This is a genomic window from Microbacterium sp. 67-17 (assembly GCF_001898325.1).
Taxonomy (GTDB): domain Bacteria; phylum Actinomycetota; class Actinomycetes; order Actinomycetales; family Microbacteriaceae; genus Microbacterium; species Microbacterium schleiferi.
Window position 1 is genome coordinate 227,123 of sequence record NZ_MKTR01000002.1, and the last position, 114,197, is coordinate 341,319.

The window sequence follows — 114,197 nt, forward strand, 5'->3', positions numbered from 1 at the left end:
TCACGACGCTGCCGACCGACATCGACATCCTGCGCCACATGAACAACGGGCGATACCTCTCGCTCTTCGATCTTGGACGCTGGGATCTGCTGATCAGGTCTGGGCTGCTGGATGCGATGCGCGAGCGTGGCTGGTATGCCGTGGTCTCGAGCGAGACGATCTCGTTTCGCAAGTCGCTCCAGCTCTGGCAGCGCTTCGACGTCGAGTCGCGCTTCATTGGTCACGACGACAAGGCGCTGTACCTCGAGCACCGCGCCGTCGTGAACGGCGAGATCTTCGCCCGTGCGATCATCCGCTCGCGCATGCTCAAGCGCGCTGGCGGAACGGTCACCCACGACGAGTTCTTCGCCGCCGTCGGTCGCCCCGACGACACCCCGGATGTCTCGTCCTGGATCCACGACTGGGCAGCGGCGTCCGCCCTCCCGCCCACGAAGGCCGAGGCGCCGAGCATCTGGGCTTGACCCTGGGCCAGATACCGGGCGCCGGAGCCGCGTCGCTAACTCCTCAAGATCGGGCCACACGGCAGGGTCAGCGCCGCCGTATGGGTCGACGCGGGCCGGATGTGAGGAGTTAGTGACATCCTGAGTCGTCGATCGCGGGTTAGCGCCCGACTCTCGCCGCGATCATGTGGTCGTGCTGCTGCACGGTTAACTCCTCATCCTCAACCCGATTCGGCCGGTTTCGCGGCTTAGGTATGCGCCAGTCGACGCGGATATGAGGAGTTAGCCACAGGCCAGACACCCGCCCCGGATGCCCGCCTGGCGCAACCTCTTCTGCGGGTCGCCCGGACGTAGGCTGATCGCATGCACGAGACCCCCGACACGGCGCCATCCGCGCCGTCGGGCGACCTGGCGCAGCGCGCGATCGACCTCGCCGCGCGTTGGATCGCCGAAGCCGCAGAGTTTCCCGCGGATGCCTCGGCCCAGCGCCTCGCCGGAGTCCTGAAGGATCCGAACGGTCTACCATTCACGATCGGGTTCGTCGACGGCGTCATGCGACCCGAGAGTCTGGCGGCCGCGGCATCCACGCTCTCGCGCATCGCGCCGCTCGCGCCGGAGTTTCTGCCGTGGTACCTGCGCGGTGCCGTGAAGGTCGGCGGGGCAGTCGCGCCCGTGCTTCCGACGCCTGTCGTGCCGATCGCCCGGCGCGCGCTGCGCGAGATGGTCTCGCACCTGGTCGTCGACGCCCGACCCGACAAGCTCGGCCCCGCTATCGCGGCGCTGCGTGAGGGCGGCGCGAAACTGAACCTGAACCTGCTGGGCGAAGCCGTTCTCGGTGAACGTGAGGCGCTGCGCCGGCTCGAGGGCATCCACGACCTCATCCGTCGCCCCGATGTCGACTACGTCTCGGTGAAGGTCTCGGCGATCGCGAGCCATATCTCGATGTGGGCTTTCGATGAGATCGTGGATGCCGTCGTCGAGCGCCTCACGCCGCTGTACCTCACCGCCGCGGCGGGGCTGCCGGAGAACGGCGGCCGTACCTTCATCAATCTCGACATGGAGGAGTACCGCGACCTCGACCTGACGATCGCGGTCTTCACCCGCATCCTCGAGGACGAGCGGCTGCGCGACCTCGAGGCGGGGATCGTCCTGCAGGCCTACCTGCCCGATGCGCTTCCCGCGCTGCGGGAGCTCACGGCGTGGGCGCGCCAGCGGGTCGTGGGCGGCGGTGCCCGCATCAAGGTCCGACTCGTCAAGGGCGCCAACCTTGCGATGGAGCGGGTTGACGCGATCATGCACGACTGGCCCCTGGCGACCTACGACCGCAAGCTGGACACTGACGCCAACTACCTGCGGTGCCTCGACGAGGCGCTGCAGCCCAAGAACACGGACGCGGTGCGGCTCGGCGTCGCCGGTCACAATCTCTTCGACATCGCGTACGCCTGGCTGCTGGCGGGTGAGCGGGGCGTGCGTGAAGACATCGAGATCGAGATGCTCCTCGGCATGGCCCAGGGCCAGGTCGCCGCGATCTCGCGCGAGGTCGGTCACGTTCTGCTGTACGTCCCGGTCGTGCACCCGCAGGAGTTCGATGTCGCGATCAGCTATCTGGTGCGCCGGCTGGAGGAGAACGCGTCGAGCGAGAACTTCCTGTCGGCAGCGTTCGATCTCGCCGACGATCCCGCGCTGTTCGAGCGGGAGCGGGATCGCTTCGTCGCGTCGCTCGAGCGCGCCGCCGATCCCGGGCTTCCGGCCGGACCCAACCGCCGACAGAGCCGCGCGGTTGAGGAGGCCGCCGACGGGGCTGCCGAACAACGTATTCTTCGTGACTCCCCGCCGCCCCAGGTCGGCGGTCTGACGCAGGCTGTACTCGGGATCGCGAGTTCCGCGGCATCCGACGATGGCATCGCCCGCTTCGGCGGCGTCGAGTACGTCGAGACGGCGATCTACTCCGCGACCGAGTCCGACGGCGTCGCGGCCGGCGCGCCGGGGTTCCGCAACGCCCGGGATACTGACCCGGCGCTGCCTGCGAACCGGGAGTGGGCCCGGCAGGTGCTCGAGCGGATGGCGGTGTCGACGGCGGGGGACGCCACAATCGAGGCATCCCGGGTGACGGATGCCGATCGGCTCGAAGAGGTCGTCGCGGGTGTCCGCGGCGCGGCGACCCGGTGGGGCGCGATGCCGGCAGTCGACCGGTCGGCGGTGCTGCAGGCTGCAGCCCGGGCGCTCGAGGCTCGGCGCGGCGAACTGATCGAGGTCGCCGGATCCGAAACGGGCAAGGTCTTCGCCGAGGCGGATATCGAGGTGAGCGAGGCCGTCGACTTCGCCAATTACTACGCCGCGACCGCGCGGGAGCTCGATCGGGTCAGCGGCGCGGTGTTCGTTCCCGCGCGCCTCACGGTCATCACGCCGCCGTGGAACTTCCCCATCGCGATTCCCGCGGGCGGTGTGCTGGCCGCGCTCGCCGCGGGGTCGGGTGTCATCTTCAAGCCCGCACCGCAGGCAAGGCGCTGCGCTGCGGTTGTCGCCGAGGCCCTCTGGGAGGCCGGAGTCCCGCGCGACGTGCTCGCCCTCGTCGACATCGACGAAGGCGGCCTCGGACAGCAGCTGATCTCGCATCCGGATGTCGATCGCGTCATTTTGACCGGGTCGTTCGAGACGGCAGCCCTGTTCCGCTCCTGGCGGCCGGATCTGCCGCTGCTGGCCGAGACGAGCGGCAAGAACGCGATGGTCATCATGCCGTCTGCAGACCTCGACCTCGCGGCATCCGATCTCATGAAGAGCGCCTTCGGGCACGCGGGACAGAAGTGCTCTGCGGCGTCGCTCGCGATCCTCGTCGGCCCGGTCGGGCGCTCGGAGCGTTTCGCGCGTCAGCTCGTGGATGCCGCGACCGCGCTGCGGGTGGGGCCGCCGACTGATCCTCGGTCCGAAATGGGCCCCGTGATTGAACCGCCCCGCGGCAAGCTGCAGTGGGCGCTGACCACCCTCGACGAGGGCGAGCAGTGGCTCGTCACCCCCGAGCCGCTGGATTTCGGACCCGAGTATTCCGGCAGGTTCTTCCGTCCAGGCATCCGTGTCGGGGTTGAGCCGGGTTCGCGCGTGCACCTCGAGGAGTTCTTCGGACCCGTGCTCGGGATCATGCACGCGAACTCCCTCTCCCACGCGATCGAGCTGCAGAACGCCGTCGCTTACGGTCTCACGGCGGGCCTGTACACCCAGAACCCCGACGACCTCGCGCTCTGGCTTGACACCGTCGAGGCCGGCAACCTCTACGTGAACCGCGGGATCACCGGGGCGATCGTGCAGCGGCAGCCGTTCGGTGGCTGGAAGCGTTCCTCGGTCGGACCGGGCACGAAGGCTGGCGGACCGAACTACCTCATCGGCCTCGGTGGCTGGCGGGGGACGGATGCCGGTGCCCCGTCGTCAACGCTGCACCTGCGTGGTCTGGATTCGCGCATCACGACAGTGATTGAAGCCGCCCAGGCCTCGCTCGATTACCCCGCGTTCGAGTGGCTCCGCCGCGCCGCACTCTCGGACGCTGTCGCATGGAACGACGAGTTCGGCCGCGTCACGGATGTCTCGCGGCTCGGCGTGGAGCGAAACCTCTTCCGCTACCGGCCGGTCGAGGTCGCCATCCGGGCGACCGGAGATGCGACATGGCAGGCGCTGCTGCGCGTCATCCTTGCCGGCATCCGTACCGGGTCGGCCACAACCGTCAGCGCCCCCGTCGGGCTGCCCGCAGCGGTGCGCCGGGCGCTGAGCGATCAGGACGTCAACGTCTTCGTCGAGACCGAGGACGAGTGGCTCGACCGCGTCGCCCGCCCCGGGCAGGATGTCGCGGATGCCGTTGCCGGCGAGCCCAGGCCGACCCGCCCACCCCGCGTGCGGCTTGTCGGCGGTGCCGACGCGGTAGCGGCGCTGCATTCCGCGCTCGCCGAGGCCGTCGGCGGTGACCCGGATGTCGCGATCTACGACAACGAGGTGACCACAGCGGGCCGCATCGAGCTGCTCCCGTTCCTGCACGAGCAGTCGATCACGATCACCGCCCACCGCTTCGGCAACCCCGACGACTGGTCCGAGGGCGTGATCTAGCTGGGCGCACGCTCGGTCGCAACGGCGTAGATCTTTTCCGACACGCCGGTGGCTGCATCCGGATGCCGGAGTGTCGGCCGAACCGTGCGCCGTTGCGACTGTGGCGTCACTCGAGCGGGTGGAACCGCCGCAGGATCCAGCGCTGGCCGAGTGTCCAGGTGACCGTCACAGCGAGATAGATCGCGGCCGCGAGCGGCACGAACGCCGCGAACACGACGCTCAGGTAGGGCAGGAACCCGAGCAGGCGCTGCACGCCGGCGGATGCCAGGGGCGATGCATCCGGGTCCGCGGGAAGCGGTGGGTGAAAGGCGCGCCGTGTAACCTCGGCGACGGCCGCCATCAGCGCGAGAAGGATGCCGAATACGAGCGCCGTCTCGGCCGAGAACTGACCCAGGGAGTGGACGAAGCTGGTACCCAGCGGTACGCCGAAGAGGTGCTCGCTCAGCAGGTCGTTCGGGTGACCGGCGACGGTCGTGCGCAGAAACACCGAATAGATCAGGCCGACGATCGGAGCCTGGATCAGTGCGGGCAGGATGCCGGCGAGCGGTGAGGTGTTCTCATCGCGGTAGAGCTGCATCATCTCGCGCTGCATCCGTTCGGGGTTCTTCCGGAACCGCTTCTGGATCTCCCGCAGTCGGGGGGCCAGGCGGGTGCGTACCTGCTCCGAGCGGGCCTGGGCGATGCCGGCGGGAATGAGCGCGGCGCGCACGAACAGGGTGATGATGACGATGGCGAGGGCGGCTGATGCGGCGCCCGCGAGAGGTGCGAGCAGGTCAGATAGGCCCATGAGCGTTTGGTAGGCGGTGTCGAGAAGGAAGGCGAGCGGAGGGAAGGCGAACAGGTCCATGGCGGACTCCCGGTGGGTCGATGACGGATGCGGGTGCGTCTGGCCGCAGGGTCATCGAACGTCCGGGCGCGCCCCATGACGGATGCGGGCGGGAGCTCCGGAGGAGCGGGACGAACGGGTGGCGGCCTAGGCCGCGAGTCCCGGTGCCCTCGGGCGGGCGTGGCCCTCGGCATCCGGGTCGCTCTGTTCCACGAGCGCGGAAGGGTCGATCTGTCCGCCGGCGCGGGCGAGGCGTTGCCGCGTTGATCCCGGCCGCGTGATCGCGTGGAGCGCGAGGACGGCGAGCGCGATTGTCGTGACGACGACCACCGCGAATGTCACGGTGTTCGCATCCGCGAGGGCCAGGAGGCCGAGCGTCGAGAGGATGAGGGCGAGCAGCGCACCGGTCGCGTTACGCATCCGTCGGCCTCCTCTCGCCAGTCACACGGTAACACCGGGCCCCGGCGCGGCGCCGTGGCGAGCCGCAACGGCGCAGATCATCCTCGACACGCCGGGTGCGGCATCCGTGTGTCGGCGTGTCGGCTAAACCGTGCGCCGTTGCGACAAGCCGGCCCCGCGTTGCGCGCCGGCCCGGACATGCTGGAATGGGGGGATGGGCGAGCAGAACTGGGCGGGAAACCTCACGTACCGCGCCGAGGCGGTGCAGGAGCCTGCGAACCTCGGCGAGCTCGCCGACATCGTCGCTCAGACCCCGCGGGTGCGGGCGCTCGGCAGCCGTCACTCGTTCAGCCCGATCGCCGATACCGAGGGCGCCCTCGTCTCGCTCGCGAGGATGCCGCGGCAGATCGAGATCGACACGGATGCCGCCGCAGCTCGCGTCTCGGCGGGCCTTCGCCACGGCGATCTGGTGCCCGCCCTTGATGCCGCCGGGTTCGCGCTCGCCAACCTCGCCTCGCTGCCGCACATCTCGGTCGCGGGTGCGGTGCAGACCGGGACGCACGGGTCGGGGGATCGGATCGGCTCGCTTGCCACACAGGTGCTCGGCGTCGAGCTGATGACCGCCGACGGCGAGGTGCTGACACTGCGACGCGGTGATCCGGAGTTCGCCGGGGCGGTCGTGGGACTGGGAGCGCTCGGCATCGTCACGCACATGACGCTCGAGCTCGAACCGGCATACGAGATTGCGCAGACGGTCTATGACAGCGCCCGGTGGGACGACGTGCTCGCCCGGTTCGACGCGGTCACGGGCGCGGGAGACAGTGTCAGCCTGTTCACCACGTGGCAGGATGCCGACACGATCGACCAGGTCTGGGTCAAGGCGCGTCCGGGACGAGCGAATGCCGCCGCCGTGCTGGCAGCCGGGGGGCGCGCGGCGGACGGCCCGCGGCATCCGGTGCCCGGGGTCGGACCCGAGCCGTGCACGGTGCAGGGCGGAGTTCCGGGTCCGTGGCACTCGCGGCTGCCGCACTTCCGGCTCGAGTTCACACCGTCGGCCGGCGCGGAACTGCAGAGCGAGTACCTCATCGACCGGCGCGATGTTCGGGTCGCGATCGAGGCGCTGCGCGCACTCGCGCCGGCGATCGCCCCGCTGCTTTACGTGTGCGAAGTGCGCACGATGGCAGCCGACGATCTCTGGCTGAGTCCCGCGTTCGGGCGGGAGACCGTCGGTCTTCATTTCACGTGGCGACCCGACTCGGCCGGTGTCGAAGCCCTCCTGCCCCGAATCGAGGATGCTCTGCCCGAGTCGGCGCGCCCACACTGGGGCAAGGTCTTCACGATGGATGCCGACCGCATCCGCAGCCGGTACCCGAGATGGGACGAGTTCGCTGCGCTGCGCGCACGGCTGGACCCTCGGGGCAGGTTCACCAACGACTATCTCGATCGCCTCGGACTGGTCTGACCCGCTGCGCCCTGCCCACGAGCGCGGAGCATCCGTCGGACTCCGCGGGTTCGGTCGGAGCTATCGGGCGGATCAGTCCGACAGGGGACTCGGCATCCGACGGAGTCCACACGCCAACCCGCGACATGTAAAGAAAACTTGACACGAATACCGCGCGACTCTACGCTCAGTGATGTCAAAGATTCTATACATTCAAGCAATGAGGAGTCGACATGGGGTACGTCGAGAGAAACACCTGGTCGCAACTGATCGCGAGCGCCGTCGGGACCATCGTGTACCTGGCGCTGGTGCTGCCACAGGTGTGGTCACTGCCCGTGGGTGAGATCGCCTGGCAGTGGCCGATGGTCTGGACGATCGTCGGGGCCATCGTGGTTTCGATTGTGATCAGCATCCTGTGGGGAATCGGCGCGGGCATGCGTGACCCCGACGAGGAACACCGTGCCGATCAGCGCGACCGGGAGATCGAGCATCTCGGCGACCGGGTCGGACAGGCGTTCATGGTTATCGGCGGGCTGGCAGCCCTCATCCTCGCGATGGTGCAGGCCGAGTGGTTCTGGATCGGCAACGCGGTCTTCGCCGGCTTCTTCCTTTCCGCCTTCATCGGCGGCATCGCCCGCATCGTCGTGTATCGCCGGGGGATGCCGTAATGGTCAAGCCGACGAGAATCACCAACACCATTCGCGCGACCCGTGAGGCTGCCGGGATGACGCAGGCCGAGGTGGCGCGGCGCATCGGGGTCACCCGCCAAACGCTTATCGCGATCGAGCAGGGCAAGTATTCGCCCTCCCTCGAACTCGCCTTTCAACTCTCGCGACTGTTCGGAGTCGCGATCGACGACCTCTTCCAGTACCCGACGGATGCCGCAGACGGAGCGACAGCATGACCGAGAACGTATCCGCCCCGGGTTCTTCGACGCCCGCGACCACGATGCCCGCGTGGCTCCAGCACAGCTATGGCGGACCCGAGGTTGTCGTGTCCGATCAGCTCCCCGTGCCCACACCGGGCGCCACTGACCTTCTCGTCCGCGTACGAGCGTGCGGCATCCACGCCGGAGACGTGCGCCTGATGCGCGGCGACCCGTACCTCGTGCGGCTCGCGTTCGGCATCCGTCGCCCCCGGGCTCGCACGCGAGGAATGGATGTCGCGGGCACGGTGGTCGCGGTCGGACCCGGGGTGACGGGCTTTCGGATCGATGACGAGGTGGTGGCCGAGATCGGCGTCGGCGGGGGTCTAGCCGAGTACGCGATCATGCCTGCCGCCCGAGCAGTAGCCCGGCCCGCCGACGTTTCGGCGCAGCTCGCCGCCGCGCTGCCCGTATCAGGCGGAACAGCAGTGCAGGCCCTGGATGCCGCGCACGTCGCTTCCGGCAGCCGCGTGCTCGTGATCGGTGCGGCGGGAGGGGTCGGCACCTTCACCGTGCAGCTTGCCGCCCAGCGCGGCGCCGAGGTGTGGGCACTGGCCGGCGAGCGGGCGCTCGATCTCGTGGCAGACCTCGGGGCCGGCCACGCGTTCGATTACACGCGGGTGCAGCCGGGATCTCCCGAGCTTCCCGCGGGATCCTTCGACGCGGTGATCGACATCGCCGGCACCGCCCCGCTCACCGAACTCCAGGGGCTGCTGCGAGAGGGCGGCACCGTCGTGCTCGTCTCGGGCGCTGGCGGAAAGATCCTCGGCCCGATGGGACGGATGCTGAAAGCCGCCTTCGTGTCACGCCGTGCTCGCCGCATCCGTTCGCTTGCCGCCGCCGCGAAGCCCGAGATCCTGGCGCAGCTGCTGGAGCTGGCAGGTCGGGGCAGCATCCGACCGGTGATCGAGCGGACCTACCCGTTCGCGGCGGCGCGCGATGCCCTTGCACACGTGGATGCCGGGCATGCCGTCGGCAAGGTCGTCGTCACGGTCGAGTGAGCCGCTTCGGTCGGTCAGATCAGCTTCCGTCGGAGAGTCATGGCGGATGCATCCGCTCGAGGCTTCAGCCTCCGACCGGGCCGGCGGGCTCTGGCGTGGGCTCGATCGCCGGCTGGTGCCAGTCCCGCGCATCGGGTTGCCCCTGTCGCATGTGGAGTGCTCGGTACCGGCGGGGCGAGAGACCGAACTGGCGTGTAAAGGCGCGGCTGAAGACGGCGGGGTCAGCCAGTCCCCACCGCTCGGCGACCGTGCGGATCGGGGTGTCTCGGTAGGCCGGGTCGACCAGGTCGTTGCGGATCTGCTCGAGTCGGCGCTGGCGGATCAGGGCCGAGACCGTCGTCCCGTTGGCTGCGAAGACGCGCCGCACGTACCGCGTCGAGACGAAATGTGCGTTGGCCACGTCTTCGGCGCTCAGTCCGTCCTCGGACAGGTGATCCTCAAGCCACAACACGAATGCGTGAAAGCGAGAGGTAACCGCTGCCGATCCCGGATCTCGGGAATCGGCGATCACGGCGTGGGCGGCGGCGATGAGCGCGTCGGACACGTGAGCGCCCGCCGCGAGACTCGGCGGCACCGCAAGCCGCGACAGCTCCTCGAGCAGTGCGCGAAGCAGGGGCGCCGAGGGAGCGGCTGAAAGGTCGGTGGCTATCGCGTCTGCGAAGTGGCTGTGGCGCAGGGCGATCGATGCGGTCGGGATCCGAACGACCAAGAACTCGTGCGGACCCTCGGCAGTGATCCGGTAGCGCTGGGCCCCGGTATAGAACACGAACTGTCCGGCCGACAGTGCCAGGGTGCGAGACTCCTGTGTGATCGAGAGGCATGCCCGCATGCAGATAGCCGAGGATCAGGCCGCGCCACTCGCGCGCCGTGGGCAGCGGCTCGACATCCACCGCCCCGCCCGTGATGTTCGCCACTTCGATACGGCCGATCTGGAATCGGATGCCGAACTGCGGCAGTGCCTGCCCTTCCGGGGTCGTCACCACGATGGCGTCGGTGGTGTCCTGTGCGCGATCGAATCTCTCACCGTCGGGCTCGAGCCAGCCGAACATGAGAGCCTCACGGCGGCCGCTCTCAGCATCCATCGCCGGGCCGCCTCTCATACGGTTCGCGCTGCAGCCTTCGAGCCACGCGCGAGTCTCGCGAAGGCTACCGCGATCAACAGCGCTGCACCATTGAAGACCTGTCCGACCCACGCCGGGGCGCCCGAGAGGGTCAGCCCGCTCACGAGCACCGCGATGAACAGCAGCCCGATGACGGTGCCCGGAACCGAGGGGCGCCCGACATGGATGACGATCGTGCCCAGGAGCACCGCCGTCAGAGCGGGGAAGAGCATCGTCATCCCGCTGTCGGAGGTTGCCGCGCCCTGCCGGGCAAGCAGCAGGATGCCGGCGACGGCCGCCGTCGTGCTGGAGGCGACGAACGAGAGCAGTTGCACGCGCCGCACGTCGACTCCCAGCAGGTGTGTCGCGCGCGGGTTCGCCCCGACGGCGTAGAGGTGGCGTCCGAAGACGGTCTTGGACATGAGCCACCATGCGATGACGGCGATCACTGTTGCCACGATGGCGATGATCGGGATACCGCCGATCGAGCCCGACCCGATGACCGGAAGCGCCTCGGGGATGCCGCTTGTGATCTGCAGGCCGCCCGTGTAAGCGAAGATGACACCGCCGAGGAGAGTGGCGACGCCGAGGGTAGAGATGAACGGGTTGACCTGCAGGTACGCGACCATCCAGCCCAGGCCCGCGCCGATGCCGAGCCCGAAAGCGAGGGCGGTGAGGATGCCGAGCCAGAGCGGCCAGCCATAGGTGGCCGTGGTCGCCGCGAGTACGAGGCAACTGGCCGACGCGACGGCGCCGACCGAGAAGTCGAAGAAGCCTGCCGCGAGAGGAAACAGTAGTGCGATGGCCACGATCAGACCCACGGACTGGTTGGCCACGAGGGTCTGCACATTCAACACACTGCGGAATGCCGGACCCGAGCTGGGCAGCACCGAGAAGATCACGATCATGACGACCACGAGGATCAGCAGTCCGTACTGCTCGATCGTTGCCCCGATGCTGCGCCGCTGCTTCTCGGGAGGGATCGGAAGCGTCGAGGTGGGGGCGAGTGTGGACGGGGGCAGGGTCTCGGTCATGGCGTTCACATTCCTGGGTCGGGTTCGGCCGGATGCGGCGCCTGCTGCATCGCGGCGATGATGGTGTCGCTGTGCACGTCGTGCCCGCGAAGTCGGGTGGCCACTCGTCCCTCCTGCAAGACGACGACACTGTGACAGAGCTGCTCGAGCTCTTCGATGTCGCTGGAGACGACCAGCGCCGTCGCTCCGGCGTCGACGCTGCGGCGCACCAGGCGGTGGATTTCGTCGCGGGCGACGGCGTCGACCCCTTGCGTGGGTTCGTCCAGGAGCAGCACGGACGGACTGTGCTGCATCCACCGCGCCAGAATGACCTTCTGCTGGTTTCCCCCCGACAGGCTCGACAGTGCCGCCACCGCAGAGTGCGCGCGGACGCGAAAATCGCGCATGATGGCGGGCGCCGCGTGACGGGCGGCCCGCGCCGACAAGCCGTACCACCGGCGGAAGCCCTTCGTGGAGGCTGCCGACAGGTTCTCCCAGATCGCGAACTCAGGGAAGGCAGCTTCGCGGAGCCGATCCTCGGGCACGAGTGCGATCCCCGCGGCGACGGCGTCCGCACTCGAGCGGATCTGCAGCTGTCGGCCGTGCAGGTGCACCTCGCCCTGGGAGGGGAGGTCGCCGAACAGTGCCCGAAGCATCGAGCTTCGTCCGGAACCGACGAGTCCTGCGACTCCGACGATCTCGCCGGCGTGGAGGTCGAGGTCGATCCCGCGCAGGGGGCCCGCCGACAGATCCCGCACCGCGAGGACGACCGGCTCGCCGGCGAAATCCCGGGTGTCGGCGACCAGCCGTTGGGGTGCGTGCCCAGCGATCTCGGTGAGAATGCGTTGCTCGTCGAAGTCGCTCACGGGTCCGGATGCTGCCACGGCGCCGTCACGGAGGATCGTGACGTCGTCGGCCACCGCGAGCACCTCGCCAAGGCGATGAGTCACGAAGACGATGCCGTGTCCGGCCTCTCGCAGGGCGCGCAGCGAGTTCAGGAGGGAGGTGACCTCGGCGAGGGGAAGGCTCGCGGTCGGCTCGTCCAGCACGAGGGTCAATCCGGTCTGGTCGGCTCCGCGCAGCGCGCGGGCGATCGCGACGCGGGTACGGTCGCTCGGCCGCAGCGCCCCCACCGGCATCCGTGCATCGAAGGGAAGGCCGTGGCGGGCCAGCTCACGCGTCGTATCGGCGACGAGCGCGCGGTCGTCGACCCAGAGGGGGCGCGGGTACCCCGAGGCCAGGGCGAAGTTCTCGGCGATGCTCAGAGGATCGACCAGGCCCAAGTCCTGGTGCACGAAGCGCAGCCCGCCTGCCGCTGCGCCCGCGGCACCGTATTCGCGGGAGTCGTAGCTGCGACCCTGCACGGTGAGAGTGCCGCCGGGGTCGGCAGGCACAACGCCCGCGATCATCTTGAGCAGCGTGGACTTGCCCGACCCGTTGCCGCCCAGCAGGGCATGGATCCGGCCCGGCCGTATGTCGAGCGTGACGTCGCGGACGACCGTGGTTGCGTACGTCTTGGACAGGCCGGTGACCCGAAGCACAGGCTCCGGGCCACCGGTACGCGTAAGCGTGGGCGAGCCTGAGCTCACTCGACGCCCCAGAGCGTTGAGTAGCCCGCGCGGTAGTCCAGCGGACCGTCGTAGTTCTCACCCGCGGGTGGGAGGTTCGGCGACTCGGCATCCAACAGGGTCCAGCCGATCCCGTCCTTGACGGCTTCCTGACCGTTGAAGAAGCGGTTGAGCTGGTCGGCCAGCGACCACGCGGCGCGCCCGTTAGAGATCGCGATGCAGGCCTGGATCCCGTCGCCGTCGTGCAGGTAGCCGATCTCATCCTGCGTGCACTCGCCCCCGAGGACGACGCGTCCATCTGCCGCGTTGTTGGAGACGATCGACTGCTGGATGCCGCCGGCAAGCATGAAGCCCAGGTCAACGACGATCGCGTTGGCGTCCTCTGCCTGCAAGAGCCCCGTCTCAAACTTCTGGCGCATCTGAGCGATATCGGCGGGAGTAATCGAGACGGTGTTCACGATCTCGCAGTCCGGGCACTTGGCGGCAAGCTCCTCTTCGAAGCCCTTGCTCAGGTAGTCGCCGATCGCGACGCCCTCAAACGCCACGTGGAGGACCTTGGCGTTGCCACCGGTCTGTTCGATGATGTAGTCGGCGCGCAGGCGCCCGCTCTTCTCGAAGAAATCGGCGACGCCGTCGATTCCGTCGCCGTACTGCACTTCGGTGTCGAACATCGCCTCGGACGCGCCCTGGCTCGGGTCGTCACAGTCGAACGACGAGATGCCCGCGATCGCGACGCCGGCGGCCTTGGCCTCGGCGAGTGCCTGCTTGACCGGAGCGCAGTCCACACTCAGCAGGACGATGCTGTCGGCGCCCGCAGCCACACCCTGGCGGACGCAGTTCGCCCAGCCACTGTTGGCGTTGTTCTGGCCGTCGCAGATCTCCGACTCCCAGCCGAGAGTGTCGGTGGCAGCGCTGAGCTGCTCAGCGAGGTAGGCCAGCCCGGGAACCATCTGGTAGGCCGAGACGATCCAGACGTCGTGGCCAGCCGAGACCTCCGGGGACTCGGTTGGCAACGGGCCGGAGGTGCCCTCGTAGGCGGCTGCGACGGCGGCGCTCACGTCGGTGGGGACCGCGCCGGCGGACTCCGTGGCCGAGGGGGTGTCGGTCGTCGTGGAACAGCCGCTCAGGATGAGGGCTGCGACGGCGGCGAAGGCGGCGGATGCTGCGATCAGACCGCGCTTCTTTGCGTGGTGATGCAAGGACATGACGTGCTCCTTTGTCTTTTTCTGGTGGGTGGTGGGGTGGCTGTGTGTCACGCCGGAGCGTGCGAGAGATCGGGGCGGAGCTGCGTCCAGCCGAAGGCTGGCTCGACGGATGCCGCGAGGCGGATCAGAGTCGCTTCGTCGAAGGGTCCGCCGATCAGCTGTGCGCCGACGGGCAGCCCGGACGGCGACATGCCGACGGGAAGGGAGATCGCCGGCTGACCGGTGATGTTGGCGAACGCCGTGAAGGCGATCATCCGGTTCTCTGTCTCACGCGGCCCGTCGAACTGTTCGTTGGCCTCGGCCAGGACCGTGCCCACCAGCGGCGGCAGGGTCGCCATGGTCGGTGTCAGCAGCACGTCGAAGTCGCGGCCCCACTGGGCGAGGATGTCGACGTTCTCGGCGTACAGGCGCGCCGCGGCTATCGCGTACTGGCCGGAGTGGTGTCCGAGGGCGCGCTCCTTGCGCGCGCGGATGTAGGGCTCGGCCAGTTCGGGGTTGTCGTACGGCGTCGCCCACAACCACGCGTTGATGATGACGTCGACGAACCCCATGACCGCCTCGAAGCTGTGCATGCGGGGCTGCACCGGCTCAACGCAGTGACCGAGGTGCTCCAGGGCTGCAGCGAGATCCCGCGTGGCGGCGACCGCGGCCGGGTCGACCGGCAGGCCACTGGGGGTGTCGAGCACCAGTCCGACGCGCAGTCGCGGCCCCTCGCTGTCGAGCTCCGAGACGAACGGCCGCGACGGCGCCGGGGCGACGTAGGGCAGGGTGTAGTCGGGAGCGCTGATCGCATCGAGGATCGCGGCAGTGTCGGCGATATGGCGGGTGATGACCCCCTCTACGATGGAGTGCTCCCACGTGGGCACCCGGGCAGGGACCCGCCCGCGTGAGGGCTTCAGTCCCACGAGGCCCGTCGCGGAGGAGGGCATCCGGATCGATCCGCCGCCATCGGTGGCATGGGCGACGGGGACGATCCCGGCCGCCACTGCGGCGGCGGCCCCACCCGAGGATCCGGCGGGTGAATAGTCGAGATTCCACGGGTTGCGCGTGACGCCGAAGCGCTGGTTCTCGGTGACCGACATCGGCCCGGCCTCCGGGGAGTTCGACCGCCCGAACAGCACGAAGCCCGCCTGCAGGAACCGATCGACGACGAGGTCGTTGATCGGCCGGGGTGCGTCGCTGACCCCGAGCGAGCCGAAGGTGCCGGGCTGGCCGGCCACCCAGGTGAGCTCCTTGATCGGCAGCGGCACCCCGTGGAACGGGCCGACGTCATCACCAGCGCGGATCGCCGCATCCGCCGCATCCGCCGCCGCGAGCGCATCGTCGTCGTTGCGCCAGATGAGCGCGTTGACCGCGCCGTCGACCTCATCGGCGCGCGCGATCGCCTGTTCCACGAGTTCGCGGGAGGTGAGCTCGCCCGAACGGATCGCCTGCGCGAGATCGCGGGCAGATGCGTACATCGTCGTCACGGAGACTCCTTCGTTTCCTTCCGGCGCGCATCGCCGCGCGGTCCGTGAGAACGATGGTGAATGAGCGGGAGCCTCCGAAATTGACCGTGAGGGACAGATAGTTGACTCAGCGATCCCACTTCGGGGATGCGCGGCATCCGACTTTGCTGCCACGGCGTACCGGAGACGGGGGGCTCACGGACTCGGCTGATCGCGGCGATCGTGCGACAATGGATGCCGGCGTGCCCGTGTCGTCGGCATCTTTCTGCTCCGTCGGGCCTCTGGACAGCGTCCGCCAGCCGCACTCTCCTGGAGAACGACGTGACGACCACGACGCCCGCACACAATGCCCCGACGACCCGCACGGCTCAGCGCCGCCGCTACCTGATGTGCCGACCCGAGCACTTCACGGTCAGCTACACGATCAATCCGTGGATGGAGCCCGCGAAGCCCACCGACACCGCCAAGGCTGTCGCGCAGTGGCAGGTGCTCTACGACACCTACCTGCAGCTCGGTCACCAGGTCGAACTGATTGACCCCGCCGAGGGGCTGCCCGACATGGTCTACACCGCCAACGGTGGTTTCATCATCGACGGCATCGCGTACGCGCCGAAGTTCCGCTTCGCCGAGCGCGCCGGCGAGGAGCGCCACTTCATCGACTGGTTCCGTGCCGCAGGGTTCGAGACCGTCATCCCCGAGGAAGTCAACGAGGGCGAGGGCGACTTCCTGCTTGCGGGCGACGTCATCCTCGCCGGCACCGGTTTCCGCTCCACCGGCGACAGCCACCGCGAGGTCGGCGATGTCTTTGGCAGGGAGGTCGTGTCACTGACCCTCACCGACCCGCGGTTCTACCACCTCGACACCGCGATCTCGGTGCTCGATCCCGTCGTCGGTGCCGCCCAGGGCGGGCCCGATGCCGCGAACATCGCCTACCTTCCGGGCGCCTTCGACGAGGCAAGCCGGCAGATTCTCGCCGAGCGCTTCCCCGACGCCATCCGCGTCTCGGATGCCGACGGCGCCGTGTTCGGCCTGAATTCCGCCAGCGACGGATACAACGTGTTCATCTCCCCACGCGCTACCGGGTTCGAGGCGCAGCTGCGCGAGCGCGGCTACAACCCGGTGCTCATCGACCTGTCCGAGCTCCTGCTCGGTGGCGGCGGCATCAAGTGCTGCACGCTGGAACTGCGCGCGAAGCGGGAATCGGTATGAGCGCCGACCAGATCTCCGTCGATACGACCACACTCGAGATCATCCGGGCAGAAGACGAGCACCTCGCTCACAACTATCACCCGCTGCCGGTCGTGATCTCCCGCGGCGAGGGAGTGTGGGTGACGGATGTCGAGGGCAAGCGCTACCTCGACCTGCTGTCGGCCTACTCGGCGCTGAACTTCGGCCACGGGCATCCGGCTCTGTTGGCGGTGGCGCGGGAGCAGCTGGAACGGCTGACACTCACGAGCCGGGCCTACCACAACGACAAGCTCGGAACGTTTGCTGCGGCGCTTGCGAAGCTCGCCGGCAAAGACATGGTGCTGCCCATGAACACCGGCGCCGAGGCCGTCGAGACCGGCATCAAGGTCGCGCGCGCGTGGGGGTATCGGGCCAAGGGCATCCCCACGGATGCCGCGCGCGTGATCGTCGCGGGAGGGAACTTCCACGGCCGCACCATCACGATCGTCGGCTTCTCCGACGATCCAGCCGCGCGCGACGCTTTCGGCCCCTACAGCGGCGGCTTCGCGCAGGTTCCGTTCGGGGATGCTGCGGCCATCGAGGCAGCCATCGACGAGAACACGGCGGCGGTTCTTCTCGAGCCGATCCAGGGTGAGGCCGGCGTCATCGTGCCGCCGGAGGGCTACCTGCGGGAGGTTCGCGAGATCTGCGATCGCCACAACGTGCTGCTCATCGCCGACGAGATCCAGTCAGGGCTCGGCCGCGTGGGCGAGACCTTCGCGTGCGACCGCGAACAGGTCGTCCCCGACATCTACCTGCTCGGAAAGGCGCTCGGTGGCGGCATCCTGCCCCTGTCGGCTGTCGTGGCAAACGCCGACGTACTGGGCGTCATCCGTTCCGGCGAACACGGGTCGACCTTCGGGGGGAACCCGCTGGCCGCGGCCATCGGTGAGCGGGTCGTCGAGATGCTTTCGACCGGTGAGTTCCAGGAGCGGGCGCGCGCGCTCGGGGAGCACCTCGCATCGCGCCTCGCGGACCTCGTCGGCCACGGGGTCACCGCCGTTCGGGTCGCCGGCCTCTGGGCTGGCATCGACATCGATCCGCGGGTCGGAACCGGCCGTGAGGTTGCCGAGCGACTCCTGGCCCGCGGCGTGCTCGTCAAGGACACGCACGGCCAGACCATCCGGATCGCGCCACCACTGGTCATCCGCGCCACCGAGATCGACTGGGCAGTCGAGCAGCTGCGATTCGTCCTCGCGGCCTGACCGCCCCCGCCCGCCGCTGCAACGCGAGACTGCAACGTGCCCGCGAAACCGTTCGCTCCGAGCGCGGTTTCGCGGGCAGAGTGCAGTCTCGCGCGATGAGGATGCCGATTAGGCGACGTTGGCGATGATGGTGTGCCAGCCGGTTGCGCCGTCGGGAGCGGGCGGGGCCTGGTCGGACGTCTGGGTTTGGCCGTCCACGTTGGTGGCGCGGCAGCGAATGGTGTGCTGACCGGCATCCGTCGCGTTCCACGGGATGCTCCACTGCACCCAGGTGTCATCCGAGACCGCGGTAGCAAGCTCGGCCTGCTGCCACGGGCCGTCATCGATCTTCACCTCGACGCCGGCGACCCCGACGTGCTGCTGCCACGCCACGCCGGCGATGACGGTCTGGCCTGCCGGCACGGTCACGCCCGACCGCGGGACATCGATGCGGGACTGCAGTTTGATGGGGCCGAGCTCCGACCAGCCGCGCGGCGTCCAGTACCCCTCGGCCCGATCGAATCGCGTGACCTCGAGATCGACGACCCACTTCGTGGCCGACACGTAGCCATACAGGCCTGGCACGACCATCCGCACCGGAAACCCATGCTCGGGAGGAAGAGGTTCTCCGTTCATGCCGATCGCGAGGATCGCGTTGCGGTCATCGGTCAGCGCTTCCAGCGGCGTCCCGGCGGTGAACCCATCGACCGAGGTCGACAGCACCATGTCGGCATCCGCCGTCGGGCGCGCCCTGGCGAGCAGTTCGCGGATCGGATAGCCGAGCCACACGGCATTGCCGATGAGGTCGCCGCCGATGTTGTTGGAGACGCACGTCAGGGTCGTCGTGCTCTCCTCCAGCGGGAGCGCGAGCAGCTCGTCCCAGGTGAGTTCGACCTCTTCCTCGACCATGCCGTGAATGCGCAGACTCCAGGTCGCGGGGTCAATCTGGGGAACGACGAGCGCCGTGTCGATGCGGTAGAAGTCGGCGTTCGGGGTGATGAGAGGCGAGATCCCGTCGATGTCGAGCTCTGCGCCCGCGGGGATCGCCGGCGCGGTCGTCGCGGGGGTCGGCAGCTTCAACGCCTCCCGCACCGTCGTCACGGCGCGGGCGCCACCGCGGGCGAGGTTTCCGGCGACTGCCGCGACGATGCCGACGGCGGTTGCACCGCCCATCCAGACGAGTGCCTGGCGGCGGCTCGGCCGGGTGTCGGCATCGGTGTCCGTGGAGGCGGCATCCCGAGGCATGCTCCGTCGCAGCACTCGGATGAGCGAGTGCAGCGCCACGACCGCGACGACGCCCGCGATGACAGAGGGAAGCCACGCGATGCCGCTCGTGTCGCTGCGCGTGAGGGCGACGACAGCGCCCACGACGCCGAACGCACCGAGGATGACCAGACCCCACGGGGGCTTGCGCAGCTGCAGGATGCCGGCGACACCGGCCAGCAGCACGAGCACGATCCCGATGCCCGTGAGCAGCGCGATCTTGTCATTCGTGCCGAACAGGGCGATCGCAAGATCCTTGCCCCACGGGGGCGCTGCATCGATGATCGCTCCGCCGACGACGGCGAAGGGGCTGGACGACGGAGCGAGGAGGGCCGCTGACAGTTCCCCGAGGCCCGCGCCCAGGATCGCCGCGGCGGCTCCTGCGAGAGCGGCGACGGCGGTGTCTTGCCTGTGTCGGGTGTCACCCACGTCCCCGAGGCTAACCGCGTTCGGAGGGGGTGCGGCCCGTTCGTAAGGAATCCGAAAGAAGGAAACATCCGTGCAACACGGCCCCGACTAGGCTCAACCCATGGGTGACCTGTTCGACGGATACGGCTCCACCGCATCGACGCGGAAGACCTCGTCGGGCGTCCCGCCGTTCGATGAGATGTTCGCGTCTGCGCCGGCCAAGGACGGTTCCGCCGAGTCGAGACGGGCGTATCGCGAGCTCTACCAGGCGCTCGCGCAGATGACCCAGGAGGAGCTGCGCGGCCGCACCGAGTCGCTGGCAAGTTCCTACCTCGCACAGGGCGTCACGTTCGACTTCGCGGGTGAGGAGCGCCCGTTCCCGCTGGATGCCGTGCCCCGTGTCATCCCCTACGACGAGTGGTCGCGCGTGGAGGCTGGAGTCTCGCAGCGCGTCCGCGCGCTCGAAGCGTTCCTCGACGACGCCTACGGTCGCCAGCACTGCGTGCGCGACGGTGTGCTGCCGGCGGCCCTGATCGCGTCCTCGCAGTACTACTACCGCCAAGCGGCCGGGATCCACAGTGCCAACGGTGTCCGCATCCAGGTGTCGGGGATCGACCTCATCCGCGACGAACACGGCGAGATGCGGGTGCTCGAAGACAACGTCCGTGTGCCATCCGGTGTGAGCTACGTCATCTCGAACCGGCGAGTGATGGCCCAGACCCTCCCCGAGCTGTTCGTGTCCATGCGCGTGCGCCCGGTCGGCGACTACCCCAACAAACTGCTCGGGGCGCTGCGCGCTTCGGCACCCCCCGGCATCGAGGACCCCAACGTCGTCGTCCTCACTCCCGGCGTCTACAACTCGGCGTACTTCGAGCACACACTGCTGGCCCGGCTCATGGGCGTCGAGCTCGTCGAGGGTCGGGATCTCGTCTGCATCGGCGGCAAGGTCTTCATGCGCACCACCCGCGGACCGCAGCGCGTCGACGTCATCTACCGGCGGGTCGACGACGACTTCCTTGACCCGCTGCAGTTCCGCGCCGACTCTATGCTCGGAGCTCCGGGCCTGCTGCTGGCGGCTCGCCTGGGCAACGTCACGATCGCCAACGCCGTGGGCAACGGCGTCGCCGATGACAAACTGCTCTACACCTACGTGCCCGACCTCATCCGCTACTACCTCGCGGAAGAGCCGATCCTCAAAAACGTCGACACCTGGCGCCTCGAGGACCCGAACGCTCTCGAGGAGGTTCTCGACCGGCTGGACGAGCTCGTCGTCAAGCCGGTCGACGGCTCCGGCGGCAAGGGTCTGGTGGTCGGCCCGGATGCCTCGCCTGCCGAGCTCGAGAAGCTCCGCAAGCGCCTGCTTGCCGACCCCCGCGGCTGGATCGCGCAGCCGGTCGTCATGCTCTCGACCATCCCGACTCTCGTTGAGGACGGTGTGCGGCCACGGCACGCAGACCTGCGTCCGTTCGCCGTCAACAACGGCGACGAGGTGTGGGTGCTCCCGGGCGGTCTCACCCGCGTGGCGCTTCCCGAAGGACAGCTTGTCGTCAACTCGAGCCAGGGCGGCGGATCGAAGGACACCTGGATCGTCGGAGGCGACGCGCCGACCCACGTCGAGTATGGGCAGGGTCACGGGCTTGCCGGGCTCGTCGCCGATCAGGCGTCCGTCACCGAGGCGATCCCGATCGTCTATCCCGAGCAGACCGAGCCGACGCACTCGCCGCAGGATCGTCCCCGGACGCACACCGAACAGCAGGAGCAACAGCAGCAGCAGGCTGAGGACGGTGCGTCATGCTGAGCCGCATTGCCGAGAGCCTCTTCTGGATCGGTCGCTACATCGAGCGCTCCGACGGCACCGCCCGGATCCTGGACGTGCATCTGCAGCTGCTGCTGGAAGATCCGTGGATCGACGAAGACACTGCGTGTCGGTCGCTCTTGAGTGTCATGGGATCCGTTCCACCGGATGGACTGGAGTTCGTCGGGCGTGACGATGTCCTGCAGCGGCTCGCCGTCGACCGGATGAACCCGTCGAGCATCGCCTACTCGGTGGCATCCGCCCGCGAAAACGCACGTCGGGCGCGTGAGATCGTCTCGACCGAACTCTGGGAGTGCCTGAACACCACCAACTCCCGGATGCCGCGGCGCCTGCAGACCGACAAGGTGCACGACTTCTTCCAGTGGGCGCGCGAACGCGCAGCGCTCGCGGTGGGAATCGTCGACTCCTCGACGAGCCGTGACGAGTCGTGGCAGTTCTTCACGCTCGGCCGCAGCATCGAGCGCGCAGACATGACCGCGCGGCTGCTCGCCACGCGATCCCTGACCGAGGCATCCGGCCCGTCGTGGACGACGATTCTGCGCTCGTGCGGCGCATACGAGGCGTACCTGCGCACCTACCGGGGCATCCCGAGTGCGCGTAACGCCGCCGAGTTCCTGCTCTTGGACCGCCTCTTCCCGCGCTCGATCATCTACTCGATCCAGCAGGCGGAGGCGTGCATGTCGGCCATCGACCCGCGGGCCGACAGGGTCGGACACTCCAACAGTGTGCTGCGCGCGCTCGGACGGATTCGCAACGAGCTCGAGTACAAGCCCGTGGCCGACATCCTCAGCGACCTTCCGGAAGAGATGGAGCGCGTGCAGGTCGTCACCCGCGAGGCATCGGAGGCGATCCGCCAGCGCTTCTTCCCGACGCAGGCCGAACCGAGCTGGATCGGAGAGATCTCATGAAGCGCCTGCGCATCGAACACCAGACGGCCTTCGCCTACCAGGGCGACGTCTCGGCGTCCTACAACGAGGCGCGGATGCTGCCAGGTTCCACCGACAGCCAGTTCGTGCTGAGTGCATCGCTCGACATCGAACCGTCGACCTCGGTCAATCAGTACGTCGACTACTTCGGCACGCGCGTGACCTCGTTCGACATCCTCTCCCCTCACGCCTCACTGACCCTCACCGCGCGGTCCCTCGTGGAGGTGCGCCCGCGTCCGATCGAGCACACCGACATCACCTGGGATCAGCTCCGCCGGGAGGCGGCGCGTTCGGTCGAGGTCGTCGAGCAGCTCGGCCAGACTTCACGCACCAAGCCTCATCCGGAGGTGGCCGAGATCGCCCGGGCGATTGCCGCGCAACACGATCAGCCCGGCCAGGCCGCCCACGCCATCGCGATGGCCATCGGGGATGCCGTCGAGTACGTCCACGGTGTGACCGGCGTGCATTCCACAGGGGCAGAAGCGTGGGAGGCGCGCAAGGGGGTCTGTCAGGACATCGCGCACATCGTGCTGGGCGCGCTTCGAGAGGTGGGCATTCCCGCGCGCTACGTCTCGGGTTATCTGCACCCGAACGTGAATGCCGAGGTCGGCGTTCCCGTCGAGGGGGAGTCGCACGCCTGGGTCGAATGGTTCGCGGGATCGTGGGAGGGCTTCGACCCCACGAACAACACCGAGATCGGAGACCGCCACGTCCTGGTTGGACGCGGCCGCGACTACAACGACGTGCCGCCGGTTCGGGGCGTCTATGCCGGGCCGTTCAAGAGCGACATGTCGGTGAAGGTGACGATCACCCGCGAGGCGTGAACCCCGCGGGTGATCTGGCCCGCATCAGTGGGCGAGAGCCGGTGCCTCGGTCGAGTCGGTGTGGAAAGCGCTCGCCACCGAGAAGCGCTTCCGTCGGAACAGGAACGCCGCGATGATCGCGCCGCCCGCGAAGAAGGCCGCGCTCCACCAATACGCGACGGTGTAGCTGTGCACAGCTGCGTCAGCGAGCACGGCATCGGATGCCGGCTGGTTGGCGGCGACATAGTCGGCCAAGGCCGTCGCGGCGAGGGTGTTCAGCAGCGCGGTTCCGATGGAGCCGCCGACCTGCTGGCTGGTGTTGACCATGGCGGAGGACACGCCGGCGTATCGGCGGTCGACCCCGAGGGTTGCCGTCTGGATCGCAGCGGGCATGATCGTTCCCATACCGAAGCCGAGCGTGAGCAAGGCTGGGAGGGCGTCGAGGTACGCGCTGTCGACATCGAGCCGCGTGAACAGCACCATCGCGATGGCAGCCATCAGCATCCCCGCGGGCACGAGGATCTTCGGCCCCAGCCGCGGCAGCAACAGGTTCGTGCTGAGCTGCGCGGCGATGACGAGCATCACGATCATCGGGAGGAAGGCGACGCCGGTCTGCATCGGGGTGTACGCGAGCGACAGCTGGAAGTAGTAGGTCACGATCAGGAAGACCCCGAACATCCCTGCGCCGGTGATCATGACCGACAGGAAGGATGCGCCGCGATTGCGGTCGACGACCACGGGAAGCGGGAGCAGCGGATGCGTCGTGACGCGTTGCCAGATCACGAACGCGACCAGGAGCACTGCCGAGGCGACCAGCGAGCCCCAGGTCAGCGGGGCATCCCACCCGTCCGACTCGGCGTGGGAGAAGCCGAAGACGAGGGCGAACAGTCCTGCAGATGCCAGGAGGGTGCCGGGGATGTCGAGGTGGGGGCGCGGACCCTGCCGTGATGCGGCGGGAACGAACACCAGGGCCAGGACGAAGGCGATCGCCGCGAAGAAGACGTTGATCGTGAGGTTCCACCGCCAGTCGAACTGCTCGGTGAGGAAGCCGCCGAGGAGCAGGCCCACAGCGCCTCCCGCGCCGGCGATCGCGCCGAAGACGCCGAACGCGCGGGATCGCTCCCGCGGGATCGTGAAGGTCGTCGTCAACACGGCAAGGGCGGTGGGTGCCAGGAGGGCCGCGAACACACCCTGCAGCGCGCGGGCGGCGACGAGCATCTCGAACGACACGGCAAGACCACCCAGCAACGAGGCGGCCGCGAACCCGACCAGGCCGATGAGGAAGGCGAGTTTGCGTCCGATGAGGTCTGAGAGGCGGCCGCCCAGCAGCAGGAGGCTGCCGAAGGCGAGGGAGTAAGCGGTCACGACCCATTGGCGGTCACCGTCGGAGAACCCGAGGTCGGCTTGCGCGGCGGGCAACGCGATGTTCACGACCGTCGCGTCGAGCACGACCATGAGCTGGGCGATGGCCACGGTGCCGAGCGTCCACCAGCGGCGGGTGGCGGGGGTCGTCGGTGAAGAGATGTCGGGAGTCGTCACGGCGTTAGCGTATACGAAACTCTAGAGTATCGGAAATGAACAGTTCCTGAAGTAGACTGGGGGTGTTCGACAACGAGGGAGTGCGATGGATCCGCAGGCGACGCAGCCGGCCGGCGCCGGGGCGCGACTGGGACGCCCCCGCGACGCGTCTCGGGATGCTGACATCCTCGAGGCGACGATCGAGGTCCTTGCTGAGCAGGGCTTCGACGGGATGACCATCGACATGGTCGCGGCGCGGGCGGGGGCGGGCAAAGCGACGGTCTACCGACGGTGGCCGTCGAAGGCTGACCTCGTCATCGACGCCGTGGCATGCATGAAGAAACGCGATCTCGACCCCGCGCAGCTGCCCGATACCGGGACGCTGCGCGGTGACCTCATCGCCCTCGTACGAGCGCCGTCGGCTGCCGATTCCGATCGGAAGATGCATGTCATGGGCGGGATCCTCTCCCTCATGTCCCGGGAGCCCGAGCTGGCGCGCACAGCGTATGCGGCAATTTTGCAACCGCGCATCGCGGCGAACCGCATTCTGCTGGAGCGCGCGCGCGGCCGTGGAGAGACTCGCCCCGACATCGACGTCGATCGCCTCGCGGCACTCATGCCAGCGATGTCGTCGTTTCGCACGCTCGCGCAGCGCGAGCCGATTACGCGGGAGTTTCTCATCTCGCTCATCGACGATGTGCTGCTCCCCGCAGCCGGCGTCGTCAGGGCAGTGGTGTGACGATATCTGACACTGCACGACCGTCCGTGACGGTGGATGTCGGTCCGTGACGGTGGATGTCGGTCCGTGACGGTGCATGACGGTGCGTGTCGTGCTGAGTTTTCCGGATTGTGTCGAGGGTCTAACGTCGCGGCATGACAACTCTCACCCCGACCTCTGATGACCTTGCTACCGAGCGTGCGTCGCGCCTGGATGCTGCGGCATCCGCGTGGGGAGCGCGGATCGACGCTGACCGCACCGCAGCCCATCTCACCTATCGCGTTCGCGGCACCGGCGAGGGAGCCGTTGCGACCCGCATCCGTGCCGGAGGACACGAGTTCGTGATCGACGAACCTGCCGCGCTCGCCGGTGACGATGCTGCTGCCAGCCCCGTCGAGTACGCGCTGGGCGCGATCGCCGCCTGTCAGGTTGTCGTCTTCCGCCTCTACGCTCACGCGCTCGGAATTCCGCTGGATCACATCGAGGTCACTGCCGAAGGCGACCTTGACGCTGCTCGACTGTTCGGCAAGGACGAGACGGTGCGCCCCGGCTTCTCTGCGGTTCGGGTCGCGATCGACGTGAGCGGCACGGCGAGCGCTGCCGACTACGAGCGCCTGCGCGAGGTCGTCGACGCGCACTGTCCTGTGCTCGACCTCTTCGCCAATCCGACGCCGGTCACGACATCCGTGAGCGTGCGCTGATCGACCTCCTCAGGACTCGGCCCGGTCGACCTGTTCGCGCAGGTCTTCCGGGTCGAGGTTTGCCTGGGCGAACTCGGGGGTGCGGGGGAGCTCGAGATGCAGATCCGTGCCCACGCACACCTGCACCCGGCCGTGCAGCATGACGTGATCGAGCACGTGTCCGCCGCTGCGGCGCTCATCGAGCAGCACGTGGGCGTGGTAGCCAGGAACTGACAGGCCTTCCTCGAACGCGGGCGTTCGAAACCCCACGACAGTGCCCGATACGTCGGTGAACTCCGTCACCTTCTGCTCGGCAGTCGCCTGCACGAGTGGGCGGTAGGGCTGCTGCTGGACATGAACGGCACGCACCGTCATCCGCTCATAGACGCCGTCGACCCGCACCGCGTACATGTAGTTCGCCGACCCGAGCTTCTCGTCGATGAGCGCGGTGACTTCTGCCCGGGTGTGCCGCCCGGTGATCTCGAAACTGAGGTGTGGCTCGAAGCGCGTCACGACGGCGTACGGCACCCCTTCGCCATCGGCGGCCACCGTCGCCGTACCGTCGTCGCGGATGCGGTAGCAGGTGTCGTCGAGAAGGATGAGCTCGCCGTCGAGGCCTTCGAAGGTGCCGATTCCGAAGTCACCGCGGCGGCGAAGGCTGCCGACGGTGGTTTCGCCATCGTAGACACCGTCGAGCAGCGCCGCGATGACGCTCGTCTGGTGGATCGTGTGGCGTGAGGTCATCACTGTTCGAGGGTAGTCGGGACTGGTTGATCGATCGCAACGTGCTCGATAGGGGGGATGCCCTGCATGAGTGTTCTGAGTCGATCGCCGACCTCAGTTCCGTGCGGGAGCCTGCGCTATCGGCTGAGTGACGATCGAGAGCGGGCGCGTCTCGTCAAGTCGCAGACGGAGCCTGCCACCGCGGTGCACTCGCCCCGACCAGACGAGCCAGGTGATCGCTATCGCAGCGGCGATGAGCGCCGCGAGGGTCCCCAGCTGGATGGCGGCGCGCGGACCGAGTTCGTCGGCGACCCACCCGACGATCGGCGCTCCCACCGGGGTGCCTCCGAGCAGGATGGCGACGTAGATCGCGAGTACCCTGCCGCGCAGGTGGGCGTCAGTCGTGGCCTGCACATACCCGTTGGCCGTCGAGAGGATGGTGACGACAGTGAACCCGGTGAACACCAGTGTCACCGCGTACAGGGCGTAGGTCGGCATGACCGACGAGACTGCTGATGCCACCGCGAATCCAAGAACTCCGGCGATCACAACGCGAACTCGAGCGCGGTCGCGGCGGGCGGCGAGCAGGGCGCCCGTCAGTGATCCGATCGCAAGGACCGAGTTCAGCAGACCGAAGCCGTCGGCTCCCGCACCGAACTCGAGCGCCATCGTGGAGGCGTAGATCGGGAAGTTCATGCCGAACGCACCGACGAGGAACACGACGATGAAGACCACGATCAGATCGGGTCGGGTGGCGACGTATCGGAACCCGTCTGAGAGGCGGGAGCGGCCGTGGGTGACAGCGCGGGGCGTGAGTTCGTGTCGGCGCATCGCCAGGAGTGCGCCGATGGTGGCAAGGAACGTGAGCGCATTGACGAGGAACATCCAGCCGGTACCGACCAGAACGATGAACAGGCCCGCGACAGCGGGGCCGATCATCCGGGCCGCGTTGAAGGACGCCGAGTTCAGTGCCACGGCGTTGCTGGTGTTCTCTTTCGTGACGAGGTCGGAGACGAAAGCCTGGCGCGCCGGATTGTCGAAGGCGGCGACGATCCCGAGCCCCAGGGCAAACGCATACATGAGCGGGAGGGTCATGGCGCCGGTGAGGATGAGGATGCCGATCGCCGTGGCAAGAAGGAGCGACACGCCCTGTGTTGCAAGAAGGATGTGGCGTCTCTCGAACCGGTCGGTTGCCCAGCCCGTGAGTCCGACCAGCACGAGGGGCGGACCGAACTGGAGAGCCATCGTGATTCCGACTGCGCCCGCGTCGCCGGGGGTCAATTCGGTGAGGACCACCCAGTTCTGCGCGGTGGACTGCATCCAGGCGCCGATGTTCGATACCAGGGCTCCGATGAACCAGACGCGGTAGTTGAAGATCCCGAGGGACCGGAACATCGTGCTCACTGCGCCGCCAGCCGCTGCAGAATCTCGGCGGCGGCAGCCAGCGCCATCCGGTCGTGTTCGCTGACGTCCGCGAGTACTGTCTCGACCCACGCGTCTCGGCGCCGGGTCGTCTCGTCGACCACGGAGCGCCCGGCATCGGTGATCGTGATGACGACCTTGCGACCGTCGCTGTCATCTGCCGACCGCTCGACGTACCCGGCGTCCTGCAGGCAGTTGACCGTGCGGTTCATCGACGGCGGTGAGACCCGCTCGCGCTCCGCGAGTTGGCCGAGCGTGCGTGGCCCGTGCAGATACAGGCCCGCGAGAACCGCGAACTGACCGTCGCTCATCGAGTCGACCGAACGCTCCGTGCGCATCCGCCGCGCAAACCGAAACACGCCGATGCGTAACTGTGCGGCGTCACTGGCGAGGGGGTGTGAATCAGGATGCGATGCGGAGGCGGTCACGATGTCTTTAGCCTAGCTCATTAGTCATGCTAAAGATATCGAGAGGACGGTGCGTCCGTCCAGGTGGTCGGCAGTGAGCGCCCCGAGCCGACTGCTCGGACTCACCTCGCCCGACGCGATGGCGTGCGCCGCCAGGCGCGTCGCCCGGATGCCGAGACCGCCGGCGCCGCCCATGCCCTCGACGTGGTCGAAGGCGACCATCTCACGCACGCCGCCGACTCGAGACTGCCGAGAGCCTCGAGTGGATCGAGACGGGGCGCAGCGACGTGCTGCGCTTTGCGCGGCCGAACGGTTGGCACGTGATCACCAACTTCGGCTCGGAGCCGTACGTGCTCGACGCTACGGATGCCGCGGCCGTCGTGCTCGCCACGGCAGACCATGCCCGCGGCGAGGTTCCGGGCGAGTCGACGGTGTGGATCGCTCCGGCCGACCTCCTCAGCTAATCGCTTGCCCTCGTGGTGCTCTCCCGCCCGGTCGCCTCGTCGGGGCGGCGGGAGGGGAGAGCGAGGGTGGCGACCAAACCGATGGCCAAGAACCCGGCAGCCGTGAACGCTGCGTACCGCGTGCCGTCCGAGAAGGCGGTCTTTGCGGCATCCGCGGCAGCCGACGTCGCCGGCGACTGCTCGAGCTGGGCGATCGCGCCGCCGGCGCTTTGAACCACGGCCGTCACGATCTGGTCTGCCTGGTCGCTGGGCATCCCTTGGTCTTCGAGGCTCGAGGTGAGGATGCCGGCGGTGCTGGTGAACAGGACGGTGCCGAGGATCGCGATGCCCAACGCAGAGCCGATCTGGCGGGCAGTCGACTGCGTGCCCGAACCCTGGCCGCTGCGTTCGACGGGGACGTCCACGAGAATCACGCCGGTGAGCTGGGCCGTGGCAAGGCCCACCCCGAAGCCGTAGACGAACAGGGCGGGGATGAGCCAGCCCCACGCGGCATCCGGGGCGATGACGAGCCCGACCCACACCACGCCGATGATCTCGGCGGCAAGGCCGACGCGCACGACCCAGACCGCCGGGATGCGCGAGCTCGCGCCGGCTGCTGCTCCGCTGGCGACGAACGACCCGCCCGCGAGGGCCAGCAGGATGAGCCCGGTCTGCAGCGCGTCGAACCCGAGGACGAACTGCAGCCACAGGGGGAGCGAGAGGATGATGCCGAACTCGCCGAGCGAGACGAGCATCGCGGCGATGTTGCCGTTTCGGAAGGTACCGATGCGGAAGAGGCTGAACGAGAGGAGTGAGACCCGGCCCGTGCGCTCGCGGTGGATGCCCCACGCGATGAAGGCGACGGCGCCGAGGATCGCGATGAGGAACGCGACCGGTACCGGAGATAGCGCCCACGGCCATGTCCAGGACCCGATCGTGAAGTCGCCGTCGGTGGCCCACCATCCCAGGGTCCGGCCCTCGATGAGGCCGAAGACGAGGGCACCGAACGTGATGAACGAGAGCGCGCCGCCGATGAGGTCGATCGAGCGCGTGTTCTCGTCGCGCGACTCGGCGACCGTCAGCAGCACGCCGATGATGATCAGGATGCCGAGCGGGATGTTGATGCCGAACGCCCAGCGCCACGAGAACGCGGTGGTCAGCCATCCGCCCAGCAGCGGCCCGACTGCTGCCATTCCACCGATCGTCGATCCCCAGACAGCGAAGGCGATCCCGCGCTCGCGGCCGCGGAACGTGGCGTTGATCAGCGACAGGGTGGTCGGGAGGATCATCGCACCGCCGATGCCCTGGACCAGGCGCGCGAGGATCAGCAGGTCTCCGGTGGGCGCGAAGGCTGCGGCGATGGACGAGAGGACGAAGATCACGACGCCGAGCAGCATGATGCGGCGGCGACCGAAGCGGTCTGCCAGTGATCCGAACACGAGCAGGAGCGATGCGAAGACCAGGGTGTAGGCCTCTTGCACCCACTGCACCTGGGTGGAGGTAATGCCGAGGTCGTCGACGATCGCCGGGATAGCGACGTTGACGATCGTCGAATCGACGATGATCAGTGAGACGGCAATGCTGATGAAAACGAGGCCGAGCCAGCGACGATTCTGCATGTCGCTAGCTTATCTAGCTAATTGGTCGACGCAAGAGGCATCTCGCATCAGCCTGCCTCTGGCTCGCTAAGCTTCCGGCATGCCCGAGTACACCGACGTGCACGGTGTCGAGATCGTCTACGACCTCGCCACCCCTGTCACCACTCCCCGCGGCGTCGTTCATCTCTTGCACGGCGTGGGCGAGCACGCCGGCCGCTATGGTGCAGTGATCCGTGCACTCACGGATGCCGGGTTCATCGTCTACGCCGACGATCATCGCGGCCACGGCCGCACCGGCATGCGCCAGCACGGCAGCAGCGAACGTCTCGGTCGCCTCGGCCCCGGTGGCTTGCGCGCGACGATCGACGCGGTCTGGCAGCTCAGCGAGATGGCCAGGGCGGAGCATCCGGATCTTCCCTTGATCCTGCTCGGTCACTCGTGGGGCTCGTTCCTCGCGCAGATCCTGGTTAACCGTCATGCCGCGGCGATCGACGGACTCATCCTGAGCGGGTCGGCGCTGCGTTGGCCGGGATCGCTGAACTCGGGTGATCTGAACGCGCCGTGGCAGGGTCCGAATGCCAACGGCATGGAATGGCTCTCGACCGACCCGGCAGTCGCCGAGGAGTTCCTCGCCGATCCGCTGACGACCTCGACACCGTTGGCAAAGCTCTTCGGTCCCCTCGACACACTCCGTCTGATCGGGAAGCCGGCTCGTCACCTCGAGCACGATGTGCCGACCCTCATCATGGTCGGGCGCGAGGACACCGTTGGGGGTCCGCGCAGCAACCACCGGCTCGCGGATGCCTACCGCACCCGTTCGGGGTTCACCGATGTCACCACGCTCGTCTACCCGGGAGCGCGGCACGAGATCTTCAACGAGGCTCAGCAAGCCGAGGTTCGCGCCGATCTTCTGGCGTGGCTGGATGCCCGCTTTCCCGTCCGCGACTGACGGTGCGCGGCTCCTCCTAGGCTGGTTCCATGCACGCTGAGTACAAGGTCCCGGGCGGGAAGCTCGTCGTCGTCGACCTGGATGTCGAAGCCGGGCGCCTGGCGAACGTGCGCCTCGCGGGCGACTTCTTCCTCGAGCCGGACGATGCCCTCGTCGCGATCAACGAGGCGGTGTCGGGTCTTCCCGCCGAAGCCGATGTCCCCACGATCGCTGCGGCGGTCCGCTCGGCGCTCCCCGAAGGTGCGCAGCTTCTCGGGTTCACGCCCGAGTCCGTTGGCACCGTCGTGCGCCGGGCGCTCGTGACGGCATCCGGGTGGAAAGACTTCTCGTGGCAGATCGTCCACGACCGCCCCGTCTCGCCGCGCATGAACCTCGCGCTGGACGAAGTGCTCACGACCCGCGTTGGAGACGGGCGACGGATGCCGACGCTGCGCCTCTGGGAATGGAACCAGTCAGCTGTCGTCATCGGGTCGTTCCAGTCGTACCGGAACGAGGTGGATCCGGAGGGCGCGCGCCGTCATGGCTATGACGTCGTGCGCCGGATCTCGGGCGGCGGTGCGATGCTCATGGGTGCCGACGCGATCATCACCTACTCGCTCTCGGTTCCCGCCTCGCTGGTGGCGGGGATGACCTTCGCCGATTCGTACGCGTTCCTCGACGACTGGGTCTTGCAGGCGCTGCGGTCCCTCGGGATCGATGCGACATACCAGCCGCTCAACGACATCGCGAGTCCGGAGGGCAAGATCGGCGGCGCCGCGCAGAAGCGCCTCGCGAACGGTGGGGTGTTGCATCACGCGACCCTCAGCTACGACATGGACGGCAAGGTACTCACCGACGTGCTGCGCATCGGCCGCGAGAAGCTCAGCGACAAAGGCACGACCTCGGCTGCCAAGCGCGTCGACCCGCTGCGACGCCAGACGGGGCTGCCGCGTGAGGCGATCATCCAGGCGTTCGCCGACACGTTCACCACGCTCTACGGCGCCGAGGTCGGGCATATCACCGAAGAGGAATACGCCGAAGCGGAGGCTCTTGTCGCCTCGAAGTTCGCCACCGACGCGTGGCTGCATCGGGTTCCGTGACCGTCACGATCCATCACGGCGACAATCTGTCGGTGATGCGCGGACTGCCGGATGCGTCATTCGGTCTGGTCTACCTCGACCCTCCGTTCAACACCGGTCGCGTGCGTGAGCGGGCAGTCGAATCGGCCAGCACGCCGGGCGATGCGCCCCTTCCCGGATCCGTGACCCGGCGCGGCTTCCATGGCCGCGACTACGAGCGGTTACGGGGAGACCTGCGCGTGTACGACGACCGGTTCGACGACTACTGGGGCTTTCTCGAACCGCGGGTGCTCGAAGCGTGGCGTCTGCTTGCCGACGACGGCACCCTGTACCTCCATCTGGATTACCGGGAGGCGCACTATGCGAAGGTGCTGCTGGATGCGGTGTTCGGCCGCGACCACTTCCTCAACGAGATCATCTGGTCGTACGACTACGGAGCGAAGACACGCAAGCGCTGGCCGACCAAGCACGACACGATCCTTGTCTATGTGAAAGATCCGGCGCGCTACTGGTTCGATTCCGAGGCCGTGGATCGCGAGCCGTACATGGCCCCGGGGCTCGTGACGCCCGAGAAAGCAGCCCGCGGCAAGCTCCCCACCGACGTGTGGTGGCACACGATCGTTCCCACGACCGGACGCGAGAAGACCGGATACCCCACCCAGAAGCCCGAGGGTGTGTTGCGACGAATCGTGCAGGCATCCCTGCGCCCGGGCGGAGCCGTTCTCGACCCGTTCGCCGGATCGGGAACGACGGGCGCTGTCGCCCAGGGGCTCGGACGGGACGCGGTGCTCATCGACGCCAACCCCGAGGCGATCGCGATCATGCGAGAGCGGATGCCGCTCGCGACGATCATCGAAAGCTGACCGGCCCCCACGGAGGCGACCTAGGCTGGCGCTATGCGATTCGGAATCTTCATCCCACAAGGCTGGCGTCTCGACCTCGTCGGGATCGATCCCGCGCAGCAGTGGGAAGCGATGAACGGACTGGCGCAGCGGGCCGATACCGGCCCCTGGGAGTCCCTCTGGGTCTACGACCACTTCCACACCGTGCCCGTTGCGACCCAGGAGGCGACGCACGAGGCCTGGACGCTGATGTCAGCCTTCGCCGCGTCGACCACCCGCATCCGTCTTGGCCAGATGTGCACCTGCATGGGCTACCGGAACCCGGCCTACCTCGCGAAAGTTGCCGCGACAGTCGACATCATCTCGGGCGGCCGCGCCGAGATGGGAATCGGCGGCGGCTGGTACGAGCACGAGTGGCGCGCCTACGGGTACGGCTTTCCGGAGGTTCGCGATCGCCTCGCGATGCTGCGGGAGGGAGTCGAGATCATGCACCAGGCCTGGACGACCGGGTCGGCAACCCTCGACGGGAAGTACTACCAGGTCGACGGCGCGATCGTGCAGCCGCAGCCTTTGCAGACCGACGGCATCCCGTTCTGGATCGCCGGCGGCGGCGAGAAGGTCACCCTCAAGGTCGCCGCAAAGTACGCGTCGTACACCAACTTCGCTGGCAGCATCGAGGAATTCGACCACAAGCGCTCGGTGCTGCACGAGCACTGCGCCGCGCTCGGTCGTGACCCCGGCGAGATTACCCAGTCCTCGAATTTCAACACCATCGTCGGCGCCACCGAAGCCGAGGCCGAGGAGCGCCTGCGCGTGGTCCTCGCGCGGTTGGCGCCGTTCGTCGGTGACGAGCGTCTTGCGGCCATCGAGGCCGAATACCGCGGATCGCTCGGATTCGGAACTCCCGAACAGGTGACTGAGCGCCTGCAGGCGCGAGCGAGCCACGGCCTCGGGTACGCCATCCACTACTTCCCCGAAGCGGCATATGACACGACCGGCATCGAGCTGTTCGAAACCCAGGTCGTGCCGGCGCTTTCGTAGGCCGCCCGGCGTCGGTCAGAGCAAGGCTCGCACGCTGGCGTAGCCGTCAGAGATCGTCTCCGGCCCGGTGACGTCGAAGATGCGGGTGCGTCCGGGGTCTTCCGACCAGCTCGCCCATCCCGGGTCGCCGGCCCGCACGAACGATGACGCGGCGCCGTGGACAGCATCCGCCAATGTCTCGGGCGGGTTCTCGCCGGTGAGTGCATCGACGCGATCCCTGTCGAGCACGTCGAACCAGAATGGAACGTCGATGCAATGGCAGGCCCACCCGATGCGGGTTGAGGCCCACGAGAAGCGGTACGCCCACGTCGGTGCCGCGGCACGGGCTGCCGCGATCCGAGCCACGCCGCGACGAAAGACGGTGTCGGAGACGTAGCGGCCGAGCAGGGCCGCCGTGCCGAGCCGGTGCTGCTCGGCGTTGTCGGCGAGGTAGCCGCGCCGGGTGTGGCGATCCATGCCGAGGGCACCGAGCGCTACCGCAGCAGGAACGAACCGGAGCTTGGTGCGCGCGTCATCCGTGATCATCGTGAACTCGTCATCAGTTGATCCGATGACCAGCGCCTTATCGGCGCCAACACCCGATGCGATCGATTCCGGTGTCGTGGTCAGCAGCAGATCGCCGTCGATCATCGGCCCCCACGGAAGTCCGTCGGCAAGCAGACCACGGATGCTGGACAGTCGCGTGCCGCCTCGCTCACTGACCTTTTGCTGTAGCCCGATCAGCACGTCCGGATCGACGGACGCGAATCCGTCGCGCGTGGCCGGCACCCCCGCGAGCTCAGCGAGCTGCGCCGCAACGTTCTCGGCCCGCGCGAGCGACACGTCGCCGAGCGCGGGGGAGAGTGACCAGACTCGCTGGAAGAGGTGCTGGGCGGCCGGCATCCCGAGCAGCGTCAGCACGGCGCCACCGCCAGCCGACTGCCCGGCGATCGTGACAGCATCAGGGTCTCCGCCGAACGCCGGGATCTCGCGCTGGACCCACTCGAGCGCCGCGAGCCAGTCGCGCACACCGCGATTGCTCGGTGCGCCGTCGATGAGGCCGAACCCGTCGAAACCGAGCCGATACGACACCACGACGGTCACGACCCCGTCGCGCGCAAACGACTCGCCGTCATACCAGGGGCTTGCCGGTGATCCCGAGACGTAGCCGCCCCCGTGGATGTAGACGAGTACCGGCAGACGCGCCGCGGTGTCGCCGGGTCGCGGGGTGTAGACGTTGACGTTCAGGGTCGAGTCTCCGGGGACCGACGGCTCGGGGATCAGGGTGACTTCGGCGACGGGGCCGCGCTGTGGCGTCGCCCCGAAACTCGTCGCCTCCCGGATGCCGGTCCACGGCTCGACCGGAACCGGCGCTGCGAATCTCAACTCGCCAGTGGGTGGCTGCGCGAAGGGAATGCCGAGGAAGGCGGCAGAGGGTGCCTCGGGGTCATCGCCCCACAGGCCCCTGACTGCTCCGGCGGTGGTGTCGACGACGGGTGCCTCGCGGGCCGGTCGGGATGCAGGATTGGTCACGATGCTGACGCGGGCTTCTGCTGCAGGGTGGCGAGGAGCTGGTCGACGATGCCCGCCATGTCGACGGTGGGGTCGACGAGCCACTGGAGCTGAAGACCGTCAGCGACTGCCTGGAGAATCCGGGCATAGACATCGGGGGGCATGGTGCCTGGCGGGGCCGTCAGCGCGAAGCCATCACGCACCGCCTCGCCTCGCTCGAGAAAGTAGTCGTGGGCGGGATGCTCGGGGTTCGCGGCCTCGACGGCGAGGCGGGAGAAGAGCTCGACGAGCCCTGGAACCTCTGTGTTGTGACGGATGACGCGCAGGAAGCTTTCGCGGATCACGGCGACATCGATCGCAGTGGCGTCACCGGATCTGCCATCCGGAAGACCGAACTGTTCGCCGTCGTTCTCGTCACGCTTGCGCAGGACCTCAGTGAACAGCTCCTCCTTGCTGTCGAAGTAGTGCAGCAACCCCGCCTGACTGAGCCCGACAGCCTCCGCGATGCGCTTGACGCTTGCGCCGTCGTAGCCTTCCGTCGCGATCACGTCGAGGGCGCGTTCGAGGATCTCTTCGCGCTTGGCCACGCCCTTGGCGTATGAACCTCGCTGTGCCATGAGATGAGTGTGCCCAATGATGCTTGTTTTTCAAAACCTAGTGTCATATGGTTTTCGTCGGGTCCATCGTCGGACTCCGTCCTCGCCCGAAGGGTCTGTGCCATGACATCGCCGTCTGATTCCCCGCTGAGCCCCGCCGATCCTGCGCTCGTCGCAGCATCCGCGCCCATGACCGAGAACACGTTCATGGTGTCGGCATCCGGTACCGATGACCCGCCGCCGCCGGTCAAGGGCCTGCGCCGCCTGATGTGGTGGATCATCCCCGCCAACCTCGGCATCTTCATGCTCTGGGGTGCAATTCCCGGCATCCTGTTGCCGCAGCAGCTCACTCTGCTCGACGCGGACAACAAGGTCGCAAACCTCGCGATCGTCTCGACGATCGGTGCGTTTCTCGCGATGGTCGCGCAGCCGATCGCCGGGCAGATCTCTGACCACACCCGCTCACGCTTCGGTCGTCGCGCGCCGTGGATGCTCCTCGGCGCGCTCGCGGGCGCGCTTGCGCTCGTCGGCCTCGCCTTCGCCAACTCGCTCCTCGGAATCGTGATCGCGTGGAGCCTCGTGCAGATCCTGTTCAATTTCGCGCAGGGGCCACTCACCGCGATCATGCCCGACCGTGTGCCGGTGCGGCGTCGCGGGACTTTCGCGACCCTGACGGGCATCGGGCTCATGGGTGGGGCGCTGGCCGGTCAGATCATCGGGGCGCTGTTCTTTGACTCGCTCACTGCCGGCTACCTCTTCTTCGCTGTTTTCGTCGTCATCGCAATCACGCTGTTCATCGTTTTCAACCCTGACCGCTCCAGCGCCGATCTGCCGCGCGAGCCATTCTCGTTCGTCGACTTCTTGAAGACGTTCTGGGTCAACCCGATCGCCTACCCCGACTTCTTCTGGGCGTTCACCGGCCGACTCCTTCTCTACACGGGATACTTCGCGGTGACCGGGTACCAGTTGTTCATCCTCACCGACTACCTCGGCGTCGAGTCGCCCGCGAGTGTCATCCCGCTCTTGGGTCTGATCAGTCTCGCGGGCATCCTCGTGGCGACGATCATTTCGGGTCCGCTCTCCGACAAACTCGGGCGACGTAAAATCTTCGTCTTCCTCTCGTCCGCCGTCGTCGGGCTCGCGATGCTCGTACCGTGGATCGCTCCCACCTTCGAGTCGTGGGTGATTTTCGTGGCGATCTCAGGCTTCGGGTTTGGCATGTTCCAAGCGGTCGATCAAGCGCTCATGAGCATGGTGCTTCCCTCCGCCAAGTCCTTCGCCAAGGACCTCGGCGTCGTCAACATCGCCGCGACCCTGCCCCAGACGCTGGCGCCCGGTGTCGCGGGCATCATCGTGATCGCCTTCGGCTACGCGGGTCTGTTCCCGATCGGCATTGCCCTCAGTATCCTGGGCGCGCTTGCCGTCTGGCCGATCAAGGCAGTCCGTTAACCCTCTTCCGTCGAGGCGCGCACGCTTGTGCCGCGCATCGGATGAATCCCCAGACCCTCCGCGAAAGGAACCCCCATGACCGATAACGACACTGCCGCCGTTGAAGCGACCGTCGCCGATCTGACCCTCGAAGAGAAGGCATCCCTGACCAGCGGCCTGAACTTCTGGCACACCAAGCCGGTCGAGCGGGTCGGGATTCCCTCGATCATGGTGACCGACGGACCCCACGGCCTGCGCAAGCAGGGGGGAACCGGTGACCACCTCGGCCTCGGCTCGTCGGTGCCGGCGACGTGCTTCCCGCCGGCGGTGGGTCTCGGCTCCTCGTGGGATGTCGAGCTTGTCGATCGGGTCGGTCAGGCCCTCGGCGCCGAGACATCGATCGAGGATGTCGCCGTCCTGCTCGGGCCCGGCATCAACATCAAGCGCTCGCCGCTGTGCGGTCGCAACTTCGAGTACTTCTCCGAAGACCCGCTGATCTCGGGGGTGCTGGGCTCGGCCTTCGTGAAGGGCGTCCAGTCGCAGGGAGTGGGCACCTCGCTCAAACACTTCGCCGCGAACAACCAAGAGACCGATCGGATGCGGGCAAGCTCCGACATCGACCCGCGTCCGCTGCGCGAGATCTACCTGCGCGGGTTCGAGCGGGTCGTGCGCGATGCCCAGCCGTGGACTGTCATGTGCTCGTACAACAAGATCAACGGCGTCTACGCCTCGGAGGACCCGTGGCTGCTCACGCGCGTGCTGCGCGACGAGTGGGGCTTCGAGGGCCTCGTCGTGTCGGACTGGGGTGCGGTCAACGAGCGGGTGAAGGGTCTTCCCGCTGGGCTCGACCTCGAAATGCCCTCCTCGAACGGGCGCACGGATGCCGAACTCGTCGCCGCGGTCCGCTCCGGCGAGCTCGATGAATCAGCGCTCGATGTCGCAGCGGGCCGCGTCATCGACCTCGTCCGTAAGGCCCGGGCCGGGGCGGGCACAGTGGCAGGACCGCTCGATGTCGACGCACACCACGCCCTCGCCCGCGAGGCTGCCGGTCGCTCGATCGTGCTCCTGAAGAACGAGGGCGGCATCCTGCCTCTGGCCAAGGACGCGAACCTTGCCGTCATCGGGGCGTTCGCCGAGAAGCCGCGCTACCAGGGGGCTGGCTCATCGCTGATCAACCCGACCCGCCTGGACACGGCGATCGAGCAGATCCGCGCGCTCGCGACAGGTGACGTCGCCTACGCTCCCGGGTTCTCGCTTGCTGCCGAGGTCGAGGAGGCCGAGGAGGTGCGCCTGCGCGACGAGGCGGTGGCCGTGGCATCCGCCGCCGAGGTCGTCGTGCTGTTTCTCGGGTTGCCGGCGCGCCTTGAGTCCGAAGGGTATGACCGGGACGACATCGATCTGCCTGCCGAGCAGCTTGCGGTGTTCGATGCCGTGCTTGCCGCGAACCCGAACGTCGTCGTCGTGCTCTCCAACGGTGGGGTCGTCGCCCTTCCCTTCACGAACGAGGTTCCCGCGATCCTCGAGGGGTGGCTCCTCGGTCAGGCCGGCGGTGGGGCGACAGCCGACGTGCTGTTCGGTGACGTGAACCCGTCGGCCAAGCTCACCGAGACGATCCCGCTGCGGCTGTCGGACACCCCGGCGTACTTGGATTTCCCAGGGGAGTTCGGCCACGTCCGCTACGGCGAGGGTCTGTTCGTCGGCTACCGCTGGTACGACGCGCGGAACCTCGAGGTTGCGTATCCCTTCGGTCACGGCCTGTCGTACACGACGTTCTCGTACACGGATGCCGCGGCCCGCGTCACCGAAACGGGAGATCTCGAGGTGACGGTCACCGTGACCAACACGGGTCAGCGCGACGGGCGCGAAATCGTGCAGGTCTACACCTCGCTGCCGGGGTCGGCGGTGCAGCGCCCGGTGCGCGAGCTGAAGGGCTTCGTATCGGTTGCGCTCGCTGCCGGTGAGTCCCGGGAGGTCGCGGTCGCGGTGCGCCGCGCGGACCTCGCCTACTGGGACATCCGACTCGATGGCTGGGTTGTCGAGGGTGGGGAATACGCCGTGGAGGTCGGGGCGTCGAGCCGCGACATCCGCAGCTCGGCGACGGTGACCGTCGAGGGAGACCCGGTGGCGGTCCCGCTGTCGCGTGAGTCGTCGCTCGGCGAAGTGATTGCACACCCGGTCGTCGGCCAGATGGTGCAAGCGGCGATACAGCAGATGATGGCGGCGATGGATGATCTCGAGTCCGTCATGCCCGAGGGCGTGTCGATGGACAAGATGATGATGTCGTTCCCCATCGGCCGGATGTCGATGATGGCCGGCGATCAGGTCAGCCCCGAGATGATCGACGGCCTGATCGCGATGGCGAACGCCCCGCAGCAGTAGGCGCCTGCGGCCGCCCTCACGAAGGTAGGCGATATCCCCGGGGTAGGACGTTTGGTGAACCATTTGTCCTGCCCCGGGGATTTGTCCTACCTCGGCGAGATGGGGGCGGGAGCGGATGCTGGCGCGGTAGCGCGAATGCCGGTGCGGGCATGCGCCGGGCCCTAGCGAAGGTAGGCGAAATTCTGAGGGTAGGACGTTTGGTGAACCATTCGTCCTGCCCCGGGGATTTGTCCTACCTCGGCGAGGGGGGGTGGGGCCCGCGTCAGCGGTCGCGGTGGGCGCCGACCGAGGGCTGCACTGTGAAGATGCGCGGTGCGCGGAACCCGGATGCCGAGAACGCGGCGGTCACGGCATCCGTCACCGCGTCAAGCCGGTCGCGGGGGACGAGCGCGATCGCTGCGCCGCCGAAGCCTCCGCCGGTCATCCGTGCGCCGATCGCGCCACCCGACATGGCCGCCTCGACAGCCGTGTCCAGCTCGGGAACCGAGATCTCGAAGTCGTCGCGCATCGACGCGTGCGAGGCCAGCAGGAGTTCGCCGATGGCGCGCGGGCCGCTCTCGCGCAGGACGCGCACGGTCTCGAGCACGCGCGCGTTCTCGGTGACGACGTGACGCACCCGGCGGAGGGTCACCTCGTCCATGACGGATGCCGCCCGCTCGAGGTCGCCCGGGGCCAGATCGCGCAGCATCGCGACATCCATAGCCGCAGCACCCTGCTCGCAGGATGCCCGGCGCTCGCGGTACCCGCCCGTGGAGTGGGCATGGGTCACGAGGGTGTCGATCACGAGGACCTCCAGGTCCGCGGGTTCGAGACCCAGGGGCACGATCTCGGTGGCGAGCGTGCGGCAATCGAGAAAGACCGCGGCATCGGCTTCGCCGAGCATTGACGCGGTCTGGTCCATGATTCCCGTGGGCGCTCCCACCGCCTCGTTCTCGGCGGTACGGCCGACGCGCGTGAGGTCCTTCGCACTGAGCTCGGCGCCCCACAGCTCATTCAGGGCCACGGCGACGGCGCATTCGATGGCAGCGGATGACGAGAGCCCCGCGCCGACGGGCACCGATGACGCGATCGCAAGGTCGAGCCCGTGCGGCCGCGCCGTGTCGGGCGCCGCGTGCAGCAGCGCCCACGCGACGCCGAGCGGGTAGGTCGTCCACTCGGGCACCGAGGCCGGGGCGGGGCTCGCGAACAGAGCGTCGAGGTCCGCGATCTGCACGGATGCCTCGCTGTCCTCGAAGCTCGAGCTAACGCGCAGCACAGCGTCGGTGCGCGGCGCGACAGCGACAGCGGTGCGTGCATCGATGGCAAACGGCAACACGAAACCGTCGTTGTAGTCGGTGTGCTCGCCGATGAGGTTGACACGCCCGGGAGCAGACCAGACGCCGACGGGTTCGGCATCCGTCAGCTGACCGAGCAGAGTGAGGGCGGCGGCTCGGGGGTCTTCGGCGCTCACAGCTCCACCCCCTCGACGGCCTCGCGGAGGCGCGCTGCGGCATCCTCGGGCGGGATGTCGCCGATCCAGGCGCCCATCGCCGCTTCGGATCCGGCGAGGAACTTGAGCTTGTCGGCGGCTCGTCGAGGGGAGGTGATCTCGAGGTGCATCCGCACGGTGTCGCGAGCGACGCTCACCGGAGCCTGGTGCCAGGCAGCGATATAGGGAGTCGGTGTCTCGTAGAGAGCGTCGACCCCGCGCAGCAGGCGCAGGTACACGCAGGCGAGTTCGTCGCGTTCGGCATCCGTCGTTTCGGCGAAGTCGGGGACGTGGCGGTGAGGCATGAGGTGGATCTCGATCGGCCAGCGGGCGGCGAACGGGACGTAGGCGGTCCAGTATTCACCCGCGAGGATGACGCGGCCGCTCTCTCGCTCGAAGTCCAGCACGCGCTGCATCAGGTCGGGAGAGGTGCGCGAGATGTTCTCGACCAGCCGACGAGTACGCGGGGTGACGTACGGGTAGGCGTAAATCTGGCCGTGCGGGTGGGGGAGCGTGACCCCGATCGCCTCACCGCGGTTCTCGAAGGGAAACACCTGCTCGACGCCCGGGAGGGTGGACAGGGCTGCGGTGCGGTCGGCCCACGCTTCGATGACGGTGCGGGCGCGGGTGACCGACTGGGTTCCGAAGGATCCGGTGTGCTCGGGGCTGAAGCAAACCACCTCGCAGCGTCCCACCGAGGTACGCACGCTGCCGAGGCCCAGCGCCTCGAGGTCGTCGAGACCCCGGGGCGGGTTCGCAGCCTCAGGCGCATCGCCATGGGCTTCGGACAGGGCAGGACCGAAGGAGGGTGAGCGGTTCTCGAAGACCGCGACGTCGTAGCGTGAGGGGATCTCGGAGGGGTTGGTCGGTGTCTGCGGAGACAGCGGGTCGAGCTCGGCGGGGGGCAGGAAGGCGCGGTTCTGCCGCGCTGCCGCAATGGAGATCCAGTCGCCGGTCAGGATGTCCTGCCGCATCGTCGCCGTGGCGGGGCGCGGGTCGAGCGTTCGATGATCGATTCCGCGCTCAGCGCCGAGCGTCGTGTCGGGATCGTCGTAGTAGAAGAGCTCTCGCCCATCGGCCAGCGTGGTGTCGCGTCTGATGACACCGGCGCCGAGGGTTATCGGTTCCCGAAGCATGTTCACGATAACACGCTAACGCTCGGCCGTGATATCGTCAACATCGGAGGGCCCAATGACCCAGCATCGACGCGCATCCATGGCCGATGTCGCAGAACTGGCCGGCGTGTCGACGCAGACCGTGTCGCGGGTTGCCAACGGCAGCCCACGCGTCGACCCCGCGACGCGTGCGCGTGTCGAGGCGGCGATGGCCCAGGCCGGCTATCGAGTCCACCGGGCAGCCCGGGCGCTGCGCACCGGCCGCACCGGAGTCGTCGGGGCCGTCGTATCGACCCTCGCCACAGTCGGGAACTCCATGCTGCTTGAGGCCGTCGTCGACGAGGCATCCGCGCGCGGTTATGCCGTCGCCGTCGCGCGTATCGGCGAGGGCGGCCCGGCCGAGGCCTTCGAGCGGCTCCGTGATCAGGGCGTGGATGGGGCGATCGTCGTCAACGAGGCGTCAGCGCTTCTTCGTGAGAGCGAGCTGCCCACCGACCTGCGTCTGGCCGTGGTCGATTCACCACCCGACGATCGGTACGCGGGCGTGGAAACCGCCCACGCTGCAGGTTCGGCAGCCGCGACGGCGCACCTTCGCGAACTCGGGCACCGTGTCATCGCCCACATTGCCGGCCCAGAGTCGTCGTACGCCGCCGCCGAACGTGAGCGCGGGTGGCGTGAGACGCTCGTGGCTGCGGGTCTGAAGCCGGGCGCTCTGTTGCGCGGCGCGTGGGACTCGGCATCCGGCTACCGGGCGGGTCTGGAGCTTCTTGCAAACCTCGACGCCAGCGATCCCGTGACAGCGGTTGTCGTCGCGAACGATCAGATGGCGCTCGGCGTCCTGCGAGCGGCTTCCGAACTCGGCATCCTCGTACCCGAACAGCTGAGTGTCGTCGGGTTCGACGATGTCGCGGATGCCGCGAACTTCACCCCCGCGCTCACCACGGTGCGTCAGCGATTCGATCTGCTCGGTCAGCGTGCGGTGGCTGCGGTGCTCGACGGCGCAGAAGCCGGGTCCCGCGCGGTGATCGAGGCCCCGTTGGTCGTGCGCGGCAGCAGCGCTGCGCCCTTCGTGCAGCCTGCCTGACGCGCGTCGGCGCTCAGAGGGCGTTCTGGCGGGCTTCCCAGCCCGTGCGCACCATCTCGTCGATCGAGTAACGCATCTGCCAGTCGAGGTCGCGGGCGGCCAGCTCGCCGGTCGCGACGATCCGGTCGGGATCGCCGGGGCGGCGGGGTCCGACCTCGGGGGTGAAGGCGATCCCGGTCACCCGAGCCATGGCATCCATGATCTCTCGCACCGACAGACCGTTCTGGGAACCGAGGTTGTAGGCGGCCTCGATCGGCTCACCCGCGATCAGGCGCTGGGCTGCGGCGACGTGGGCGGCGGCGATATCGCCGACGTGCACGTAGTCGCGTACGTTCGTGCCGTCCGCGGTGTCGTAGTCATCGCCGTTGATGCGCGGAGTCTCGCCGGCGATGAGCTTCTCGAACACGATCGGGAAGAGGTTGTGGGGGCTCGTGTCGTACACGGTCGGGTCTGCCGAGCCCACGACGTTGAAGTAGCGGAGCGACGTGTGGCGCAGCGGAGCATCGGTGTCGGCGGTGGCTCGGGCTTGATCGGCGATGAGCCATTCGCCGATGAGCTTGGACTCGCCGTACGGGGAGGCTGGGCGCTTGGGCAGGTCCTCGACCACGAGCGGCACATCCGGGGTGCCGTACACCGCGGCGCTGGACGAGAACACGATCTTGGTCACCCCTGCCGCAGCCATCGCCTCGAGCACCACGCGGGTGCCCTCGACGTTCTGGTGGTAGGTGTGCAGCGGGCGGGTGACCGAGACTCCCGCGTACTTGTAGCCGGCGACGTGGATGACGCCCTCGATGTCGTGCTCGCGCAGCGTCTGCTCGACCAGCTCACGGTCCAGGATGGAGCCGCGCACGAAGGGCACTCCCTCCGGCACGAAACCGGCATGTCCACTGGAGAGGTCGTCGATCACGACGGGCGACAGGCCCGCGGCCGATAGGGCGCGGACGACGTGGGCACCGATGTATCCGGCACCGCCGGTGACAAGCCAGCTCATGCTTCCCATCCTGTCAGGTTCGCTCTCACTCCTCGGCGGGGCCGAGGAGTGAGGTGGTCGGTGAACCGCGCTGTCGCGGTGTCGGCAGCATCCAGCGTGAGGATCACCAGTTCGTTGCTGCCCGCGCGGGTCGCAGGCCCCGGCACGTAGAGCGGGTGCTCCTCATCTTTGTGCTGCTGCAACGACTGGTCACGACGAAGCGAGAGTGAGTCGGCTGGGTGGGCTCGTTCTGCGGCGGGTCCACCCAGCCCCTACGATGTGGGCATGCGGGACCTCTGGGCGAGCCTCTTTCGCCTCGACCCGCTGACCGTCCCGGCGCTTCCTCGAGCGCTGCGAGCTGCCCTGGCCCTCGGCCTCCCCATCGCCATTGCGGCGATGCTGGGCGTGCCGCACCTCGGATACAGTGCCGCGGTAGGCTCGTTCGCCGCCTTGTACGGCGGTGCGCTCCCGGCGCGAGAGCGCGCCAAGGCGGTGCCCTTCATCGCCGCCGGTCTCGTGGTGGCGGCAGCCCTCGGGGTCGGCGTGGGGTGGTCGCGTCCGCTCACGGTGATCGCCCTTGCGGGCGTCGCGATCCTCGCGGCCGCCCTCGTCTACGGCTTTTCGGTCGGACCACCCGGAGTCATGTTCTTCGTCCTGGTCTACGGCATGTTCGCCCACATCCGGGCGATCTCGACCGAGATCGTCGCTCTGCAGTCGCTCGGCGCGCTCGCCATCGGAAGCGTGCTGACGTATGTCATCGCGATCCTGCCGGTCTTCGAACGGCGACCTGATGCACCGACCCGTCAGCTGCGGGAGGTCCTTCCCCGCTCAGGATGGGATGACACGGCGCGGCTGCTGTTCGAGCGAACGGTCATCGTGGCGCTGGTGGGTTCTGCCGCTGGCCTGCTCGTCGATCCGGTCCGGGCATACTGGATCGTCGCCGCCGGGGTCACTGTCGTCGGGATCTCGGCGGCTCGCACGGCGATCGTCGGTCGCGGCATCCATCGCATGATCGGAACCGTCCTCGGCGCCGGCCTCTATCTGCTGCTCGTCCTCTTCCCGTGGCAGCCGCTGGGGATCGCGGTGCTGCTGGCGGTGCTGCAGTTCGGAATCGAGCTTGTCGTCGCGCGGAACTACGCGCTCGCGCTCGTGCTGATCACGCCCCTGGTGCTGGTCTTGACGGGGGCGGCAGCGGGAGAGTTCGGCTCGGTGGCGATCGCCGGCGAGCGCGTTGTCGACACGATCGTCGGGTCAGCGCTGGCGGTGGCCGTCAGCTTCGTGCCGCTTCGGGCGTTCCGCAGGGCGGCCTAGGAACCGAGGGCCGCAGACACGACGGCGCGCGCCTGCTCCTGCACCTCGCGCAGGTGCTCTTCGCCCTTGAGCGACTCGGCGTAGAGCTTGTAGACGTCTTCCGTGCCTGAGGGGCGCGCAGCAAACCACGCGCTCTCGGTCTGCACCTTGAGGCCGCCGATCGCAGCTCCGTTGCCGGGCGCGTGCGAGAGTTTCGCGGTGATCGGTTCGCCGGCGAGCTCGGTAGCGGTCACCGACTCGGGGGAGAGCTTCGCGAGCGTCGCCTTCTGGGCGGGAGTGGCCGGCGCATCAACCCGCTGGTAGGCGGAGGAACCGAACTGTGCCTCGAGCTCGGCGTACCGCTGCGACGGGGTCTTGCCGGTGACGGCGAGGATCTCGGCTGCGAGCAGGCACAGCAGGATGCCGTCCTTATCGGTGGTCCACACCGACCCGTCCTTCCGCAGGAACGACGCACCAGCTGACTCTTCACCGCCGAACGCGACCGATCCGTCGAGCAGGCCCGGCACGAACCACTTGAACCCGACCGGCACTTCGTAGAGGTCGCGGCCCAAGGCGGCGACGACACGGTCGATGATCATTGACGAAACGAGGGTCTTGCCGACTGCGGCATCTCCGGGCCAGCCGTCACGGTGCGAGAAAAGATAGTCGATCGCGACGGCAAGGTAGTGGTTGGGGTTCATGAGTCCGGCATCCGGGGTCACGACGCCGTGCCTGTCGGCGTCGGCGTCGTTGCCGGTGAGGATGTCGAACTCGTGGCGCTTCGCCACCAGCGAGGCCATGGCGGACGGGGAGGACGGATCCATGCGGATCTTCTCGTCCCAGTCCAGCGTCATGAAACGCCACGTCGGGTCGACATCGGGGTTCACGACGGTGAGGTCCAGGCCGTAGACCTCGGCGATCAGCGCCCAGTACTCGACTGACGCTCCGCCCAGCGGGTCCGCCCCGATCCGCACGCCAGCGCGGGCGATCGCGCTGACATCGATGATGTTCTCGAGGTCTCGCACGTAGACGTCGCGGAAGTCGTAGGAGCCGATGCGCTCGCCGTCCATGTCGGCAAAGCGCACCCGCTTCACGCCCTCGAGCCCCGCGGCGATGAGCTCGTTGGCGCGGTTCGCGATCCACCCCGTCGCGTCTGTGTCGGCGGGACCGCCGTGCGGCGGGTTGTACTTGAACCCGCCGTCGCGGGGCGGGTTGTGGGACGGGGTCACGACGATGCCGTCGGCGCGCGTCGGGTCGTCGGTGGCCTTGCCGCGGTTGTAGGTGAGGATCGCGTGGCTGAGCGCCGGGGTCGGCACCCAGGAGTCGCGCGAGTCCACGCGCACGCCGACGCCGTTGGCCACCAGTACCTCGATGGCACTGCGCTCGGCGGGGCGGGACAGGCCGTGCGTGTCGCGGCCCAGGAACAGGGGCCCGGCGATGCCGTTCGCCGTCCGGTAGTCCACGATCGCCTGCGTCGTGGCCAGGATGTGGACCTCGTTGAAGCTCGTCGACAGCGATGAACCGCGGTGGCCGCTGGTGCCGAACGCGACCCGCTGCTCGGGTACGGCAGGGTCGGGGACGCGTTCGTAGTAGGCGGCGATCAGTTCGTCGATGTCGATGAGGTCGGATTCTTCGGCTGGCAGACCTGCGCGGCTCATGAACACAGTCTGTCATCCGTGCGGGCGCACGCAATGCCCCCAGGTGTGGGGGCGGCCAGCGCGCAGCAGAGCCGCAGGTCTAGGCTGGGTTGCCGTGAGCGACGAGCCCGAAGCTACCCGCCGGACCTACAGTTACCTCGGACCCGCGGGGACCTTCACCGAAGCAGCCCTGGCTCAGGTGCCAGAAGCTCGGGGCCAGATCTGGCGCCCGGTCCGAAACGTCGGCGAGGCGCTCGCCGATGTCGTCGAGGGCCGGTCGGATGCCGCGATGATCGCCATCGAGAACTCGGTTGACGGCGGCGTATCGACGGCGCAAGACGCCCTCGCGACGATGCCCGGGCTGCGGATCGTCGGCGAGTACCTCGTTCCGGTTGAGTTCGTGCTGGTCGGGCGGCCCGGCACGCGGCTTGAGGATGTGTCGCTTGTGGCTGCGCATCCCGTTGCCTACGCCCAGTGCCTGCGGTGGCTCACGGCTACCCTGCCCGCCCATGCGCACATCCCGGCAGCGTCGAACGTCGCCAGCGCTGTCGGGCTGATCGACGGTACGTCGGATGCGGATGCCGCAATCGCCGCTCCCGGCATCCTGGAACACCTCGAGGTCGAGCTGCTTGCCGAGGGTATCGGCGACAATGCCGAGGCCGTCACGCGGTTCGTGCTGGTCAGCCGGACCGTCGCGCCGCCCGAACCGACCGGCGCCGACAAGACCTCGCTGATCGCCGAGCTGCCCGATGACCACCCCGGTGCGCTGCTGGAGATGCTCGAGCAGTTTGCGACGCGCGGGATCAACCTGAGCCTGCTTGCCTCCCGGCCCATCGGAGATGCGCTGGGTCGCTATCGATTCGTCATCGACGCCGACGGGCACATCATGGATGAGCGCATGGCCGATGCCCTCCTGGGACTGCGACGTTTCAGTCCCAAGGTGATCTTCCTCGGCTCCTACCCCCGCGCTGACCACGCGATCATCCGTTACCCCGACCGGTACTCCGATGACGTGTTCGTCGAGGCCCGCGACTGGTTGCGCGGGCTGCTCTCGGGCGAACCCGACCGCTGAGGCCCGCGATGGACATCCTGGTGAGTGTCGCGGCGCGGGTCGCGGTCATCCTGCTGCTGGTGCTCGTCGGGTTTCAGGTAGCGCTCGCAGTGGGGGTGCCGTGGGGCAAGGCGGCCTACGGTGGCGCATCGGCGACGCTCGAGCCACGGCTTCGTATCGCCAGCGGCATAGCGGCGGTGGTCTGGGCACTCGTCGCGTGGTTCTTCCTGTCCCTTGGAATCCCCGCTCTCGCGGGGCCGGTGCCTGACTCGTGGAACATCGTTGTGCTGTGGGTGCTCGTGGGGCTGTTTGCGATCGCGACCGCGATGAACGGAATCTCACGGAGTCGCATCGAACGTGCGATCTGGATGCCCGTTTCTGCCGTGCTCCTGGTGTGCGCGTTGGTGATCGTCTTTCGCATCATCGGCGCCTCGACCATGGCCGGTTAGTCAGCGCGCGTTCTTGACCGTCTCGTAGGCGGCCAGCGCCGCGTCACGTGTGGCCTTGAGGTCGACGATCGGCTCGGGCGCATCCTCACCGGCGTGCTCGGGAGCCCACCGGCCCACGTAGGCTCCGTCGGGATCGAACTTGGCGGCCTGCAGCTCCGGGTTGAAGATGCGGAAGTAGGGTGCGGCGTCGGCGCCGGAGCCGGCCACCCACTGCCAGCCGAACGGGTTGGATGCGGCATCCGCATCCACGAGGGTGTCCCAGAACCACTGCTCGCCCTTACGCCAGTCGATCATGAGGTTCTTGGTGAGGAAGGATGCCGTCACCATCCGGACGCGGTTGTGCATCGTTCCGGTGTGCCAGAGCTCGCGCATCCCGGCATCCACGAGCGCGACACCGGTGCGCCCGCGCTGCCAGGCCTCCAGTCGGGCCGGGTTCAGCCGCGGCCAGGGGAACGCGTCGAACTCGGAGCGCCAGTTCTTGGTCGCAAGGTCGGGGAAGTGGAAGAGGACGTGCCAGGCGAACTCGCGCCAACCGACTTCGGCGAGGAACTTCTGTGCCGCGTTCGCGTGAGGGCCCCCTGCGTGGCGCGCCCGTGTCTGATGCCAGATCTCGTGCGGGCTGATCTCTCCCCACCGGAGGTGCGGGGACAGGCGCGAGGTCACTGCACGGTCGGGCCGGTCGCGCTCTGTCGCATAGTCAGGCAGGTCGTCGGTCAGGAACGCCTCGAGTCGGGTATGAGCTGAGGCCTCGCCGGGTTCCCAGGTCTCGCGAAAGCCCATGGCCCAGTCGGGGTCGGTGGGCAAGAGCTGCCAGTCGGTCACGTCGTCGCTGTCGACGGCGGGCCGGGCGCCGCGTGCCCCCGTGGGGGCGGGAAGCGGCTCGCGTGGTTCGGGAAGGGCCAGGCACGCCTTCCAGAACGGGGTGAAGACACCGTACGGTGTGCCCGACCCAGTGCGGACTGTCCACGGTTCGAACAGCAGGTTCGCGCCGAACGAGTGGACATCGAGCCCGGCATCCCGCAACTCAGACGTGAGCTGGGCGTCGATGTCGCGCTCGGCAAGGCCGTAGCGCCGGTTCCAGTAGAGCGCGTCGGCGCCAGTCTCGATGACGAGCGCGCGGATCACGTCGACCGCAGCGCCGCGCCGCAGAATGAGAGTGATACCGAGGTCGTTCAAGTCCCGCGAGAGGGATGTCAGGCTGTGGTGGAGCCACCAGCGGCTGGCCGCCCCGAGAGGACGGATGCCGGGGGAGTGCTCGTCGAGAACGAAGACCGCGACGATCGGCTCGCCCCGCTGCACGGCTTCGTGAAGTGCGGGGTTGTCAGCGATTCGCAGGTCGTCTCGAAACCAGACGATCGTGCTGGGGGTCACCCTGGGATGCTATCTGCGCGTGAGGACCGTGGGGCCGATACGACAGTATCCGGTGGGACTGCTAGGCCGCCGGTGCGAGCAGTTCGAGGGTGCGAAGGCGGGAGGGTGCGGCATCCATCGCGTCGCTGTCGTGAGCGGCCGCGACCGGCGAGATCATGACCTCGTCTACCTGCCACCGCGTTGCGAACTCCCGCAGTCGCTCGGCCACGGCGTCCGGCGTGCCGATGAACCAGCGCTCTGCTGCCCACGATTCCAGAGGCGCCGCCAGGCGGTCGGCTGCCTCGGCGGCGTACGCCTGTTCCACGGTTTCGAGTGCTGTCAGGGGCCGCCCTCCGCGAAGCCGCGCCATCATGCGAAGCTGCGGCAGAGCGAGAGCTCGGGCTTCGGCATCCGTGTCGGCGACGACGACGTTTGCCGTGAGGAATGTCCTGGGGATCTCGCCTTCGCTGGCCGGGCGGAACTGCGAGCGGTACAGGTCGAGGGCCCGTTCGAGACCGTCTCCGGAGAAGTGGTTGGCGAAGACGTAGGGAAGGCCCATGGATGCCGCGAGCTGCGCCGAGTAGTCGCTGGAGCCGAGCAGCCAGACTTCTGGTGCGGCGGTTGCCGCGGGGGTCGCGCGGACGGCGTACTCCTGACCGGAGGTGAAGCGGAGGCTCGCGCCTTCGGGCGACGACAGCGCGAGGATGTCGCGGATGTTGTCGGGAAAGCGGTCGACGTCGCTCGTGGTTCCGGACTGTCGCAGGAGTTGCGTGATGACGGGGTCGCTTCCGGGTGCGCGGCCGATGCCGAGGTCGATGCGGCCAGGGGCGATGGCTTCGAGCGCTGCGAACTGTTCAGCGACGACGAGCGGCGAATGGTTCGGGAGCATGACACCTCCCGAGCCGAGGCGGATGCGGGAGGTGCGCGCCGCTGCTGCCGCGACCAGGACCGGCGGTGTGGTGGAGGCGACGGCCGGCATGTTGTGGTGCTCGGCGAACCAGTAGCGCCGGTACCCGAGCCGGTCGGCTGCATCGGCAGTGGCGAGGGAAGCGGTGACCGCCTGGGCGCTGGTCTGCGCGGTGCGGACCGGGACGAGGTCGAGAACGGAGAGGGCAAGCGGTGCAGCAGACATCGTTCCATGCAACGCCGGACGGCTTGATCCCATTCCGATGCGTCAGAAAGGTGCTGGTCCGCCGGGGTCGTCTGGTGTGAAGTGCACGGAGACGGGCGGCGGATGGTCTGTGTAGATCCGGCCGGCCGGCGAGGTGAACTGGAGAATACCGCCCTCGAGTTGCTGCACCTGCCAGGCCGTGAACTGCTTCATCGAATGATGTCGTTGACAGAAATGGCAGAGATTCCCGTGCTCGGTCTTGCCGCCCCTGGCGTATTCGTCGTTGTGGTCGACCTCGCAGCGGATGGCGGGGATGCGGCATCCGAGTGTCCGACAGTGTCGGTCCCGGGCTCGAAGCCAGCGGTCGAGCGCCGCAGGCCTCGCATACCCGTCGGCCGCGAGCACCGATCCGCTGACCGGATGGGTGACCAGCCGCTCCCACCAGGTCGCGCCGGCGGCGAGCTCTCGCGCCGTCTCAGGATCGATGGGGGAGTGTCCGACGAGGTCGGCGGGTCCGGCGGTTTCGGTACCGGCCAGGGCGAGCGCGGGAACGACGACCTGTACCTTGGCGCGGATCGCGCCGAGCGGGCCCGGCCCGTCCCCGGCGGCAGGGTCGACAATGGGTGAACCAGCGAGCAGCAGCTGTGCGAACAGGTCGGCCCGGATCTGATCCATCGTGCGGGTATCGCCGGTGAAGACGTTTCCCTGCACGTCGGGCCCGGCCTCGGTGGTATCCGCGCTCGGTCGCGAATCGATGACGGCGCGCCCCATCTGGGTCAGTCGGTCGTCGATGCCGACAGCGATCACCGTCGGCACGGGCGCGCACACCTCGCTCATTCCGTCTGACAACGGCCTGATTCGCACGGCGCGCCCCTCGCGCGCTTCCCGGTGCCGCTCCTGCGGGGTGCGAGGGTGCATGCGCTCGGCGAGGATCATGACAGCGGCGCGGACCCGGTTCGCCGAGTCGGTCAGGCATCGTTCGGTGGCCAGCCGGTCGAACTCCGAGCGTACGTCGGCGGGAAGTGGGGTGCCGGCCTCGACGACGAGACTGACGTGCTGACGAGTGATGGCAGCGCTCTCGCGTGCCGCGAGCAGAGTGGGGTAGTCCTCGACGAGCTGGATTGCGTCGTTGATCTGGCGCTGCATCGACCTGTCGCTTACGCGCGACGCCGCACCCAGCTCGAGCGCGATCGACCGCAGCGCCATGTCGTGGGCGCGCACCCTGGCCGCCTGGCTCATCGCCTGCTTCCGCGCCAGTTGGCCGGCGCGAGCGAGGACTCGTACCCGAGCTACCTCTTCGCGAGCTGCCCGAACCTCGACGTCTTCGAAGTCGGCGACGATCTGGCACAGGGCGCCGAGGTCGGCATCCGTGTATCCGATCACCGGTCCGATCGGCCGGTCACCGTTCCCAACATTCGAAGACATGTTCTAATGATGACAGGGGCCTCCGACAGTGAATCAGTCGCGCGGACCGTTCTCGACCAGCGACAGAAACCCGGGTCTCACGCTCCACTGATGTCGTGACCGGCGGGGATCGCGATGACGAGACCCTGCTGCTCGATACGGCATTCGATCCGCACCGCCTCGCCGAACTCGTCACCGTCGAGCTGCACGGGCTGGGCTGCTTCCGGCATGATCTCGACTGTCGTCCCGCGGGAGTAAACGATGGCGTTGTCAGCAGTCCGCAACTTCAGGAATGCCCGGCTGCGATGGAAGTGACGGCGAAGGAAACCGTTGATCCATGCGACCCTGCGCCACACGAAGAACCAGCCGAAGAAGCCCTTGGGCTGGATGACCGCGACATCCAGCTGTCCATCGGCGACCGACGCTTCGGGGATGAGCGACAGGCCGGCGGGGAGCGACCCGCAGTTGGCGAACAGCACGCTCTGCACGCGGGCGGTGCGCATCCGCTGTCCCGAGACTTCGTACAGGATGCGGAACGGCTTAGCGCTCCACAGGGAGCGAGCTGCTCCGTCGACGTAGGCGATCCAGCCGAGGCGCTTCTTGAGGTCGCTGTTCGTGTTGGCGATCATCGCCGCATCCATGCCCATGCCGCCCATCACGACGAAGGCGTGCTCCTCGCTGGACCCATCGGCGCGTCGGATCTGGGCGATCCCGACGTCGATCGTCTCGTGATCGCCCGAGAAGGTGGCCGTCACCATCGCGTCGGGCGGCGAGAGCGGTAGTTGCAAGTTGCGCGCGAGGAGGTTGCCGGTTCCCGACGGGACGATCGTCAGCGGCACGCCGGTTCCGGTGAGCGCCTCGGCCACCGCCCGAACGGTGCCATCGCCGCCGGCGACGAGCACGGCATCCGCACCGGCGTCCAGCGCCTCTCTCGTCGCGAGCTGGCCGAGATCATCGACTGTCGTCTCGAAGAACAGGGGGCTTCCCCAGCCCGCGGCGGCTGACTCGCGCTCGACAGACGCGCGGATGGCATCCTGATCGACCTTGATCGGGTTATAGACGAGAGCTGCCCGCTTGGCGTCCCCCGGCTGTGCCTCATGCCCGGCGGAATCCACCGGCGAATCGGTGCCGGGATCGTTGGTCGGCGCGGCTTCCTCGTTGGATGCGGAAGCGTGCGTCATGCACACACGATAACCCTCCCAGCCGGAGGAGCCGGTTCCGGGCGCTGTGACAGACTTATCGGGTGATCGATCCCGTGCTGCTTCGTGAAAATCCCGAGCTGGTCAAGCGCTCGCAGGAAGCTCGCGGGCACTCGTCCGAGACGGTGGATGCCGCTCTCGACGCAGACCGCGAGCGTCGTGCCGCGATTACGGCCTTTGAGGAGCTGCGTGCCGCGCAGAACGCCCACGGCAAGCGGGTCGCGCAGGCGCCGAAGGATGAGAAGGCTGCGCTGGTGGCCGAAGCCAAGGAGCTGAGCGAGCAGGTCAAGCAGGCCCAACAGCGGGTGACTGTCGCCGAAGAGGCTGCCGATGCAGCACTGTCGCGCATCGAGAACATCGTCATCGAGGGGGTGCCGGCCGGTGGCGAGGCCGACTTCGTGACGCTCCGCACGCATGGCGAGCCGCGCAGATTCGACTTCACCCCGCGCGACCACCTCGAGATCGGCGAGATCCTCGGCGCCATCGACATGGAGCGCGGCACGAAGGTGTCGGGCAGCCGCTTCTACTTCCTCACCGGGATCGGTGCGCGCCTCGAGCTGGCGATCATGAACCTCGCCCTCGACCGCGCCCTGCAGGCGGGGTTCATTCCCGTCATCCCGCCGACCCTCGTCCGCCCCGAGGTGATGCGCGGCACCGGATTCCTCGGCGAGCACGCCGACGAGATCTACCATCTCGAGGAGGACGACCTCTTCCTCGTCGGTACCAGCGAAGTTCCGCTCGCCGGCTACCACATGGACGAGATCATCGACTTCGCGAAGGGCCCCAAACGCTACGCCGGCTGGTCGACGTGCTACCGGCGCGAGGCGGGTTCGTACGGCAAGGACACCCGCGGCATCATCCGGGTCCACCAGTTCAACAAGCTCGAGATGTTCGTCTACACGAGCCTCGAGGATGCCGAAGCCGAGCACCTCCGCCTCGTCGAGATGCAGGAGCGGATGCTGCAAGACCTCGGCCTCGCGTACCGGGTCATCGACGTGGCCGCCGGTGACCTCGGGTCGAGTGCCGCTCGCAAGTACGACGTCGAGGCGTGGGTCCCCACCCAGGATGCGTACCGGGAGCTCACCAGCACGAGCAACTGCACGACGTTCCAGGCGCGTCGGCTCGACATCCGCCACCGCCCCGACGGTGGCAAGACCCAGCACGTCGCAACGCTCAACGGGACGCTCGCGACCACGCGCTGGATCGTCGCGCTGCTCGAGACTCACCAGCGCGAGGATGGGTCCGTTGCGGTGCCCGAGGTGCTGCGCCCGTACCTCGGCGGGCTGGAGATTCTGGAGCCGGTCGCGTGACGGATGCCGCGGTGCCGCACACCGGTGAGGTCGAGGCCGTTCCCGAAACGGATGCCGCCGCGATCGTCGAGGAGCTCGCTGAAGAGACCGAGCGCCACCCGCGGAGCACGCCGAGACTGCTGATCGCCCTGGATATCGATGGCACGGTGCTGCTTGAGGACGAAACCCTCAGCCCCGGCGTCGTCGAGGCCGTGGAGCACGCTCGCCGCGCCGGGCACGAGGTCATGCTCGCGACCGGTCGCTCGTGGGCGAGCACGCGCGGAGTCGTGCGCGTCCTGGAGATCGAACCCGACTACGTCGTGTGCTCGAACGGTACCGTCATCCTCAAGAAGATCGAGGGTGACGAGGTGCGCTACGAGCAGGCGCACACCGAGACCTTCGACGCGACCGAGGTCGTCACGCTGCTGCGCGAGCACCTGCCCGACGCGAAGTACATGGTCGAACTCGAAGACGGCAGCCGCCTCTATACCGAGGAACTCGACGACTGGAACCTGCTCGGCGCGCGCCGCGTCGCGTTCGACGAACTCACGCGCGAGCCGGTCTGCCGCGTCGTTGTCGTGTCGCCCGATCACGCCGAGGGAGACTTCGTCGACCTCGTCGCACAGGTGGGCCTGAACGAAGTCTCGTACGCGATCGGCTGGACCGCCTGGCTCGACATCGCCCCGCCGGGTATCGACAAGTCGACGGCGCTGGAGAGGGTGCGCGACTGGCTCGGCTTCGACCCGCACGACGTGCTCGTGATCGGTGACGGCCGCAACGACGTGGGTATGTTCGCCTGGGCGCTCGAAAACGGCGGTCGTGCCATCGCGATGGCGCAGGGTCCGCAGGAAGTGCTCGACGCTGCGGGCGAGATCACGTCATCCGTTCACGAGGGTGGTGTGGCAGCGATCCTTCGCTCCCTCTGACCCTCACGGCGAGAACCTCGCCGGAGTGGTCGGATAGAGTGGACGCCGTTCGATCGATGCCGCGCGCGGTGTCATCGGGAGGGTTGTCCGAGCGGCCGATGGACCTGGTCTTGAAAACCAGTGGGCAGCAATGTCCCGTGGGTTCGAATCCCACACCCTCCGCCATCGGAAGAGGCGTCGCCCGAAGGGCGGCGCCTCTTCCGATTCCCAGGCGCTGCGGGTTCGAACAGGACGCCGGCAGAGAAGTGGGCTCGTCTTGTCGCATCCTGCGCCTATGGCGACAATATGCGCCAGTCTTTGCCTCGGATGCCGACGATTCGCGCCCCCTTTTGCCAGGCGCGCGACGCGGGTGGCGGGAGGGGTTCAGCCGATCTTCGTCAGGGAGATGTTCGTCGAGCCTTCGGGGCTGGCGAACAGGCTCGCGCAGTTCGCGTCAACCGTCACCTGGGTGTCGTTCGCGCCCGGCGTGTGACGCAGCTGCAGCGGACCGAGCGGGCCCTCGGGTAACTGCACCGTGTACGACACGGTGCGGGACTCGCCCATCGGTAGCAGCAGGGTGCGGCTCAGCCCTTCGTTCCCGTGGTCGACACCCGAGCGGTCACGGAAGTACGAGTCCTGGTAGTCGCCGCGCTTGGGATCGGTCGACAGGATCTCGCCACCGGGCGGTGCGAAGAAGAGGACATCGAGCATCATCGTGCGGGGATCGATACCGCGATTCACGTTACGAAGCCCCAGCGTGTACTCGCTCTTGATGTCTTTGGTGATGCTGTTGTGGAGGTTCATCGACACGGTGATGGTGCGTTCGTCGACGTTGCAGGTGGCGTGCTGGTCGTAGGTCAGGTGATAGTTCAGCTTGCCGATCGAGTAGTCGTTGAAGTAGATGCCGAGTTGGGTGGCATCCGCGTTGTCTTCCCGCAGCGACGCGTCGAGGCCGTACTCGGTCGCGAAAGCTTCGAGGCCGGGGTCGTCGAACCACATCTGGACGCGGCCTTCGCCGGCGCTGCGCACTAACTGATCCCACATGGCGCCGAACTCCCAGTTGCCGCTGGTGAGTGCGCTGAACATTTTCGATGTCACCTCATTGAAGTAGGCATCCATCGCTGCGTTGTCGGCGCCGAACCGTTCGTACGGTTCGCTCATGAGCAGCGACGCCGTGTTCTCGGCCGTGACCTGCTCGCCCGAATCGAGGGTGAGGGGTCCGGTCGCCTCGATGAGGTGGGCCAGCACGATCGGGTCGATGGAGATCGCACCATCGAACTCGGGCAGGTCTTCCCACTCGCGGGTCGCCTGGAAGAGCTCAACGGCGCGCGGGAACTCAGGCGTCATCGTGAAGTTCGATGACCAGTTCACGAGCTCGCGGGGGTAGAGAGACTTGACGTCGCGGGGGAGCGTGATCAGCGAACCGTTGACGGTGTCGAACCCGAGCGAGGGAAGCCGCGAGTACATCAGGTCGACGCCGTTGTCTTGACCCACGAGCTCGGCTTGCCCGTTGTCCACCTTCAGAATCAGCCAGTGGGCGACGCCGCCGCCGGTCGCACGAATCTCAGCCGGGGTCTGGATCATGACCTGGTAAAGCATCGGTCCATTGGCCCCCGCGGCCTGCAGGAGTGCGGGAAGGTTCTCCTGCGCGACCTTGAGGAGCGGGATCGCCTGGTCGAGCAGCCCGACCATCTCGTCCATCGGCTCGTAGACGGCGGGCAAGACGTCGGTGCGGTCCATGTTCGCCGCGATGGCCGAGGCATCCTCGAACGAGGAAATGATCGTCGGAAGTACCGTCTCGGCCTCGAGGAACGGTTGCAGGTTGATCCCGAGGCTGCCCTCGGCGCGCTGCTCGTCGACGTTCGCAGCCGACACCATGTTGACGACGGGTGGGATCGATTCGCTCGCGATCGTGTTCACGGCTTCGGCGACCGTGCGCACCGCGAGAACGTTGTTACCGATGCGGGGGAGCGTGGATGCCAGATCCCAGAGCGGACCGTTCGCGGTCTCGGACGCGCGCTGGGTGCGAGCGACGATCTCATCGCCGGCCTGCTCGAGGGTGGCGGTGTTACCCGAAACAGCGGCCTCGGCAAGCCCGCCCAGCTGTGACTTGACGGTTTCGAGGTCATCGCGCACCTCGAGCACCTGGAGTGCGAAGACGCCTCCCAGAATGACGGTGCCGACCAGGATCAGGCCGAGGGGGCTCAGGGCGATCCAGAACGTCCGCCATCCGCGCCGTCTGCGTGACGCTCCCGACTCGGGTGCGGCGTGCCGGGCGAGCGGCCGCGCCGGGGAGCGCCGTGTCCGTGTCTCACGCCGGGTCGTTGGCGGTTTCGGGACGACGGATGGCGCACTCGACCGGGTCCGCCGGGTGATGGCCTGCGAATCTGACGAATGGCCCGCGCTCAGGGCGGGCTGATCGTTCGGGGAGGGCTCGCCTGCCGGGACGGAATCGGCCTGCCGGTCGCCGTCAACGGTGGTCACGGCGCTGATGTTACCGGTCGCGTGTTGCGAAAAACCGAGCGCGGGCCGTGAAAGCCCGAACGGATGCTGAACATCGCATATGCGTCTGTGGAGTCGCGGTCAGCGACCGCACAGTGCATGTCCAGCGGCCATGGCATAACCTACCCTTCTTAAGGCATCCGTTCTTCGGCTATGCCAACACCCGAGGTCTTCGAGGTCAACGACGTGTGACCGACAGGGGTCGTGCGCAGCCGGAGTCGAGCCACGCGTCGCACCCCTGTGAGCGAGGCGGGTTGCGAGGGTCGTCGGGAAGGAACTTTGTGAGCAGGACAGCACCGCAGCGCGGCCGCCAGACGGTGGCCCGTCATGGGGCGCTGAGGTCGCCGCATCCGTTCTCCGTCTTCATGAAGGCGCTCGGGATCGTCGTTGCCGTCGGGCTCGTCTCGGGCACCGGAGTAGCCGCGTATGCCGTCTACGACCTGGCAGCCAGCTATGTCACCGAAAACACGGTCGAACTCGAAGATCAGGTCGTCGTTCCGCCCGACATCGGTGCGATCGAGGGTGGCGTCAACCTGTTCGTTGCTGGCACCGACGCGTGTGAGCCCGAGTTCTCGGCGATCTTCGGCGACCGGTGTTCTGGTTCCGACTCGGAGGGTGAGCTGAACGACGTCAACATGCTCGTGCACATCTCGGATGCGCCGCGCCGTGTGACCGTCATCTCGTTCCCGCGCGACCTGATGCTCCCCATCCCCTCGTGTGACCGCGGTGATGGCTCGACGTCCTCGGCGATGAGCAAGCAGCCTCTGAACTCCGCGTTCTATGCGGGCGGCGGGTCCGAGGGCGGCGGGTTGTCCTGCGTCGTCAAGACCATCTCGCAGTTGAGCGGTCAGAGCATCCCGTTCGCCGCGAAGGTCACGTGGGGCGGCGTCATCAACATCACCGATGCAATCGGCGGGGTCGATGTCTGCGTCCAGGGCGGGATCAGCGATCCGCTCGCCGGTCTCTACCTTCCCGACGGGATCTCCACAGTGTCGGGAACGCAGGCGCTCGCCTTCCTGCGCACCCGCAAGGGTGTTGGTGACGGCTCGGACCTCGGCCGGATCAGCAACCAGCAGCAGTACATGTCGAGCCTGGCGAAGAAGCTCGTGAGCGAGAACGTGCTGTCTGACCCGACGACGCTCTACCGGCTCGCGACGGTTGCCATCGACAACATCACCAAGAGCTCGAGCCTGACCAACCCGCTGACGCTCGTGCAGATCGCGCTCGCGATCAAGGACGTTCCCTTCTCAGACATCGTCTTCGTTCAGTACCCCGTCAACGGCGACCCCGACGACCCGAACAAGGTCGTTCCGAACTACGCCGCCGCCGACCAGCTCTGGGCGGCTCTTGAGGCGAACGCGCCGATCGAGCTCACCGGCCAGGCGGGTATGAACGGAAGTGTCGTCGATGTGACTCCGACCGAGGAGCCGGCTCCCGAGGCCACCACCGACCCGAGTGCGACAGCCGCGCCTACCGATGCTCCTGCGCAGGAAGCCGTGGTTCTTCCGAACTCGATCACCGGCTCAACCGCAGCACAGAGCACCTGCTCGGTCGGAAACCTCGGCTGACGGCATCCATTCGTCGCGGCGGACCGCAGCGGTTAGTATTGACGAGGTCATCCGCCCGATTCGGTCACGGATGCCTGGAGACGTCGCATAGTCAGGCCTAGTGCACCACCCTGCTAAGGTGGAGTCCCCTTACGGGGACCGAGGGTTCAAATCCCTCCGTCTCCGCCAAAGGCCCAGTAAGAGAGTCCGTTTCGTGCGGTTCGCCCGGAGGCGTCGAGGTGAGATTCCGAGGCTCCGACCGCGCTGGGTGACCCCCATCGACGCCGAAGCTCTCGAGGCCGGCCCGTTCCGTGTGTTGCGCGATGTGCGTTGATCTTCAACCGCATGATCGCCGCTGTGCTTGCGGGGTGAGTCGCTGGCGGTCGGGCAGAGGGCACGTTCGGCATCGACGTTGTGACTGATGCCTACGATCGGTTGTCAGCCTCGGTGGAGGAGCACCCGGATCGGGTCGAACTTCTCGCCGGGCACGTAGTACCCGCCGAACATCTCGCTGCCGATCTGGGTCAAGGTGACGTCGGTGAACTCCAACTCGTGTTCGACCTCGCGCGCAGCCCCGAGCGAGAACGCCGGAACGGCAGGGCCGTCGTCTGGGCTCATCTCGAGCACCCAGCTGCCCGACGCTTCCCTGCGCAGCCGGAGCGAGGCGAACGTCGTGATCGGGGCCCCGTGGTGGGCGAACAGGGCGATCGATCCGTCGAAGGCGTAGGAGCCGTCACCGACGCCTCCCTCCGAGAGGGGGAAAAAGAAGCAGCCGTTCTCTGATGTGATCCCCTCCGCCCGGATGCCCCCGCCCGGTGCGCTGGTGACATAGAGGAGAAGGCTGAGCTTGATGCTCCACTCGAGATGTCCGTTCATGATCGCGCCCGTGTTCACTTTCATCCGCCTCGGGAAAGCGCCCACCACAATCTTGACAAGGCAGGCTGTCAGACAGCAAGCTAGCAGAAACGGCGACGGTGGCGTGGTATCTCGCTCCACTCCGAGCCGCCTGGTCAGGGCTGTGTTTAAAGGAGCATCACGGAATGAGATTCAAGGACTCCGTCGCATTCGTCACGGGTGCCGCGTCGGGAATGGGGCTGGCCACGGCTCGCGCGCTCGCCGATGAGGGAGCGATCGTCTACGGGGCGGACATCTCCGGGGAGGCGCTGCAGCGCGAGTTTGCGCAGATCCCCGGTGCGAAGACGGTCCCCCTCGATATCGCCGACAGTGCAGCGGTGACAGCGGCATTCGCGGAGATCGGCGAGACGCACGGCTCACTCCGTGTGCTCGTCAACGCGGCCGGCGTGAACGCCCCCAACCGGGCAGCTCTGGAGACGTTGAATGCCGAGAACGAACTCAGCTTCACCGCGATGAAGGAGGGCCGCCGGCACAATCCGGTGTTCATCGAGAACACGAGCGACGAGGACTTCGACCGCGTGATGCGGATAAACCTCTACGGCATGTTCCACACCATTCGTGCCGCCGTCCCGCTCCTGAAGGCCGGGGGCAAAGGCTCGATCGTTAACTTCTCGTCGGCGGCCGCGGTAACCGGCGTCGTCATGCCTCCGTACTACCCGGCATCCAAGGCCGCCGTGCTCGGACTCACCCGTGAGGCGGCGGCGGAGCTCGCCCCGTTCGGCATCACGGTCAACTCGCTGGCGCCCGGGGCGGTCGATACCCCGTTGTTCCGCCAGAGCGACCCGGAGTTCATCGACTTCCTCATCGGCATGCAGCCGATCCGCCGCACCGCCACTCCGGAGGAGATCGCGCAGACCGTCCTGTTCCTTGCGAGTGACGAGGGCTCGTACTACACGGGGCAGACGTTCTCGCCCTCCGGTGGGCTGGTGATGAGCTGATGGGCGCCTCCAAGACAGACGTCGTCACGCGCACCGACATCGACGGGGCCGCGCTCGAGCGGCTCGTCGCCGAGATCGAGTCGGACATCGAAAGGCGTGCCTACGACGGCGTGCATGTGATCCTCGCCCGCGGCGGGGAGAAGGTTCTCGACCACGTGACCGGCTTCGCGGAGCGCGCTACCGGGCGCGCGCTCGCCGCCGACGACGTGTACCGAGTGCTGTCGCTGACGAAGGCCTTCACGAACGTGATGGCGCTGCGCGCGATCACGGAGGGCAAGCTCGCGCTGTCCACACGCGTCGTCGACCTGATCCCCGAGTTCTTCGGGACGGACCGGTTCCGGATGCTGCGCAAGGACCGCGTCAACGTCCTGCACCTACTGACCCACCGCTCGGGCATGGCCCCGACGCCCAATCCCGGCCTGGATCTCACCGAGGCCGGCGTGCTGGCGGATGTCATCGCTGCGCTCGGCAACGTCGACGTGCTGTTCGAGCCGGGGACGAACCTGAACTACTCCCCGGCCATCAACCATGCGCTGCTCGGCGAGATGGTGCGGCGGGCGTACGGCGCGGAGTCGTTCAACCAGCTCGCGAAGGACCTGGTGTTCACCCCGGTGGGCATGACCGAGACGCAGTTCGGCCTGCCGGTGGCGCTGGCCTCCCGTGCGGTTCCGCTGAAGGCGTACCTGCCTGAGGGTGGATTCCTCGACCCTTCCGACATCGAGGAGCTCAACGACGTCATCACCGAGGACGCCGAGCTTCCCTGGGTCGGTTCGACCTCGACAGCGAACGACGTGTTCCGCTTCGCCGAGATGGTCCGCCGCAAGGGGCTGACCGAGGACGGTGAGCGCATCGTGTCGACGGCCGTGATGGATCAGGCGACGTCGCTGCAGACCGGTGACATGCCGAACGACATGTACGCCGCAATGGCCGAGGCGCGTCGCTGGGAGATCCCCGCCGGCAATTTCGGTCTGGGCTTCTCCCTGTCCGGCACCGGCACAGCGCCGAACTTCTTCGGCCCGTTCACGTCGCCGCGCACCCACGGCAATTACGGTGCCGGGTCCTCGCTGTTCTGGGTCGACCCTGAGCGCGACCTGACGCTGGTGTTCCTCTCCGCCGGAGTCATGGAGGAGACCGAGAACGTCGCTCGCTTCCAGAAGATCTCCACGATGGCCGTCTCCGCGGCTATCTGACCACTGCCCGAATCCAGGAGTCGATGATGACCACAATTGCCATTCAGGACAAGCTGCCGATCGCCCCCGAGTTCGATGCGATGAGCGACGACTACTTCGCGGACCCGGCTGGGTACTTCGCACGGTTCCGCGACGATACACCCGTCTTCTTCTACCCCCACCTCGGTGCGTGGATCGTCACGCGTCGCGAGGACATCCTCACGGTGCTCGGAGACTGGACGGAGTTCTCCAGCGCGGCGAACGCTGCTGACATCGAGGTGCCGGAGAAGTGGCACCACATCCTCCCTCCGGGACTCATGGCGCAGCTGGTCACCGGGATGGATCCAGAAGGCCACACCCGTCACCGCGCGGTACTGCAGCGGGGATTCACCAAGGCTCGGATGGAGGCGATCCAGCCGGAAATCGAGGCCCGTGCACACCGCATCATCGACAAGATCGAGCACGCCGGCGGCGGCAACATCATGGAGATGTACTGCCTTGAGCTGACCACGCAGACCCTGCTGGCCCACCTCGGTCTCGGCTGGGAGCATGACGCCATGATGCGTCAGCTGCGCAGTGACATGGCACGCGTGCTGGGCTCGTCGCGGGAGCCCATCCCCACCGACCTGTATGACGGGGTATGGGAACGCTACGTTCTCGCCAACCAGAAGCTCCAGGACATCGTGAAGGAGCGCCGCGAGAACCCGGGCGACGACTTCATCAGCGAGATGGCCACGCAGAAGGACCCCCGCACCGGCGATTACGTCCTCTCTCCCGCGCAGATCGCCCTGCACATCTGCGAGTTCGCGATGGCGGGCACGGATTCCACCTCACAGGCGATGACGGCCGCGATCGTGTACCTGCACAAGAACCCGCAGGCGCTCGCCGACGCGCAGGCGGACCCGGCGCTGTGGACGAACGTGTTCGAGGAGACGATTCGGCTGCGCCCCTCCGCCCCGTTCGCTTCCCGACAGGCTATGCGCGACATGGAGCTGTCCGGCGTGAAGATCGCCAAGGGTGACATGCTCTGGGTCGCGCTCCCGAGCGCGAACACCGAGCCGGGCTTCATCGAGCGACCGTTCGAGTTCGACATCCACCGCGAGAACATCGGCGACCATCTCGCCTTCACCCGGGGCCGTCACACCTGCATCGGTCAGGCGCTCGCGCGGGTCCAGGGGCCGACCGGGCTCAAGGTGCTCTTCGAACGGCTCCCGTCGCTGCGCCCCGCCGGGGAGATCCCGATGGACTTCCTCAAGATGGTGCTGCTCCCGGTGCGTCTGTCCCTGCCGGTCACGTGGGACCTCGGCGACATCGAGAACCACGCGACCCGGGTGCTTCGGGAGATGGACCTGACGGTCCTCGACGTAACCTCGGCGGCTGACGGTGTCGTCGCGGTGACGCTCGGACACCCAGACGGCGACGCGTTGCCGCAGTGGACCGCCGGTGCGCACGTTGACGTCCAGCTCGTGTCCGCCACGGGCGAGAAGCTCACGCGGCAGTACTCGCTTTCGGGCGACCCGGCGGGTCCTGAGACCTGGCGACTCGGTGTCCTCCGCGAGCCGGCGAGTCGGGGTGGGTCGCTGGCCGTCCATCGGCTCGCGGTGGGTGACACCGTGCGCGTCGGCTGGCCGCGCAACAACTTCGCGCTGGAACCGGCCCCGAAGTACGTCTTCGTCGCCGGTGGCGTCGGTCTCACGCCGATCCTGCCGATGATCCGACAGGCCGAGGCCCAAGGGGCCGAGTGGGAGCTGCACTTCGGCGGGCGAACGCGCGCGTCCATGGCGTTCCTGGACGAGCTGGCGGCCCACGGCGATCGGGTGCGCCTGTACCCGCAAGACGAGGTCGGCCACCCGCCCCTGGCGGAGATCTTCGCCGAGGTGCGTGAGGGCGCGCTCGTGTACGCCTGCGGTCCCGAGCCTTTGCTGGCAGCCCTCGAGACGACCCTCGCGCACTGGCCGGAGGGATCGCTACGTACCGAGCGGTTCGCGCCGAAGCCCATCGACGCCGATGCGCCGCAGGAGTCCTTCGAGGTGGAGTTCGCGCTGTCCGGCGTGACCCTGAGGATACCCGCCGACAAGACGATCCTCGAGGTGGCCGAAGAGGCCGGCCTCGCCGCGATCTCGTCCTGCCGCGAAGGGACGTGCGGGACGTGCGAGACCCCGATCCTCTCCGGGGAGGCCGATCACCGCGACTCGATCCTCAGCACGTCGGAGCAGAAGGCCAACCGCACGATGATGATCTGCGTGTCGCGTGCAGCTGGCAACTGCCCGCGGCTCGTCCTCGACGCATGACCGAGATCGCGGGCCGCATCGCGGTGGTGACGGGAGGCTCGTCTGGGATTGGCCGGGGCATTGCCGAGCAGCTGATCGACGAGGGCGCCACGGTCGTCATCACCGGCTTCGACCGGGATCGGGTGGAGACCACCGCGGCAGAGATCGGTGCCGTGGGCCTCGCCGCCAATGTCGCGGATCCTGTCGCCATGGCAGACCTCGCGGCCGAGGTGATGCAGAGGTTTGGTCGGGTGGACATCCTCGTGAACAACGCGGGTGTGGGGCCTGCCGGCCGGATGGTCGATCTGACTCTCGAGGACTGGCGTTGGATCACCGACGTCAACTACTTCGGTGTGGTGCACGGACTGCTGGCTTTCCTGCCGCTCCTACGTGCCAATCCCGACGGCGGTCACATCGTCAACACGACATCCATGGCCACCTTCCTACCCCTCCCGGGGCTGGGCGCCTATACAGCGACGAAGTCTGCGGTGCACGGGTTGTCCGAGGTGCTGGCGATGGAGTTGGCGGAGGAGGGGTCGCGGGTCAAGGTGACAGTCATGCCGCCCGGTCCGGTGCGCACTGACATCCGTTCCAGTACACGCAACCGCCCGACTGCCGCGGGATCCGGTCTCGCCGACGTCGACCTGGAATCAGCGGAGGATGCGGCAACTCTGCGCTGGATCTCGCCGCGCGAGGCGGGGCAGGTCGTGACGGAGGCGATCCGCGCGGATGCCTTCCTTGCCCTCACCCACCCGGAATGGATCGGGCAGATCGAGGAACGGTTCACGCAGACACGCGCGCAGTTCGAGCGCTACCCGGTGGCCTGACCCCGGGAACACCGAAGGGGCGGCACCGAATCGGTGCCGCCCCTTCGATGTCGTCCTCAGTGGGTGTGGACGATGTCGCTGAGCTTCGGCGGGCCGTTCTGTTCGAAGCGGCGCTTCTGCGCGGCACGCTCCGCGGAGAGGGTCGTGTCGTCGCCCCGGTGGGCGGCGATCGCGGCACGGCGCGCGCCGGGGGCGATGTGGCAGAGTCCCGGCACATCGGGGTTGTCGCGGCACTCGGTGCTGCCGGCGGCGGGTGCGATCGCCGCGAGGGACGCGCCAGACCGCATCAGACCGCGGACGGCGTAGGACCGCGCCGCGGGAGCGCCGCACCGGCGGCACTCCGCGGTCGCGGGCGCCGGGGCGGCGAGCAGCATATCGCCCTGCCAGCCGCAGTCGCTGCACCGGTACTCGAACATACGGCGCATCGGCTCAGCTGACCTCGACGCGCACGCCGCCGAAGGCGTCCCAATCCTTGGGCTCGTGCGGTATCCAGATCCGTGCGTCCTCGTCCTCGGCGACCTGCAGGATCTTGCGGATGCTTGCCTCAGCCTGTCCGTAGTCCCAGTCGGAGGGGTCAGCCTTCTCCCATTCCAGGTTCTCCCGAACGTGGGCCGCGTCGCCGGTGAGCAGCACATTCTGCGAGGGCAGACGGGTGAGTAGACCGAGCGAGCCTGGGGTGTGACCGGGGAGGTGCACGATCTGCATCGATCCGTCGCCGAAGATGTCGAGGCCGGCAGAGGTGACCGTCGTCCAATTGAAGGACTGCACGTTCGCCGACAGGAAGTCGTCCGGGGCGAAGAGGTGGGCGGACTTCTCATCGGGTGCGCGGCCCCAGTCGAACTCGCCCTGGCCGATGTAGAACGTGGCCTGCGGGAACATGTACAGCCCGCCAGAGTGGTCGCAGTGCGTGTGAGAGAGCACGACGTGTGTGATGTCGGACGTGGAGTAGCCGAGCATCCCGAGCTGGGTGTCGAGCCGCTTCTCCGGGGAGCTGATGATCCAGTCGGCCTCCGGGCGATCGCCGAACAGCAAGCGCGGGTCTTCGTTGACGATCGGATTCATACCCGTGTCGAACAGGACGAGCCCCCGCTCGTGTTCGATGACGTGCGCGGGCAGGGGGATGTCGACGGTGCCTTCGCCGCCGAAGACCAGGTGAGCGGCATCGATACGCATCTTCGGCGCGTCCAGCCCCCACATCCGGTTCGCAGTAGTCACTGAGTCCTCTTCTCTGGATTCTCCGTTGAAATCTCGTCTCTGACGCTAATCAAGTGTCGACATGATGGCAAGCGGATTGCGAATGTGAGCGAATAATGAGTGCGAGAATGCCAAAGCTAGGATAAACTGTCGACACCCGAAGGGCGATTCGCCCACCCGTCCGCACACTCAAGGATGATTGATGCCTGCCGTTCCCCGGTGTACATGCACGGCTCACGCCGGATCGTGCGACGGCGGTGCGGGTTCGGCAGCGAGCAGCGTGAAGGTCGCGTGCGCGACCTGCTGCGCGTACGATGCCGCGGCACGGCGCGATGCTGCGGGATCGTACGACTCGATGGATTGCACGATCGCGCTCAGTTCAGAAAGCGCCCGCGCCGGACGCCCGGGAACGCGCAGCCCCTGGATGACGAGTGAACTTATCCGATTGTGTAGTTGGCCGATCATCTGGGCGAGGACGGTGTTGCGCGTCCCCCCGAGCAGGATGTCGAAGAACCTGCTGATCAGCCCGTACAGCTCGACGGCGTCCTCGTCCGCGGCGACTGCCGCGGCGAACGCGTCGATCGCTGCGCGGATGGCCGCGCGTTCATCCGCAGTCGAACGTGTGACGAAGACTTCAGCCGCCACGCCTTCCAGCTCGGTACTCGCTTCGAAGACTCCGCGGGCCATCGCCAGGTCCGGGACGGCGACGTACGTGCCGCGGCCGTTGACCGAGATGACCAGGCTCTCGGCCTCCAGCTGTCGCAGCGCCTCGCGCACGGAGGGCCGGCTCGCGCCGGTCATCTCGCACAGCTGGCGCTCCACGAGCAGATGGCCCGGCTCGAGTCGCATCTCGACGATGGCATCCCGGATGATCGCCGCAACCTGTTCGCGGATCGGTGCGTGCCGCTGTACCTGTCGTCCGCCGAGCGTATCGACCATGTCGGACCTTCCTCCTGTCTTCGGGTGGGACCGCCATCCGACCGCATCGACACGGGGGATCAACCTGACTGACAGGTCATCGGTCACCCCCGCATTCTTGGCCATGGCCGCTCCTGTGCGCAAGGGCCAACTCATGTCTTCCCGGACCCACCGGGGGTGAGCAGACCGCTAGCTGTCAGGCATTGACGTGTCAGACAGCTACGCATAGGCTCAACCTGCCCTGGATCGACGACGGTTCAGGACACGCAATTCACGAAGCAAGGAGGCTCTTTCGTGATCACATTCAAGAGATCAGCAGCAGTCGTCATCGCCGCTGCGGCCGCGCTCACGCTGGCCGGATGCGGCAGCGAGACCGGCGGTTCCTCGGCCGACGCCGGCGGCAGCAACGGCGATTCGGTCAAGATCATGGTTTTCGGCTCGTTCACGCAGCCGCCGTTCGCGCTCAGCCAGGTGAAGGAAGCCGCGGAAGCGGCCGTCGCGTACGTCAACGCGAACGGTGGCGCGGGCGGCTCGCAGATCGAGCTCCTGTCGTGCGACGACAACATGACTGCGGACGGCGCCGCCAACTGCGGCAACAAGGCCGCGTCCGAGGGTGCGGCCGCGGTCGTCGGAAGCTTCTCGCTGTTCGGTGACGCGATCGTCCCGATCCTCGAGACCGCCGGCATTCCGTACATCCTGCCCACCGCCATCAGCGAGCTTGACGTCACCAGCGACCAGACCTTCGCGATCATGAGCTCGGGCACACCGCTCGCCGCGGCACTCCCGCTTCTGAAGGATCAGGGCTGCGAGAGCGTCGTGCTCACCGCTAGCGACAACCCGCAGTCGCGCGGAAACCTGGACGCTTACGGCATTCCGGCTGCTGAGGCCGCCGGCGTCGAGCTGACCTTCGTCGGCTACCCGGCCAACACCACGGACTACACCACGGTCGCCCAGCAGGTCGCCGACGTCAGCAACTGCATCATCTACGGCGGTGGCGCACCCGACTCCGCTGCCATCATCACCGCAATCTCGCAGCTCGACGGTGAGTTCATCAACATGCCGCTGTCGACGGTCGCCTTCCCGGAGACCATCCTCGCCGACCTCGGTGCGGCGGCAGAGGGCGTCCAGGTTCCCTCCACCTATACGTTCCCATCGACTGGGGGAGAGGCCATCACCACCGCCATCGAGGAGATGCACAAGGTGAACCCGAACATCACCATCGACGACCCGGCCCTGAACGCCTACGCGGCCGTCCTCACGTTCGCCGAGGCGGCAGACCTCGTCGACGGGCCCATCACGGCCGAGGCGATCACCGCGGTCCTCTCCGACCCGGCTACCGTGATCGACACCGGCCTTTACCCGCCGACCACCTTCGCTGAAAAGTTCGGCTGGTTCCCGGCCGCACCGCGCGTCGCGGGCAGCTTCTTCCAGGTCTACGAGGCCAAAGACGGAGCGTATATCCCGCTCGGGGAGTGGGTCGACGTTTCGGAGTCGCTGACATTCTGACGCATCGTCGTCCCTCGCCGTGCCCCGCAACAGCGGGGCACGGCACCCTTTGTCCTGCCCCCAAGAAGAGGAAGCGACCATGATCGACATCCTTCGTTTCGCGATCTACGGTGCTGCCGCGGGATCGGTCCTGGCGCTGCTGGCGCTCGGGATCAATGTGGTCAATCGCGCCTCGCGCGTCATGAACTTCTCCACCGCGGCGATCGCGATCTCGGCCGCCTATCTGTACCGCGACTTCCTCGGCTTCGTCCCGTGGCCGGTCGCCCTCGTCCTCGCGATCCTGGTCGGCATGGCGATCGGCGGCCTGGTCGAACTGATCGTCATGCGACCCCTGAGCAACGCCAGCACCCTGACGAAGGCGATCGCCACGATCGGCGTGCTGCTCGTCCTGCAGTCGATCCTCAACATCCGGTACGGTTACCAGCCCGCCATCGTCCCGGCCTGGCTGCCCACCGACACGGTCAACATCCTCGGCGTCAGCGTCGGCCTCGACCGCATCCTCACCTTCGTCATCGCGCTCGCGCTGACGGCTGTCCTCTGGCTCGTCTACAAGCGCACGCCGCTCGGCCTCGCCTCCACCGCCCTGTCGTCCAACACCCGTGCGCTCGCGGCCCTGGGTACCTGGAACCCCGGCACCGTGAGCTTCGTGAACTGGATGATTGCCGGTGGCCTGTCCGCCGTCGCGGGTGTTCTCCTCGCCCCCGTCACCTCGTTGACGCCGGCGCTATCGCTCACGCTCGTCGTGCCCGTCCTCTCCGTGGCGCTCATCGGCAACATGCAAAGTTACTGGCTGACATTCCTCGGCGGCATCGCCATCGGCGTTGCCCAGGCCGAGCTCGGGCGGTTCGCCTCGGGCGTCCCCGGCATCCAGGACGCCGTGCCGTTCCTCATCGTGGTCGTGCTCCTCGCGATGCGAGGCAGCTCCCTGCCGAACCGCGGTGAGAGTGCCGAGCGCCTCCCGCAGATCGCGTCCGGGCGTATCCCGTGGGTGCCGATGCTCGTGTTCGCCGTGCTCATCGGGCTGGCGATCTGGACCGCGCCCAATGACTGGGTGACGGCGATCACGATCAGTGTCACGTCGGCGATCGTCCTCGTCTCGATCGTGGTGGTGACCGGCTACGCCGGCCAGCTGAGTCTCGCCTCCTTTGCACTTGCGGGCGTCGCCGCCCTCGTCTCGGGCCTGCTGACCTCCGCATGGGGCTGGGACTTCCTGCCCGCGGCGATCGTCGCCGTCCTTGCCACGATCCCGGTGGGGCTCCTCGTCGGTCTTCCCGCCGTCCGCACCCGCGGGACATCGCTCGCCGTGGTCACCCTTGGCCTCGCGGTCGGATTCCAGTCGATGGTGCTCAACAACGGTGCCATCGCCGGCGGGCTCGGCGGTCTCAACCTCGGCGCGCCCACCCTGTTCGGGCTCCCGATCGACTACCTGACGCATCCGCGCAGCTACGGCACGTTCGCCCTGATCGTGCTCGTCCTGATCGGCATCATGGTACTGAACCTGCGCCGTAGCGCGACCGGCCGTCGCCTCGTCGCGGTGCGCGGGAACGAGGCGGCCTCCGCGGCGATCGGTATCTCGGTGGCACGCACGAAGCTCTACGCATTCGTCGTCTCCGGCGTTGTCGCCGGCGTCGGCGGCGTGCTCATCGCCTTCATGCAGACCGTGCTGCGCTTGGACGACAGCGGCTCGGGCGGAAAGTTCGGTCCGAACGCGGCGATCAACGGCATCGCGCAAGCCACTACCGGTGGTATCGGTTGGGTCGGTGGCGCCATCGGCGGAACCGCGATGCAGACAAACGCCATCGGCTACAAGGTATTCGAGCTCTTCTCGGGGGGCTCCTGGCTGACGCTGCTCGCCGGTCTGCTGATGCTCATCACCCTGATCACGGCGCCCGCCGGTATCGCGGCGCTCCAGGCGCGTGACATGAATCGCCTCTTCGGGCTCATCCCTGGCGTCAAGGAACGCCGTGAGCGCGCGCACCAGCGCATCCTCGCCGCCGGGGCGGGGCCCGTCGCCCCCGTCGAGGTCGAGGGCGCTTCGGTGCACGTCACCGGACTGAACGTTGCGTTCGCTGGGAACCGGGTGCTGAAGGACGTTGCCCTGGTGATCAGGCCCGGGGAAGTGCTCGGAGTGATCGGCCCGAACGGTGCCGGCAAGACGACGCTCATCGAGGCGATCACCGGATACAACAGGCCGCAGAGCGGCTCGATCCGCATGGACGGCGAAGAGCTGATGGGGACCTCGCCGGCATATCGCGCGTCAAAGGGCCTCGCCCGCTCGTTCCAGTCGCTGGAACTTTTCGAGGACCTCACCGTGATCGACAACCTGACGGTCGCGGCGGACAAGCCGGCCTGGTGGCGGACGCTCCTCGCCGGTGTCCTGCCAGAGAGGCATGAACTCAGCGAAGCCGCGAAGGCAGCGGTCGCCGCGTTCGGCCTCGCGGACCGACTGGCGGACAAGCCGAGCGACCTCTCTTACGGAGAGCGCCGACTGTTGGCCATCGCCCGCGCCCTCGCCGGTGCGCCCCGCGTGCTGCTGCTCGACGAGCCCGCAGCAGGTCTCGGCGCGACCGAACGGGTCGAGCTGCGTGACCTCGTCCGCAAGATCGCCGATGATTGGGGAATCGCAGTGCTCATCATCGAACACGACGTCGATCTCGTCATGGGCGTTTCCGACCAGGTGATCGCCTTGGACTTCGGTGAGGTCATCGCCACCGGCGAGCCGACTGAGGTCCGCAACCACCCCCGCGTCATCTCGGCGTACCTGGGCGGTGGCGAAGAAGAGGTGCCCGAGGGCGCTGGGATGAACACATCGTTCGTGGCGGTCACCCGTGCCCGTGGACAGAGGAAGGAACGAGTATGAGCGACGCAGTCCGCATCCGCCTCGCCGGTCTGAACGCCGGCTACAACGGCCAGCCGGTCGTCTCGGATCTCGACCTCGAGGTGCGGGAAGGGGAGATGCACGGGTTGTTCGGAACGAACGGCGCGGGCAAGACCACAACCCTCCTGACGATCGCTGGCGCGGTGAAACCGCTCGGCGGCACCCTGGAGCTCAACGGCCGCAAGCACCCCGGCAGCCTGTACAAGGCGGCCAAGCAGGAGGGGCTCGCCCTGCTTACGGACGACCGCGGGATATTCCCGCCGCTGTCCGTGCGGGACAACCTCCGGCTCGGCCGGGGGAGCATCGATCGTGCGATCGGATTCTTCCCTGAGCTCCAGGAGCACCTCGGCCGCCGTGCCGGGCTACTCTCGGGCGGTCAGCAGCAGATGCTGGCCCTGGCGCGCATCCTGGCCGCCGAGCCGCGGGTGATCCTGGCGGACGAGCTGTCGCTCGGTCTCGCCCCGCTGATCGTCGCTCGTCTGGTCCAGGCCCTGCGCGCCGCGGCGGACGAGGGCGCGGCCGTGCTCCTGGTCGAGCAGCACGTGCCCGTCGCCCTTGGAGCGGTTGACCGTGCGAGTGTGCTCGTACGCGGGCGCATCGTCCTGCAGGAAGATGCGGCGGAACTGCGCAACAGCCCGAACCGGATCATGGACCTGTACCTGACGAACGCGGCCTAGATCGGACCGCGCGCGTTCCCGGTGCTCAGTCCGCCGCTCGGCGGTGTCCACGCTGGACGAGGAGGTACAGCACGCCCGCCAGCGCGGCGGCACCGGCCCCGGCGAGGAACATGGCACTCCATCCCCAGAGGCCCAGGACCCCACCGAGGATCACCGGTCCCAGTCCGTAGCCGAGGTCGACGAACATGAAGTACGTCGCGAACGCACCGCCCGGGCGATCTGTGCCGGCGCGCTCCGCGGCGATCGCGAGACCGGCGGGCAGCAGGGCACCGTAGCCGATTCCGATGAGGACCGCCGCCGCGAGGATTGTCCCGGTCCCCGGGGGGAAGGCCAGCAAGATCAGCCCGCCGAGGTATAGCGCGAGTCCGGGATACACCACCAGATCCGTCCCAAACCGGTCGTACACCCGGCCGGCGAACAGGCGGACGACGATGACGCATCCGGCATAGAGGAGAAAGAACCAGCCGGCACTCGCCGGGCTGCCGACATCGATCGAGTACTCGGTGAGGAACGCGGTGAGGGAGGCGTACCCCAGTGACTGCAGGAGCGCCACCCATCCGATCGGTAGCACGGGGCGCACGAGAACCGGGATGCGGGTGCTCGCGCGGACGGTGCGTGGCGCATCGGCGGGGAGCCGCGGGATGGTCAGGCCGACGAGCAGGGCCGTGAGCGACACAGCCGTGGTCGCCAGGAACAGGACGGAGAAGCCGTCGAACCGCAGCAGCATAACGGCCAGGAGGGGACCGATGCCGGCGCCCACCGTCCCCGCCATGGCGAAGTAGCCTGTGCCTTCACCGCGACGTCTGGTGGGGATGCGGGCCTGCGCGAGCCCGCCGACCGCCGAGTGGGTGATGCCGAAGGCGAGGCCGTGGGCGAGGCGGACGAGGATCAGGAGCCACAGGTCGTTGACCACGAGGTAGAGTCCGGATGCGGCGACGAATGCGGCCGCCCCGAAGAGGAAGAGCCTGCGGGCACCGACCCGGTCCACGAACGCGGACGCCGTGAGTCGGGACCCCACCGCACCGAGGATGTAGGCCGAGGAAGCGAGCCCGGCGAGGATGTCGTCGGCCGCGAACCGGTCCGCCGCGTACACCGCGAGGCTCGTGATGAGCAGATAGAAAACGACGCTCAGGAGCAGGTTGACCCCGAGGACAGTGACGAAGCCACGCGTCCACAGGCGGACCGTCTCCGTGCGCCGACGGCCGAGGCCAGCACGCTCAGATGACGAACGGGCCGGCCTCAGGGATCCACTCAACCCATCGCGTTCCGGATCGGGGCCGCGGTCAAGGCCTGGGGGTCAGGCGGACTGGGACGTACTCGTGCCCGAACGCTTGGTAGTTCATCGCCTGACGGGGCTCGCCGGTGAGCTCGATCGTGTCGATCCGCTTCACGAGCTCGCGCAGCAGGACGCGTGCCTCGAGACGCGCGACGAGGTTGCCGGCGCAGGTGTGGATACCGAAGCCGAACGACAGGTGCCCGCCCGTGAGATCGCGGTCGACGAGGTAGGTATCGGGCGCGTCGTACTTGCGGTGATCCCGACCGCTGCCGAGCCACATCATCAGGATGTTCGCGCCCTGCGGGATGGTGTGCTCACCGACCTCCACGGCCTCCTTCGCGTAGCGGCCGCCGAACCGGGATGCCGGGTAGTAGCGGATCGACTCCTCCCAGGCGTTGTCGACGAGGTCTGGATTGGCCTTGAGCTTCTCCCACTCGGCCGGGTTGTCGGCCAGCGCGCGGATCATCGATGCGATCGAGGCCGTCGTCGTGTCAAACCCTGCGCCGAAGATCGACTTGAGGATCTGGCGGGCGTCCTCCTCGGGAAGCTTGCCCTGGTCCGCCAGCTGGTAGAGCTGCCAGCCGACGCTGCCTTCCTTCTGGACCTCACGGTAGGTGTTGCGTTCGACCCAGTCCTGCGCGAGGGCCGCTCCGGCGAGCTTCTGCTTCTGAAACTCGGTCTCCGGGCCGAAGACGTTGAACACGCCGTCGCCGAACTTGAGGAGCAGCTCGCGACCTTCCTCCGGCAGACCGAGCATGTCGGGGAAGACCTTGAGGACGTACTTCACCGACAGGTCGTGGAAGGCATCGATCTCGGCCGGACCGTTCGCCAGGATCTCGTTGACGAGCCGCTCTGCCTCGGCCGCGAAGTACTCCTCGAACCGGACGAGGTTCTCGCCGGAGAGGACGGCCATCGCGGCGCCCTTGTTCTGCGTGTGCGAGGGCGGATCCTCCAGCACGAGAACCGTGGGGCGGTACGGGTTGGGCTCGTAGAAAGGCCGGCTCGCGGAGGAGATGCGGCGCCAGTCGCGCAGCCCCTTCTGGATGTCGGCCCACTGCGTGATGGCGTAGTAGTCGTACCGGGAGATGTAGACCACGGGGCCGAGCTCGCGGACCTTGCTGTCGAATCCGATCGGATCGGCGAGGGCCTCCATGGAGAACGGGTCTCCATCGAAGACCGGGATGCCGGCGGGGACGGGTATGGTGCTCATGCTCTATTCCTCCTTGAATACGGCGACGTCGTGGCTGTGCGGGATCAGGTGCCGGCGATGCGAGGGGCGGGTGCTTCGCCGGTCTCCATCCAGTGCAGGCGCTTGCGGACACCGGTCAGCGCGTGCTCGGGATGGGTGAGGATGAAGAAGCCGCCGTCCTGGATGGCGTCGTAGACCATCCCGGCGACCTCGGAGGGTTCGAGCCCGACCTCGGCGGTGAGCCTGGCGAGGTTCTCCATCTGTGCGATCCGCTCGGGCTCCGCGGACAGTTGGACATCGGCGGGTTTGTTGCGCTCCGCCTCCACCATGCGGGTCTTGACCGGACCGGGCGCGAGCAGGTGCATGGCAACCGTCGCGTTGCGCGCGCGCAGTTCGATGTCGAGCGACTCGGACAGCGCTAGCACAGCGAACTTCGACGTGGCGTACGGAGTCATCGTGGCCGTGCCGGTGTTGAAGGCCGCGACCGAGGCGGTGTTCACGATGTGCGCCTCCGGCTGCTCCTCGAGCAGTGGCAGGAAGACCCGGCAACCGTTCAGCACGCCGAAGAAGTTCACGTCCATCACCCACCGCCAGGAGCGGGCGGCGATCGCGCCGAAGCTGCCCCCGGTCTCGACGCCGGCGTTGTTGCACAGGATGTGCACGCCACCGAAGCGCTCGATTGTCTCGTCGGCGAGCGCCTGCACGCTCTCCTCGCTGGACACGTCGGTTCGCACCGCCAGGACGTCACCAAGAAGGCCGAGTGTGTGCGCGGCACGGTCGAGCGCCTCACGCTCGATGTCTGCGATGACGACGTTCGCGCCCTCGGCAAGGAACCGCTCGGCCATGGCGTAGCCCATGCCACTCGCGCCGCCGGTGACGACTGCCGTCTTACCCGTGAAGTCCATCTGCGCTCCTTTACGCGTCCCCTGGTGTTCCGTCGCTCAGCGCAGTCCGAGGACGCGCACCGCGTTGTCTTTCAGGATGAGGCTACGGACCTCGTCCTTGAAGGGGGCCTGTGCGAAGTCCGCGAGCCAGCGATCCGGTGTCAGCAGGGGGAAGTCGCTCCCGAATAGCACCTTGTCCTTGAGGAGGTTGTTCGAGTGCTGAATGAGCTTCGGGTCGAAGTACTTCGGCGACCAGCCTGACAGGTCGATGAACACGTTCTGCTTGTGGCGGGCGACGGCGAGTGCCTCATCCTGCCAGGGGAAGGACGGGTGGGCGATCACGATCGTCATGTCGGGGAAGTCGACGGCCAGGTCGTCGTAATACATCGGGTTGGAGTACTTGAGACGCACACCCCCGCCCCCCGGGAAATTGCGGCCGATGCCGGTCTGGCCGGAGTGGAACAATGCGATCCGTTTGTACCCCGCGATCACTTCGTAGAGGTCGCACGCCAGCCGGTCGTCCGGCGCGAAGTCCTGCACGCTGGGGTGGAACTTGAAGCCCTGGACGCCGTGGTTCTCGATGAGGTCGACGGCTTCTGCAATTGCAGCCTTACCGCGGTACGGGTCGATGCTCGCGAACGGGACGAACACGTCGTCGTGGCGTGCTGCCGCCTCCGCGACCTCGATGTTCGGCACGCGCTTGTCGCCCATGTGCCGTTCGGAGTCGACGCCGAAGATGACCGCCATCATCTTGCGCTCACGGTAATACTGAGCGGTCCCGTCCAGGTCGATATTGACGAGATCCGACTTCCACCGGTCGGCTTGGTCCGCCTTGATCTTCTTCGCGGCCGCGTCTTCGGGCGCAGTCGCGCTGTTCAGCGCGTGCGCGTGGAAGTCGATCGCCACGACGTCGTCGAGCGTGAGTCGTGCAGCGGTCATGATGGTCTTTCCATTCATCTTCTCGTGAGACCGGGTGTGGCCCGAGGCTCGGTGACGATGAGGGGGCCCGAAGGCCGACTCCGTCGTCGGGGATGACGCGGCCATTATCGCCCTGTGTCGACACTTTACCCCAGTTTGGGCGACTTTATTGCGGCATTGTGGCTGTAGAGGCGACAGTTGTGGCGAGAGCGCACAGGCGGGCGATCGGTGTCGTCGGGTCTCCGGCCGCCGACACCAGCGCGTCCAGCGCTTGCGGTCCGAGCCGGTCCCCGGCAAGGGCTGTGGTCTTTCGGGCCAGTGCGGACCCGCGCGCCGGGAGGTCCGCCTCCGGCACGCCTCGATCCCGCTCGACGCTGAGTACCCGACCCGAGGCAAGTTGGAGGCGGATCCGCGAGCGCGGCTCGTTCCCGCCCAGCGCGGGATCGTACTCGAGGAAGACCCGCTCGCGCAGGCGTCGGTAGTCCTCGTCGAGGAGCGTCGACGGCGAGAACGTGGCCTCCGCGGAGAGATCCCAGCCCAGCAGTCCCAGCGCCGTGGTGGCATGGATGCTGAACTTGGCCTCGTTGCCGGTGCGCGGGTCCTCGATCGCGCAGACATCGCGCAGCTTGGGGCTGACGGTGACCACGACCGAATCGATCCGCTCCGCGCCGACCTGCTCGCGCAGTTCGAGGGCGCCGTCCACCACGGATTGCGTCATGTAGCAGGACGCGTAGGCCTTGTAAAGCATCCCCTCCAGAGCCCATTCGTATCCCAGCGGCTCGGCCGGGGCGGTCTTGCCGGCGCTATACAGGGCGAGATAACCCCGTGGTGCGACCAATCCCTGGCCGTGCGACGCCGCGCCCGCCTGCGCGAGGCGGGCCGCGAGTGCACCGGCCTCCGCTGACTTGCCCGCATGCAGGGGTTTTCCCGGAGTACCGAACAGGGCTCGGATCCCCGCGGACTGGGTGGCGGCGAAGTCGAGTGCGGCGATCCACTGATCCTCATCGAGGTCCAACAGCTTCGCCGCGCCGGCCGCGGCTGCGAACACGCCCATCGTGCCGGTACCGTGCCAACCGGCATCGTAGTGCTCCGGCATCACCTGCCGGGCGACCCACACGCCGATCTCGACGCCGGCGACGTACGCCGCGAGGGCCTCTTCGACGGTGGACCCGCGTTCCTGGCCGAGCACGAGCAGCGCCGGGAAGATCGCGGCGCTGGGATGGCCCTGGAATTCGGGCAGCATGTCATCGAAATCGAGGGCGTGACCGTGCACGCCATTGAGGACGATTGCGTCCCGCCAGCCCACTCTGGCCGGCGACCCGATCACGGCAGACGTGCCGGCGACCGGATCGAGGGCTGCGCGTGCGAGCGCAGTGGTCTCCTCCGCAGAGCCTGCGACCGCGCACCCGAGCCAATCGAGAAGGCTGTGGTACGCGGTCGCACGGACCCGGTCCGGCAACTCGGGGAAGCGCAGCGCGCGACTCCGAGCCACCTGGGTGCGGAGTGCATCGAGCACACCAGGCGTAGACATCCGCTACAGCTTGATGCTGACGGCCTTGGTCTGCAGGTACTCGTGGATGGCCGACATCCCCTTCTCCCGGCCAATGCCGGATGCTTTGTATCCACCGAACGGAGCCTGGACGCCGCCGGCGAAATAGTCGTTCACCGACACCTGCCCAGCCTCGATCTGCGCGGCGACCCGGTGGGCCCGTCCGAGGTTCTGCGTCCACATCCCCGCGGTAAGACCGTAGGGGGTGTCATTGGCGATCGCCACGGCCTCGTCCTCGGTGTCGAACACGATGACCGACAGCACCGGCCCGAAGATCTCCTCCTGAGCGATGCGCATCGAGTTCTTCACGCCGGTGAAGATCGTCGGCTGGATGAACTGGCCGCCGTCCACGCCGTCACCGGTCGCAGCTGAGCCGCCGACGGCCACGATCGCACCCTCGTTCTTGCCGATCTCAAGATACTCTTGCACCTTCTTGAACTGCGCCGCGGTGGTGATCGGTCCCATCTGGGCTCCGGTCCAGCCCGCACCGAGCTTCACGCCTGCGTTCATCGTGACGAGCTTCTCGACGACCTGGTCGTGGATCGAGCTGTGCACGAGCAGGCGCGAGCCCGCTGCGCACACCTGGCCGGCGTTGATGTTGATCGCCATCAGCGAGCCCGGGATGGCCGCGGAGAGATCGGCATCCTCGAAGATGATGTTCGGGCCCTTCCCGCCGAGTTCGAGGGTGACCGGGTTGAGGTTCTCCGCGGCGGACCGCATGATTTCCTGTCCAGTCGGGACCGAACCGGTGAACGTGATGCGGGAGACCCCGGGGTGCTTCACCAGCGCGGCACCGGCCTCGCGGCCGAGACCGGTGACCACGTTGAAGACGCCCGCCGGCAGGCCGGCCTCGATGGCGAGCTTGGCAAGCACCACGGTCGTGATCGAAGTGTCCTCCGCGGGCTTCACCACGGCGACGTTTCCGGCGGCAAGCGCCGGGGCGACACCGCGAGCGGCCTGTTGGAAGGCGGCGTTCCACGGCACGATGTGCGCGGTGACGCCGTAGGGCTCCGGGCGCGTGTACGAGACGTGCGTCGCGCCGATCGGGATGGTCTCCCCGCCGAGCTTGTCTGCCACGCCGGCGTAGTACTCGAAGTACCGTGCGGCCGTGATGACGTCGAAGCCGGCGTCCATGTAGGACTTTCCGTTGTCGCGGGACTCGAGCTCGACCAGTCGGTCCTTGTTCTCCAGGATCTTCCTGCTGATCGCGAGGAGGATGCGGCCCCTCTCGAAACCGGGCAGGTCGCGCCAGGCTGGGAACGCCTCCTGGGCGTTCGCAACGGCGGCATCGACGTCAGCCTGGGCTCCGCGCTGGATCGTGGTGAGTGGAAGACCAGTTGCCGGATCGAAGGTCTGGAAGGTCGACGCCGTGCTTGCGGAGGCCTCCTCGCCGCCGATGAAGGAGCCGTAGAACTCGGCTACTGCGGGGGCTTCGCTCAGCACAGTGCACCGCCATCGACGACCAGGTTGTGGCCGGTGATCATGGAGGCCTCGCGCGAGCTCAGGAAGAGCGCGGCGTTCGCGATGTCGTCCGGGGTGGCGAGGCGGCCCAGGGGGATGCCGGCGACGATCTTTGGCTTGGCCTCGGCCTCGCGGGCGCCGGGGTTGAAGACGGCTTGCATCGGGGTCTCGGTCGCGACCGGGTCGATGCCGTTCACGCGCACGTCGGGGGCGAACTCGACGGCCAGCATCCGGACGAGGTGCACGGCGGCGGCCTTCGTGGCGGAGTAGGCGGCGCTGCCGGGGCGGGCCTTCAGTCCGGACAGCGACGCGGTGATGAGGAACGAGCCCTTCGCCTTGGCGAGCTCCGGCATCGCTGCCCTTGCGCCGTTCCACGGACCGAACACGTTCACCGCGTTCATGAGCTTGAAGCGCTCCTCGGATGCGTCAGCCAGCGGACCGACCACGTCGGCGATGCCGGCGTTGGCCCAGAAGATGGACAGCTTGCCGAAGGCCTCGACGGCCGCGCTGACGGCGGCCTGGTTGCCTTCAAGTGTCGAGATGTCTGCGCTCACCGCGACCGCCTTGCCACCTTCGGCCTCGACGAGCTCGGCCGTCTCCTGGGCGGCCTCGAGGTTCAGATCGACGATGACGACGGCGGCGCCTTCCTTCGCGAAACGAACAGCGCCTGCGCGACCCATGCCGGAACCGCCGCCGGTGATGATGGCTACTTCGTCCTGCAACCGCATCGTTGCCCCAACTCTCTTTTGTGTCGACTTAAAGGACGCGATTCGCCCAGAATGAGCGTATATTGCCCGCCCTGGCTCGTCAAGTGTCGACAGCTGCTCCTGGGGTGGCCTAAGTTTGAGGAGAAGATCCGCGGCAGGCGCACAGTGTTGTCGCTCGCATGACCGAAAGATACGGAGAACACGATGGCCGACAGCTACCCCGGCCCGCTAGCGGGGATCCGCGTACTGGATTTCACGCAGTTCCTCGCCGGTCCTCACGGCACACAGGTTCTCGGTGACCTTGGCGCGGACATCATCAAGATCGAGGCTCCGGTCGGCGATTCGAGTCGTATCGTCCCCCCGCACTACGTCCGGGGCGACAGCCTCTACTTCCACACGATCAACCGGAACAAGCGGAGTGTGGCGGTTGACATGAAGGCGGCCGGTGCCGTCGAGGTCCTTCGTGAACTGATCGACAAGAGCGATGTGGTGGTCGAGAACTTCCGGCCGGGCGTGCTCGCCCGGCTGGGTATCGACCGCGAGATCGAACGGGCGCGTCGTCCGGAACTGGTCTGGTGCTCGATCTCGGGATTCGGGCAGGACGGCCCCGGCGCCGGGCTGCCTGCCTATGACATGATCGTGCAGGCCTTGTCGGGCACCATGAGCCTCACCGGTGAGCCCGGGGGCTCGCCCGTGCGCACGGGCAACCCGATCGGTGACATCGCCGCCGGGCTGCATGCGGTGATCGGCATCGAGGCGGCGCTGCTGCGCCGGAAGGCGACCGGTCTCGGCGACTTCGTGGACATCTCGATGCTGGACTGCCTGATCGCGCTGCTCAGCTACCAGGGCACGTACTACCTGCAATCCGGCGTGATTCCCGGTCCGCAGGGTGCGCGTCATGACGCAATCCCCACCTACCGGCTGTTCGCCGCGCGCAACGGCACGAGCCTCGTCACGACCGCGAACACCGAGCGGATGTGGCAGAGCATGGCGAAGGTGCTCGGCCTCGAGGAGCTCATTGAGGATGAGCGGTTCCTCACCAACCCGGATCGGCTGCGGAACAAGGAGGCGCTGTGGGGGTATCTCGAGCCCGCCTTCCTCGCCCGTGAGGCGGTCGAGTGGGTGGAGCTGTTCAACGAGAACGGTATCCCGGTCGCGACGGTCAACAACCTGGAGCAGGCACTCACCCACCCGCAGGTCCTGCATCGCGAGATGGTGATCCAGCTGGAGGGGGAGGGCGAGAGCGTCCGCACGCTCGGAAACCCGGTCAAGCTCCAGGACTCCGCTCGCACCGAGAACTCGTTCCCCCAGGCGGTCGGAGCGGCCGGCCCAGAGGTGCTCGCCGAGGTTCTCGGCTATGACGCGGAGCGCATCGCGCAGCTCATCGCCGCGGGGGTCATCGCCACGGAGAAGAAGGCACCCATCCGGGCCTGACGAACGCGGAGAGCCGTGGGATAAGCGCGATGTCGCCGGTCCTGCGCTGCGCGCCGCAACGCTACTGGCGTGCATCCCGAAGGTGGCCCGGAAGGCGCACGGCTCGCGAGTTGGCTCTGCTTCTTGGTATGGGTCTCCGCCTTCTACGGCTGGCCGGGGGACCGTGTCGGACGCCCCCACGAGGAGGGTTGGCCCCGCTCATGTTCATCGGTGGGGAGAGTTCCTAGGCTGCATCCGGACCACTGCGCCCTCGATCATCGCGGCCCTCGTCATCAGCGGTAGCCGCAGCTCCGGCACGGTCGTCACGATCCTGCGTGCGGCTCTCCGCAGGGCATGGGGGGCGCGGTATGGTCGGAATGGTGTCCTCGCCCCGGCCGGCCCGGACACCCGCGACCGGGAGGATTGACGTGGATCTGGACGGCCCTCAGCGGGACACCGCGATCAGGATGATGACGCGGATGCTGCGTCTGGAAGACCGGCAGGGATCCCTGGTGGCGCGCATCGCGCTCGACGTGGGCCTGCGCATCATCGATGGCGAACTCGCCCCGGGCAGCGACGTCAACTCCGTCGAGCTCGCCCAGCGATTCGAGACCAGTCGCACGCCAGTGCGGGAGGCACTGATGTTGCTGGAGAAGCAGAACCTCGTCGAGGTGCCCGCGCGCCGCCGGCCCCGGGTGACCGACCTCAGCGCGACCCCGATCGAGGAGATCTACCGGGTTCGGGCGCTCCTCAGCGGTCTCGCGGCGCGGCTCGTTTGCGAGCGCGCCTCCGAGGAGCAGCTGCGCGAGCTGGGCGAGCGACTCGCCGTCATGCGGGATGCGGCAGCTGCCGGTGACACGGGCGGCTACTTCTGGGCGAACGTGCACTACAACGACCTTGTGACACAGGTCGCCGGCGACTCGGTGCTCGGCGACCTGCTCGATTCGTTGGGCCTGCGCGTGCTGCAATTGCGCCACCGCTCCATGGCTCAGAGCGGGCGCATGCGTGATTCGATGGCGGACCACGAGAGGGTCTTCATCGCTTACTGTCAGCGCGATGCGGACCTCGCCGCAGCCATGTCGAGCGCCATCGTCCAGGACGCCTACCGGGTCCTGATCGGGAAGTACCGCCGCTGACACTCGCGCGGCCGCGGGGAGGCGCGGATGACGGGGTGCCGGCTATGCCGTCGCGGCGGCGGCATCCAGCGGGGGGTTGGCGGGCCGCAGCCAGATCGTGAACCCGTCGAAGTGGTCCAGGAACCGGTCAGCGAGCAGTTCGACGACGGCCTGTCCCTCGGTTACCGCGAGCACGAACAGCACCATGATCGACACGTTCGGGAAGCCCAGCTTTTGCCGTGGACGAACCGCATCGCGTCGCGCTCGAGGTGGAAACACGGCTCGGCGACGAGTTCGCGGACGCGGTCGAGGGGTCGCGGCTCAGCCAGGCGGGGGCGCTCGGAGTCTTCCCCTGAGCCGGTCTCTTCTCGAAGCGGCGTGCGGGCATGATGGAGCACGTGAACCGTCATCCTCGAGCAGACGAATGGATCGAGCGACTGGGACTGCGCGTGCTCGAGGGTGAATCGGGATGGTGGACTCCCGCCTTCCGTTCGGATGTAGAGGTTCGAACCGTCGACGGTGTGGCATCGCCAGCTGCGAACGCCATCTATTACCTGCTCGACCCGCGTCGCCCGATCAATGCGTGGCATTGGCTTGCTGCCGATGACACCCACGTCATCGTCGACGGTGGTCCGGTCGAGTACGTGGTCGTAGACAGCGATGGCGTGGTGACCTCGTCTGTGGTGACTCGGGAGACTCGGCCGATGATCACCGTCCCGGCCGGATCCTACAAGGCACTTCGACTTGTCGATCCCGCGGGTTTCGCGTTGATCTGCTCGGTCGTCACGCCGGCCTGGACTCCCGACAGGGTCCGAATCGGACCGCCGACGCGAATAGAGCGACCCGCATGGCTCGACGACCTCACGATGTCGGAGCTGACGACCGGCGTCGCGGGTGTGAGGCGGTGTTCGGGCCGGCCAGCGACCTGATCAGGCTTGCCCGCCTTCCGCTCATCCGCGGCGCTGTGGCGGAGATGCTCGCCCTTGTTGGCAGCATCCGCGCCTGAGATCGAGCGTCGGTGGCGCGAGCTATCGTGAGAGCTGCTAGTCAGAAGGGGCACCGCATGACCGACTTCGCCCAGCGCATGAATGCCATCACGATCGAGCAGCTTCGTGCCACCGGCGCAACGAAGTGGTCGGCGACGGATGACTCGATCGGCGCCTTCGTCGCTGAGATGGACTTCGGCGTCGATCCGGCCATCACGGCCGCCTTGCACGCAGCGGTTGACGACGGAGCCTTCGGATACATGCCCCAGCGGATCGCCGCTGATCTGTCGGATGCAACGGCGGGGTTCCTCGAGCGCCGCTACGGCTGGAGTGTGCCCGCGAGCGATGTGTGGGGCATCCCGGATGTGATCATGGGACTCGAACTCGCGATGGAGCACTGCTCGGAGCCGGGGTCCAAGATCATCGTTCCCACTCCGTCGTATATGCCGTTCCTGATGGTGCCGCCGATGCGCGGTCGCGAGGTCATCGAGATGCCCCTCGCCGTGCGGGACGGACGCTACGAGTTTGACCTCGACGCACTGCAGCGCGCGTTCGACGAGGGCGGGAATCTGCTGCTGCTGTGCAACCCGTACAACCCCGTCGGTCGCGTGTTCTCGCGAGACGAACTGGTCGGGATCGCCGAGGTGGTCGACCGCAATGGCGGGCGTGTCTTCTCGGACGAGATCTGGGCGCCGCTCGTCTTCTCGGGCGCGACGCACGTCCCGTACGCGACGGTGTCGCCTTCCGCAGCTGAGCACACGATCACGGCCATGAGCGCCTCAAAAGCGTGGAACCTCCCCGGTCTGAAGTGCGCCGAACTCGTCCTCACGAGCGACCGCGACCGCGAGACGTGGGACCGGATCGGGCGGTTCTCGGGCCACGGCACCAGCAACCTCGGTGCGATCGCCAACGCCGTCGCCTTCCGCAGCGGTGACGCGTGGCTCGCCGACCTCGTGCCCTACCTCGAGGGCAACCGCGACCGCCTCCTCTCACTCCTTGCCGAGCACCTCCCCGGAGCCTGGATGCCGAAACCCGAGGGTACCTATGTCGGCTGGATCGACTTCCGCGGCGCCGGGATCGACGATCTGCCCGCTGAGTACTTCGCGCGGGAGGCATCCGTCACTCTCACGGAGGGGACGATGTGCGGACAGGCGGGTGCGGGATTCGCGCGTCTCATCTTCGCGACGCCCCAGCCTGTGCTCGATGAGATCGTTCGCCGGCTCGCCGCGGTGACCCCAGTGCGCTAGACCGGCTCGGCAGTGACCGCCCCGAGACCCCGATGCTGATCGCGAAGGTATGCCGCGTAGCCGCCGGGGGTGCGTCCAACGAGTCGTCCCGACGTGAGGACCTCGGCCAGGTCGCTGGCGACGACATGCGCTCCCGCCGTGCGGCAGCGCTCGGCCAGTATCACGTCTTCGTGCTCCGGGACGTCGCTGAAACCTCCCGCCGCACGGTAGACATCGGCCCGCACGCCGAGGTTTGCCCCGTGAACGTGCCCGTTCGGGCGGCCCGGCGTATGCGTGTCGAGCCACAGCTGCCGGTGCTGCGGGGTGAGGTCGGCGAAGTCTGGCCGCACGGTACCGATGACCATGTCAGCACCCTCGCGAGCGAGGCCAAGCTGAAGGGTGAGCCAGTTCGACGGCACCACCGAGTCCGCGTCGGTGTTGGCGATCCAGACCCGCCGGTCCGCGGCGGGCGCGAGGCCTCTGAGCGCAGCGGTGACCCCCACGGAGCGCGCAACGCCGACAGATCCCGCATCGATCTCGACGACGGGGAACGGATGCCGCCGCGCCACCGATGCCGACCCATCGGTGCTCGCGTCGATCACCACGTACACCGCAACCGGCACCCGGACGCGCGAAACGGCGACTTCCACGGATTGCAGGCATCGGGACAGCAGCTGCTCTTCGTTGTGGACGGGAATGACCACGGCAAGCGCACGGATGCTGGAGCCGATCACACCAATCCCTCCCGTGCAGCCACCGACTCGGCAGCACCGCGGCCGAAGACCTCGAGTACGAAGTCGTCCTCCTCGTGGAGTGCGATCCTGCGCCACCCCGGCACTCGTCGCAGTGTGTGGTGTACGCGATCGCCGGTTAAGGGGTACTCCGCCACCGGATGCCGCCAGTGGCACGCGACGACGATGCCGTCGTCGGTGAGCGCAGCGTCGATCCGATCGATGAGCGTATCCAGATCGTCCGAGTCGAAGTAGTAGCCAACCTCGGAGAGCACGACCGTGTCGAACTCACCATCCGGCCACTGCGTCGGCACGTGCGCGCGTGAGACCGTGACGTGGTCCGCCGAGGCCAGCCGGCGCCGGGCGCGATCGACGGCGCGCTCTGATGCATCGAGGGCGAGGACCCGGTCGGATCGCGCGGCAAGCGGCGCAGTTAGCAGGCCCGTCGCGCACCCGATCTCCAGAACGCTGCCCAGGCGCCGGTTCGGCAGGGCAGCAAGGAGCACGGCGCGTTTGCGTTCCTCGTACCATCGCGTTTCGAATCCCCAGGGGTCGTCGTGGCGGGCGTAGAAGTCCTCGAAGAACGTCGACGTGAGGGTTGCGTCGGCACCGGGCGCTTCGTCCAGGAAGACCTCGCGGTCCCGGCTGAAGTGGGCGAGGAATCTCGGTGGCGCGACGGCCTCGTCACCCGGCTCGCCCGAGAGAGCCTGTACCTGAGACGTGTGAGCGCGCAGGGCGGCGACCTTGCGTGCCAGCTCGTTCTCTGTCAGCCGCACAGCGAGCGCCAGCGACCAGGGGACATCCTCGGGGGTACCCCAGTGCCACATCCAGATCGGATACCCCAGATGGCGCACGCTGCGATGTGACGCGACATTGCGCACGGCGCCCGAGACGGCCCGGTGATCGCGGTGACCGTCTCCCGACCAGGGCGAGAGGACCATCGTCCGCGTGGGCGCGGCATCCGTCGTATCCAGGGCGGCTGCAACGGCGTGCTCGACGGCGCTCGCGTGCGCATCCACCGTGCCATCGGGGATCGACAGGAACTGCACGCGCGCAGCCGGCGCCAGGAGTGAGAGTGCTTCGATGACCTCGAGGCGCCGCTTTGCGCGGAGGGAATCGGGGGAGTGCGTTCTCGATCCTGGATGAGACGCCTCACCGTCCGTGGCGATGATGACGCTCACCCGACCTCGCCGGGCCGCAACGCGACACATGAGTCCACCGGCGCCGAGCGTTTCATCGTCGGGGTGGGCGGCAACCACGATGAGCTCGTCCGGTGGGGATTCCAGGAGCGGCGCTGAGCTGAGGCGAGGGTCGTCAACCCACTGCTCCTCGGCGGTGCCCTCGTCGAGGTGGCTGAAGCTCACCACGCGGCACTCTGCCGAGCAGACTCGCGACCGACGCGCGCCACGTCACGAAGCCCGTGATGCTGCTGGATGTAGAGGTGCAGATCGGCGCTCGACCGGGCGAACTCCTCGTCACGGGTGAGGGGGGCCGGCCCGAGCGCCTCGGCGGATTCGGCGAGGGTGAGAGCGGCGGCGTCAGCCACGATGGCGCGCACGCGTTCGCTCAGCAGCCGTTCGCCCACCCGCCTTGATCGGCCGTCGTCAACCAGTTCGGCTGCCTCGGCGAGCACGGCGCGCGCCGCCCAGAGTGCTCCATCGACTCGGCCGAGGTGAACGAGGGAGAGCTGGTCGGCAGCTCCCGACTGTGCGGGTGCCAGCAGCCGTCGCGCGATGGTGGCCGCAGCACCCCACCAGCACGCCGCTACCGACATCCCGCCCCACGCGAATCCCGGCCGCTCCAGATACCAGCCAGCTGGTCCGACAGGCACTGCCGGGGCATTGTCGAAGTCAACCGGTGCGCTGACGATCTGCGCCAGCCCCCGTGCCATCCACGGGCCCCCTTGGGCCCGAACGCCATCCGTGCGAAGGTCGACCGCGAACAGGGCACGCCGCCCGTCATCCCGTGTTGCCGTCACGAGCGCCCGGGAGAGGCGCGACGCGAGCGAGCACCAGGGTTTCGTGCCTCGCAGGGTCCACCCCGCCCCTGATTTCTCGGCGAGCAGGCTGGAGTCGGGGCTCTCAGCCGCGAAGACGCCCCAGGTGTCGTGGGGTGCACTGAGGTCCGACCTGTCGGCCTGAGCGAGGATCGTCAATGCGTCAAGGTGCGGCTCCAGCACGCGCGCCGCACCCACGTCGACGGCAGCGGTGGCGGCCAGAAGCTCCCAGAGCTCCGCAGTCCGCCCTTCACCGACGCGCGGCGCCCACTGCCCGACCTCCACGCACCAGTCGAGAGTTGCACCCACGTCCGTGCCAAATCTGTCAATCTCGGCTGCCGACGCGATGGCACGGCGAACCTGCTCCGTCGTGGCGTTCGTGTGTGCGCTCAGAGTCGGATGCCGGATGTCTCCCGATCGCGTGCGCGGGTGAGCTGTGGTGTCGGAATCGATGATGATGGTCCACCTCCGGCGGGGAGCATAGACCGCCTGACGGTCCGGCGAAGGAGGCTTGACATCGCATGAGGCGGGCGGAATGTGTTCCGACGAATGAGGTCCGTCAGCCGCCCGGGCCGGTGGGATCGATAGGAGCGCCGTCGCCGTTCTCAGGTAGGTCTCCGCGCTCGATCGGCGGGGCGGGGCCTGCGGGGAGGTCGGAGAAGAGAAGGTCGAGTTCGGCATCCGATGGCAGGCGTACAGCCTCTGCGGCAGCCTCGAGGTCCGAGGGATCGGTGAGGTTTGTTCCCGTGACAAGAATCAGAACACCGTCGCGGGCCACCATGTACTCCTCGCCGGAGTCCGAGAACCGATGCCAGATATCGCCCTCGTTGCTGCAGGCGACTCCGGCATCCAGAGTGTCCCAGAGCGGCATCTCAGGGCACGTCTCCGGGGTCAGCGTCCCGCGGTCGGTGCGAACGGTCAGTATGCCGCCCGTCTGGCCGTTGAACCAGGATGCAGATATCCCGGCACCCCCGGTGAGTCCGACAGACTGCGGTGCGAGGTCATAGCCGTCAACGGCTGTCACGTAGACAAGGTCGGGGGACATTCCTACCGCCGTCGCCCGCTGGGCAATGGTGTCCGGGTCGGCAGGCACGGCGGACGCGCAGCCGACAACCGAGGCGGCAAGGCTCGCCAGCACGATCGACATGCTGAACGCGGTAATGCCGCGTGCCGATGCTGAACGCATGGTTGCATTCTTGCGCACCGGTATCCCGATGATCCGGAAATGCTCGGGGGCGGCATCCCTGGCTCACGAGAGCTATCGCGCTAGGCCGTCCCGGGGACGTTTGTCGCTGCCACCTCGACCGGTGTCTCGGCTGCCAGCCGAGTCCAGGTCTCGACGACCGTGTCGGGGTTCAGTGAGATCGACTCCACGCCCTGTGCGAGCAGCCATTCGGCAAGATCCGGATGATCGCTCGGGCCCTGGCCGCAGATGCCGACGTACTTCCCCTGCGCCCGGCAGGCCTGGATCGCCATCGACATCAGCTGCAGCACCGCGGGGTCGCGCTCATCGAACGTGCTCGCGACCAGACCGCTGTCGCGGTCGAGGCCGAGCGTGAGCTGGGTCATGTCGTTCGAGCCGATCGAGAAGCCGTCGAAGAACTGCAGGTACTGGTCTGCCAGCAGGGCGTTGGTCGGCAGCTCGCACATCATGATGACCTTGAGGTCGTTGACGCCGCGGCGCAGGCCATTCTCGGCGAGCATCTCGACGACGGCGTGGCCCTCGCCGACGGTGCGGACGAACGGGATCATGACCTGGACGTTCGTGAAGCCCATCTCATCGCGCACGTACCGCAGCGCCTCGCATTCCATGTCGAAGCAGGCGCGGAAGTCGGGGGAGATGTAGCGGGATGCCCCGCGGTAGCCGAGCATGGGGTTCTCCTCGTGCGGCTCGTAGCGCTCGCCGCCGATGAGGTTGGCGTATTCATTCGATTTGAAGTCGCTCATCCGAACGATCACCGGTTCGGGCGCGAACGCTGCAGCGATCATCGAGATCCCCTCCGCGACACGCTGCACGAAGAAGTCACGCGGCGACGGGTAGGCGGCGACGCGCTCGTCGATCTGGGCCTTCAGCTCGGTATGCAGCGTGTCAGCCTCGAGCAGGGCGCGGGGATGGATGCCGATCTGCCGGTTGATGATGAACTCGAGCCTCGCGAGCCCGACCCCGCGGTGGGGAAGACGCGAGAACGAGAACGCCTGGTCGGGCGTGCCGACGTTCATCATGATCTTGACGGGCAGTTCCGGCATCCGGTCGAGGTGCGTCTCCTCCTCGGCGAACTCCAGCAGGCCTTCGTAGACGAACCCGGTGTCGCCCTCGGCGCACGAGACCGTGACATCCTGCCCGTCGCTGAGGACGCGGGTAGCGTCCCCTGCGCCCACGACGGCGGGGATGCCGAGCTCGCGCGCGATGATCGCGGCGTGACAGGTGCGTCCTCCGCGATTGGTGACGATCGCGGCCGCCCGCTTCATGATGGGCTCCCAGTCGGGGTCGGTCATGTCGGCGACCAGAACATCTCCGGGACGGAACGAGTCCATCTCGGCCAGGTCGCTCAGGACACGGACGGGTCCCGAGCCGATGCGTTGGCCGATGGCGCGCCCCGCGGCCAGTACGGTGCCGCGTTCGTGAAGCCGGAACCGGCGGATGACGTTCGCCGATGCGCGGGACACGACAGTCTCGGGACGCGCCTGCAGGATGTAGAGGCGACCGTCGACGCCGTCCTTGCCCCATTCGATGTCCATCGCCCGGCCGTAATGCTCTTCGATGACAAGCGCCTGCCGGGCAAGTTCCTCGAGTTCGGCATCCGTGAGTGAGAACCGGGCGCGATCAGCAAGTGGAACATCGACGAACGCCGTGCTCGCGCCCGCGGCACGACTGTCGGTGTAGCGCATCGCCACCGCCTTCTCACCGACCGAGCGCTTCAACACGGCTGGGCGGCCGGCGCGCAGGGCCGGCTTCGAAACGTAGAACTCGTCGGGGTTGACGGCGCCCTGCACGACAGCTTCCCCCAGCCCGTACGAACTCGTGAGGAAGACCGCCTGATCGAACCCGGACTCGGTGTCGACGGTGAACATGACACCGGCGGCTCCGACATCCGAGCGCACCATGCGCTGCACGCCTGCCGACAGTGCGACCTCGGTGTGGTCGAAGCCCTGGTGGACGCGGTAGGCGATCGCGCGGTCGTTGTAGAGCGACGCGAAGACCCGACGGATCGCCGTGAGGATGTTCTCGATCCCGCCGATATTCAAGAACGTCTCCTGCTGCCCGGCGAAGGATGCATCGGGCAGGTCCTCGGCGGTCGCCGAGGAGCGAACCGCCCAGGTCACGGCATCCGGTTCGGCATCCTCGTGCAGCAGCCGGTCGTAAGCGGCGCGGATGTCGCTTTCGAGGTCCTCCGGGAGGGGGTGCTGCTCGATACGGGAACGGATCTCGCCGCCGACGCGGGTGAGCTCGGCGACATCGTCAGTGTCGAGGTCCCGCAGGAGGGCTGCGATCTGGTCGCCGAGGCCATCGTGGGCCAGGAAGCGGCGGTAGGCGTCGGCGGTCGTGGCAAACCCGCCGGGCACCCGCACGCCGAGCGCTGACAGGTGAGAGACCATCTCACCGAGTGAGGCGTTCTTGCCACCGACGGCGGGCAGGTCGGTCATACCGATCTCGTCGAACCAGAGGACGTTCTTCATGGATGCTCCTTTGTCAGGGCGGGGCGTGACGGATGGTCAGGCGCGAAGCTTCAGGGTCTGCAGGATGATCGCCGACATCTCCTCGACGCTCTTGGTCGAGGAGTTCAGGAACGGGACGCGGGTGCGCCGGTAGAGCTCCTCTGCCCGGCGCAGCTCGAGGGTGCATTGCGCGAGGCTCGCGTAGCGGGAGTCCGGGCGACGCTCGTGGCGTACCTGGCTCAGGCGGAGCGGGGTCGTCGTGAGCCCGTAGCAGCGGTCGGCGTAAGGTGCCACCAGGCGCGGCAGGCCGTCGGTCGGGAAATCATCGTCGGTGAGGGGGTAATTCGCGACCAAGAGGCCGTACTGCAACGCCAGGTACATGGTCGTCGGGGTCTTGCCGCAGCGCGAGGGCGCGATGATGATGACGTCGGCGAACTCGAGCGCACGCGAACTCTGCCCGTCGTCGTGCTCGATCGCGTACTCGACCGCGCGCATCCGTGCGAAATATGCCTCGGTGTCGCCCACGGTGTGAAATTGCCCGAGCTGCTCGGATGCCGTTGTGCCGAGCGTGCGCTCAAGGTCGGTGAGGTGACCGCCGAGCAGATCGATGCGCGGCGCCGGCGCGGTGTCGAGCACCCGGCCGACTGCCGCGTTCTTCATTGTCGAGAAGACGATGGGTGCCAGGCCCGCGGCATCCGCGGCAGCGATCGTCTGTACCACCGTCGCTGCCGCATCGGCGGTGTCGACAAAGGGAATCGTGTGGCGCTCGAACCGGAAGCCGGGAAAGTTCGCCAGCAGGGCGTTGCCCAGTGTCTCGGAGGTGATGCCCGTGCTGTCCGAGACGAAGAACACGGCGCGTTTCGTGCGCGTGTGGTCGCTCAGGGCAGAGGGCATGCCTCGAGGCTAAAGAGATATGTCAGTGCTTACCGCCGCAATTAGCGTCAAGATTGAGCTTTCTTTACGACCCTGCAAACATCCCGCGTTCAGACGTGCTCAGCCGGCGAGCTGGTCGAGGTCGCGAAGGTGCCGGTAGGAGCCCTTGAAGTAGAGCAGCGGCTCCTCGCGATGCCACTCCGCCGGGCTCATTCCCACGACCGACCCGATGACGATGACGTGATCACCCGCTTCGTGCTCGGCCCATGCCTCGCAGTCCACCCACATCAGGGTGTCGGCGATGATCGGGTTCCCCGAGGCGGCAGGTGTCCACGAAACCCCAGCCCACTTGTCGGTGCCGCTACGGGCGAACTGGTTGGCGATGGTGTGCTGATCGTGCGCGAGGACATTCACCGCGAACCTGCCGGTAGCAGCGATCCGGGGGTAGGTCGTCGAGGTCTTCATGACGCTGAACGAGATCAGCGGCGGGTCGATAGATACCGAGAAGAACGACTGGCAGGTGAATCCGATCGGTTCGCCGTTGTCGATCCCCGACACGATCGTGATTCCGGATGCGTAGTGGCCGAGGGTGTCCCGGAACTGGCGGGGAGAGAACGGCACTTCAGGTGTGGCGAGCTGCGACATGGTTTGCTTTCTCTTTCGCCGTCGGTTCAGGAAGCCGGGATGTCGGCGCGGAGGGCGCCGGCCAGCGGGGCCACTCGTCGGATATTGCCGGCGTACTCCGCCACTGCTGCGTCCAGGACGTCGTCCACGCGCTCCATCTGGCTGAGGGCCAGGTAGAAGCCGCGTCCGGGCACTGTTGCTCCGAGCTCCACCAAGAGGGGAGACAGAGTGAAGGTCGGCCCCATCGCGTGAGTGAAATCCGCGCCGGTGTGGAGCGGGATTGCCGTGACCCCGGCGAGCCCATTTGCGGGATACCGGTCGAGAAAGGCCTTGAGCAGTCCGGTGTAGGTGGCCTTGTAGGTCGGCGATGCAAAGATCGCGAGGTCGCTTTCAGCGACTGCCGCGTTCAGCGCCCCCATGGTCTCCGACGGCCACGCGAAGATCTCTGTGGTGTAGTCGGCCAGGTCGATCACCTGCGCCTCGAACGTTCCGGGGTGAAGAAGCTTCTCGAGCAGAAGTTCGGCGATCTTGCGGGTTCGCGACGCCGGCTTCGGATTGCCGACAACGACCGCGACTTTGAGTGACATGACTCTCTCACTTCCATACCGATGAACAGGAAGGGATGAGTCGCCGCACCACACCGCGAGAGGGGACGTGGAGCGAACGACATCTCCACACGCCCCGGGATCTTGTGGCCCAGTGCGCCCGCAACGGCTTACGCTGCACATCCATTGTGCACACGTTCGTGTTTCGGTTGCGTAAACCGCGCCTCAGAGCGCCCGGGTAAGCCGTTCCTGGTCCACCCCGAACCACGTCACCGTATCGGGGATGCAAGACTGGCGTCCCATGGGCATCCTGGCAACTGTCGTCAACGTGTTCGTCGACGAAGCAGGAGATCACGGCAATCCGCTCGGAATCGTGTGGGCATCGACAGCCACTCGCGGGCGTGAGCAGGACATTGCCGCCGACCTCGGTTTCAGCGAGACCGTCTTCATCGACGCGGTGGATGGGCGTACTGTTCGGGCGCGAATTTTCACCCCGAAACAGGAGTTGCGTTTCGCCGGGCATCCCACGGTCGGACTCGCCGCCTGGCTTCGCGCGGCAGGTGATGACATCCGTCATATCGCCGTCCCTGCGGGCACGGCGCGCGTCCGTGCGGACGGAGAGTTCACGTGGGTCAGCGCCGAGGTCGACTGGGCCCCGGGATTCGAGCTCGAACAGCTCGAATCGCCAGAGGAAGTCGATGCCGTCGACCCGGATGCCTACACCGAGGGCATGCACTATGTCTGGGCGTGGCTCGACGAAGAAGCGGGGAAGGTGCGCTCGCGGATGTTCGCGCCAGGGCTCGGCATCCGTACCGATGAGGCGACCGGGTCAGCGGCAATCCGGCTGACTGCATCACTCGGCCGCGACCTGCAGATCGAGCAGGGAGCAGGTTCGAGGCTCGTCACGCACCGTCGAAACCTTGGGCGCGAAGTCGAGATCGGTGGTCGGACGACGCCGGGACGCGACGTCGAACTCGCGTGACCCGCATGGCGGCTGCCAGCGCTCCACTCAGTCGTAGGGAAGGTGCAGCGGCACCGCTCGCAGGAACGCCGTGACGACGGTCGTGGTTGCGGCAGTCGGCGCGGGTCTGGTGCTCGCCGGCATCCTGCAGGGACTGTTCGGCGCCCTTCAGGGCAGCTTCTGGCTCAAGGCCGCAGCGTGCGCCGTCACCATCGCGGCCATCGCAGCGACCGTGACCGGGTTCGCGGGGCTGCTCGGACCCGCAGGCGTTGGCCTGGGCGCCGCCTTCACCATGCTGTTCGCCAACCCGCTTTCTGCGGCGGCGCTTCCCGTCGAGTTCCTCCTCCAGCCGTGGGGTGCGATCGGTCAGTTGCTGCCGCCGGGGGCTGCAGCAACTCTTCTGCGGTCGCTGTCGCACTTCCTGGATGCGGCAACCGCAGGGCAGTGGACTGTCCTGCTCCTGTGGGCTGCGGCCGGCCTAGCGCTGACCCTTGTCGACCTTCCGGCCCGCAGGTTGCGAGCGGGCCAGACTGCGGCCGAGCACCCGCTGACCGTCTAGGCGTCAGTACAACTGGAACAGCTGAGAGGCGATCGCGCCCAGATCGGCGTTGGCCTGAAGAACCGCCTGCACCTCGGTGATCGGGACATCATTGACGAACACCGCGAAGGCGAGGTGCCGGCCGGAGGCGGCATCCAGATATCCGGCGAGCGCCTTGGTCTCCAGGAGGTAGGGAGTATCGGTTCCGGGTCCGACGAGTGTGCCGGTCTTCGCGTGGGCAGACCCGATCGCGGGGTCGCCCTCGGGCAGGACGTTCGCCAGGGAGCCGTCGACCCCGAGGATCGGCGTGGATTCGAGGAACGTCGTGAAGTACGGCGCACCGGTCAGGGAAACCAGATACGAGGTCATTGCCGCCGGGGTGATGCGGTTTCCGGGCAGGCCCTGACCGTCCGCGATGACGACGTCATCCGGACCGAGGCCCGCCGCTTCGAGCACGCTCATCTGCCGCGCGAGACCGGCTTCCAGGGTGCGCTCGCCCTCCTGCACAGCCAGGAGGAGGGGAAGTTGATTTGCGCCGAGGTTGTGGCTGACCTTATTGATCAGGCGGGCGGTCTCCGAGAACGGCGGCGAGGTGAACGTGGCGATCGGGGTCGCTTGATCGAGTTCTGATGACGGAGGCAGCGTGGCAGAGCTCGGTGATACCGGGTCGGCCTCGACGGTGACGCCCGCCCGCGCCAGCGCTTCGATGAACAAGGTCCGGGCCCACGCCGCCGGCTCAGGAACCTGATACGTCTGCACCACGGGGTCAACGCCCAGGGGTACCGTCCCGGTGGCGGTGAGGATGCCGTCCCTCTCGGTGATCGTGATGTCGATCCCGCTGTCGGCGTCCGCCGTGCTCACCTGGTTCGCGAGGGAGTAGGCAGCGGTCTCGGGTCGCGAGCGCGCGGTCGTGGGATCGCCGACCTCCTGGCCGGGTGTGAAGACGATGTCCACCAGATTGTCGTTGACCACGATCGGTGAGATTGGGACTCCGTCCAACACGACGGGATCCCACAGCCTGTCGTCAACGAGGACGTCTCCCGTGACGGTACGGATGCCGGACACAGCGACCTGCTGCGCAAGATCGTCGAGGCCCGTCAGCGGGTCTTCGGGGGTGAGAGTTGCCAGTCCCGGGAGGACGTTCGCGTCATAGTGGTCGAAGATCGGCACATCGAGGGTGCCGTCGGGCAGCGTCCGACCCCCGAGGGTGAGGTCTCCGGAGCCGCGCAGGATGAGATCTCCCTCGAGAATGCCGTTCCCGACGGTGCCAGCGGCGATGACGGGGGTCGTGAACGTCGCGTCTGCGCCCAGCAGGTCGAGGGCTGCGGTGACGGACAGGACCTTCGCGGTGGACCCCGTGAGGAACTGGTCGTCGGGGTTCACCGCGATGAGCGTCTCGCCGCTGTCGATATCGATCACCGACATTCCCCAGCGACCGCCGTCGTAGAGCGGTTGGTCCATGATTGCCGCGATGGTCGGCGGCACGTCGGCGTCGGAGGTAGCGGTGCAGGCGGCGACTGACGTGGCGACGCACACGATCGCCGCAACGGTCACCGTGCGTCGGGTACGACGGAGCATGGGACGGAGTCTATCGAGGCGCCTTCACCACCCGACCCTGGCGGTGTTCCAGGCGGGTACGCTTTCCATGTACTAAGACATGGAAAGCGCCGGACGGGAGAGCGCGGATGAGCATGATGCGCGGAGGCTTCGGGGGTGGTCTCACTCGAGGGGCAGACGAGCGGACGCAGCGGGAGCGCAACGCGCAGGCGCCGCACATCCCGCACCTCGGCCGGCGCATCGTCGCGCTGTTCTCGCCGTACCGGGGGCGCCTGAGCATCACTGCGGTTCTGGTCATCCTGAGTGCTGCCCTCGGCGTCATCCCGGCGCTCCTGGTCGAGCAGGTCTTCGACCTCGCGTTGTTCCCGGCATCCGGCGGACCTGACATCCCGCTGCTGATCGAGCTCGTCGCACTCATGATCGGGCTGTTCGTGCTGTCTGCGGGACTGAACGTCGTGCAGACGTGGCTGACCTCGTCGGTGGGAAACCGCGTCACCGGCGACCTGCGGGTCCGGCTCTTCCAGCACCTGCAATCGATGGAGCTCGCGTTCTTCACGCGCACGAAGACGGGAGTCATCCAGTCGCGGCTTCAAAACGATGTGGGCGGGGTCGCGAGCGTCCTGACCAACACGTTCACCTCGATACTCGGCAACAGTGTCACCGTCATCGCGTCGCTCGTGGCGATGATCATCATCGACTGGCGGCTGACGCTCGTGGCGGTCGTCATGCTGCCGGTGCTCGTGGTCGTTCAGCGCCGCGTCGGCCAGGTGCGCGCTCGCATCGCGGCGCAGGCCCAGGAATCACTGTCGACGCTCACCGCTATGACCCAGGAGTCGCTCTCGGTCTCGGGCATCATGCTGACGAGCTCGTTCAATCGCGCGGACTACGAGACCGGTCGCTACGCCGACGAGACCTCGCGTCAGGTCTCGCTGCAGATCCGGCAGGCGATGAGCGGGCAGGGCTTCTTCGCGGTCGTCGGCGTCATCATGTCGGCAGTCCCGGCGGTCATCTACCTTCTCGCGGGCGTGTTCATCACGGGCGGCGTCGACATCACGGCCGGCGCGATCGTGGCCTTCACCGCCGTGCAGGGGCGCCTGCTCTTTCCGCTCATGGCGCTCATGCGGGTTGCGCTCGACGTCCAGACCTCGATGGCATTGTTCGCCCGCATCTTCGAGTACCTCGACCTCAAGCCCGCGATCGTTGACGCACCGGATGCGATCGACGTCGGCGTGGCGCCGGGGCCGGTCGGCCGCGTCGAGTTCCGTGACGTCTCGTTCCGCTACCCCGGCGCAGGAGAGGATGCGGCGACCCTGCATGATGTCTCCTTCGTTGCCGAACCCGGTCAGCACATCGCCTTCGTCGGCTCCAGCGGCGCAGGCAAGACGACGATCCTCTACCTCGCGCCGCGCATGTATGAGGCGTCGTCGGGTGCTGTGCTGTTCGCCGGCGCCGACGTTCGAGATCTCCGCCGGGAGTCGCTGCTCGACAGCGTGGGGATCGTCTCGCAAGAGACGTATCTCTTCCACGCGTCGATTCGCGAGAACCTGCTGTACGCGAAGCCGGAGGCCTCTCCCGACGAGCTCGAGGAAGCATGCCGCGGCGCGCATATTCATCACGTCATCGAGTCCTTCCCCGACGGCTACGACACGATCGTGGGCGAGCGGGGCTATCGCCTGTCCGGTGGCGAGAAGCAACGGATCGCGATCGCGCGGGTGCTGCTGAAGAACCCACCCGTCCTCCTTCTGGATGAGGCGACCAGCGCGCTCGACACCGTCTCGGAACGGACCGTGCAGCAGGCGTTGGATGCCGCGGCGCAGGGCCGCACGACCCTGACGATCGCGCACCGCATTTCGACGATCGTCGCCGCCGACGTCATCCACGTCGTGGAGGCGGGACGCATTATCGAAAGCGGCACGCACGCCCAGCTCCTCGCGGCTGGCGGCGCGTATGCGCGACTTGTCGCGCACCAGCAGGAGAGTGCCCTTTCCGTGATCTGACGGTTGCCGTCGGCCGCCGGCGCTGGGAAGCTGAGAGCGTGCGCGTTTGGGTGCGCGCCTCGCCCATGGAGGAACACACGATGGCTGGCAAGTTCGATCTGAACACGACCACTCTCGGGCAGTTGCTCGATGACCCGGAGGCGCGCGCGATCATCGACGAACTGGTTCCCGAGCTTCCGACACACCCCATGGTCGGGATGGCGAAGGGTATGCCTGTGAACACCGTGCTGACCTTCGCGGGCGGCCAGGTCGACCCCGAGATCGTGGCGCAACTGAAAGCGCGCATCGGCGCACTCTGACCGTCCCGCCTTCGTCATCGGTGGGCGCAGCGCAGCAGTACGCTGAGGGCCCATGAGCGATGTCACCCGTCCGGCGCGTCCTGCCGGGGTGCGCGAGGTAGCCCGGCTGGCGGGAGTATCGACACAGACGGTGTCGCGGGTCATCAACAACTACCCGAACATCCGGCCCGAGACGCGGATGCGTGTGCTCGAGGCCATGCGAGCACTCGACTACCGGGTCAACAACGCCGCGCGAGCGCTCGGCACGGCATCCACGCGCACCATCGGGGTCATCGCAACGGATGCCACCCTCTACGGCCCCACGGTGGGAATCGCGGCTCTCGCCGAAGCCGCTCGGGAGGCGGGCCTGTGGATCGCGACTGCCTACGCTGATGCCAGCGATCCGGCCGCGATCGACGGAGCGATAGCCCACGTGCTCGCTCAAGGCATCGACGGGCTCGTGCTCGTTGCCCCGCACGCGCGGATGGTTGCCGCACTGCGCGAAAGGGAGCTGGGCGTGCCGGTCGCCGCGCTGCACGCAGACGAGGGCGCAGGAGCGCAACACGAAGGCGCAGCGCTCGCTGCGGCACACCTCGTGGGCCTCGGACACCGACGGATCGGGCGTCTCGGCGGGCCCGTCGACTGGCTTGAAGAGGCATCTCGTGCCCAGGGCGCCGAGGCGGGACTCCATCGTGCCGGCCTGTCCCTCACCCATGAGTGGCGGGGAGACTGGTCAGCTCGATCCGGCGCGGACCGCGCCGCGGAGGTCGCTGCCGCGGTGCAGGCCGGTGAACTGACCGCGATCCTTGCCGCGAACGACCAGATGGCGCTGGGGCTCATGGCAGGGCTCGCCGGGAGCGGCATCCGGGTTCCGAACGATCTCGCGGTCGTCGGCTTCGATGACAACCCGGATGCGGCGTTCTATGCGCCCGCGCTCACCACGGTTCGCGTTGATGTGCTCGGTGACGCGCGCCGCTGCGTCGCCGAGGTGACGGGGAGCTCGACCGGGGGGCTCAGCACAGCGTCGGCTCCGGCTCAGCTCGTCATCCGGGCCTCGAGTGCCCCGCTGACGACCTGACCTCCCGGGGCATAGTGCTGCGACGGGCAAGACTGGCGGATCCCAAGTGTTACCGGTAACATTCGGGGCGTGCCCAGTCGGTGCAGACAAGCGCGACGACGAGGGTGTCTCGGAAGGATTCATCGATGACCGAAATCGACAGTGCCCAGTTCGACAGTGCCGTCAGCGAAGCGATCGCTCGGGTCCGTGCCGATGTCGCGGCGTTGCACTCCGAACTGGTTCGCTACGGACTGATCGTCTGGACCGGCGGGAACGTCTCGGGTCGCGTTCCCGGCGCTGACCTGTTCGTCATCAAGCCCTCGGGTGTCTCGTACGACGATCTGGCCCCCGAGAACATGATTCTCTGCGACCTCGACGGCAACGTCGTTCCCGGCAGTGTGGGAAGTGAACGCTCGCCCTCGAGCGACACCGCCGCTCACGCCTACGTGTACCGCCACATGCCCGAGGTCGGCGGGGTCGTTCACACCCACTCGACGTACGCCGTCGCGTGGGCAGCGCGCGGAGAAGAGATCCCGTGCGTCGTCACGGCGATGGCCGATGAGTTCGGCGGGCCGATCCCGATCGGCCCGTTCGCGATCATCGGCGACGACTCGATCGGCCGCGGCATCGTGGAGACACTGCGTGGTCACCGCTCACGCGGGGTCCTCATGCAAAACCACGGACCCTTCACGATCGGGTCGAGCGCGAAGGATGCCGTGAAGGCCGCCGTCATGCTCGAAGATGTCGCCCGCACCGTGCACATCGCGAAGCAGGCGGGGCCGCTCATCCCGATTCCGCAGGAGGCGATCGACAGCCTGTACAACCGCTACCAGAACGTGTACGGCCAGTCGACGGACGATCGCCGATGAGCGCCCTGAATACGGAAGAAGGCCGCGAAGCGATCGCTGCCGGGCGAGCGAGCCTGGGGATCGAGCTCGGCTCGACCCGCATCAAAGCCTGCCTCGTCGACGAGCGTGGACGGGTGCTCGCGGTCGGCAGCCACGAGTGGGAGAACAGTTACGTCGATCGGGTGTGGACCTACCCCCTCGATGAGGTGTGGGCGGGCATCCAGGCTGCGTACGCGGCGCTCGGCATCCGGGTTAAGCACACCTACGGGATTGTGATCGAGTCCCTCGCGAGCATCGGCATCTCGGCCATGATGCACGGATACCTGGCCTTCGACGCCCACGACCAGGTGCTCGTGCCGTTCCGCACCTGGCGCAACACCAACACGGGTGCTGCAGCGAGCGAGCTCAGCGCCCTGTTCGGTGTGAACATCCCGCTTCGCTGGTCGATCGCCCACTATCGGCAGGCGATGCTGGATGCCGAGCCACACGTCGGCGCCATCGACCATCTCACGACGCTCGCCGGCTACGTCCACACTGCTCTGACCGGCCGCCGTGTGCTCGGTGTCGGCGACGCGTCGGGCATGTTCCCCATTGATCCGGCCACCGGCAGCTATGACGCTGACCTCGTGTCGCGCTTCGATGCCCTAGCCGGCGACGCCGCGCCGCGTCGCCTCCTCGAGGTGCTCCCGACCGTCCTGCCGGCCGGCGCCGAGGCGGGGGAGCTCACCGCCGAGGGTGCCGCACTGCTGGACCCGACCGGGGCGCTGCGGCCCGGCGCGGTGTTCTGCCCACCCGAGGGTGATGCGGGTACCGGCATGGTCGCGACCAACGCCGTCGCCCCCCGCACCGGAAACGTCAGCGCGGGCACGAGCATCTTCGCGATGATCGTCCTCGAGCATCCGCTGTCGGCCGCGCACGACGAGCTCGATATCGTCACGACTCCCGCCGGTGACCCCGTCGCGATGGTGCACTGCAACAACGGCGCCTCGGAGCTTGCCGCGTGGGTGGGTGTCTTCCAGCGCTTCGCGGACCTCATCGGCTCCCCGCTGCCGCCCGACTCGGTGTACGAGGCCCTGTTCACCGAGGCGCTCACCGCCGCACCGGATGCCGGGGGCATCCTCTCGTACAACCACCTCTCCGGCGAGCCCATTGCGGGCCTCGACGAGGGCCGACCCCTGGTCATCCGCACCCCCGACAGCCAGCTCACGCTGGCGAACTTCCTGCGCTCGCAGCTGGCGGGAGTGTTCGCGACGCTGAGCCTCGGGATGCAGGTGCTCGATGACGAGGGCGTCGAGGTCGACCGGATGCTCGCGCACGGCGGCATCTTCCGCACCGCCGGTGTCGCCCAGCGGGTGCTCGCCGCCGCGCTCGATACCGCTGTGTCGGTCGAGCGGCATGCCTCCGAAGGTGGAGCCTGGGGCATTGCGGTGCTTGCCGCGTACACCGCGGCCCGCCACGCGGGTGCAACTGACGCATCGCTTGCGGCGTACCTCGATGCCGTCGCTTTTGCTGATGCCGAGTTCGCCACGGTTGTTCCCGACCCCGCTGAGGTGGTCGGCTACACCTCCTACATCGACCGATACCGCGCGGGCCTTGCCGCCGAGCGTGCAGCCGTGACCGCCCTCTAGCTCCCCACCCCTCATCGAAGAAGGATCCTCATGACTTCTCTCAACACGTTCGCGACCCGCGAGGTCTGGTTCGTCACCGGCAGTCAGAACCTCTACGGCGAAGAGACTCTCCGCCAGGTCGCCGAGCAGTCCCAGGCTGTTGCTGCAGGGCTCTCGGAGCTGCCCATCCGCGTCGTCTGGAAGCCCGTACTGAAGGATGCCGACAGCATCCGTCGCCTGGCACTCGAGGTGAACGCCCGTGACGAGGTCATCGGGATCATCGCGTGGATGCACACCTTCAGCCCCGCCAAGATGTGGATCGGCGGGCTCGATGCGCTGCAGAAGCCACTCTTGCACCTGCACACGCAGGCCAACGTCGAGCTGCCGTGGAGCGAGATCGACTTCGATTTCATGAACCTCAACCAGGCTGCCCACGGCGACCGGGAGTTCGGGTACATCCAGACTCGCCTGGGCGTTCCTCGCAAGACCGTCGTCGGGCACGTGTCGAACCCGGCAGTTCGCGGTCAGATCGAGACGTGGCAGCGCGCAGCCGCCGGCCTTGCCGCCGCGCGTTCGCTGAAGCTCGCGCGCTTCGGAGACAACATGCGCTACGTCGCCGTCACCGAGGGTGACAAGACGGAGGCTGAGATCCGCTTCGGCGTGCAGGTCAACACGTGGGGCGTCAATGAACTCGCGGATGCCGTGGCTGCCGCATCCGACGCGCAGATCGACGCCCTCATCGACGAGTACGAAGAGCTCTATGAGATCGTCCCTGAACTGCGCCGCGACGGGGACCGCCACCAGTCGCTGCGTGACGGGGCGGCGATCGAGGTCGGGCTGCGCTCGTTCCTGGAGGCCGGCGGTTTCGGCGCCTTCACGACGAGCTTCGAAGATCTCGGTGCGCTCAAGCAGCTGCCCGGTCTTGCCGTCCAGCGCCTCATGGCCGAGGGATACGGATTCGGCGCCGAGGGCGACTGGAAGACCGCGATCCTCGTGCACGTCGCGAACGTGATGGGCGAGGGGCTTCCCGGCGGCGCAAGCCTCATGGAGGACTACACCTACGACCTCGTCCCCGGCGACGAGAAAATCCTGGGTGCGCACATGCTCGAGGTCGCTCCGACCCTGTCGAGCCAGAAGGCCAGCCTGGAGATCCACCCGCTGGGCATCGGCGGCAAGGACGACCCGGTGCGCCTGGTCTTCACTGCCGACCCCGGCCCCGCCGTCGTCGTCGCGATGAGCGACATGCGCGACAGGTTCCGCCTGGTCGCCAATGTCGTCCAGAACGTCGCAGCGCCCGATCTTCCCAAGCTCCCCGTCGGGCGGGCCATCTGGAAGCCGGCGCCCGACTTCGCCACTTCGGCGGCGTGCTGGCTGACGGCGGGAGCCGCCCACCACACCGTGATGTCCACAGCTGTCGGCATCGAGGTGTTCCGCGACTTCGCCGAACTTGCCGAGACAGAGCTGCTCGTCATCGACGAAGACACCACGGTGCGTGGCTTCCAGAAGGAAGTTCGTTGGAACCAGGCTTACTACCGCCTCGCCCAGGGTCTGTGAGCAGCGCTGCCCCTGTGAGCGACCCCGGCGCCGCGGCACCAGCGACGCCGGGGGTCAGGCAGACTGGCGATATGAATGATGAGTCCGCGGCCGTGATCCCGGCATCCGGAACGCAGTACACGATCACCGCTGGCGACTACGAGGCCACGATCGCAAGCGTCGGCGCGACCCTTCGAAGCCTCACCTACCGTGGCCGCGATCTTGTCGTACCGTTCGAGCCCGACATCGTCCGACCGTCCTTCCGCGGTGCCACGCTTGCGCCCTGGCCCAACCGCATCGTGGACGGTCGCTACGTGCTCCGGGGCCGTTCGTACGAGGTGGCTCTCACCGAACCGGGGCGCGGCCAGGCCCTCCACGGCCTCGCATCCTGGCTGGACTTCGCGCCCGTCGAGACGGCGGAGAGCTGGGTGACCCTCGGAGCCACGATCGAACCGCAGCAGGGGTATCCCTGGCGGATCCGTGTCGAGACGACGTTCGCGACCGGGGCGGACGGTCTCACTCAGCGGGTGAAGGCGACCAATCTGAGCCGCGACTTCGCGCCGTGGGGCACGGGTCCGCATCCGTATCTTCTCGCCCCGGGGACCCTGGATGACTGGATCTTCACGCTTCCGGCGTCCCAGGTGCTCACGGTCACCCCCGACCGGCTCTCTCCGGTCGGACTCCAGTCGGTGACTGCGGATGCCGAACGCTTCGATTTCCGTGAACCGCGGACCCTCGGTGCTGTCATGATCGACCACGCCTACACGGATCTCGTGCGCGACCGCGACGGACTCGTGACAGTGCGGGTGACCGATGCTCAGGGTGAGGGCACGTCGATCACGTGGGACGCGCGATGCCCCTGGGTTCAGATCCACACGGCCGACCGGCCTGGCGGGCCGGCGGCTCCCGGGCACCGAGCGGGTCTCGCTGTAGAACCGATGACGTGCGCCCCCGACGCCTTCAACGATGAGAGCTACCCGTTCGACACGGGGCTCGCCGTGATTGCACCGGGTGATGCTCACAAGGCGTCGTGGCGAATCTCTGCCCTTTCCTGAGAGTTAGCTGGAAGAGAACGCGGCATTCCCTCTAGGCTGTGGCCATGCTCGCAACCTCCATCACCGACCAGGCCAGTGTGTCATCCCTGTGGACGACCTCGCTCATCGGTCTGGCCATCTACATCGTCGTCGTCATCGCCCTGTGGCGGGTCTTCGCAAAGGCGGGGTGGCCCGGCATCCTGGCGATCATTCCGATTGTGAACATGTTCATCCTCGTGAAGATCGCCGGATACTCTGCGTGGCTCGGCCTGCTGTACTTCATTCCCATCGCCAACCTGGTGCTGGCGATCATCGTGGCGATCAAGGTCGGTGAGAGGTTCGGCAAGGGGGGCGCCTTCTCGTTCTTCCTGCTGTTCCTCTTCCCGTTCATCGGATACCTGATCCTCGGTTTCGGCGACGCGAGCTACACCAAGCGCGCCTGAGTCCGATCCGACCACCCTCGCGGGCGCCGGCCAGAGGTCGGCGCCCGCTCTCATGCCCCGATACCCTCTACCCAGGAGGTTGCGGATGGGCAGGACGGCCGATGCGATCGCCGAGGGCGTCATCATCGCCATCGCGGCGGCGCGCCTCAGCATCCGCAACCGGATTCTCGTCGACGCGATTCGCAACGACAGCGCCTTCTCGGTCGACGCGGTGAAGCCGTTCGCGCGGCAGACGCTCGAAGCGCTCGCCGACGAGCAGTCGGCCGCTGCACATCGCGCCCGCGCCGACTGGCGACGGGCGTGGGGGAAACAGTCCGACCCGAACGGGACTCACGACTACCGAGGTCGTGATTCTCGCAATCTGAGGCGGCGCGCACGGCAATACACGGGGGTCGCCAAGGAACTCCGTGAGCGGGCAACCGACGATGCGTCCCTCGAGCAGCTGATCGAGCAGGCACGCGACGCCGCGTGGGGTGATGTCGAATCGAACCTCGAGCGACGCCTGATCGTCGAGGCGATGCGGCCGGATCTCGACCCCGACTATGCGTCGATGCGTGCTGCACGCATGCAATCGATCAGGCTCATCGACCTGCCTCGCCTCGCCTCTCACCAGCGCCGACTGAGCACTTCACAGGGGTCTGCACCCATGATCGATGTCGACGACTCCGGTCCGGTTCCCGATGGTGGGAGCCCCGAGGGCGAGTGAACCCCGGCGAAGCCGCCGACGATTCGCCGTGCGGGGCACTCGTGGGGTAATCTGGACGCTGGTTTGCTCGCAGAAACGCGGAGACCATGCGCCCGTAGCTCAATGGATAGAGCATCTGACTACGGATCAGAAGGTTGGGGGTTCGAGTCCCTCCGGGCGCGCACTGTGTTGAGACAGTGATGAGGTCCCTGAGCCCTATGGCTCGGGGACCTTTTTCGTCTTAGCTCGCGCTCACCGTGCGAAAGCCTGCGTTACCCATCGACGAGTCGGGGGTGTTCTGCGACCGGGCGGAATTGCGATAGCGGTTGCAGTACGAGATGTGACAGAGGTAGCTACCGCCGCGGAGGATGCGGGAGCTACCGCGATCGGGACCGCGGGGATCGGCGTCCGTCGAGCGTGCGTAGTAGCCGGGGTCGAACCAATCCGCACACCACTCCCAGACATTGCCTACGGGCTGCCACAGTCCGTAGCCGTTCGGGTCGAAAGTGCGCACCGGAGCCGTCGTGAGGAAGCCGTCCTCGAGCGTGTTGACGCGGGGGAACTGACCCTGCCAGATATTGACGCGCCACGTGCCGCCGGCTTCCGGCTCCTCATCACCCCACGGGTACTTCTTCCCGTCGAGGCCGCCGCGGGCCGCATACTCCCACTCCGCTTCGGTGGGTAGACGCCTCCCCGCCCACGCGCAGTATGCCATCGCGTCGTTCCAGGAGACGTGGACGACGGGGTGATCGCCGAGTTCGTCGACCGACGAATTCGCGCCGCCCGGATGCCGCCAGTCGGCCCCACGAACTCCGAACCACCAGGGGGTTGCGGTGGGCTGCCCCATGATGTCGCTCTCGGGAGCCTGCAGCGCCAGGTGGAAGACGGCGGAGAACCCGAAGGTTTCGGCTTCCGTGAGATAGCCGGTGTCATCGACGAATCGCGCGAAATCGTCGTTCGTGACGCTCGTCGTGTCGATCTCGAACGCGCTGATCGAGACCTCGTGGCGCGGGGTCTCACCATCGCCGAGATTGGCGTCGCCCGACGAATCGCCCATCACGAAGCTGCCCGCGGGGATCTGCGCCTGGGGGATGCGGTGACGCGAACCCGAGGCGGAGGGGATCGCGGAGGCGGTGACCGGTGCCGTGCCGAGGGTCAGGAACTGCGATCGTCCCGGTGCGCCGCACGCGCACTCGGGTCCACATCCGCCCGCGGGTTCTGAGTCGGTGTCCATGCGATCCTCCTCCAGCAGGCTACTGCGGCAAGCAAACGCGCACGCTCGATAGGGTTGTCTCACTTTCACCGGGAAGAGCGAGGAAGCGGATGCCTGGTCCGATGCCCCTGGACGGTGTCGTCGTCGCCGACCTCAGTCGCGTGCTCGCAGGTCCGCTGGCGGCATCCACGCTCGCCGACCTCGGTGCCGACGTGATCAAGGTGGAGCGCGCCGCATCGGGCGACGACACTCGGCAGTGGGGTCCGCCATGGACAGGCAACTCCTCGTCCTACTTCGAGTCGGCAAATCGGGGAAAGCGCTCGATCGCGCTCGACTTCGGTGACCCCGCCGATCTCGATCTTGCACGTCGACTCGTGTCGCGTGCCGACGTCGTCATCGAGAACTTCCTGCCCGGCACTCTCGACCGGTTCGGGCTCGACTACGAGAGTGTGCGTGCGCTCAACCCCGCCGTCGTCTATGCCTCGATCACGGGGTTCGGGAGTCAGGCCGGTGCCCGCGACACGGGATACGACTTCCTCGTTCAGGCTGTGGGTGGGCTCATGGACATCACGGGCCCGCCAGGCTCCCCATCCAAGGTCGGTGTCGCGATCGTCGATGTGCTCTCAGCGAAGGATGCCACCGTTGCCATCCTCGCCGCCCTTCACGAACGTGCCCGCAGCGGGCTCGGGCAACACGTCGAGGTCGCGCTCCTCTCGAGTCTGCTGGCAGCACTCGTGAACCAAGGCTCGGGGTATCTTGCGACGGGCCACTCGCCGCGCTCGCTCGGCAATCGGCATCCATCGATCGCGCCGTACGAGGCGCTCGACACCGGCGAGGGGGTGCTTGCGCTAGCCGTGGGAAACGACGCGCAGTTCGCGCGGCTGTGCGAGACCGTCGGTGACCCCGACCTTGCCGGTGATGCCCGCTTCGCCACCAATGCGCAGCGCGTCGCCCACCGGGATGAACTGGCGGTGGCCCTCGAAGCTCGGCTGCGGGCCGACACCGCGGCATCATGGGCGGCGCGACTGATGGATGCCGGTGTGCCGGCGGGCACGATCGGCAGCGTCGCCGACGGTTTCGTCTTGGCCGAACGTCTTGGACTCGACCCCCGGGTTCCGGTCGACGGTGGCATCGACCAGATCAGGTCTCCGCTGCGGTTCGAGCGGACGCCGATCGGCCGGTACGTGCGCCCGCCGCGGCTCGACGAGCATGGCGACGAGATCCGTCGGTGGCTTGCTGCCGGCCCCGATCCGATCGGTCACGCGGGTGGCCAGTCCGAAGGAGAGACCCGTGGCAACCATGGATGACGTGATCGACATCGCCGGCATCGATGCTCTGCTCAGCGACGACGAGCGCGCAACCCGCGACGCCGTGCGCGCGTTCGTCGAACGGCGCGTGAGCCCGTTCGTGGCGGACTGGTTCGAGCGCGGCGAGATCGACGATCTGCGCGGGCTCGCGAACGACCTCGGGCAGCTCGGTGTGCTCGGCATGCACCTCGAGGGCTACGGGTGTGCCGGAATGTCGGCCACCGAGTACGGCCTCGCGTGCCTCGAGCTCGAAGCCGCTGATTCCGGCCTCCGTTCGCTCGTCTCGGTGCAGGGGTCGCTGGCCATGTACGCGATCTGGCGCTGGGGGAGTGAGGAGCAGAAGCAGCGGTGGCTTCCCGGGATGGCTGCCGGTGAGCTGATCGGATGCTTCGGCCTGACCGAACCGGATGCTGGCTCAGACCCTGCGAGCATGCGAACGCGAGCCCGCCGCGATGGCGATGATTGGGTGCTCGAGGGTCGCAAGATGTGGATCACGAACGGGTCGGTTGCCGATGTCGCTGTCGTCTGGGCGCAGACCGACGGCGGCATCCGTGGGTTTGTCGTCCCAACGGACGCGACGGGGTTTTCCGCGCCCCAGATCCACCACAAGCTGTCGCTTCGGGCGTCGGTGACCTCCGAGCTCGTGCTCGATGCGGTGCGCCTGCCCGCGGATGCCGTGCTGCCCGAGGTGGTCGGGCTTCGCGGCCCACTCAGCTGCCTCAACGAGGCGCGGTATGGCATCACCTGGGGCGCGCTCGGCGCTGCGCGGTCGGCGCTGACCGCCGCGCTGACCTACGCCGGGGAGCGGATGCAGTTCGGCAAACCGATCGCCGCGTTCCAACTCACGCAGCAGAAGCTCGTCGACGCCGTCGTCGAGTATGAGAAAGGACTGCTGCTCGCGCTCCACCTCGGGCGGCGCAAGGATGCCGGCGAGCTGACCCCGCAGCAGGTGAGCCTGGGCAAGCTCAACAATGTGCGGGAGGCGCTGGAGATCTGCCGCACCGCCCGCACGATCCTCGGTGCAAACGGTATTTCGCTCGAGTACCCCGTCATCCGGCACGCCGTGAACCTGGAGTCGGTTCTGACGTACGAGGGCACTGTCGAGATGCACACGCTCGTCCTCGGCCAGGCGATCACCGGCATCCCCGCCTTCCGCTGAGCGCAGGGATCCTGTTCGCCGAGAGCGAGTCATTTGCGCGCTCAGGCAGCTGGCACTCGCATGTCGAGAGTGCTAATCTGAACTCAGTTGAGTCGAGGTGACTCAACTTCTAGAACTCGGTCGGATGCCGCATCCGGCCCCGCTCGCAAAGGAGACGAGATGGCAAACTATGACCCGCTCCGCGACATGGAGCGATTCGCGAACGCACTCTTCGACGGCAACCGGCGCGGACCGCGTCAGATGCCGATGGACCTCTACCGTGACGGCGACCACTACGTGCTCTCCGCTGACCTTCCGGGGATCGACCCCGGCTCGGTCGACGTGGATGTCGACGGCCAGCTGCTCACGATTCGCGCCGAGCGTACGCTCACCTCGCAGGAGGGCGTGAAGTGGATCACGCGCGAGCGTGAGTCCGGCAGCTTCCTGCGTCAGCTGAGCCTCGGCCAGGGGATCGACACCGAGGGCATCGCGGCCAGCTACGCGCATGGCGTGCTGACGGTCACGATTCCGGTGAGCCCCAAGGCCAAGCCGCGCAAGATCGACATCGCGACCGAGGCCCCGGCAACGATCACCGTCGACGAGTCCCACAGCGAGATCCAGGAGGCCGGCGCCAGCGCCTGACCTTCTCTCCAGAAGCCCTCGGCCCGAGAACGGACCGGGGGCTTCTGCGTGCTCGCGCGTGCGGCGGGATGAATAGTCCCCCGCCTCTAGGCTGGAGTGCGTGTCGACGACGACTCGTTTTTCCAGACAAGACTCTCGCAGTGAGATCACGGCTCCGGTCGAACTCACCCTTCCCGATGGGCGCCTGAACCCCGCCGCGGTCGGCTGGGCACGCTCCCCACTCATCCGGACTGACGGGATCGGGCCGCGACGGTCCTGGGGGCGCAACAAGCGGTGGGAGTACTGGAACATCATGACGCCGCGGTTCATCGTGGGCGTCACGGTGTCGTCCATCGACTACGCTGCGGTGCACGAGGTCTGGGTGTTCGATCGTGAGTCGAACGAGGCTGTCCATCGCGCGGCCACTGTCGTCCCCGCACGCGGCGTGAGCCTGCCCGGGTCGCTGGGACAGGGACCCGTTACGGCACGCGCCAAGGATCTTCGGATCGAGATCACCGAGGAGACAGGCGGCGTCCGGATGCGCGTCGAGGTCCCCCGCGCGTCCATCGCTGTTTTCGCTGAGAAGCCTGCCGGACACGAATGTCTCGCCGTCGTTGTGCCGTGGACCGACCGTCGATTTCAGTACACGGTCAAGGATGTCGCGCGTTGCGCGACCGGCACGATCGCCATCGACGGCGAGGTCTACGACCTGCCGGCGGGGGAGTCGTGGGCGGTGCTCGACCACGGTCGCGGGCGATGGCCCTACGACATCACCTGGAACTGGGGTGCGGGGTCTGGCCGCTACCGGGGCAGCGTGATCGGGATCCAGGTCGGCGGAAAGTGGACTGACGGCACCGGCGCCACCGAGAACGCGTTCTTCGTTGATGGACGGATGCACAAGATCCACGACGACGTGACGTGGGACTACGACCAGGCAGACTTTCTGAGCCCGTGGTCGGTGTGCGGCGGCGGTCTGGACGCGCGATTCGTCCCCTTCTATGACCGTGTAGCGCGAACGAACCTCGGCATCATTGCGGCGGCGACCGACCAGTGCTTCGGCGTGTGGTCAGGAACCTTCACGACGGCGAACGGCGAGGTCATCCCGTTCGAGGGCATCGAGGGATGGGCCGAGCACGTCCACAACCGGTGGTAGCAGACCACCTCGGGCCCGGATGCTGGCGTCAGCAGTCTGATGGGCGCGGCTGACGGAGCTTGGCGGTCAGCGTGCGGAGCTGCTCGAGTTCGATGTCGCTCAGGGTCGACATCCGTTCTGCGATGGCCCTGCCGTGGGCCGAGGCGACCTTGCGGAACAGGCTCGCGCCCCGATCTGTTGCGGTGACCACTGCCCCGCGGCCATCGTCAGGATCTGAGCACTTTGTCAGCAGCCCCGAGGCGACCATGCGGTCGACGAGCCGCGAGACGCTCGGCTGGCTGATCAGCATGTTTGACGTCACATCCCGCAGGCGTGCCGACATCCCGGGCGCCCGGGTGACGGTGAGCAGGACGTCATACTCACCCTGCGTCAGCTCGCCGACCACGAAGTCGCCGCTGATCTGGGCGAGCACTTCGTGTTGCGCGCGAAACAGGCTCTCCCATGCGTCGATCGCCAGTCGCCGGTCCGTCATGCACACCAGAGTACGACCACGGCGGCGCCCGTAGGCTGATCTCATGTCAGCCCGGATCCTGATGCGGCGGACCGTCGGCACCGTCGCGACGCTCGCCATCGCGCTGGTCACGATCGTCGCGTGCTCGGTGAGTGTGTCGTTCGGTGATGAAGCCGCGGCGGTGTCCACCGACGTCGACGACTTCGTTTTCGAGAGCCTGGATGCCGACTACACGCTCGGCCGCGCCGAAGACGGCACCAGCACGATGACCGTCGTCGAGACGTTCGTCGCGATCTTCCCCGAGTACGACCAGAACCGGGGGATGCGCCGCATCCTGCCCGACTCGTACCTGGGCGCACCGCTGCACCCCCAGCTCGTGTCGATCACCGACGCCGACGGGAACCCGAGGCCTGCCGAGGTCGTGAGCGAGGACGGCGCTTACGCGATGACCTCGCGCGCTGACGACTACGTCCACGGTGCGCAGACCTACGTCTTTACGTACACGCTCGAGAACGTCGCCCGCTTCTTCGATGACACCGGGGTGGATGAGCTGTACTGGAACGTCAACGGTGTCGACTGGGTTCAGCC

103 protein-coding genes and 3 tRNA genes (2 of these 106 running past the window's edge) are annotated in these 114,197 nt (G+C 67.5%); 57 read left to right on the plus strand and 49 right to left on the minus strand.

All coding sequences use genetic code 11. From position 1 onward, the window contains the following. Both BGO47_RS01115 and BGO47_RS01120 read left to right on the plus strand, forming a co-directional pair. A protein-coding gene (locus BGO47_RS01115) for an acyl-CoA thioesterase (protein ID WP_292707534.1) crosses the window boundary here: on the plus strand, positions 1–461 show its 3' portion. The gene continues 100 nt to the left of window position 1, outside the view; 461 of the gene's 561 nt are visible here — the last part of the coding sequence; its start codon lies off the left edge, out of view; it ends in the stop codon at positions 459–461. A 342-nt stretch (positions 462–803) separates the two neighbouring features. After that, positions 804–4,529, plus strand: coding sequence for a bifunctional proline dehydrogenase/L-glutamate gamma-semialdehyde dehydrogenase (locus BGO47_RS01120; protein ID WP_292707536.1), 3,726 nt, complete (start codon positions 804–806; stop codon positions 4,527–4,529). A gap of 106 nt (positions 4,530–4,635) precedes the next feature. Here the strand turns inward: BGO47_RS01120 and BGO47_RS01125 are convergent, their stop codons facing one another. Next, positions 4,636–5,376, minus strand: coding sequence for a YidC/Oxa1 family membrane protein insertase (locus BGO47_RS01125; protein WP_292707539.1), 741 nt, complete (start codon positions 5,374–5,376; stop codon positions 4,636–4,638). Positions 5,377–5,502: 126 nt separating this feature from the next. Beyond that, positions 5,503–5,775 (minus strand): DUF6412 domain-containing protein, encoded by a 273-nt coding sequence (locus BGO47_RS01130; protein WP_292707542.1) that lies wholly within the window; start codon positions 5,773–5,775, stop codon positions 5,503–5,505. 193 nt (positions 5,776–5,968) lie between these two features. Here BGO47_RS01130 and BGO47_RS01135 point away from each other — a divergent pair, with 193 nt between their 5' ends. The 4 genes from BGO47_RS01135 to BGO47_RS01150 all read left to right on the plus strand — a co-directional run bounded on the left by BGO47_RS01135 (position 5,969) and on the right by BGO47_RS01150 (position 9,121). Next, on the plus strand, positions 5,969–7,216 hold the full coding sequence (locus BGO47_RS01135; RefSeq protein ID WP_292707544.1) for an FAD-binding protein: 1,248 nt from the start codon (positions 5,969–5,971) through the stop codon (positions 7,214–7,216). Between the two features lie 212 nt (positions 7,217–7,428). Further along, complete coding sequence (locus BGO47_RS01140) at positions 7,429–7,863, plus strand: hypothetical protein (RefSeq protein ID WP_292707547.1); 435 nt, start codon at positions 7,429–7,431, stop codon at positions 7,861–7,863. Further along, a complete protein-coding gene (locus tag BGO47_RS01145) occupies positions 7,863–8,099 on the plus strand; it encodes a helix-turn-helix transcriptional regulator (protein WP_292707549.1) in 237 nt (78 codons plus the stop codon). Before BGO47_RS01140 ends, BGO47_RS01145 begins: the two co-directional genes overlap by 1 nt. Then, on the plus strand, positions 8,096–9,121 hold the full coding sequence (locus BGO47_RS01150; protein ID WP_292707552.1) for an NAD(P)-dependent alcohol dehydrogenase: 1,026 nt from the start codon (positions 8,096–8,098) through the stop codon (positions 9,119–9,121). The genes BGO47_RS01145 and BGO47_RS01150 overlap by 4 nt, the downstream gene beginning before the upstream one ends. A 64-nt stretch (positions 9,122–9,185) precedes the next feature. On the opposite strand, the gene BGO47_RS01155 is transcribed toward BGO47_RS01150, so the two are convergent. The 5 genes from BGO47_RS01155 to BGO47_RS01175 all read right to left on the minus strand — a co-directional run bounded on the left by BGO47_RS01155 (position 9,186) and on the right by BGO47_RS01175 (position 15,467). Continuing rightward, positions 9,186–9,950 carry a helix-turn-helix domain-containing protein gene (locus BGO47_RS01155; protein WP_292707555.1) on the minus strand — a complete coding sequence of 255 codons (765 nt, stop codon included), beginning with the start codon at positions 9,948–9,950 and terminating at the stop codon, positions 9,186–9,188. Between the two features lie 267 nt (positions 9,951–10,217). Further along, the gene (locus BGO47_RS01160) at positions 10,218–11,255 is read right to left on the minus strand and encodes an ABC transporter permease (RefSeq protein WP_292707557.1); all 1,038 of its coding nucleotides are present in this window, start codon (positions 11,253–11,255) and stop codon (positions 10,218–10,220) included. Positions 11,256–11,260: 5 nt separating this feature from the next. After that, on the minus strand, positions 11,261–12,823 hold the full coding sequence (locus BGO47_RS01165; protein ID WP_292707560.1) for a sugar ABC transporter ATP-binding protein: 1,563 nt from the start codon (positions 12,821–12,823) through the stop codon (positions 11,261–11,263). Next, positions 12,820–14,007 (minus strand): substrate-binding domain-containing protein, encoded by a 1,188-nt coding sequence (locus tag BGO47_RS01170; RefSeq protein ID WP_292707563.1) that lies wholly within the window; start codon positions 14,005–14,007, stop codon positions 12,820–12,822. Before BGO47_RS01170 ends, BGO47_RS01165 begins: the two co-directional genes overlap by 4 nt. Positions 14,008–14,054: 47 nt before the next feature. Continuing rightward, a complete protein-coding gene (locus BGO47_RS01175) occupies positions 14,055–15,467 on the minus strand; it encodes an amidase (protein ID WP_292707821.1) in 1,413 nt (470 codons plus the stop codon). Between the two features lie 309 nt (positions 15,468–15,776). Here BGO47_RS01175 and ddaH point away from each other — a divergent pair, with 309 nt between their 5' ends. Beyond that, positions 15,777–16,664, plus strand: a complete 888-nt coding sequence (gene ddaH / locus BGO47_RS01180) for a dimethylargininase (RefSeq protein ID WP_366246859.1) — start codon at positions 15,777–15,779, stop codon at positions 16,662–16,664. Then, the gene (gene rocD / locus BGO47_RS01185; RefSeq protein ID WP_292707566.1) at positions 16,661–17,887 is read left to right on the plus strand and encodes an ornithine--oxo-acid transaminase; all 1,227 of its coding nucleotides are present in this window, start codon (positions 16,661–16,663) and stop codon (positions 17,885–17,887) included. Before ddaH ends, rocD begins: the two co-directional genes overlap by 4 nt. Before the next feature lie 108 nt (positions 17,888–17,995). On the opposite strand, the gene BGO47_RS01190 is transcribed toward rocD, so the two are convergent. Then, entirely contained in the window at positions 17,996–19,558 is a 1,563-nt protein-coding gene (locus BGO47_RS01190; RefSeq protein WP_292707569.1) for a molybdopterin-dependent oxidoreductase, read from the minus strand. A 100-nt stretch (positions 19,559–19,658) separates the two neighbouring features. On the opposite strand from BGO47_RS01190, the gene BGO47_RS01195 reads away from it, so the two are divergent. Genes BGO47_RS01195 through BGO47_RS01205 form a run of 3 tightly spaced genes read left to right on the plus strand, consistent with a single transcriptional unit; the run spans position 19,659 to position 23,103 of the window. Then, positions 19,659–21,335: a circularly permuted type 2 ATP-grasp protein gene (locus tag BGO47_RS01195; protein ID WP_292707572.1), complete on the plus strand. Its 1,677-nt coding sequence runs from the start codon at positions 19,659–19,661 to the stop codon at positions 21,333–21,335. Continuing rightward, entirely contained in the window at positions 21,329–22,261 is a 933-nt protein-coding gene (locus tag BGO47_RS01200) for an alpha-E domain-containing protein (RefSeq protein WP_292707575.1), read from the plus strand. Before BGO47_RS01195 ends, BGO47_RS01200 begins: the two co-directional genes overlap by 7 nt. Then, entirely contained in the window at positions 22,258–23,103 is an 846-nt protein-coding gene (locus tag BGO47_RS01205) for a transglutaminase family protein (protein WP_292707577.1), read from the plus strand. Before BGO47_RS01200 ends, BGO47_RS01205 begins: the two co-directional genes overlap by 4 nt. 24 nt (positions 23,104–23,127) lie before the next feature. On the opposite strand, the gene BGO47_RS01210 is transcribed toward BGO47_RS01205, so the two are convergent. Beyond that, positions 23,128–24,621, minus strand: a complete 1,494-nt coding sequence (locus BGO47_RS01210; protein WP_292707579.1) for an MFS transporter — start codon at positions 24,619–24,621, stop codon at positions 23,128–23,130. Between the two features lie 85 nt (positions 24,622–24,706). Here BGO47_RS01210 and BGO47_RS01215 point away from each other — a divergent pair, with 85 nt between their 5' ends. Both BGO47_RS01215 and BGO47_RS01220 read left to right on the plus strand, forming a co-directional pair. Beyond that, positions 24,707–25,339, plus strand: coding sequence for a TetR/AcrR family transcriptional regulator (locus tag BGO47_RS01215; RefSeq protein ID WP_292707582.1), 633 nt, complete (start codon positions 24,707–24,709; stop codon positions 25,337–25,339). Between the two features lie 134 nt (positions 25,340–25,473). After that, entirely contained in the window at positions 25,474–26,019 is a 546-nt protein-coding gene (locus BGO47_RS01220; protein ID WP_292707585.1) for an OsmC family protein, read from the plus strand. 9 nt (positions 26,020–26,028) lie between these two features. On the opposite strand, the gene budA is transcribed toward BGO47_RS01220, so the two are convergent. The 4 genes from budA to BGO47_RS01240 all read right to left on the minus strand — a co-directional run bounded on the left by budA (position 26,029) and on the right by BGO47_RS01240 (position 28,781). Then, positions 26,029–26,742, minus strand: a complete 714-nt coding sequence (budA, locus tag BGO47_RS01225) for an acetolactate decarboxylase (RefSeq protein WP_292707826.1) — start codon at positions 26,740–26,742, stop codon at positions 26,029–26,031. 93 nt (positions 26,743–26,835) lie between these two features. Further along, positions 26,836–28,116, minus strand: coding sequence for an MFS transporter (locus BGO47_RS01230; RefSeq protein ID WP_292707588.1), 1,281 nt, complete (start codon positions 28,114–28,116; stop codon positions 26,836–26,838). Between the two features lie 5 nt (positions 28,117–28,121). Continuing rightward, positions 28,122–28,571 carry a MarR family transcriptional regulator gene (locus BGO47_RS01235; RefSeq protein WP_292707591.1) on the minus strand — a complete coding sequence of 150 codons (450 nt, stop codon included), beginning with the start codon at positions 28,569–28,571 and terminating at the stop codon, positions 28,122–28,124. Positions 28,572–28,595: 24 nt separating this feature from the next. Further along, the gene (locus BGO47_RS01240; RefSeq protein WP_292707593.1) at positions 28,596–28,781 is read right to left on the minus strand and encodes a hypothetical protein; all 186 of its coding nucleotides are present in this window, start codon (positions 28,779–28,781) and stop codon (positions 28,596–28,598) included. Between the two features lie 89 nt (positions 28,782–28,870). On the opposite strand from BGO47_RS01240, the gene BGO47_RS01245 reads away from it, so the two are divergent. Next, positions 28,871–29,014: a hypothetical protein gene (locus BGO47_RS01245; RefSeq protein ID WP_292707595.1), complete on the plus strand. Its 144-nt coding sequence runs from the start codon at positions 28,871–28,873 to the stop codon at positions 29,012–29,014. Here the strand turns inward: BGO47_RS01245 and BGO47_RS01250 are convergent. Beyond that, positions 29,011–30,612 carry an MFS transporter gene (locus BGO47_RS01250; protein ID WP_292707598.1) on the minus strand — a complete coding sequence of 534 codons (1,602 nt, stop codon included), beginning with the start codon at positions 30,610–30,612 and terminating at the stop codon, positions 29,011–29,013. The two genes, BGO47_RS01245 and BGO47_RS01250, sit on opposite strands and share 4 nt — an antisense overlap. A 79-nt stretch (positions 30,613–30,691) precedes the next feature. Between BGO47_RS01250 and BGO47_RS01255 the strand changes: the two genes are divergently transcribed. The 4 genes from BGO47_RS01255 to BGO47_RS01270 are packed head-to-tail and all read left to right on the plus strand — an operon-like array spanning position 30,692 to position 34,481. Further along, a complete protein-coding gene (locus BGO47_RS01255; RefSeq protein ID WP_292707601.1) occupies positions 30,692–31,540 on the plus strand; it encodes an alpha/beta fold hydrolase in 849 nt (282 codons plus the stop codon). Between the two features lie 29 nt (positions 31,541–31,569). Next, on the plus strand, positions 31,570–32,619 hold the full coding sequence (locus tag BGO47_RS01260) for a biotin/lipoate A/B protein ligase family protein (protein ID WP_292707604.1): 1,050 nt from the start codon (positions 31,570–31,572) through the stop codon (positions 32,617–32,619). A gap of 35 nt (positions 32,620–32,654) precedes the next feature. Beyond that, positions 32,655–33,461 (plus strand): site-specific DNA-methyltransferase, encoded by an 807-nt coding sequence (locus tag BGO47_RS01265; RefSeq protein ID WP_292707828.1) that lies wholly within the window; start codon positions 32,655–32,657, stop codon positions 33,459–33,461. Positions 33,462–33,494: 33 nt separating this feature from the next. Beyond that, positions 33,495–34,481 (plus strand): LLM class F420-dependent oxidoreductase, encoded by a 987-nt coding sequence (locus BGO47_RS01270; RefSeq protein WP_292707607.1) that lies wholly within the window; start codon positions 33,495–33,497, stop codon positions 34,479–34,481. 15 nt (positions 34,482–34,496) lie between these two features. On the opposite strand, the gene BGO47_RS01275 is transcribed toward BGO47_RS01270, so the two are convergent. Then, positions 34,497–35,993, minus strand: a complete 1,497-nt coding sequence (locus BGO47_RS01275) for a carboxylesterase family protein (RefSeq protein WP_292707609.1) — start codon at positions 35,991–35,993, stop codon at positions 34,497–34,499. Further along, positions 35,990–36,589 carry a TetR/AcrR family transcriptional regulator gene (locus BGO47_RS01280; RefSeq protein ID WP_292707611.1) on the minus strand — a complete coding sequence of 200 codons (600 nt, stop codon included), beginning with the start codon at positions 36,587–36,589 and terminating at the stop codon, positions 35,990–35,992. Before BGO47_RS01280 ends, BGO47_RS01275 begins: the two co-directional genes overlap by 4 nt. Before the next feature lie 102 nt (positions 36,590–36,691). Here BGO47_RS01280 and BGO47_RS01285 point away from each other — a divergent pair, with 102 nt between their 5' ends. Both BGO47_RS01285 and BGO47_RS01290 read left to right on the plus strand, forming a co-directional pair. Then, the gene (locus tag BGO47_RS01285; protein ID WP_292707613.1) at positions 36,692–38,017 is read left to right on the plus strand and encodes an MFS transporter; all 1,326 of its coding nucleotides are present in this window, start codon (positions 36,692–36,694) and stop codon (positions 38,015–38,017) included. Positions 38,018–38,092: 75 nt separating this feature from the next. Next, entirely contained in the window at positions 38,093–40,375 is a 2,283-nt protein-coding gene (locus BGO47_RS01290; RefSeq protein WP_292707616.1) for a glycoside hydrolase family 3 C-terminal domain-containing protein, read from the plus strand. Positions 40,376–40,637: 262 nt separating this feature from the next. Here the strand turns inward: BGO47_RS01290 and galK are convergent, their stop codons facing one another. Together galK and galT are read right to left on the minus strand one after the other, a co-directional pair. Beyond that, positions 40,638–41,825 (minus strand): galactokinase, encoded by a 1,188-nt coding sequence (gene galK / locus BGO47_RS01295; protein ID WP_292707619.1) that lies wholly within the window; start codon positions 41,823–41,825, stop codon positions 40,638–40,640. Further along, positions 41,822–42,979 carry a galactose-1-phosphate uridylyltransferase gene (gene galT, locus BGO47_RS01300; RefSeq protein ID WP_292707830.1) on the minus strand — a complete coding sequence of 386 codons (1,158 nt, stop codon included), beginning with the start codon at positions 42,977–42,979 and terminating at the stop codon, positions 41,822–41,824. The genes galK and galT overlap by 4 nt, the downstream gene beginning before the upstream one ends. 55 nt (positions 42,980–43,034) lie before the next feature. Here galT and BGO47_RS01305 point away from each other — a divergent pair, with 55 nt between their 5' ends. Then, on the plus strand, positions 43,035–44,042 hold the full coding sequence (locus tag BGO47_RS01305; RefSeq protein ID WP_292707622.1) for a substrate-binding domain-containing protein: 1,008 nt from the start codon (positions 43,035–43,037) through the stop codon (positions 44,040–44,042). A 13-nt stretch (positions 44,043–44,055) separates the two neighbouring features. On the opposite strand, the gene galE is transcribed toward BGO47_RS01305, so the two are convergent. Beyond that, a complete protein-coding gene (galE, locus tag BGO47_RS01310) occupies positions 44,056–45,033 on the minus strand; it encodes a UDP-glucose 4-epimerase GalE (RefSeq protein WP_292707625.1) in 978 nt (325 codons plus the stop codon). Then, a complete protein-coding gene (locus BGO47_RS01315) occupies positions 45,030–45,215 on the minus strand; it encodes a hypothetical protein (protein WP_292707628.1) in 186 nt (61 codons plus the stop codon). The genes galE and BGO47_RS01315 overlap by 4 nt, the downstream gene beginning before the upstream one ends. 82 nt (positions 45,216–45,297) lie before the next feature. Here BGO47_RS01315 and BGO47_RS01320 point away from each other — a divergent pair, with 82 nt between their 5' ends. Next, positions 45,298–46,323, plus strand: a complete 1,026-nt coding sequence (locus BGO47_RS01320) for an FUSC family protein (protein ID WP_292707631.1) — start codon at positions 45,298–45,300, stop codon at positions 46,321–46,323. Here BGO47_RS01320 and pgm read toward each other — a convergent pair. Then, complete coding sequence (pgm, locus tag BGO47_RS01325) at positions 46,320–47,960, minus strand: phosphoglucomutase (alpha-D-glucose-1,6-bisphosphate-dependent) (RefSeq protein WP_292707633.1); 1,641 nt, start codon at positions 47,958–47,960, stop codon at positions 46,320–46,322. The genes BGO47_RS01320 and pgm overlap by 4 nt on opposite strands. A gap of 94 nt (positions 47,961–48,054) precedes the next feature. Between pgm and pheA the strand changes: the two genes are divergently transcribed. Further along, positions 48,055–49,011: a prephenate dehydratase gene (gene pheA / locus BGO47_RS01330; RefSeq protein ID WP_292707636.1), complete on the plus strand. Its 957-nt coding sequence runs from the start codon at positions 48,055–48,057 to the stop codon at positions 49,009–49,011. A 20-nt stretch (positions 49,012–49,031) separates the two neighbouring features. Then, positions 49,032–49,439, plus strand: coding sequence for a hypothetical protein (locus BGO47_RS01335; RefSeq protein WP_292707638.1), 408 nt, complete (start codon positions 49,032–49,034; stop codon positions 49,437–49,439). Here the strand turns inward: BGO47_RS01335 and BGO47_RS01340 are convergent, their stop codons facing one another. The 4 genes from BGO47_RS01340 to BGO47_RS01355 form a co-directional block, all read right to left on the minus strand. After that, entirely contained in the window at positions 49,440–50,810 is a 1,371-nt protein-coding gene (locus BGO47_RS01340; RefSeq protein ID WP_292707640.1) for a deoxyribodipyrimidine photo-lyase, read from the minus strand. Positions 50,811–50,871: 61 nt separating this feature from the next. Next, positions 50,872–51,921 carry an LLM class flavin-dependent oxidoreductase gene (locus BGO47_RS01345; protein WP_292707642.1) on the minus strand — a complete coding sequence of 350 codons (1,050 nt, stop codon included), beginning with the start codon at positions 51,919–51,921 and terminating at the stop codon, positions 50,872–50,874. Positions 51,922–51,963: 42 nt separating this feature from the next. Continuing rightward, positions 51,964–53,325, minus strand: coding sequence for an HNH endonuclease signature motif containing protein (locus tag BGO47_RS01350; RefSeq protein WP_292707645.1), 1,362 nt, complete (start codon positions 53,323–53,325; stop codon positions 51,964–51,966). Positions 53,326–53,402: 77 nt separating this feature from the next. Next, positions 53,403–54,485 carry a diacylglycerol kinase family protein gene (locus BGO47_RS01355; RefSeq protein WP_292707648.1) on the minus strand — a complete coding sequence of 361 codons (1,083 nt, stop codon included), beginning with the start codon at positions 54,483–54,485 and terminating at the stop codon, positions 53,403–53,405. A gap of 62 nt (positions 54,486–54,547) precedes the next feature. On the opposite strand from BGO47_RS01355, the gene serS reads away from it, so the two are divergent. The 3 genes from serS to BGO47_RS01370 all read left to right on the plus strand — a co-directional run bounded on the left by serS (position 54,548) and on the right by BGO47_RS01370 (position 56,883). Then, positions 54,548–55,813 (plus strand): serine--tRNA ligase, encoded by a 1,266-nt coding sequence (serS, locus tag BGO47_RS01360; protein WP_292707651.1) that lies wholly within the window; start codon positions 54,548–54,550, stop codon positions 55,811–55,813. A gap of 11 nt (positions 55,814–55,824) precedes the next feature. Beyond that, entirely contained in the window at positions 55,825–56,718 is an 894-nt protein-coding gene (locus BGO47_RS01365) for an HAD family hydrolase (RefSeq protein WP_292707654.1), read from the plus strand. A gap of 77 nt (positions 56,719–56,795) precedes the next feature. After that, positions 56,796–56,883, plus strand: a tRNA-Ser gene (locus BGO47_RS01370). A 198-nt stretch (positions 56,884–57,081) separates the two neighbouring features. Here BGO47_RS01370 and BGO47_RS01375 read toward each other — a convergent pair. Further along, a complete protein-coding gene (locus BGO47_RS01375; RefSeq protein WP_292707657.1) occupies positions 57,082–59,181 on the minus strand; it encodes a DUF4012 domain-containing protein in 2,100 nt (699 codons plus the stop codon). 299 nt (positions 59,182–59,480) lie between these two features. On the opposite strand from BGO47_RS01375, the gene BGO47_RS01380 reads away from it, so the two are divergent. Then, on the plus strand, positions 59,481–60,767 hold the full coding sequence (locus BGO47_RS01380; RefSeq protein ID WP_292707660.1) for an LCP family protein: 1,287 nt from the start codon (positions 59,481–59,483) through the stop codon (positions 60,765–60,767). A 76-nt stretch (positions 60,768–60,843) separates the two neighbouring features. Beyond that, positions 60,844–60,935, plus strand: a tRNA-Ser gene (locus BGO47_RS01385). A gap of 249 nt (positions 60,936–61,184) precedes the next feature. On the opposite strand, the gene BGO47_RS01390 is transcribed toward BGO47_RS01385, so the two are convergent. Next, the gene (locus BGO47_RS01390) at positions 61,185–61,622 is read right to left on the minus strand and encodes an HtaA domain-containing protein (RefSeq protein WP_292707662.1); all 438 of its coding nucleotides are present in this window, start codon (positions 61,620–61,622) and stop codon (positions 61,185–61,187) included. Positions 61,623–61,786: 164 nt separating this feature from the next. On the opposite strand from BGO47_RS01390, the gene BGO47_RS01395 reads away from it, so the two are divergent. The 4 genes from BGO47_RS01395 to BGO47_RS01410 are packed head-to-tail and all read left to right on the plus strand — an operon-like array spanning position 61,787 to position 66,865. After that, positions 61,787–62,599, plus strand: coding sequence for an SDR family oxidoreductase (locus tag BGO47_RS01395; RefSeq protein ID WP_292707665.1), 813 nt, complete (start codon positions 61,787–61,789; stop codon positions 62,597–62,599). After that, positions 62,599–63,789 (plus strand): serine hydrolase domain-containing protein, encoded by a 1,191-nt coding sequence (locus tag BGO47_RS01400; RefSeq protein ID WP_292707668.1) that lies wholly within the window; start codon positions 62,599–62,601, stop codon positions 63,787–63,789. The genes BGO47_RS01395 and BGO47_RS01400 overlap by 1 nt, the downstream gene beginning before the upstream one ends. A gap of 26 nt (positions 63,790–63,815) precedes the next feature. Next, on the plus strand, positions 63,816–66,059 hold the full coding sequence (locus BGO47_RS01405; protein WP_292707671.1) for a cytochrome P450: 2,244 nt from the start codon (positions 63,816–63,818) through the stop codon (positions 66,057–66,059). Further along, positions 66,056–66,865 carry an SDR family NAD(P)-dependent oxidoreductase gene (locus BGO47_RS01410; RefSeq protein WP_292707674.1) on the plus strand — a complete coding sequence of 270 codons (810 nt, stop codon included), beginning with the start codon at positions 66,056–66,058 and terminating at the stop codon, positions 66,863–66,865. Before BGO47_RS01405 ends, BGO47_RS01410 begins: the two co-directional genes overlap by 4 nt. Before the next feature lie 56 nt (positions 66,866–66,921). On the opposite strand, the gene BGO47_RS01415 is transcribed toward BGO47_RS01410, so the two are convergent. The 3 genes from BGO47_RS01415 to BGO47_RS01425 all read right to left on the minus strand — a co-directional run bounded on the left by BGO47_RS01415 (position 66,922) and on the right by BGO47_RS01425 (position 68,998). Continuing rightward, positions 66,922–67,290 (minus strand): hypothetical protein, encoded by a 369-nt coding sequence (locus tag BGO47_RS01415; protein ID WP_292707677.1) that lies wholly within the window; start codon positions 67,288–67,290, stop codon positions 66,922–66,924. Between the two features lie 4 nt (positions 67,291–67,294). Further along, positions 67,295–68,080, minus strand: coding sequence for an N-acyl homoserine lactonase family protein (locus BGO47_RS01420; protein ID WP_292707680.1), 786 nt, complete (start codon positions 68,078–68,080; stop codon positions 67,295–67,297). A 213-nt stretch (positions 68,081–68,293) separates the two neighbouring features. Next, on the minus strand, positions 68,294–68,998 hold the full coding sequence (locus BGO47_RS01425) for a GntR family transcriptional regulator (RefSeq protein ID WP_292707684.1): 705 nt from the start codon (positions 68,996–68,998) through the stop codon (positions 68,294–68,296). 273 nt (positions 68,999–69,271) lie between these two features. Between BGO47_RS01425 and BGO47_RS01430 the strand changes: the two genes are divergently transcribed. The 3 genes from BGO47_RS01430 to BGO47_RS01440 all read left to right on the plus strand — a co-directional run bounded on the left by BGO47_RS01430 (position 69,272) and on the right by BGO47_RS01440 (position 74,038). After that, positions 69,272–70,483 carry an ABC transporter substrate-binding protein gene (locus BGO47_RS01430; protein ID WP_292707687.1) on the plus strand — a complete coding sequence of 404 codons (1,212 nt, stop codon included), beginning with the start codon at positions 69,272–69,274 and terminating at the stop codon, positions 70,481–70,483. A 79-nt stretch (positions 70,484–70,562) separates the two neighbouring features. Further along, positions 70,563–73,343 (plus strand): branched-chain amino acid ABC transporter permease/ATP-binding protein, encoded by a 2,781-nt coding sequence (locus BGO47_RS01435; protein ID WP_292707689.1) that lies wholly within the window; start codon positions 70,563–70,565, stop codon positions 73,341–73,343. After that, positions 73,340–74,038, plus strand: a complete 699-nt coding sequence (locus BGO47_RS01440; RefSeq protein ID WP_292707692.1) for an ATP-binding cassette domain-containing protein — start codon at positions 73,340–73,342, stop codon at positions 74,036–74,038. Before BGO47_RS01435 ends, BGO47_RS01440 begins: the two co-directional genes overlap by 4 nt. 25 nt (positions 74,039–74,063) lie before the next feature. Here BGO47_RS01440 and BGO47_RS01445 read toward each other — a convergent pair whose 3' ends face one another. The 7 genes from BGO47_RS01445 to BGO47_RS01475 all read right to left on the minus strand — a co-directional run bounded on the left by BGO47_RS01445 (position 74,064) and on the right by BGO47_RS01475 (position 82,043). Next, the gene (locus BGO47_RS01445; RefSeq protein ID WP_292707695.1) at positions 74,064–75,293 is read right to left on the minus strand and encodes an MFS transporter; all 1,230 of its coding nucleotides are present in this window, start codon (positions 75,291–75,293) and stop codon (positions 74,064–74,066) included. A 28-nt stretch (positions 75,294–75,321) separates the two neighbouring features. Then, positions 75,322–76,524 (minus strand): cytochrome P450, encoded by a 1,203-nt coding sequence (locus tag BGO47_RS01450; protein ID WP_292707698.1) that lies wholly within the window; start codon positions 76,522–76,524, stop codon positions 75,322–75,324. A gap of 44 nt (positions 76,525–76,568) precedes the next feature. Next, positions 76,569–77,408: an SDR family NAD(P)-dependent oxidoreductase gene (locus BGO47_RS01455; protein ID WP_292707701.1), complete on the minus strand. Its 840-nt coding sequence runs from the start codon at positions 77,406–77,408 to the stop codon at positions 76,569–76,571. 36 nt (positions 77,409–77,444) lie between these two features. Then, entirely contained in the window at positions 77,445–78,326 is an 882-nt protein-coding gene (locus BGO47_RS01460) for an amidohydrolase family protein (RefSeq protein ID WP_292707703.1), read from the minus strand. A 145-nt stretch (positions 78,327–78,471) separates the two neighbouring features. Then, the gene (locus BGO47_RS01465) at positions 78,472–79,836 is read right to left on the minus strand and encodes an MmgE/PrpD family protein (protein WP_292707705.1); all 1,365 of its coding nucleotides are present in this window, start codon (positions 79,834–79,836) and stop codon (positions 78,472–78,474) included. A gap of 3 nt (positions 79,837–79,839) precedes the next feature. After that, positions 79,840–81,297, minus strand: coding sequence for an aldehyde dehydrogenase family protein (locus tag BGO47_RS01470; protein WP_292707708.1), 1,458 nt, complete (start codon positions 81,295–81,297; stop codon positions 79,840–79,842). Further along, positions 81,291–82,043 carry a glucose 1-dehydrogenase gene (locus BGO47_RS01475; RefSeq protein WP_292707710.1) on the minus strand — a complete coding sequence of 251 codons (753 nt, stop codon included), beginning with the start codon at positions 82,041–82,043 and terminating at the stop codon, positions 81,291–81,293. Before BGO47_RS01475 ends, BGO47_RS01470 begins: the two co-directional genes overlap by 7 nt. Before the next feature lie 183 nt (positions 82,044–82,226). Here BGO47_RS01475 and BGO47_RS01480 point away from each other — a divergent pair, with 183 nt between their 5' ends. Continuing rightward, positions 82,227–83,456: a CoA transferase gene (locus tag BGO47_RS01480; protein ID WP_292707713.1), complete on the plus strand. Its 1,230-nt coding sequence runs from the start codon at positions 82,227–82,229 to the stop codon at positions 83,454–83,456. Positions 83,457–83,863: 407 nt separating this feature from the next. Continuing rightward, the gene (locus BGO47_RS01485) at positions 83,864–84,571 is read left to right on the plus strand and encodes a GntR family transcriptional regulator (protein WP_292707715.1); all 708 of its coding nucleotides are present in this window, start codon (positions 83,864–83,866) and stop codon (positions 84,569–84,571) included. A gap of 42 nt (positions 84,572–84,613) precedes the next feature. On the opposite strand, the gene BGO47_RS01490 is transcribed toward BGO47_RS01485, so the two are convergent. Then, positions 84,614–84,757: a hypothetical protein gene (locus BGO47_RS01490; RefSeq protein ID WP_292707717.1), complete on the minus strand. Its 144-nt coding sequence runs from the start codon at positions 84,755–84,757 to the stop codon at positions 84,614–84,616. 179 nt (positions 84,758–84,936) lie between these two features. On the opposite strand from BGO47_RS01490, the gene BGO47_RS01495 reads away from it, so the two are divergent. Beyond that, a complete protein-coding gene (locus BGO47_RS01495; protein WP_292707719.1) occupies positions 84,937–85,479 on the plus strand; it encodes a cupin domain-containing protein in 543 nt (180 codons plus the stop codon). Positions 85,480–85,613: 134 nt separating this feature from the next. Further along, on the plus strand, positions 85,614–86,783 hold the full coding sequence (locus BGO47_RS01500; RefSeq protein ID WP_292707722.1) for an aminotransferase class I/II-fold pyridoxal phosphate-dependent enzyme: 1,170 nt from the start codon (positions 85,614–85,616) through the stop codon (positions 86,781–86,783). Here BGO47_RS01500 and BGO47_RS01505 read toward each other — a convergent pair. The 8 genes from BGO47_RS01505 to BGO47_RS01540 form a co-directional block, all read right to left on the minus strand. Further along, positions 86,780–87,496 (minus strand): glycosyltransferase, encoded by a 717-nt coding sequence (locus BGO47_RS01505; protein ID WP_292707725.1) that lies wholly within the window; start codon positions 87,494–87,496, stop codon positions 86,780–86,782. The genes BGO47_RS01500 and BGO47_RS01505 overlap by 4 nt on opposite strands. Beyond that, entirely contained in the window at positions 87,493–88,857 is a 1,365-nt protein-coding gene (locus tag BGO47_RS01510) for a bifunctional PIG-L family deacetylase/class I SAM-dependent methyltransferase (RefSeq protein ID WP_292707728.1), read from the minus strand. Before BGO47_RS01510 ends, BGO47_RS01505 begins: the two co-directional genes overlap by 4 nt. Continuing rightward, positions 88,854–89,798, minus strand: a complete 945-nt coding sequence (locus BGO47_RS01515) for an acyl-CoA dehydrogenase (protein WP_292707730.1) — start codon at positions 89,796–89,798, stop codon at positions 88,854–88,856. Before BGO47_RS01515 ends, BGO47_RS01510 begins: the two co-directional genes overlap by 4 nt. 250 nt (positions 89,799–90,048) lie before the next feature. After that, complete coding sequence (locus BGO47_RS01520) at positions 90,049–90,675, minus strand: hypothetical protein (RefSeq protein ID WP_292707732.1); 627 nt, start codon at positions 90,673–90,675, stop codon at positions 90,049–90,051. Positions 90,676–90,755: 80 nt separating this feature from the next. Beyond that, positions 90,756–93,167 carry a phosphoenolpyruvate synthase gene (gene ppsA, locus BGO47_RS01525; RefSeq protein WP_292707735.1) on the minus strand — a complete coding sequence of 804 codons (2,412 nt, stop codon included), beginning with the start codon at positions 93,165–93,167 and terminating at the stop codon, positions 90,756–90,758. Between the two features lie 36 nt (positions 93,168–93,203). After that, complete coding sequence (locus BGO47_RS01530) at positions 93,204–94,040, minus strand: pyruvate, water dikinase regulatory protein (RefSeq protein WP_292707738.1); 837 nt, start codon at positions 94,038–94,040, stop codon at positions 93,204–93,206. A gap of 99 nt (positions 94,041–94,139) precedes the next feature. Next, positions 94,140–94,664, minus strand: coding sequence for a flavin reductase family protein (locus BGO47_RS01535; protein ID WP_292707741.1), 525 nt, complete (start codon positions 94,662–94,664; stop codon positions 94,140–94,142). A gap of 26 nt (positions 94,665–94,690) precedes the next feature. Further along, a complete protein-coding gene (locus BGO47_RS01540; RefSeq protein WP_292707744.1) occupies positions 94,691–95,230 on the minus strand; it encodes an NAD(P)H-dependent oxidoreductase in 540 nt (179 codons plus the stop codon). Between the two features lie 241 nt (positions 95,231–95,471). Here BGO47_RS01540 and BGO47_RS01545 point away from each other — a divergent pair, with 241 nt between their 5' ends. Together BGO47_RS01545 and BGO47_RS01550 are read left to right on the plus strand one after the other, a co-directional pair. Further along, the gene (locus tag BGO47_RS01545) at positions 95,472–96,170 is read left to right on the plus strand and encodes a PhzF family phenazine biosynthesis protein (protein ID WP_292707747.1); all 699 of its coding nucleotides are present in this window, start codon (positions 95,472–95,474) and stop codon (positions 96,168–96,170) included. 70 nt (positions 96,171–96,240) lie between these two features. After that, positions 96,241–96,708 carry a hypothetical protein gene (locus BGO47_RS01550; RefSeq protein WP_292707750.1) on the plus strand — a complete coding sequence of 156 codons (468 nt, stop codon included), beginning with the start codon at positions 96,241–96,243 and terminating at the stop codon, positions 96,706–96,708. Positions 96,709–96,711: 3 nt separating this feature from the next. Here the strand turns inward: BGO47_RS01550 and dacB are convergent, their stop codons facing one another. Continuing rightward, positions 96,712–98,265 carry a D-alanyl-D-alanine carboxypeptidase/D-alanyl-D-alanine-endopeptidase gene (dacB, locus tag BGO47_RS01555; RefSeq protein ID WP_292707753.1) on the minus strand — a complete coding sequence of 518 codons (1,554 nt, stop codon included), beginning with the start codon at positions 98,263–98,265 and terminating at the stop codon, positions 96,712–96,714. Between the two features lie 116 nt (positions 98,266–98,381). Here dacB and BGO47_RS01560 point away from each other — a divergent pair, with 116 nt between their 5' ends. The 10 genes from BGO47_RS01560 (at position 98,382) to BGO47_RS01605 (ending at position 107,908) form a co-directional block, all read left to right on the plus strand. Continuing rightward, the gene (locus tag BGO47_RS01560) at positions 98,382–100,241 is read left to right on the plus strand and encodes an ABC transporter ATP-binding protein (protein WP_292707832.1); all 1,860 of its coding nucleotides are present in this window, start codon (positions 98,382–98,384) and stop codon (positions 100,239–100,241) included. An 80-nt stretch (positions 100,242–100,321) separates the two neighbouring features. Then, on the plus strand, positions 100,322–100,540 hold the full coding sequence (locus tag BGO47_RS01565; RefSeq protein WP_292707755.1) for a hypothetical protein: 219 nt from the start codon (positions 100,322–100,324) through the stop codon (positions 100,538–100,540). A gap of 52 nt (positions 100,541–100,592) precedes the next feature. Then, a complete protein-coding gene (locus BGO47_RS01570; protein WP_292707758.1) occupies positions 100,593–101,597 on the plus strand; it encodes a substrate-binding domain-containing protein in 1,005 nt (334 codons plus the stop codon). Positions 101,598–101,722: 125 nt separating this feature from the next. After that, complete coding sequence (locus BGO47_RS01575; RefSeq protein WP_292707761.1) at positions 101,723–102,445, plus strand: L-ribulose-5-phosphate 4-epimerase; 723 nt, start codon at positions 101,723–101,725, stop codon at positions 102,443–102,445. Then, positions 102,442–104,052, plus strand: coding sequence for an FGGY-family carbohydrate kinase (locus BGO47_RS01580; protein ID WP_292707764.1), 1,611 nt, complete (start codon positions 102,442–102,444; stop codon positions 104,050–104,052). Before BGO47_RS01575 ends, BGO47_RS01580 begins: the two co-directional genes overlap by 4 nt. A gap of 30 nt (positions 104,053–104,082) precedes the next feature. Further along, positions 104,083–105,585, plus strand: a complete 1,503-nt coding sequence (araA, locus tag BGO47_RS01585) for an L-arabinose isomerase (protein WP_292707766.1) — start codon at positions 104,083–104,085, stop codon at positions 105,583–105,585. A 71-nt stretch (positions 105,586–105,656) separates the two neighbouring features. Beyond that, positions 105,657–106,619 carry an aldose 1-epimerase family protein gene (locus BGO47_RS01590; protein WP_292707769.1) on the plus strand — a complete coding sequence of 321 codons (963 nt, stop codon included), beginning with the start codon at positions 105,657–105,659 and terminating at the stop codon, positions 106,617–106,619. 44 nt (positions 106,620–106,663) lie between these two features. Continuing rightward, positions 106,664–107,041, plus strand: a complete 378-nt coding sequence (locus tag BGO47_RS01595) for a DUF5684 domain-containing protein (protein WP_292707773.1) — start codon at positions 106,664–106,666, stop codon at positions 107,039–107,041. A gap of 85 nt (positions 107,042–107,126) precedes the next feature. Continuing rightward, positions 107,127–107,747: an asparagine synthase gene (locus tag BGO47_RS01600; RefSeq protein ID WP_292707775.1), complete on the plus strand. Its 621-nt coding sequence runs from the start codon at positions 107,127–107,129 to the stop codon at positions 107,745–107,747. An 88-nt stretch (positions 107,748–107,835) separates the two neighbouring features. Next, positions 107,836–107,908, plus strand: a tRNA-Arg gene (locus tag BGO47_RS01605). A 59-nt stretch (positions 107,909–107,967) separates the two neighbouring features. On the opposite strand, the gene BGO47_RS01610 is transcribed toward BGO47_RS01605, so the two are convergent. Beyond that, positions 107,968–108,960, minus strand: coding sequence for a formylglycine-generating enzyme family protein (locus BGO47_RS01610; RefSeq protein ID WP_292707778.1), 993 nt, complete (start codon positions 108,958–108,960; stop codon positions 107,968–107,970). Between the two features lie 89 nt (positions 108,961–109,049). Here BGO47_RS01610 and BGO47_RS01615 point away from each other — a divergent pair, with 89 nt between their 5' ends. The 4 genes from BGO47_RS01615 (at position 109,050) to BGO47_RS01630 (ending at position 113,158) form a co-directional block, all read left to right on the plus strand. Then, positions 109,050–110,246, plus strand: coding sequence for a CoA transferase (locus tag BGO47_RS01615; RefSeq protein ID WP_292707781.1), 1,197 nt, complete (start codon positions 109,050–109,052; stop codon positions 110,244–110,246). Then, positions 110,239–111,405, plus strand: coding sequence for an acyl-CoA dehydrogenase family protein (locus BGO47_RS01620; RefSeq protein WP_292707835.1), 1,167 nt, complete (start codon positions 110,239–110,241; stop codon positions 111,403–111,405). The genes BGO47_RS01615 and BGO47_RS01620 overlap by 8 nt, the downstream gene beginning before the upstream one ends. 159 nt (positions 111,406–111,564) lie before the next feature. Further along, positions 111,565–112,026 carry an Hsp20/alpha crystallin family protein gene (locus BGO47_RS01625; protein ID WP_292707783.1) on the plus strand — a complete coding sequence of 154 codons (462 nt, stop codon included), beginning with the start codon at positions 111,565–111,567 and terminating at the stop codon, positions 112,024–112,026. A gap of 100 nt (positions 112,027–112,126) precedes the next feature. Next, a complete protein-coding gene (locus tag BGO47_RS01630) occupies positions 112,127–113,158 on the plus strand; it encodes a DUF2804 domain-containing protein (protein ID WP_292707786.1) in 1,032 nt (343 codons plus the stop codon). Positions 113,159–113,186: 28 nt separating this feature from the next. On the opposite strand, the gene BGO47_RS01635 is transcribed toward BGO47_RS01630, so the two are convergent. Then, positions 113,187–113,630 (minus strand): MarR family transcriptional regulator, encoded by a 444-nt coding sequence (locus tag BGO47_RS01635; RefSeq protein WP_292707788.1) that lies wholly within the window; start codon positions 113,628–113,630, stop codon positions 113,187–113,189. A gap of 43 nt (positions 113,631–113,673) precedes the next feature. Here BGO47_RS01635 and BGO47_RS01640 point away from each other — a divergent pair, with 43 nt between their 5' ends. Then, on the plus strand, positions 113,674–114,197 hold the start of the coding sequence (locus BGO47_RS01640) for a DUF2207 domain-containing protein (protein WP_292707790.1). The gene runs 1,315 nt beyond the window's last position; only the first 524 of its 1,839 coding nucleotides appear in the window; its start codon is at positions 113,674–113,676; its stop codon lies beyond the right edge, outside the window.

What these genes read in the sequence shown, in the direction of transcription:
- BGO47_RS01610 (WP_292707778.1), bottom strand. Translation starts at nt 108,960, where the DNA reads ATGGACACCGACTCAGAACCCGCGGGCGGATGTGGACCCGAGTGCGCG.
- BGO47_RS01135 (WP_292707544.1), top strand. Translation starts at nt 5,969, where the DNA reads ATGGGCGAGCAGAACTGGGCGGGAAACCTCACGTACCGCGCCGAGGCG.
- BGO47_RS01230 (WP_292707588.1), bottom strand. Translation starts at nt 28,116, where the DNA reads ATGTTCCGGTCCCTCGGGATCTTCAACTACCGCGTCTGGTTCATCGGA.
- galE (WP_292707625.1), bottom strand. Translation starts at nt 45,033, where the DNA reads ATGAGCTGGCTTGTCACCGGCGGTGCCGGATACATCGGTGCCCACGTC.
- galT (WP_292707830.1), bottom strand. Translation starts at nt 42,979, where the DNA reads ATGCTTCGGGAACCGATAACCCTCGGCGCCGGTGTCATCAGACGCGAC.
- BGO47_RS01520 (WP_292707732.1), bottom strand. Translation starts at nt 90,675, where the DNA reads ATGCGTTCAGCATCGGCACGCGGCATTACCGCGTTCAGCATGTCGATC.
- BGO47_RS01410 (WP_292707674.1), top strand. Translation starts at nt 66,056, where the DNA reads ATGACCGAGATCGCGGGCCGCATCGCGGTGGTGACGGGAGGCTCGTCT.
- BGO47_RS01160 (WP_292707557.1), bottom strand. Translation starts at nt 11,255, where the DNA reads ATGACCGAGACCCTGCCCCCGTCCACACTCGCCCCCACCTCGACGCTT.
- BGO47_RS01120 (WP_292707536.1), top strand. Translation starts at nt 804, where the DNA reads ATGCACGAGACCCCCGACACGGCGCCATCCGCGCCGTCGGGCGACCTG.
- BGO47_RS01345 (WP_292707642.1), bottom strand. Translation starts at nt 51,921, where the DNA reads ATGTCTGCTGCACCGCTTGCCCTCTCCGTTCTCGACCTCGTCCCGGTC.
- BGO47_RS01285 (WP_292707613.1), top strand. Translation starts at nt 36,692, where the DNA reads ATGACATCGCCGTCTGATTCCCCGCTGAGCCCCGCCGATCCTGCGCTC.
- BGO47_RS01305 (WP_292707622.1), top strand. Translation starts at nt 43,035, where the DNA reads ATGACCCAGCATCGACGCGCATCCATGGCCGATGTCGCAGAACTGGCC.
- BGO47_RS01460 (WP_292707703.1), bottom strand. Translation starts at nt 78,326, where the DNA reads ATGACCGCTGCACGACTCACGCTCGACGACGTCGTGGCGATCGACTTC.
- BGO47_RS01415 (WP_292707677.1), bottom strand. Translation starts at nt 67,290, where the DNA reads ATGCGCCGTATGTTCGAGTACCGGTGCAGCGACTGCGGCTGGCAGGGC.
- BGO47_RS01600 (WP_292707775.1), top strand. Translation starts at nt 107,127, where the DNA reads ATGGGCAGGACGGCCGATGCGATCGCCGAGGGCGTCATCATCGCCATC.
- dacB (WP_292707753.1), bottom strand. Translation starts at nt 98,265, where the DNA reads ATGCTCCGTCGTACCCGACGCACGGTGACCGTTGCGGCGATCGTGTGC.
- BGO47_RS01170 (WP_292707563.1), bottom strand. Translation starts at nt 14,007, where the DNA reads ATGTCCTTGCATCACCACGCAAAGAAGCGCGGTCTGATCGCAGCATCC.
- BGO47_RS01590 (WP_292707769.1), top strand. Translation starts at nt 105,657, where the DNA reads ATGAATGATGAGTCCGCGGCCGTGATCCCGGCATCCGGAACGCAGTAC.
- pgm (WP_292707633.1), bottom strand. Translation starts at nt 47,960, where the DNA reads ATGAGCCGCGCAGGTCTGCCAGCCGAAGAATCCGACCTCATCGACATC.
- BGO47_RS01435 (WP_292707689.1), top strand. Translation starts at nt 70,563, where the DNA reads ATGATCGACATCCTTCGTTTCGCGATCTACGGTGCTGCCGCGGGATCG.
- BGO47_RS01280 (WP_292707611.1), bottom strand. Translation starts at nt 36,589, where the DNA reads ATGGCACAGCGAGGTTCATACGCCAAGGGCGTGGCCAAGCGCGAAGAG.
- BGO47_RS01545 (WP_292707747.1), top strand. Translation starts at nt 95,472, where the DNA reads ATGCAAGACTGGCGTCCCATGGGCATCCTGGCAACTGTCGTCAACGTG.
- BGO47_RS01130 (WP_292707542.1), bottom strand. Translation starts at nt 5,775, where the DNA reads ATGCGTAACGCGACCGGTGCGCTGCTCGCCCTCATCCTCTCGACGCTC.
- BGO47_RS01500 (WP_292707722.1), top strand. Translation starts at nt 85,614, where the DNA reads ATGACCGACTTCGCCCAGCGCATGAATGCCATCACGATCGAGCAGCTT.
- BGO47_RS01480 (WP_292707713.1), top strand. Translation starts at nt 82,227, where the DNA reads ATGGCCGACAGCTACCCCGGCCCGCTAGCGGGGATCCGCGTACTGGAT.
- BGO47_RS01620 (WP_292707835.1), top strand. Translation starts at nt 110,239, where the DNA reads ATGGATGACGTGATCGACATCGCCGGCATCGATGCTCTGCTCAGCGAC.
- BGO47_RS01270 (WP_292707607.1), top strand. Translation starts at nt 33,495, where the DNA reads ATGCGATTCGGAATCTTCATCCCACAAGGCTGGCGTCTCGACCTCGTC.
- BGO47_RS01265 (WP_292707828.1), top strand. Translation starts at nt 32,655, where the DNA reads ATGCGCGGACTGCCGGATGCGTCATTCGGTCTGGTCTACCTCGACCCT.
- BGO47_RS01625 (WP_292707783.1), top strand. Translation starts at nt 111,565, where the DNA reads ATGGCAAACTATGACCCGCTCCGCGACATGGAGCGATTCGCGAACGCA.
- BGO47_RS01475 (WP_292707710.1), bottom strand. Translation starts at nt 82,043, where the DNA reads ATGCGGTTGCAGGACGAAGTAGCCATCATCACCGGCGGCGGTTCCGGC.
- BGO47_RS01140 (WP_292707547.1), top strand. Translation starts at nt 7,429, where the DNA reads ATGGGGTACGTCGAGAGAAACACCTGGTCGCAACTGATCGCGAGCGCC.
- ppsA (WP_292707735.1), bottom strand. Translation starts at nt 93,167, where the DNA reads ATGAAGAACGTCCTCTGGTTCGACGAGATCGGTATGACCGACCTGCCC.
- BGO47_RS01255 (WP_292707601.1), top strand. Translation starts at nt 30,692, where the DNA reads ATGCCCGAGTACACCGACGTGCACGGTGTCGAGATCGTCTACGACCTC.
- BGO47_RS01220 (WP_292707585.1), top strand. Translation starts at nt 25,474, where the DNA reads ATGACAACTCTCACCCCGACCTCTGATGACCTTGCTACCGAGCGTGCG.
- BGO47_RS01205 (WP_292707577.1), top strand. Translation starts at nt 22,258, where the DNA reads ATGAAGCGCCTGCGCATCGAACACCAGACGGCCTTCGCCTACCAGGGC.
- BGO47_RS01455 (WP_292707701.1), bottom strand. Translation starts at nt 77,408, where the DNA reads ATGGACTTCACGGGTAAGACGGCAGTCGTCACCGGCGGCGCGAGTGGC.
- BGO47_RS01565 (WP_292707755.1), top strand. Translation starts at nt 100,322, where the DNA reads ATGGCTGGCAAGTTCGATCTGAACACGACCACTCTCGGGCAGTTGCTC.
- BGO47_RS01495 (WP_292707719.1), top strand. Translation starts at nt 84,937, where the DNA reads ATGATGGAGCACGTGAACCGTCATCCTCGAGCAGACGAATGGATCGAG.
- BGO47_RS01425 (WP_292707684.1), bottom strand. Translation starts at nt 68,998, where the DNA reads ATGGTCGATACGCTCGGCGGACGACAGGTACAGCGGCACGCACCGATC.
- BGO47_RS01490 (WP_292707717.1), bottom strand. Translation starts at nt 84,757, where the DNA reads ATGGTGCTGTTCGTGCTCGCGGTAACCGAGGGACAGGCCGTCGTCGAA.
- BGO47_RS01145 (WP_292707549.1), top strand. Translation starts at nt 7,863, where the DNA reads ATGGTCAAGCCGACGAGAATCACCAACACCATTCGCGCGACCCGTGAG.
- BGO47_RS01155 (WP_292707555.1), bottom strand. Translation starts at nt 9,950, where the DNA reads ATGCGGGCATGCCTCTCGATCACACAGGAGTCTCGCACCCTGGCACTG.
- BGO47_RS01125 (WP_292707539.1), bottom strand. Translation starts at nt 5,376, where the DNA reads ATGGACCTGTTCGCCTTCCCTCCGCTCGCCTTCCTTCTCGACACCGCC.
- BGO47_RS01355 (WP_292707648.1), bottom strand. Translation starts at nt 54,485, where the DNA reads ATGACGCACGCTTCCGCATCCAACGAGGAAGCCGCGCCGACCAACGAT.
- BGO47_RS01350 (WP_292707645.1), bottom strand. Translation starts at nt 53,325, where the DNA reads ATGTCTTCGAATGTTGGGAACGGTGACCGGCCGATCGGACCGGTGATC.
- BGO47_RS01400 (WP_292707668.1), top strand. Translation starts at nt 62,599, where the DNA reads ATGGGCGCCTCCAAGACAGACGTCGTCACGCGCACCGACATCGACGGG.
- BGO47_RS01580 (WP_292707764.1), top strand. Translation starts at nt 102,442, where the DNA reads ATGAGCGCCCTGAATACGGAAGAAGGCCGCGAAGCGATCGCTGCCGGG.
- BGO47_RS01390 (WP_292707662.1), bottom strand. Translation starts at nt 61,622, where the DNA reads ATGAACGGACATCTCGAGTGGAGCATCAAGCTCAGCCTTCTCCTCTAT.
- rocD (WP_292707566.1), top strand. Translation starts at nt 16,661, where the DNA reads ATGAGCGCCGACCAGATCTCCGTCGATACGACCACACTCGAGATCATC.
- budA (WP_292707826.1), bottom strand. Translation starts at nt 26,742, where the DNA reads ATGACCTCACGCCACACGATCCACCAGACGAGCGTCATCGCGGCGCTG.
- BGO47_RS01575 (WP_292707761.1), top strand. Translation starts at nt 101,723, where the DNA reads ATGACCGAAATCGACAGTGCCCAGTTCGACAGTGCCGTCAGCGAAGCG.
- BGO47_RS01200 (WP_292707575.1), top strand. Translation starts at nt 21,329, where the DNA reads ATGCTGAGCCGCATTGCCGAGAGCCTCTTCTGGATCGGTCGCTACATC.
- BGO47_RS01465 (WP_292707705.1), bottom strand. Translation starts at nt 79,836, where the DNA reads ATGTCTACGCCTGGTGTGCTCGATGCACTCCGCACCCAGGTGGCTCGG.
- BGO47_RS01260 (WP_292707604.1), top strand. Translation starts at nt 31,570, where the DNA reads ATGCACGCTGAGTACAAGGTCCCGGGCGGGAAGCTCGTCGTCGTCGAC.
- BGO47_RS01560 (WP_292707832.1), top strand. Translation starts at nt 98,382, where the DNA reads ATGCGCGGAGGCTTCGGGGGTGGTCTCACTCGAGGGGCAGACGAGCGG.
- BGO47_RS01635 (WP_292707788.1), bottom strand. Translation starts at nt 113,630, where the DNA reads ATGACGGACCGGCGACTGGCGATCGACGCATGGGAGAGCCTGTTTCGC.
- araA (WP_292707766.1), top strand. Translation starts at nt 104,083, where the DNA reads ATGACTTCTCTCAACACGTTCGCGACCCGCGAGGTCTGGTTCGTCACC.
- BGO47_RS01615 (WP_292707781.1), top strand. Translation starts at nt 109,050, where the DNA reads ATGCCTGGTCCGATGCCCCTGGACGGTGTCGTCGTCGCCGACCTCAGT.
- BGO47_RS01450 (WP_292707698.1), bottom strand. Translation starts at nt 76,524, where the DNA reads ATGAGCACCATACCCGTCCCCGCCGGCATCCCGGTCTTCGATGGAGAC.
- BGO47_RS01405 (WP_292707671.1), top strand. Translation starts at nt 63,816, where the DNA reads ATGACCACAATTGCCATTCAGGACAAGCTGCCGATCGCCCCCGAGTTC.
- BGO47_RS01195 (WP_292707572.1), top strand. Translation starts at nt 19,659, where the DNA reads ATGGGTGACCTGTTCGACGGATACGGCTCCACCGCATCGACGCGGAAG.
- BGO47_RS01215 (WP_292707582.1), top strand. Translation starts at nt 24,707, where the DNA reads ATGGATCCGCAGGCGACGCAGCCGGCCGGCGCCGGGGCGCGACTGGGA.
- BGO47_RS01395 (WP_292707665.1), top strand. Translation starts at nt 61,787, where the DNA reads ATGAGATTCAAGGACTCCGTCGCATTCGTCACGGGTGCCGCGTCGGGA.
- BGO47_RS01440 (WP_292707692.1), top strand. Translation starts at nt 73,340, where the DNA reads ATGAGCGACGCAGTCCGCATCCGCCTCGCCGGTCTGAACGCCGGCTAC.
- BGO47_RS01175 (WP_292707821.1), bottom strand. Translation starts at nt 15,467, where the DNA reads ATGTACGCATCTGCCCGCGATCTCGCGCAGGCGATCCGTTCGGGCGAG.
- BGO47_RS01540 (WP_292707744.1), bottom strand. Translation starts at nt 95,230, where the DNA reads ATGTCACTCAAAGTCGCGGTCGTTGTCGGCAATCCGAAGCCGGCGTCG.
- BGO47_RS01290 (WP_292707616.1), top strand. Translation starts at nt 38,093, where the DNA reads ATGACCGATAACGACACTGCCGCCGTTGAAGCGACCGTCGCCGATCTG.
- BGO47_RS01530 (WP_292707738.1), bottom strand. Translation starts at nt 94,040, where the DNA reads ATGCCCTCTGCCCTGAGCGACCACACGCGCACGAAACGCGCCGTGTTC.
- BGO47_RS01595 (WP_292707773.1), top strand. Translation starts at nt 106,664, where the DNA reads ATGCTCGCAACCTCCATCACCGACCAGGCCAGTGTGTCATCCCTGTGG.
- BGO47_RS01570 (WP_292707758.1), top strand. Translation starts at nt 100,593, where the DNA reads ATGAGCGATGTCACCCGTCCGGCGCGTCCTGCCGGGGTGCGCGAGGTA.
- BGO47_RS01535 (WP_292707741.1), bottom strand. Translation starts at nt 94,664, where the DNA reads ATGTCGCAGCTCGCCACACCTGAAGTGCCGTTCTCTCCCCGCCAGTTC.
- BGO47_RS01250 (WP_292707598.1), bottom strand. Translation starts at nt 30,612, where the DNA reads ATGCAGAATCGTCGCTGGCTCGGCCTCGTTTTCATCAGCATTGCCGTC.
- BGO47_RS01150 (WP_292707552.1), top strand. Translation starts at nt 8,096, where the DNA reads ATGACCGAGAACGTATCCGCCCCGGGTTCTTCGACGCCCGCGACCACG.
- BGO47_RS01320 (WP_292707631.1), top strand. Translation starts at nt 45,298, where the DNA reads ATGCGGGACCTCTGGGCGAGCCTCTTTCGCCTCGACCCGCTGACCGTC.